Source organism: Bacteroidota bacterium (assembly GCA_008933805.1).
Classification (GTDB): domain Bacteria; phylum Bacteroidota; class Bacteroidia; order UBA8524; family UBA8524; genus SB11.
In genome coordinates, this window is the sequence record WBUH01000003.1 from 1 (window position 1) to 115,343 (window position 115,343).

At 42.3% G+C, this 115,343-nt stretch carries 102 protein-coding genes, 1 tRNA gene and 1 riboswitch (1 of these 104 running past the window's edge); of the genes, 67 read left to right on the forward strand and 36 right to left on the reverse strand.

Going from position 1 to position 115,343, the window contains the following annotated elements; translation table 11 throughout:
• Together F9K23_03910 and F9K23_03915 are read right to left on the reverse strand one after the other, a co-directional pair.
• The coding region (locus tag F9K23_03910; protein ID KAB2917535.1) for a hypothetical protein at positions 1-1,408 on the reverse strand (1,408 nt) is incomplete at its 3' end.
• Positions 1,409-1,572: 164 nt separating this feature from the next.
• Positions 1,573-4,743, reverse strand: coding sequence for an ATP-dependent helicase (locus F9K23_03915; GenBank protein ID KAB2917536.1), 3,171 nt, complete (start codon positions 4,741-4,743; stop codon positions 1,573-1,575).
• A gap of 384 nt (positions 4,744-5,127) precedes the next feature.
• Between F9K23_03915 and tnpA the strand changes: the two genes are divergently transcribed.
• A complete protein-coding gene (gene tnpA, locus F9K23_03920) occupies positions 5,128-5,565 on the forward strand; it encodes an IS200/IS605 family transposase (protein KAB2917537.1) in 438 nt (145 codons plus the stop codon).
• Between the two features lie 184 nt (positions 5,566-5,749).
• Here tnpA and F9K23_03925 read toward each other — a convergent pair whose 3' ends face one another.
• From F9K23_03925 to F9K23_03935, 3 genes are all read right to left on the reverse strand, one after another.
• On the reverse strand, positions 5,750-6,838 hold the full coding sequence (locus tag F9K23_03925; protein ID KAB2917538.1) for a DUF4421 domain-containing protein: 1,089 nt from the start codon (positions 6,836-6,838) through the stop codon (positions 5,750-5,752).
• A 201-nt stretch (positions 6,839-7,039) separates the two neighbouring features.
• Positions 7,040-9,013, reverse strand: coding sequence for a hypothetical protein (locus tag F9K23_03930; protein KAB2917539.1), 1,974 nt, complete (start codon positions 9,011-9,013; stop codon positions 7,040-7,042).
• Positions 9,014-9,018: 5 nt separating this feature from the next.
• On the reverse strand, positions 9,019-9,579 hold the full coding sequence (locus F9K23_03935) for a ribosome recycling factor (protein KAB2917540.1): 561 nt from the start codon (positions 9,577-9,579) through the stop codon (positions 9,019-9,021).
• 194 nt (positions 9,580-9,773) lie between these two features.
• On the opposite strand from F9K23_03935, the gene F9K23_03940 reads away from it, so the two are divergent.
• From F9K23_03940 to F9K23_04005, 14 genes are all read left to right on the forward strand, one after another.
• Positions 9,774-10,295: an HAD-IIIA family hydrolase gene (locus F9K23_03940; protein KAB2917541.1), complete on the forward strand. Its 522-nt coding sequence runs from the start codon at positions 9,774-9,776 to the stop codon at positions 10,293-10,295.
• 182 nt (positions 10,296-10,477) lie between these two features.
• The gene (locus F9K23_03945; protein KAB2917542.1) at positions 10,478-11,728 is read left to right on the forward strand and encodes a hypothetical protein; all 1,251 of its coding nucleotides are present in this window, start codon (positions 10,478-10,480) and stop codon (positions 11,726-11,728) included.
• Entirely contained in the window at positions 11,619-12,905 is a 1,287-nt protein-coding gene (locus F9K23_03950; GenBank protein ID KAB2917543.1) for an SUMF1/EgtB/PvdO family nonheme iron enzyme, read from the forward strand. The genes F9K23_03945 and F9K23_03950 overlap by 110 nt, the downstream gene beginning before the upstream one ends.
• A 48-nt stretch (positions 12,906-12,953) precedes the next feature.
• Positions 12,954-14,024 carry a hypothetical protein gene (locus F9K23_03955; protein ID KAB2917544.1) on the forward strand — a complete coding sequence of 357 codons (1,071 nt, stop codon included), beginning with the start codon at positions 12,954-12,956 and terminating at the stop codon, positions 14,022-14,024.
• 84 nt (positions 14,025-14,108) lie between these two features.
• Positions 14,109-17,162, forward strand: a complete 3,054-nt coding sequence (locus F9K23_03960; GenBank protein KAB2917545.1) for a DEAD/DEAH box helicase — start codon at positions 14,109-14,111, stop codon at positions 17,160-17,162.
• 71 nt (positions 17,163-17,233) lie between these two features.
• Positions 17,234-18,130, forward strand: a complete 897-nt coding sequence (locus F9K23_03965; protein KAB2917546.1) for a T9SS type A sorting domain-containing protein — start codon at positions 17,234-17,236, stop codon at positions 18,128-18,130.
• A gap of 144 nt (positions 18,131-18,274) precedes the next feature.
• On the forward strand, positions 18,275-18,694 hold the full coding sequence (locus tag F9K23_03970) for a hypothetical protein (protein KAB2917547.1): 420 nt from the start codon (positions 18,275-18,277) through the stop codon (positions 18,692-18,694).
• 276 nt (positions 18,695-18,970) lie between these two features.
• Positions 18,971-19,777, forward strand: a complete 807-nt coding sequence (locus tag F9K23_03975) for a hypothetical protein (GenBank protein ID KAB2917548.1) — start codon at positions 18,971-18,973, stop codon at positions 19,775-19,777.
• A gap of 115 nt (positions 19,778-19,892) precedes the next feature.
• The gene (locus tag F9K23_03980; GenBank protein ID KAB2917549.1) at positions 19,893-20,600 is read left to right on the forward strand and encodes a hypothetical protein; all 708 of its coding nucleotides are present in this window, start codon (positions 19,893-19,895) and stop codon (positions 20,598-20,600) included.
• Positions 20,601-20,693: 93 nt separating this feature from the next.
• Positions 20,694-21,440 (forward strand): YebC/PmpR family DNA-binding transcriptional regulator, encoded by a 747-nt coding sequence (locus F9K23_03985; GenBank protein KAB2917550.1) that lies wholly within the window; start codon positions 20,694-20,696, stop codon positions 21,438-21,440.
• Positions 21,441-21,445: 5 nt separating this feature from the next.
• Positions 21,446-22,984 carry an acyl-CoA carboxylase subunit beta gene (locus tag F9K23_03990; GenBank protein KAB2917764.1) on the forward strand — a complete coding sequence of 513 codons (1,539 nt, stop codon included), beginning with the start codon at positions 21,446-21,448 and terminating at the stop codon, positions 22,982-22,984.
• Positions 22,985-22,990: 6 nt separating this feature from the next.
• Positions 22,991-23,938: a glycosyltransferase family 2 protein gene (locus F9K23_03995; protein KAB2917551.1), complete on the forward strand. Its 948-nt coding sequence runs from the start codon at positions 22,991-22,993 to the stop codon at positions 23,936-23,938.
• 190 nt (positions 23,939-24,128) lie between these two features.
• On the forward strand, positions 24,129-24,539 hold the full coding sequence (locus F9K23_04000; GenBank protein ID KAB2917552.1) for a DoxX family protein: 411 nt from the start codon (positions 24,129-24,131) through the stop codon (positions 24,537-24,539).
• Positions 24,540-24,670: 131 nt separating this feature from the next.
• Positions 24,671-25,381 (forward strand): DsbA family oxidoreductase, encoded by a 711-nt coding sequence (locus F9K23_04005; GenBank protein ID KAB2917765.1) that lies wholly within the window; start codon positions 24,671-24,673, stop codon positions 25,379-25,381.
• Between the two features lie 1,055 nt (positions 25,382-26,436).
• Here F9K23_04005 and F9K23_04010 read toward each other — a convergent pair.
• The gene (locus F9K23_04010; GenBank protein ID KAB2917553.1) at positions 26,437-26,982 is read right to left on the reverse strand and encodes a YceI family protein; all 546 of its coding nucleotides are present in this window, start codon (positions 26,980-26,982) and stop codon (positions 26,437-26,439) included.
• Between the two features lie 50 nt (positions 26,983-27,032).
• Positions 27,033-27,902: a pirin family protein gene (locus F9K23_04015; protein ID KAB2917554.1), complete on the reverse strand. Its 870-nt coding sequence runs from the start codon at positions 27,900-27,902 to the stop codon at positions 27,033-27,035.
• 137 nt (positions 27,903-28,039) lie between these two features.
• On the opposite strand from F9K23_04015, the gene F9K23_04020 reads away from it, so the two are divergent.
• Entirely contained in the window at positions 28,040-28,606 is a 567-nt protein-coding gene (locus F9K23_04020) for a NifU family protein (GenBank protein KAB2917555.1), read from the forward strand.
• Positions 28,607-28,685: 79 nt separating this feature from the next.
• On the opposite strand, the gene F9K23_04025 is transcribed toward F9K23_04020, so the two are convergent.
• The 3 genes from F9K23_04025 to F9K23_04035 all read right to left on the reverse strand — a co-directional run bounded on the left by F9K23_04025 (position 28,686) and on the right by F9K23_04035 (position 34,540).
• Entirely contained in the window at positions 28,686-32,324 is a 3,639-nt protein-coding gene (locus F9K23_04025; GenBank protein ID KAB2917556.1) for a TraB/GumN family protein, read from the reverse strand.
• Positions 32,325-32,534: 210 nt separating this feature from the next.
• Positions 32,535-33,020 carry a low molecular weight phosphotyrosine protein phosphatase gene (locus F9K23_04030; GenBank protein ID KAB2917557.1) on the reverse strand — a complete coding sequence of 162 codons (486 nt, stop codon included), beginning with the start codon at positions 33,018-33,020 and terminating at the stop codon, positions 32,535-32,537.
• 143 nt (positions 33,021-33,163) lie between these two features.
• Positions 33,164-34,540 (reverse strand): CapA family protein, encoded by a 1,377-nt coding sequence (locus tag F9K23_04035; GenBank protein ID KAB2917558.1) that lies wholly within the window; start codon positions 34,538-34,540, stop codon positions 33,164-33,166.
• A gap of 62 nt (positions 34,541-34,602) precedes the next feature.
• Here F9K23_04035 and rmuC point away from each other — a divergent pair, with 62 nt between their 5' ends.
• Positions 34,603-35,943, forward strand: a complete 1,341-nt coding sequence (gene rmuC / locus F9K23_04040) for a DNA recombination protein RmuC (GenBank protein ID KAB2917559.1) — start codon at positions 34,603-34,605, stop codon at positions 35,941-35,943.
• A gap of 183 nt (positions 35,944-36,126) precedes the next feature.
• Here rmuC and metH read toward each other — a convergent pair whose 3' ends face one another.
• From metH to F9K23_04065, 5 genes are all read right to left on the reverse strand, one after another.
• The gene (gene metH, locus F9K23_04045; GenBank protein ID KAB2917560.1) at positions 36,127-38,832 is read right to left on the reverse strand and encodes a methionine synthase; all 2,706 of its coding nucleotides are present in this window, start codon (positions 38,830-38,832) and stop codon (positions 36,127-36,129) included.
• Between the two features lie 4 nt (positions 38,833-38,836).
• Positions 38,837-39,235 (reverse strand): four helix bundle protein, encoded by a 399-nt coding sequence (locus F9K23_04050; GenBank protein ID KAB2917561.1) that lies wholly within the window; start codon positions 39,233-39,235, stop codon positions 38,837-38,839.
• Between the two features lie 30 nt (positions 39,236-39,265).
• Positions 39,266-40,291 carry a 5-methyltetrahydrofolate--homocysteine methyltransferase gene (locus F9K23_04055; GenBank protein KAB2917562.1) on the reverse strand — a complete coding sequence of 342 codons (1,026 nt, stop codon included), beginning with the start codon at positions 40,289-40,291 and terminating at the stop codon, positions 39,266-39,268.
• 93 nt (positions 40,292-40,384) lie between these two features.
• Positions 40,385-40,496, reverse strand: a riboswitch (SAM riboswitch).
• Positions 40,497-40,570: 74 nt separating this feature from the next.
• Positions 40,571-41,056, reverse strand: coding sequence for a DUF1905 domain-containing protein (locus F9K23_04060; protein ID KAB2917563.1), 486 nt, complete (start codon positions 41,054-41,056; stop codon positions 40,571-40,573).
• A gap of 19 nt (positions 41,057-41,075) precedes the next feature.
• Positions 41,076-42,176, reverse strand: a complete 1,101-nt coding sequence (locus tag F9K23_04065; GenBank protein ID KAB2917564.1) for a DNA alkylation repair protein — start codon at positions 42,174-42,176, stop codon at positions 41,076-41,078.
• A 75-nt stretch (positions 42,177-42,251) separates the two neighbouring features.
• On the opposite strand from F9K23_04065, the gene F9K23_04070 reads away from it, so the two are divergent.
• From F9K23_04070 to F9K23_04090, 5 genes are all read left to right on the forward strand, one after another.
• Positions 42,252-44,645: a T9SS type A sorting domain-containing protein gene (locus tag F9K23_04070; GenBank protein KAB2917565.1), complete on the forward strand. Its 2,394-nt coding sequence runs from the start codon at positions 42,252-42,254 to the stop codon at positions 44,643-44,645.
• 2 nt (positions 44,646-44,647) lie between these two features.
• Positions 44,648-45,115 (forward strand): hypothetical protein, encoded by a 468-nt coding sequence (locus F9K23_04075; protein ID KAB2917566.1) that lies wholly within the window; start codon positions 44,648-44,650, stop codon positions 45,113-45,115.
• Positions 45,116-46,076: 961 nt separating this feature from the next.
• Positions 46,077-47,531: an RtcB family protein gene (locus F9K23_04080; GenBank protein ID KAB2917567.1), complete on the forward strand. Its 1,455-nt coding sequence runs from the start codon at positions 46,077-46,079 to the stop codon at positions 47,529-47,531.
• A gap of 157 nt (positions 47,532-47,688) precedes the next feature.
• Positions 47,689-48,201: a hypothetical protein gene (locus tag F9K23_04085; GenBank protein KAB2917568.1), complete on the forward strand. Its 513-nt coding sequence runs from the start codon at positions 47,689-47,691 to the stop codon at positions 48,199-48,201.
• Between the two features lie 304 nt (positions 48,202-48,505).
• On the forward strand, positions 48,506-49,804 hold the full coding sequence (locus tag F9K23_04090) for a glycoside hydrolase family 18 protein (protein KAB2917569.1): 1,299 nt from the start codon (positions 48,506-48,508) through the stop codon (positions 49,802-49,804).
• A gap of 180 nt (positions 49,805-49,984) precedes the next feature.
• On the opposite strand, the gene lpxB is transcribed toward F9K23_04090, so the two are convergent.
• On the reverse strand, positions 49,985-51,106 hold the full coding sequence (gene lpxB, locus F9K23_04095; GenBank protein ID KAB2917570.1) for a lipid-A-disaccharide synthase: 1,122 nt from the start codon (positions 51,104-51,106) through the stop codon (positions 49,985-49,987).
• Between the two features lie 122 nt (positions 51,107-51,228).
• Here lpxB and F9K23_04100 point away from each other — a divergent pair, with 122 nt between their 5' ends.
• From F9K23_04100 to F9K23_04140, 9 genes are all read left to right on the forward strand, one after another.
• Positions 51,229-51,687 (forward strand): hypothetical protein, encoded by a 459-nt coding sequence (locus tag F9K23_04100; protein KAB2917571.1) that lies wholly within the window; start codon positions 51,229-51,231, stop codon positions 51,685-51,687.
• A gap of 111 nt (positions 51,688-51,798) precedes the next feature.
• A complete protein-coding gene (locus F9K23_04105; GenBank protein ID KAB2917572.1) occupies positions 51,799-52,773 on the forward strand; it encodes a T9SS type A sorting domain-containing protein in 975 nt (324 codons plus the stop codon).
• A gap of 10 nt (positions 52,774-52,783) precedes the next feature.
• On the forward strand, positions 52,784-53,809 hold the full coding sequence (locus F9K23_04110; GenBank protein KAB2917573.1) for a c-type cytochrome: 1,026 nt from the start codon (positions 52,784-52,786) through the stop codon (positions 53,807-53,809).
• On the forward strand, positions 53,806-54,906 hold the full coding sequence (locus F9K23_04115; GenBank protein ID KAB2917574.1) for a c-type cytochrome: 1,101 nt from the start codon (positions 53,806-53,808) through the stop codon (positions 54,904-54,906). The genes F9K23_04110 and F9K23_04115 overlap by 4 nt, the downstream gene beginning before the upstream one ends.
• 17 nt (positions 54,907-54,923) lie before the next feature.
• Entirely contained in the window at positions 54,924-55,484 is a 561-nt protein-coding gene (locus tag F9K23_04120; GenBank protein ID KAB2917575.1) for a helix-turn-helix transcriptional regulator, read from the forward strand.
• A gap of 82 nt (positions 55,485-55,566) precedes the next feature.
• Positions 55,567-58,008: a heavy metal translocating P-type ATPase gene (locus F9K23_04125; GenBank protein KAB2917576.1), complete on the forward strand. Its 2,442-nt coding sequence runs from the start codon at positions 55,567-55,569 to the stop codon at positions 58,006-58,008.
• Positions 58,009-58,030: 22 nt separating this feature from the next.
• Complete coding sequence (locus F9K23_04130; protein KAB2917577.1) at positions 58,031-59,455, forward strand: MFS transporter; 1,425 nt, start codon at positions 58,031-58,033, stop codon at positions 59,453-59,455.
• A 28-nt stretch (positions 59,456-59,483) separates the two neighbouring features.
• Positions 59,484-59,693: a heavy-metal-associated domain-containing protein gene (locus F9K23_04135; protein ID KAB2917578.1), complete on the forward strand. Its 210-nt coding sequence runs from the start codon at positions 59,484-59,486 to the stop codon at positions 59,691-59,693.
• A gap of 109 nt (positions 59,694-59,802) precedes the next feature.
• Positions 59,803-60,366, forward strand: coding sequence for a DUF3347 domain-containing protein (locus F9K23_04140; GenBank protein KAB2917579.1), 564 nt, complete (start codon positions 59,803-59,805; stop codon positions 60,364-60,366).
• A gap of 179 nt (positions 60,367-60,545) precedes the next feature.
• On the opposite strand, the gene F9K23_04145 is transcribed toward F9K23_04140, so the two are convergent.
• From F9K23_04145 to F9K23_04155, 3 genes are all read right to left on the reverse strand, one after another.
• Positions 60,546-60,908 (reverse strand): hypothetical protein, encoded by a 363-nt coding sequence (locus F9K23_04145; protein KAB2917580.1) that lies wholly within the window; start codon positions 60,906-60,908, stop codon positions 60,546-60,548.
• A gap of 903 nt (positions 60,909-61,811) precedes the next feature.
• The gene (locus tag F9K23_04150) at positions 61,812-62,051 is read right to left on the reverse strand and encodes a hypothetical protein (GenBank protein ID KAB2917581.1); all 240 of its coding nucleotides are present in this window, start codon (positions 62,049-62,051) and stop codon (positions 61,812-61,814) included.
• Positions 62,052-62,146: 95 nt separating this feature from the next.
• A tRNA-Ala gene (locus F9K23_04155) sits at positions 62,147-62,220 on the reverse strand.
• Between the two features lie 296 nt (positions 62,221-62,516).
• Between F9K23_04155 and bamD the strand changes: the two genes are divergently transcribed.
• The 4 genes from bamD to F9K23_04175 are packed head-to-tail and all read left to right on the forward strand — an operon-like array spanning position 62,517 to position 65,963.
• Positions 62,517-63,524, forward strand: a complete 1,008-nt coding sequence (gene bamD / locus F9K23_04160; GenBank protein ID KAB2917582.1) for an outer membrane protein assembly factor BamD — start codon at positions 62,517-62,519, stop codon at positions 63,522-63,524.
• 20 nt (positions 63,525-63,544) lie between these two features.
• Entirely contained in the window at positions 63,545-63,865 is a 321-nt protein-coding gene (locus F9K23_04165) for a DNA-directed RNA polymerase subunit omega (GenBank protein ID KAB2917583.1), read from the forward strand.
• A complete protein-coding gene (coaBC, locus tag F9K23_04170) occupies positions 63,865-65,061 on the forward strand; it encodes a bifunctional phosphopantothenoylcysteine decarboxylase/phosphopantothenate--cysteine ligase CoaBC (GenBank protein ID KAB2917584.1) in 1,197 nt (398 codons plus the stop codon). Before F9K23_04165 ends, coaBC begins: the two co-directional genes overlap by 1 nt.
• Entirely contained in the window at positions 65,061-65,963 is a 903-nt protein-coding gene (locus F9K23_04175) for a DUF4835 family protein (protein KAB2917585.1), read from the forward strand. Before coaBC ends, F9K23_04175 begins: the two co-directional genes overlap by 1 nt.
• Positions 65,964-65,989: 26 nt before the next feature.
• Here F9K23_04175 and F9K23_04180 read toward each other — a convergent pair whose 3' ends face one another.
• Positions 65,990-66,286 (reverse strand): hypothetical protein, encoded by a 297-nt coding sequence (locus F9K23_04180; protein KAB2917586.1) that lies wholly within the window; start codon positions 66,284-66,286, stop codon positions 65,990-65,992.
• Between the two features lie 197 nt (positions 66,287-66,483).
• Between F9K23_04180 and F9K23_04185 the strand changes: the two genes are divergently transcribed.
• Positions 66,484-67,056 carry a hypothetical protein gene (locus F9K23_04185; protein KAB2917587.1) on the forward strand — a complete coding sequence of 191 codons (573 nt, stop codon included), beginning with the start codon at positions 66,484-66,486 and terminating at the stop codon, positions 67,054-67,056.
• A 7-nt stretch (positions 67,057-67,063) separates the two neighbouring features.
• On the opposite strand, the gene F9K23_04190 is transcribed toward F9K23_04185, so the two are convergent.
• Both F9K23_04190 and recN read right to left on the reverse strand, forming a co-directional pair.
• Positions 67,064-67,615, reverse strand: a complete 552-nt coding sequence (locus F9K23_04190) for a hypothetical protein (GenBank protein KAB2917588.1) — start codon at positions 67,613-67,615, stop codon at positions 67,064-67,066.
• Entirely contained in the window at positions 67,597-69,261 is a 1,665-nt protein-coding gene (gene recN / locus F9K23_04195; GenBank protein KAB2917589.1) for a DNA repair protein RecN, read from the reverse strand. Before recN ends, F9K23_04190 begins: the two co-directional genes overlap by 19 nt.
• 138 nt (positions 69,262-69,399) lie before the next feature.
• On the opposite strand from recN, the gene F9K23_04200 reads away from it, so the two are divergent.
• The 5 genes from F9K23_04200 to F9K23_04220 all read left to right on the forward strand — a co-directional run bounded on the left by F9K23_04200 (position 69,400) and on the right by F9K23_04220 (position 74,152).
• Entirely contained in the window at positions 69,400-70,401 is a 1,002-nt protein-coding gene (locus tag F9K23_04200; protein KAB2917590.1) for a hypothetical protein, read from the forward strand.
• Positions 70,401-71,174 carry a response regulator transcription factor gene (locus F9K23_04205; GenBank protein ID KAB2917591.1) on the forward strand — a complete coding sequence of 258 codons (774 nt, stop codon included), beginning with the start codon at positions 70,401-70,403 and terminating at the stop codon, positions 71,172-71,174. The genes F9K23_04200 and F9K23_04205 overlap by 1 nt, the downstream gene beginning before the upstream one ends.
• A gap of 81 nt (positions 71,175-71,255) precedes the next feature.
• Positions 71,256-72,614, forward strand: a complete 1,359-nt coding sequence (locus tag F9K23_04210) for a hypothetical protein (GenBank protein ID KAB2917592.1) — start codon at positions 71,256-71,258, stop codon at positions 72,612-72,614.
• Positions 72,611-73,642: a hypothetical protein gene (locus tag F9K23_04215; protein KAB2917593.1), complete on the forward strand. Its 1,032-nt coding sequence runs from the start codon at positions 72,611-72,613 to the stop codon at positions 73,640-73,642. Before F9K23_04210 ends, F9K23_04215 begins: the two co-directional genes overlap by 4 nt.
• Before the next feature lie 96 nt (positions 73,643-73,738).
• Entirely contained in the window at positions 73,739-74,152 is a 414-nt protein-coding gene (locus F9K23_04220; GenBank protein ID KAB2917594.1) for a DUF2147 domain-containing protein, read from the forward strand.
• Positions 74,153-74,159: 7 nt separating this feature from the next.
• Here F9K23_04220 and F9K23_04225 read toward each other — a convergent pair whose 3' ends face one another.
• Complete coding sequence (locus F9K23_04225) at positions 74,160-74,711, reverse strand: hypothetical protein (protein KAB2917595.1); 552 nt, start codon at positions 74,709-74,711, stop codon at positions 74,160-74,162.
• 40 nt (positions 74,712-74,751) lie between these two features.
• Between F9K23_04225 and folK the strand changes: the two genes are divergently transcribed.
• On the forward strand, positions 74,752-75,201 hold the full coding sequence (folK, locus tag F9K23_04230; GenBank protein KAB2917766.1) for a 2-amino-4-hydroxy-6-hydroxymethyldihydropteridine diphosphokinase: 450 nt from the start codon (positions 74,752-74,754) through the stop codon (positions 75,199-75,201).
• Between the two features lie 62 nt (positions 75,202-75,263).
• On the opposite strand, the gene F9K23_04235 is transcribed toward folK, so the two are convergent.
• Both F9K23_04235 and F9K23_04240 read right to left on the reverse strand, forming a co-directional pair.
• Entirely contained in the window at positions 75,264-75,506 is a 243-nt protein-coding gene (locus F9K23_04235) for a hypothetical protein (GenBank protein KAB2917596.1), read from the reverse strand.
• A gap of 7 nt (positions 75,507-75,513) precedes the next feature.
• Positions 75,514-75,828: a thioredoxin family protein gene (locus F9K23_04240; GenBank protein KAB2917597.1), complete on the reverse strand. Its 315-nt coding sequence runs from the start codon at positions 75,826-75,828 to the stop codon at positions 75,514-75,516.
• Between the two features lie 184 nt (positions 75,829-76,012).
• On the opposite strand from F9K23_04240, the gene F9K23_04245 reads away from it, so the two are divergent.
• Genes F9K23_04245 through F9K23_04255 form a run of 3 tightly spaced genes read left to right on the forward strand, consistent with a single transcriptional unit; the run spans position 76,013 to position 79,085 of the window.
• Positions 76,013-77,110 (forward strand): VWA domain-containing protein, encoded by a 1,098-nt coding sequence (locus F9K23_04245; GenBank protein ID KAB2917598.1) that lies wholly within the window; start codon positions 76,013-76,015, stop codon positions 77,108-77,110.
• A 56-nt stretch (positions 77,111-77,166) separates the two neighbouring features.
• The gene (locus tag F9K23_04250; protein KAB2917599.1) at positions 77,167-77,526 is read left to right on the forward strand and encodes a four helix bundle protein; all 360 of its coding nucleotides are present in this window, start codon (positions 77,167-77,169) and stop codon (positions 77,524-77,526) included.
• Between the two features lie 53 nt (positions 77,527-77,579).
• Positions 77,580-79,085 carry a magnesium chelatase gene (locus F9K23_04255; GenBank protein ID KAB2917600.1) on the forward strand — a complete coding sequence of 502 codons (1,506 nt, stop codon included), beginning with the start codon at positions 77,580-77,582 and terminating at the stop codon, positions 79,083-79,085.
• Between the two features lie 123 nt (positions 79,086-79,208).
• On the opposite strand, the gene F9K23_04260 is transcribed toward F9K23_04255, so the two are convergent.
• Genes F9K23_04260 through F9K23_04270 form a run of 3 tightly spaced genes read right to left on the reverse strand, consistent with a single transcriptional unit; the run spans position 79,209 to position 81,537 of the window.
• Positions 79,209-79,718 (reverse strand): hypothetical protein, encoded by a 510-nt coding sequence (locus tag F9K23_04260; protein KAB2917601.1) that lies wholly within the window; start codon positions 79,716-79,718, stop codon positions 79,209-79,211.
• A gap of 11 nt (positions 79,719-79,729) precedes the next feature.
• Entirely contained in the window at positions 79,730-80,242 is a 513-nt protein-coding gene (locus F9K23_04265; GenBank protein ID KAB2917602.1) for a hypothetical protein, read from the reverse strand.
• 29 nt (positions 80,243-80,271) lie between these two features.
• Positions 80,272-81,537 carry an aspartate kinase gene (locus F9K23_04270; GenBank protein KAB2917603.1) on the reverse strand — a complete coding sequence of 422 codons (1,266 nt, stop codon included), beginning with the start codon at positions 81,535-81,537 and terminating at the stop codon, positions 80,272-80,274.
• 136 nt (positions 81,538-81,673) lie between these two features.
• On the opposite strand from F9K23_04270, the gene F9K23_04275 reads away from it, so the two are divergent.
• The 3 genes from F9K23_04275 (at position 81,674) to F9K23_04285 (ending at position 84,322) form a co-directional block, all read left to right on the forward strand.
• A complete protein-coding gene (locus F9K23_04275) occupies positions 81,674-82,699 on the forward strand; it encodes a class 1 fructose-bisphosphatase (protein KAB2917604.1) in 1,026 nt (341 codons plus the stop codon).
• A gap of 70 nt (positions 82,700-82,769) precedes the next feature.
• Entirely contained in the window at positions 82,770-83,384 is a 615-nt protein-coding gene (locus F9K23_04280; GenBank protein KAB2917605.1) for a hypothetical protein, read from the forward strand.
• A gap of 206 nt (positions 83,385-83,590) precedes the next feature.
• Complete coding sequence (locus F9K23_04285) at positions 83,591-84,322, forward strand: DUF1275 domain-containing protein (GenBank protein ID KAB2917606.1); 732 nt, start codon at positions 83,591-83,593, stop codon at positions 84,320-84,322.
• 199 nt (positions 84,323-84,521) lie between these two features.
• Here F9K23_04285 and iscX read toward each other — a convergent pair whose 3' ends face one another.
• The 3 genes from iscX to F9K23_04300 form a co-directional block, all read right to left on the reverse strand.
• Positions 84,522-84,770, reverse strand: coding sequence for a Fe-S cluster assembly protein IscX (iscX, locus tag F9K23_04290; GenBank protein KAB2917607.1), 249 nt, complete (start codon positions 84,768-84,770; stop codon positions 84,522-84,524).
• Between the two features lie 84 nt (positions 84,771-84,854).
• Positions 84,855-85,184 carry a 2Fe-2S iron-sulfur cluster binding domain-containing protein gene (locus F9K23_04295; GenBank protein ID KAB2917608.1) on the reverse strand — a complete coding sequence of 110 codons (330 nt, stop codon included), beginning with the start codon at positions 85,182-85,184 and terminating at the stop codon, positions 84,855-84,857.
• A 191-nt stretch (positions 85,185-85,375) separates the two neighbouring features.
• On the reverse strand, positions 85,376-85,933 hold the full coding sequence (locus tag F9K23_04300; GenBank protein KAB2917609.1) for a leucyl/phenylalanyl-tRNA--protein transferase: 558 nt from the start codon (positions 85,931-85,933) through the stop codon (positions 85,376-85,378).
• 99 nt (positions 85,934-86,032) lie between these two features.
• On the opposite strand from F9K23_04300, the gene F9K23_04305 reads away from it, so the two are divergent.
• The 10 genes from F9K23_04305 to F9K23_04350 all read left to right on the forward strand — a co-directional run bounded on the left by F9K23_04305 (position 86,033) and on the right by F9K23_04350 (position 98,380).
• Entirely contained in the window at positions 86,033-86,662 is a 630-nt protein-coding gene (locus tag F9K23_04305; protein ID KAB2917610.1) for a hypothetical protein, read from the forward strand.
• Between the two features lie 118 nt (positions 86,663-86,780).
• Positions 86,781-87,638: a pirin family protein gene (locus F9K23_04310; GenBank protein ID KAB2917611.1), complete on the forward strand. Its 858-nt coding sequence runs from the start codon at positions 86,781-86,783 to the stop codon at positions 87,636-87,638.
• Positions 87,639-87,716: 78 nt separating this feature from the next.
• Entirely contained in the window at positions 87,717-89,066 is a 1,350-nt protein-coding gene (locus tag F9K23_04315; GenBank protein KAB2917612.1) for a deoxyguanosinetriphosphate triphosphohydrolase, read from the forward strand.
• A gap of 84 nt (positions 89,067-89,150) precedes the next feature.
• On the forward strand, positions 89,151-90,545 hold the full coding sequence (locus tag F9K23_04320) for a hypothetical protein (protein ID KAB2917613.1): 1,395 nt from the start codon (positions 89,151-89,153) through the stop codon (positions 90,543-90,545).
• Between the two features lie 98 nt (positions 90,546-90,643).
• Positions 90,644-91,528: a hypothetical protein gene (locus F9K23_04325; protein ID KAB2917614.1), complete on the forward strand. Its 885-nt coding sequence runs from the start codon at positions 90,644-90,646 to the stop codon at positions 91,526-91,528.
• 117 nt (positions 91,529-91,645) lie between these two features.
• Positions 91,646-92,497 (forward strand): hypothetical protein, encoded by an 852-nt coding sequence (locus F9K23_04330; GenBank protein KAB2917615.1) that lies wholly within the window; start codon positions 91,646-91,648, stop codon positions 92,495-92,497.
• 7 nt (positions 92,498-92,504) lie between these two features.
• Positions 92,505-93,659 carry a tetraacyldisaccharide 4'-kinase gene (gene lpxK / locus F9K23_04335; GenBank protein KAB2917616.1) on the forward strand — a complete coding sequence of 385 codons (1,155 nt, stop codon included), beginning with the start codon at positions 92,505-92,507 and terminating at the stop codon, positions 93,657-93,659.
• Between the two features lie 14 nt (positions 93,660-93,673).
• On the forward strand, positions 93,674-95,080 hold the full coding sequence (locus tag F9K23_04340; GenBank protein KAB2917617.1) for a choice-of-anchor B family protein: 1,407 nt from the start codon (positions 93,674-93,676) through the stop codon (positions 95,078-95,080).
• Between the two features lie 9 nt (positions 95,081-95,089).
• The gene (locus F9K23_04345; protein ID KAB2917618.1) at positions 95,090-97,039 is read left to right on the forward strand and encodes a hypothetical protein; all 1,950 of its coding nucleotides are present in this window, start codon (positions 95,090-95,092) and stop codon (positions 97,037-97,039) included.
• A gap of 204 nt (positions 97,040-97,243) precedes the next feature.
• Complete coding sequence (locus tag F9K23_04350; protein ID KAB2917619.1) at positions 97,244-98,380, forward strand: NAD(P)-binding protein; 1,137 nt, start codon at positions 97,244-97,246, stop codon at positions 98,378-98,380.
• Here F9K23_04350 and F9K23_04355 read toward each other — a convergent pair.
• On the reverse strand, positions 98,377-98,826 hold the full coding sequence (locus F9K23_04355) for a type I restriction enzyme HsdR N-terminal domain-containing protein (protein ID KAB2917620.1): 450 nt from the start codon (positions 98,824-98,826) through the stop codon (positions 98,377-98,379). The two genes, F9K23_04350 and F9K23_04355, sit on opposite strands and share 4 nt — an antisense overlap.
• 68 nt (positions 98,827-98,894) lie before the next feature.
• On the opposite strand from F9K23_04355, the gene holA reads away from it, so the two are divergent.
• Positions 98,895-99,881: a DNA polymerase III subunit delta gene (holA, locus tag F9K23_04360; GenBank protein KAB2917767.1), complete on the forward strand. Its 987-nt coding sequence runs from the start codon at positions 98,895-98,897 to the stop codon at positions 99,879-99,881.
• 60 nt (positions 99,882-99,941) lie between these two features.
• Complete coding sequence (locus F9K23_04365) at positions 99,942-101,909, forward strand: T9SS type A sorting domain-containing protein (GenBank protein KAB2917621.1); 1,968 nt, start codon at positions 99,942-99,944, stop codon at positions 101,907-101,909.
• Between the two features lie 194 nt (positions 101,910-102,103).
• Here the strand turns inward: F9K23_04365 and F9K23_04370 are convergent, their stop codons facing one another.
• Both F9K23_04370 and F9K23_04375 read right to left on the reverse strand, forming a co-directional pair.
• Positions 102,104-103,831 (reverse strand): hypothetical protein, encoded by a 1,728-nt coding sequence (locus F9K23_04370; protein KAB2917622.1) that lies wholly within the window; start codon positions 103,829-103,831, stop codon positions 102,104-102,106.
• 158 nt (positions 103,832-103,989) lie between these two features.
• Positions 103,990-104,850, reverse strand: coding sequence for an Omp28-related outer membrane protein (locus tag F9K23_04375; GenBank protein ID KAB2917623.1), 861 nt, complete (start codon positions 104,848-104,850; stop codon positions 103,990-103,992).
• 140 nt (positions 104,851-104,990) lie between these two features.
• Between F9K23_04375 and F9K23_04380 the strand changes: the two genes are divergently transcribed.
• The 3 genes from F9K23_04380 to F9K23_04390 all read left to right on the forward strand — a co-directional run bounded on the left by F9K23_04380 (position 104,991) and on the right by F9K23_04390 (position 108,643).
• Positions 104,991-106,358, forward strand: coding sequence for a histidine--tRNA ligase (locus F9K23_04380; GenBank protein ID KAB2917624.1), 1,368 nt, complete (start codon positions 104,991-104,993; stop codon positions 106,356-106,358).
• Positions 106,359-106,538: 180 nt separating this feature from the next.
• Positions 106,539-108,020, forward strand: a complete 1,482-nt coding sequence (hutH, locus tag F9K23_04385; GenBank protein ID KAB2917625.1) for a histidine ammonia-lyase — start codon at positions 106,539-106,541, stop codon at positions 108,018-108,020.
• The gene (locus tag F9K23_04390) at positions 108,017-108,643 is read left to right on the forward strand and encodes a PorT family protein (GenBank protein KAB2917626.1); all 627 of its coding nucleotides are present in this window, start codon (positions 108,017-108,019) and stop codon (positions 108,641-108,643) included. Before hutH ends, F9K23_04390 begins: the two co-directional genes overlap by 4 nt.
• A 149-nt stretch (positions 108,644-108,792) precedes the next feature.
• Here the strand turns inward: F9K23_04390 and F9K23_04395 are convergent, their stop codons facing one another.
• Positions 108,793-111,201 (reverse strand): T9SS type A sorting domain-containing protein, encoded by a 2,409-nt coding sequence (locus F9K23_04395; protein ID KAB2917627.1) that lies wholly within the window; start codon positions 111,199-111,201, stop codon positions 108,793-108,795.
• Positions 111,202-111,272: 71 nt separating this feature from the next.
• Here F9K23_04395 and F9K23_04400 point away from each other — a divergent pair, with 71 nt between their 5' ends.
• Together F9K23_04400 and F9K23_04405 are read left to right on the forward strand one after the other, a co-directional pair.
• The gene (locus F9K23_04400; GenBank protein KAB2917628.1) at positions 111,273-112,178 is read left to right on the forward strand and encodes a sterol desaturase family protein; all 906 of its coding nucleotides are present in this window, start codon (positions 111,273-111,275) and stop codon (positions 112,176-112,178) included.
• Between the two features lie 4 nt (positions 112,179-112,182).
• Positions 112,183-112,659 (forward strand): redoxin domain-containing protein, encoded by a 477-nt coding sequence (locus tag F9K23_04405; GenBank protein KAB2917629.1) that lies wholly within the window; start codon positions 112,183-112,185, stop codon positions 112,657-112,659.
• 73 nt (positions 112,660-112,732) lie between these two features.
• Here F9K23_04405 and F9K23_04410 read toward each other — a convergent pair whose 3' ends face one another.
• Positions 112,733-113,293, reverse strand: coding sequence for a Crp/Fnr family transcriptional regulator (locus F9K23_04410; GenBank protein KAB2917630.1), 561 nt, complete (start codon positions 113,291-113,293; stop codon positions 112,733-112,735).
• A 117-nt stretch (positions 113,294-113,410) separates the two neighbouring features.
• Here F9K23_04410 and F9K23_04415 point away from each other — a divergent pair, with 117 nt between their 5' ends.
• Both F9K23_04415 and F9K23_04420 read left to right on the forward strand, forming a co-directional pair.
• Complete coding sequence (locus F9K23_04415) at positions 113,411-114,799, forward strand: sodium:proton antiporter (GenBank protein ID KAB2917631.1); 1,389 nt, start codon at positions 113,411-113,413, stop codon at positions 114,797-114,799.
• A 73-nt stretch (positions 114,800-114,872) separates the two neighbouring features.
• Positions 114,873-115,343, forward strand: partial view of a glycosyltransferase family 2 protein gene (locus F9K23_04420; GenBank protein ID KAB2917632.1) — the 5' portion only. 276 nt of this gene lie beyond the right edge of the window; the window shows 471 of its 747 coding nt (coding positions 1-471); its start codon is at positions 114,873-114,875; its stop codon lies off the right edge, out of view.

Here is a 115,343-nt window from a genome sequence, read left to right on the forward strand (position 1 = left end):
CGTTTACACAAGGAGTACTGGTGCGAAGGGTCAAAAACAAACGGTTTCTGCCCGGTTGCATACGGATGGTGTCTTTCTTTTTAGTGCTCGAAGCAATGGTAGCATCGGTACTGTCTTTTACCGACCATGTATGAGTCAAACCGGGGTAGTTGTTTTTAGCAGGGGTGTAATCTATCGCAACTTTACCGCAGGTTAATTTTGTGGCTTGGATGGTTGCTTTAGGGCTTTCACGCACCGTGATACTGAACGAACGGATAGCCTGACCGGGACGGGGGCAAGCGTCGTCTTTAGCGGTGATGGTAAAGGTATAAGGAATATTACTTACGTCGCTCTCGGCAGGAGTCCAGCATACAGAACCGCCCGCACGTTTGGTAGCACCGTTGTTGTTGCTGAAGGTAGCACGGGGAATACCGCGGTTCCAAGAGATACGAACCGTATCATCAGTATCGGCATCATCGGTAGTTACCGTTACGCACACTTGCTGACCTGAACAGGCTGTTTGGCTTTGACCGCTGATTTTAGGAACTTTATTATCCGGACAGGGAGTTACGATAATCTGCATATCCCGTCGGGTTACCCCTACAACCGTAGGTGTTCCGTTGATGGTACGCCACTCGGTTACTTCAATTACCATTACGGTAACTTCGTTTTGTTTGGTAGGACGGAAGCTCAAGTCACCGGTAACGCTATCCAAACGGAAACCGGCTGGGAAACCCAAACCAGCATTAGGAAAACCTAAGAAAGAAATAGGTTTTTGAGCACTCCATGAACCGCTGTAGGCAATGGTTGTACCTTCAGCACTTAGAGGAGTTACTAACTTATATGACAATGAGTCACCCACATCAAGAGTATCAGAAGCACCGTTGTTAAAAATAAAATCCTGACCTACGCAGATAAGAGCTGCAGGAGGAGAGGTAAACTTGGGTGAACTGTTACAAGGAGTAACACATTTGTTGATTTTTGCGTTAGTGTAAAAGTTCTGGTCAGCAGCACCTGTACTAATATTACTGTTACGGCAGCATTGCTCCCAGCTAACAATAACCTCGCAGCAGTTTAGTGAGCTAAGGTCAACTGTACCTTCCCAGATATGCTCTTCAATACCGTATGCGTAGCTACCGCTGCAACGGCTTTGGGTAGGGCAGTTTGAACCGATACCTGTAACGTCCTTCACACTAATTTTAGTCATGTTAGGAGTTATGGAGCCTGAACCCGACGCACATTTAATAGTCATGGGCGTGTTACTCAACTGCACACCGTTACAATCGCGGTATACCGTCAAACGTAATTTATATTGGCCATTACCCAAGCACTCATAGGTAATATCGCTACCCATTACGTGAGTAGCACTTGCTTGTCGAAAAGCAAGCAGTCCAAATAACAAGAATAATATAGGTATAAACTTTTTCATACTAATTCGCTTTAGGTCTCTGAATAGTTAGATGCAACTGTATTATTAAAACGTTGCCCATAGACTAATTGTTCATTAACCATTATTGTTACCTGCAAGATATACTATTTACGGGGCTTTGACCGCATACCCCGATATAAGTAATATATAAACCCTCCGTTTTATTATACCAAACCTATTTGATTGAACTTGATAAAATTGCACCACTCGCAATCATCAAGGCCGCAACCCTTATCAAACCTATGATTTTTAATACCCTCATAGGAGTATTTTATTTGTTGTTTAATAGCAATAATATCGTCGTTTTGTATTTCGATACGTTCTTTTACGTATTCGCCTGTTTTTTTATCAGGCTCTACAAAATCAAACTCTGCAAACAGCATTTCCCAATCTTTATTACTGTCGTAATCCATCAACAGTTTATAAAAGATTGCTTGCCGCCAATAATCCCCGCCATATAAATCTTCGGGGCTTGCTGATGAATCGGCTTGGGGGATGGGGCGCTTTAATTTGGCTTTTGCATTAGCAGGGTTGCCTGTTTTGTAATCTACTACTGTGGCTCTTTTTCCATCAAATTCAATTTTATCCATTTTACCGTTAAGCGGCACCCCTTCAACCAAAATGTTACGGAATACCCTTTCTACAGTAACGATTTTATTCCACTCATTAATATACTTATCGTAGTATGCCGGCAAAATTTCTATCCCGTATTGCATCCTGCGTTTGTATTGCTCAGGGATAAAGTTGTTTTGCAATATGCCCATATACTTGCGGAAGTAGTTGAGCAGCTGCTCTTTTGACGGCCATCGCTTAGCACTATCCGTAAGCATGGTTCTGTAAAATTCTTCAAGGGCATTGTGCACTGCCGAGCCAAAAGCCATGTATTCATTTTGCGGAGCCGGCACGCGCAATATGTTGTTAAAGTAAAAGGCAACAGGACACCTTAAATAGTTGCTAAGGTGTGTAACACTTAATGAATAATTTTTGAGTAATTCATCAAGGTACTGCTTGTCTATCAGGCTTATCTCAGTAGTTTCAGCCGGTTGAAGTATGGTTTCTATAAACCCTGATAATTCTTCATCCTGTAGGGTAATACTTTGTTTTTCTATCTCAGTCAAATGCTCTACTTCGGCCACAAAACGAGACCGTTCCAGCTCTTTTCCTGCCGGATTTTTTAATGAATAACTGATGTGTAGCTGCTTTTTTGCCCGGGTTAGTGCTACAAAAAATAAACGGCGGGCTTCTTCGGTTTCAGTATCGCTGTCTTTACTTACCGTGTCTGAAATAATGGTATCGGGTAAGGTATAAGTGCCGCTGCGTCCGCCCTTATCCCAAATATTGCTGTTGCAACCCAATAAGAAAACTTGCTCGTACTCTAACCCTTTTGAAGAGTGCGCGGTGATGAGGTTTACTCCATCGGTGCGTCCCGAGGTACGCGTAAAGGCAAGCTCAATATTGTTGTCATACATTAAATCCAAGGTATGTATCAGCTCATCAACATGTAGTGTTGGTTTGCGGTTAAACTCTTCCTGCACAAAATCAAAGAAAGCTTTTAGCATCTCAAGCTGGGCAAACTTGTCGGTGCTTTTTACTACCGTTGCCAATACCCCTGAGTTATTAATAATTTTTTCTAATAATTGGGGAAGGGTTAAGTTATCGGCCTGTTTGAGCCAATAATCAATGTCTTCGCCCAATCGTTTCATCCCTGTATTGCCGAAATGCTGATCAAACAACGTTGGGGCTTTTTTACCTGCTGCGGGGTTTAATAGTTCTTCTCTGAATGAAGTATTGCGTTCTTTATAATTTTGTTTTGATACGGCAAGGCTAAGCTTTGCCGCTTCGATGGGGGGAATACCGAAAAAATCAAAGTGCATAATCTCAAACAACAAATACTCACCGCTGTGCGGGGTTTGTTGCTCGTGGGCTATGTATCGCAGTATGGTTATCAGCTTATAAATAAGCGGCTCATTCAGCAGGTTTATTTTCTTTTTAATGTAATACGGTACCTTTTTCACCTCAAGGTATTTCACCAGTTCATCACATTGACGGTGATTGCGGTATATAATGGCTGTTTCGCGCAAATCAGCACCTTCATCTTTCAGTTTTTCAAGCTGGTGCGCTATGTCCACAATCTCGTGGTAGGTATTTGCGTAGGCAGTTATTACGGGTTTATTTTCAAGGGTTTTAAGTGACGGGTGTGATGCTTCCAGTTCTTTTTTCAAGTAACTAAAACCTTCATGGTTTATCAACCGCTCGCGGTTGTTGCCAATTAGGTTGTGAGCAGCTTTTAACACATTGGGTACTGAACGGTAATTTTGAGTAAGGACAATTACCTGTAGCATTTCAGCGTGCTTTAGGGCAAAGTCTTCAATGTTTTTTACGTTCGCACCCTGAAAACGGTAAATAGCCTGGTCGTCATCACCTACGGCAAACACGTTGGGCGTATCCCAAAAATCTGTCAGTAACGATAATAATTCGTTTTGCGACCCGCTGGTATCCTGAAACTCATCTACCAAAAAGTATAAAAACCGTTCCTGATAGGTGTACAACATATCGGGGTGTTGCTTAAATGCCTGCAATACCCACAAAATCATATCGGCAAAATCGTACCGCTGGCGTTTGCGCAGCAACTGCTGGTAGTTGTCAAACTCACGGGCGGCGGCGGCCAGTTGCTCCATCCGTTTTTGTTCCTGCTCTATTTTATCGGTTTTCAGGTCGCCAACCTGTATGCCTTTTTTGCTATTGGGTCGTTTGTAAATAAACTCATCGCGGTAGGGCAAATCGTCTAAGTACTTTTTTATTTTCTGCTCGATAAATTCAGCCGTCCAGTCTTCTTGTTTCATCAACTGAAACAACCTGTCAAGGCGGGTAGTTTCATAATACACCTCGCCTGTCCATCGTTTCAGCGGATGCTTGGCATCAAAACTATCCACCAATTCTTGCAGCACTTCAATCTTTTCAAGGTCAGAAACGGGCTGTAGTCCTCTGTAGCCAAAGTAGTCTGGGTTTTCTTGTATTACCTCATTACAAAAGCTGTGAAAGGTTTCAATTTTCACCCTGTAAGCATCGGGGCCAATAAAGCTGGTAAGTCGGTTACGCATAGCCAATGCTCCGGCATCGGTATAGGTAAGGCAAAGTATATTCTCAGGTCGGGAATCTGTATTCAGTAATATGTATCCTATACGTGCGGCCAACACTTGTGTTTTGCCTGTACCCGGACCCGCTATTACCAGTACCGGACCTTCGGTGGTTTCCACAGCTTGACGTTGAGCAGGATTAAGCTTTTCAAGTTCAGTTAAAAACGTTTGGTTGTATGGAGCTTGTTGCGGTTGCATAAGGTTTACGAATGTAAGCAATCGATAAATTAGTTGGGATAGTGCCACAGGTATAAAACCTCTTATGATGGGGTGAAATCATTTTACAACAGGTATGAAACCTGTTGCTATTGATAGCAGGATGAAAACTCGGCACAGTATCAATAAAGTCGGGTTTTATACCCGACAAAAAAGGAAGAGAGGAAAAGTTATTTTGGGCAACAGGTATAAAACCTGTTGCTATTAATAGCGGGATGAAAACTCGGCACGTTATCAATAGAGTCGGGTTTTACACCCGACAAAAAAGACGAAAGGAAAAACTATTTTGAACAACAGGTATGAAACCTGTTTCATAAAATATCTTACACCCATTTACTTAATTATGGGTTGCAATATCAATTCTTAATGAGCCAAAACTTCTTTTCGATTTGGATACACCTTGTATGGACTACAAAAAGACGACAACCTTTGATACACAGGCAGCTTAAAAAGCCTTTGTATGATAAGATGCGCGAAATAGCTAATGAGAAAGATTTTAGAATTGATTTTATCAATGGCGTGGAAGACCATGTGCATTTATTAATATCCATACAACCTAAGCATTCGGTTAGTGATATTGTTAAACATTTAAAGGGAATAACAAATTCTTGGGTGAATAAAAACCAATTAACCCTTGATTATTTTGAGTGGCAAGATGGGTTCTCAGCATTCTCTGTCAGCCCTTTGCAACTTCAAAAAGTAAGAAATTACATCAGGTATCAAGAGAAGCATCATAAAAGTAAGGGCTTTGATGATGAAATGCAGCATTTTGGGCGCTTAACAAACAGCATCAAATCCTATTAGAGATAGCGTCACAGGTATAAAACCTGTTGTTGATGGGGTGAAATCATTTTACAACAGGTATAAAACCTGTTGCTATTAATAGCGGGATGAAAATTCAGCACAGTATCAATAAAGTCGGGTTTTATACCCGACAAAAAAGGAAGAGAGGAAAAGTTATTTTGGGCAACAGGTATGAACCCCTACATCATAAATTCCGAAGCGGCGATGCGTCGTATAGGTTATCAATGATTTTAGGGGGATTAAACCTAAATCCGATGCTAAATACCGATGAGTAAAAGGACGTGCTTGCATTGATGTTGGACAAAGAAACTAAGTTTCGGTCGCCACGAACTACAATGCCTGAATAGAAACGATTGCCGTTATAGCCTAATGAGAGCATTACATCACCCAGCAAAGCACCCCTCCAACCTTCGGTAATCATTTGGTTGGTATTGCTTTTAGCATGGTGGTATTGTACATCGCCTATTAAATATAACCCCATTGAGAAAAACCATTTTTTGTAAACGAACGAGGCTGCATAGCCCGGACCGATGCCTATGGAAATTACATCCAGGTATTTCATGGTACTGTATTTACCAAAATACTCACGCTGACCGGGATTGAAAAAAGCAGAATCGGCATCGGCTTTCATCCGGTATAAGTGAGCAACAACAAGCGCAGTGCCTTTGGTTTTAAGCTGACGTTCAGTGAAACTGTATGCTGCGCCATAAGAAAAACGCCGGCGCGAAAAAATGTAGATGGCTTTTGCTTTGGTGTACTGTAAATGTATATCAGCACGTTTTACATAAAAGTCGTTGGCGGGTCGGGTCGTATCGTAACCTGCTGTATTATAATCTGCAAACCCCTTAAAATCGCTATGATAAAACTCGTATATAAAAGGTGTGGTATTTAACCGCAACTTAAGAATACGGTATTGGGTTTTGCCATACGTTTCCTCTTCTGTAGTTAATGAGTTTTCTCTAAAACCAACAGAAACATTAAGCGCCTTATAATTAATATCAAGCCCGAAAACAGCCCTTAAATAGGGCTTATAATCGTTTCGCTTAAAAACTAAACTATCGTCTTTATTTTCTAAACGGAATGTAAAGTCGGGGGCTGAAATCCAAGGTTCAATCGCAATCACATTTCCAAATTTGGCAATGTAATTCGTGTCGTATTTTAATCTTTTGGGAGGTGGTACTGAATCAGTTTTAAGAATTGAAACGGTATCTGCCTGCTGTGCATGTAGAGCAAGTACAAAGCTCAAAGAAAGTAATAACAGCAGATGTTTCATAGTTTACTGAAAACTATGCAAAGGTCGGGGTTTTGCATTGTGATATGCAAGAAAGTAATCACAAAAAGAGGTAGTTGTAATCACAAACGGGTTAAAACCACCGCTTATAAATTACGATGCGCAAACGGACTTAAGTCCGTTTGCGCATCGTAATCTCAACAAAATAGGGTTTGAACCCGATTTCTATAAATGATAAAGCTCTTAGAATAAATCTACAGGCTCTATAATGGTATCCGTAGGATTTATTAATACTGTATCCGAAGGGATAATAAAGTTTTTGGCAGGGCCTTTTAACTGTACTTGCGGATTAAAGCCCAATGTATCGGTAGCCGGTATCCACTCGCGTTGCACCATGCGGCGCACCACAAGGTTGGTTTTCTCAATCAGCCAGTTTTTCAGTGTGCCGTCTTTTTCAAATCCGTATTTAAAGGCCTTAGGGCGGGGTACAATGTTTGAAAGATAGATAGCTTCTGCCATTGTCAAGTCGGCAGGGCGTTTACCAAAATAAAAGGCACTGCCCTCCCCTATTCCATAAACCCCGGGAGCTAACTCAATAATGTTGGTGTACACCTCAAACATCCGCTCTTTGCTGCTGATGTGATTGTTTTCTATCAGCCATACTATCAGTGCTTCTTCGGCTTTGCGGGCAATGGTTTTTTTACGTTCCAAATACACGTTTTTTACCAACTGCATACTAATAGTGCTGCCGCCACGTACAAATTTGAACCCTGCTTTGTAAACGGCCACAATCGCATCGCGGAAAGACTGCGGAATGAACCCGCGGTGGTGGAAAAACGAAGGGTCTTCGTTGGTTAATATGGCATTCTTAAAATGCGGGCCAAGTTGGTCAAGCGGAGTAAAGTTGGGATTTTCAGGGCCTACTATAAAGCTGCGCAACGGGCTGCCGCCTTCGTACACAGTGTGCATAAAAGAGCCGTTGATGCGGGCAAAGTTTTCTGCACCGTACTTCACAATTTCAAAGCCCTCTTTTTTCAGTTCCGATTCAAACTTCAAACTATCGGGCATACTGCCGTCCATACTGCAATCCAAACGGTACGAAAGATTGCCTTTGGTTTGTATGCCGGCAAAGCTATTGAACATCCCCGCGGGCAGTGAGTTAAAGAACTTTTGCGACGGGGTTGACTGCATTTTAAGCGATAAAGCGTATTGTTTTTCTTTCCCGATGGGGAATTGCACAAAGGTTGAAAGTTGAATGTCGTTGATACTAAATACCGATGTTGAATCTACAATCACATAAGAGCGATTGATGCGCATGGCAAGGTTACCCCCTGCTTTGCCAAATACTACCGTATCAGTAGCCAATCGGGCATTGTATAGCTGTAAACTGTCAATATTCCCTTTGCCTTCAAACACAAGAGCTTTGTTCTTATAATCCAGCTTATCTATTTGCAGGTGCAGTTTTTTAAATCCAAGGCCTGATTTTACCAAGCCGGCCAAATACACATCTATCCCTTCAGGGCCGTGCAGCGTAACTTCTCCTTTAATATCGTGTTTATCAAAAAAGCCTTCTGCTACCCACTCGGCACCAAAACCCTGTTGTGGGGTGATGATTGCTTTGAAATCATCGTTTACCCAACGCAGCGATGAAAGCGTAATGTGCTGTAAACTATCGTTGTACTTAATGTGCAACAATGCATTGGTTACCTGTACTTCATCGGGCAAATAGCGCAGTAAAGTTTTTACGTAGTTAAATGCCGTTTGCGAAAAGTCTTCATTGGCACTTTCTTTCTTTTCCTGCTTTTTAGCGGGCTTCATTAAGCCTCTAAAATTGGTTTGCAAACTATCCTTACGAAGGTACAGTTGTGTATTAGCCACCTGTAAGTAGCCCAAGCGGACCTTACCCAGCAAAGCAGGTAACAATTTTACTGAAACCCTAACGGTATCGGTGGTAAACAACGTGTCTTTACCTTGCGGCACAAGGCTTATACCACTCAGCTCAACTGTACTGATACCTGTAAAACGGGCATACGCCACATTAAAAACAAGATGGGTACGGGCTTCAACACTGCCCTTTACTTTTTGCAGGGCGGTTTGCAGTATATAATTACGTAACGAGAAGTAGCCGATGGTGGCTAAAAGCAAAAACGCCGAAATTGTAATAATTACATATTTCAGCGTTTTGCGCGTAAATATTTTAGTAATGAGCTTTTGCAATGTGCTTACACGGTCATTATTTCTTTTTCCTTAGCAGCCATCAACTCATCAATCTTCTTAATGTATTGGTCTGTTATTGTTTGCACCTTAGTTTCACCGTCTTTCACCACATCTTCGGGCATACCGTCTTTTTGTGATTTTTTAAGACGCTCGTTGCTGTCTTTACGGATGTTACGAATGGTTACTTTAGCTTGCTCGGCATCGTTTTTCACGTTTTTCACCAATGCTTTACGCCTTTCTTCTGTAAGCGGCGGAACAGCTATGCGCACCACAGAACCGTCATTTTGGGGGTTGAAGCCCAAATTGGCATCTGTAATTGCTTTTTCGATAGCACTTATCAGGCTTTTATCCCAAGGCTGCACAATAATAGTGCGGGCATCGGGGGTAGTAATGTTTGCAGCTTGCGCCAACTGTGTTGGGGCACCGTAGTAATCTACCACCACACCATCCAGCATATTGGGCATGGCTTTTCCTGCACGTATTTTGGCAAAGTCAGACTCGGTGTGGCTAATGCACTTGTCCATCGCGGCCTTTGTACCGTCTAATATTGTCTTTAAATCTTCCATAAATGCTTATATGTGTATAAAACCTTATTGGTAGCTGTATTTTTATGAGCCGCAAATTAAACTTTTTTTAGCTTAAATGTAAAACAGGCTTACTAAGTTTAGATGAAAACCCTTGCAGCAAAAGGATTTCGTATTTGGTGTTTATAAGCAACAAGTAATCGCTTTTGCTTTTACTGTGCTATTTTTGCCGGAGTATGAAAGCTGTATTTTTTGACCGCGACGGGGTACTGAACCGTGAACTGGGCCGCTATGTTGTAAACGCCGATGAGTTTGAAGTGAATGATTGGGTGGCTTCTTTTATGCAGGTTTTTAAAAATGCCGGGTACAATTTTTTTGTAATTACCAACCAAGGAGGCATTGCAAAGGAGTTATACACGCATACCGACCTTTTTGCTATACATAAAAAGCTGACGGATACCCTTTTGCCTTACAACGTTACGTTTACCGAGATATTTTACTGTTCACACCATCCGCTGAAAAGCCAATGTTTGTGCAGGAAACCCGATAGTTTGATGCTTGAAAAAGCCATAGCAAAATATGGGGTGGAGATGGAGAAATCCTTCCTTATCGGTGATACTGACCGTGATATTAATGCTGCTGCAAAGGTAGGGCTGGCAGCCTACCAAGTAATACCTAACCACCCGCTGACAACCGAACAATTACAGGATTTACAAGGGCTAACAGCCGTTGATTTACAAACGCTTATTGCAAAATAAACGATACTTTTAAACAGGGTGATTTTACCCACTGTTTTCCACAGGTGTTATTAATGTGCAACCCTTACGCTGCAAAGCACAAGGTAATTTTGCGTGTTTTTTAACCCATATTTATTGTGGTTTTACCGCGCAAAGCTAAATTTTTACATTCCTGCATTTATTGGTGCATAGCCTTACTGTGTTTGTCGTTTTCACAGCAAACTACAGCCAATACGCCCGATGCTTATAAAGGTCGCAGCTTTTGGTTGGGGTATTTGCAAAGCGAGATGGGTAAGGATAAATTTGAACTTTCGCTGCACGTTACCTCATCAGTAAATGCTACCATTACCGTAAAGCTGGCCGGAGTTTCGGCAGACTCTCGCGGTGAGAAGGATTGGGTGCAAACTTTCCAAGTAAATGCGGGCGGTGTTACTGATATTATTATTCCCGAAGAATATACCTTTAAATCGAAAGAAGGAAAAAGCACCAATAAAGGACTATACATTGAGGCTGATGCCGATGTGATGATTGTAGCTAAAAACAGTAGCGGTGCCTCTAGCGATGCTACGGTGGTTATCCCTATAAAATCATTGGGTAGCGAGTATTATATTATGCATTATGCTGCCGTAAAACGCGGTTACCCTTCGCAATACTTGGTGATGGCTACCGAAGACAGTACGGTGGTGGAGTTGCGCAATACCGACAAAAACTCTGATAAACAACCTACTAATCAAACCTATACGATTAAACTTAATAAAGGCGAGTACCACATTGTTCAGTCTGAAAAGGATTTAACCGGCAGTTACATAAAAGAGGTAAACGGCAAAAAGCTGGCAGTGTTCGGCGGGAATACCTGTGCCTATGTGCCTCGTTATTGCCAAAGTTGCGACCATTTGTTTGAGCAATTATTACCCGTGCAAAACTGGGGACACCAATTTGCAGCTGTGCCTTTTGATACCCGCGAAAAATACGTGGTGCGCATTATGGCCAAAGAGAATAATACATGGGTGGATGTGGACGGTGATCGTAAGGAAATAACGAAGGCAGGAAAGTTTATTGAACTGGAACTGAAAGAGCCTGTGTACATAACCAGCAGCCGCAATGTAATGGTGTGCCAATACACAATAGGTTCGCGGTGCGATAACCAACGCGGCGACCCATCGTACGTGGTGTTGAAACCTTTGTTGGGGTATAGCGGCGAGACGATACTGCCCACCATGAACACCGAACACATTAACCGTTATTATGTTACGGTATTGTTTAAAATGAGTGATATTGATAAACTTACGGTAAACGGCAAAAGCGTTGTGGGCAATTACAAATTACTTCCCTACACATCACAATATGGGTATGCCCACATTGAGCTTACCGAAAGTAATAACAATATTGAGTGCGATTGCAACTACAACTTCCTTTCCTACGGCTTCGGTTGGTACGAGTCGTATGCGTATTAGAACTCCTAACAAGTTCATAATAAATTGTTTTGAAACTGCGTTTCAAAAAAACAAATCATTTTGCCGTCCTATGCGAACCTTTTTATTGCTGATACTTACATCTCTCTGTCTTTCAGCTTGTAAAAGTTGGCAACAAAGCGATAAGCCTCGTTCTTTATCAGAAGTATATCGTAACCTCCCGAAATCAATAAAAAAGGAACTTGATGCAGGATTTGTTTTAGTTGATGAAGGCACATTTTTAGCAGGAAAAGTACAGGGTGCAGATACGTTTTCAGCAATGCTTTCCCAAAGAAGGATTACAGTTCCTGCATTGTTTATAGGTAAACACGAAGTTACTGTGGCCGAGTTTATGGAGTTTTATGACTACTTCAGAGATAGTATAAACAAACCTGATACTCTTTGTTTTCTAAAAGACTTTCCCTATTTGTATAACGAACCTGCCTTGACCTACTATTTCTGCCACCCCAAATATCGCATTCATAAATATCCTGTATGTGGGGTAAGTTTAGAACAGGCTAAAAAGTTCTGCGTGTGGAAAACCAATACTATGAACGCCCGATTGAAAACTATGAAAGGGTTTGAGAATATGGAAGTAGTATTTAGATTACCCACCGCTTATGAATTAGAATATGCAATAAGTTTGGAAATACCTCCTAACTTCAAGGATGCCCACCCAGTACTCTCACCCTATGATAATTTACAAAACTGCAATACCAAAGGAGTTGTGGATGAAAACAACATATTGCACACACTCAATAATGCTGACGGATTTTCATACACTGCTCCCGTTGGGTATTATCAACCCAATGATAAAGGGTTTTATGATATTAGAGGAAATGTGGCTGAATGGACCATTACCAATGCTTTTATGCTGACAAGCAAATTGAAATTTGAAAATACTTCATTTGACATTGTTACCGATAACTTGTCTTATTGGGGAATTGACTCTTCATTTTATAAACTAAAAAGCCATCCGCATTACAATAAAATGTTGGAGATAGTAACCGACAGTAATTATTATCTTACAAAAGGAGGTAGTTTTGCCCACGGGGCTTATTACACACAATCAGCCGCATTTATTCCCGTGCAAAAATCCGAAAATCACTCGTGGTTGGGGTTTAGGTTGGTGTTGGTAGTTTTTAACCGAACTTCGCCCAACGCCATTATTTCACACTAAAGCCACTTTTACGCCATTTCAGGCATCTTTGTTGTATAATTACAAGAAATGCAAGCCTGTTTACGTACCCTTTATACTGTATTATTCTTTATTGTGCTGCTACCTTTGGCCAATGCCCAGCCCAATAGTTTTTTCTGCATCGGTATTACCGATGTGGTTAACGATGCCAACCAGCAATTTGTGCAGCAAACGGGGCGCGACCGTATTTACTTACTAAATACTGCGAACGAAGACCGCTACGACGCCACATTCGGCCTTGCCTTTTTTGAGTACGAAAAGATAATCTCGCGCGGCATTGAAGGCTTGTATTACGAGTGTATGATACCCAATATTCCCGATTCGGCTTCGGTGTTGATGGCCTTGCAAGAAATGGATTATAATTTGTTGGGGTGTCTTTCGGGCTTAAAACGCAACCCTCGCGGCGACTCATTGCTATACACTTACCATTATGAAGAAGGCGATACGGTGGAGGAAATTTTTATCCGTATGTGGGGCACCTACCCTACCATTGATGCTGATTCGTTCCGCTCGGCAGGGCAGCTAAATATGGAAATATACGGAGACGTGCGCCGTCGCTTTGTTCCCTATAAAGTCGATGCAAAAAAAGCCGACCCCGTATTGAAGAATGAGTTTCAGCAAATAGAAAAAGGACTGCTTGACGATATAAAACCCATACGCGGCAAAGCCACTAAAGACCTTTACAACCAAACCATCTACAAAACTAATGTGATGATAACAGGGGCAGGTAACGCCTACATAAAGGCCATTCCTGAAAATTTGGCGATGCCCTTCGGTTACTTTGCTGAGTTTTATGTAGGTCCCAGTTTGGCAGAGGCTAAAAAAATATTTAAGACGTGGGATGGCAAGGTAAAAAACAATGCTTTTGCCGATAAACGCTTTAGCCAAAAAAACAGGCAACGGTTGCAGTGGAAATTTTTACCCTACAATGAATTTTTTGACCCGAATGATTATGCTAATATTGTAGAGCAAAGCGGATATTCATGCCCTATCTACTCAGAAGAGCCATTGAACCGTACCCCGCTTTTCACCTATCATTTGTTCATTATCAAATACCTTGACAGTTACATAGTTGGCCTCAATATTGCCAACCGTTACTAAAAACTGTTTTCCACATACTTGTAGCCAAAGGTCTGTTTGGCCTATCTTGCACGGTTAATCTGCATGTAAAAAAGCAGTACGGAGTTGAAAGTAGTAAATACACAACCTTTTGAATTGGTATATACCCTTGTTGATCATCCCCATCTCGGGCTGCTCATCGAGCCGCACGTGGTGCAGATTAACACATTGGGCAATTACACACTCACCCATCAAAAGGTGTTTAATACCACTATTGATTATTACGAGAAAGGGGTAGACGATACCGACCGTAAGCTGGTGAATTTATTGGGCGAGCTGGACCAAGAGGTAATTGTAAAAAAATTCCATACCCAAGCTACCATACGCCCTGCCGAGTTTTTTAAAAAACACTTTACCGAAGAGCTAAACAAAAGTTTCATACGCCCCTACATTGAAAAACGTATAGCCGAGGCCATTGAAATGCTGCGCGGAAAAAAGCTGTTTATATTGGGCAAAGAAGGTAATCCCACCTCAAAAGTGGTGAAAGTGGCTACCCAAAAAGCATCGGTGTTGTTTCATTTCAGGCGCGACGATGACAAAGTGCGCTACTTCCCTACTATAAAATATAATAACGAACGGGTTGAGTTTTCTCAGCGCGACGGCATAATGGTTACCACCCGCCCTGCGTGGATGCTTGTAAACGGTATGCTGTATAATTTTGAAAAGAACGTTGACGGTAATAAACTGCTGCCCTTCCTTAGCAAGCGGTTTATTATGATACCCAAAGCTACCGAGGCCAAGTACTTTGAAAAGTTTGTAGTCCCGTTGGTAGAGAAATTCGACGTGCACGCTGTTGGGTTTGACATAAAAACCGAATCGTTAGTAGGGATACCCGTTTTAAAGATTGACGACGGCTGGGGTGATGAAGTAAGGCTGAACCTTTATTTCCGCTACAACAAGCAAGAGTTCCCCTACCATGCTACCAAACGTATCTCAGTAATACTTGAAAAAGAAGGCGATAATTACATCTTTAAACGCCTGAAACGGCCTAAGGAGTGGGAAGAACACCAAAAGCTGCTGATTGCCTCAAAAGGCTTAAAGCTGATTGAGGGTTGTTCCTTTACCGTGCGTCGTCCTGATGGCAGTAAAAGTCCGTATGCAGCCATACAATGGCTGAACGAGTACAGCAAACTGCTTAAGGACAATAAGTTTATAATTGAGCAAGACACGCACAACAGCAAATACTTTATTGGCCAAAGCACCTTATCAATACAAGTAAACGAGTATAAAGATTGGTTTGATGTAATGGCTGTGGTGAAGTTTGGCACTTACGAAGTACAGTTTATACAACTGCGCAGCTACATTTTGCAAGGCAAACGCGAATACATACTGCCCAACGGGGAAATTGCGATTATCCCCGAGGAATGGTTTGAAAAGTACAGCAGCCTGCTTGAGTTTAGCGAAAGCGGCGACGGGATACGCATACGCAAGCACCACTGGAAACTGATAGATGAATTACAATCGCCGGCCGATAGTAAAGAGTTGAAAGACAAACTTTCGAAGCTTGATTTTAAACACCTGCACGAAGGCGAACCGCTTTCAGAAGGGTTTAAGGGTGAACTGAGGCCATACCAACGTGAGGGATATAACTGGTTTTACTTTTTACAGAAAAACCGTTTTGGGGGCTGCCTTGCCGATGATATGGGTTTGGGAAAGACTGTACAAACCCTTGCCATGCTTCAACGCGAGGCCGACCTTGCCGATCAAAACCCTGTGTTGGAAGAGGCCATACAAACCGAAGCTGCACAAGGGCAAGCATTGTTGTTTGACGATGGGGCTAAAAAGGCTGCTGCCCTTAACCAGCTTGACCTTTTTGGCAATGCAGGCACTATAGAAATGCCTTCGCTACCGCCCAAAGTTGTTTCGTACCAAAAAAACAGGCATACCAACCTTATTATATTACCAACTTCGCTGATATATAACTGGCAAAGCGAGGCTGAGAATTTTGCACCGGGACTAAAGGTGTTTATTTATACGGGCACCTATCGCAACCGTGAGATTGCCTACTTTAGGCATTACGATTTGATAATCACCACCTACGGTGTTGTAAGGTTGGATATTGACATATTAAAGGACTTTAACTTTCACTATGTGATATTGGATGAGAGTCAGTTCATAAAAAACCCGGCTTCGCAAACAGCAAGGGCGGTAAACAGTTTGCAAGCACGCAACAAGCTGGTGCTTACAGGTACTCCGGTTGAAAACTCCATTACCGACTTGTGGTCGCAAATGAACTTCCTAAACCCGGGTTTGCTGGGTAACTTCACCTTCTTTAGTGAAAAATTTGTTATCCCGATTGAGAAAAACGGGAACGAATTACAACGTAACCGCCTGCAAAAAATCATCGACCCGTTTATACTGCGCCGTACCAAAGAGCAGGTGGCAAAAGACCTGCCCGAAAAGTACGAACAGGTGTATTATTGCGAGATGACCGAGGAGCAGGAGCAAATTTATGAAGCTACCAAAGCCAAATACCGTAATCAGATATTGAAATCGGTAACTGAGTTCGGGCTTAATAAATCGAAACTGCAAATACTAAAAGGCTTAATGATGCTGCGCCAAATTGCCAACCATCCCTTATTGGTGAATGATGAATACTTGGGGCACAGCGGTAAGTTTGACGAGATTATCCGTAAGCTGGAGATTGCACTGGCCGAAAACCACAAGGTGCTTATCTTCTCTCAGTTTGTAAAGCAGCTACACATTTTTAAAAAATACCTCGATGATAAGAGTGTGCCGTATTGCTATATTGATGGTACTTACAGTGCCAAGCAACGACAAGCTGAGGTAAATAAGTTCCAAAAAGAGAAAAGTGCAGGTGTATTCCTAATTTCATTACGAGCCGGTGGGGTAGGTTTAAACCTTACCGAAGCTGACTATGTATTTATAGTTGACCCATGGTGGAACCCTGCTGTTGAAAGGCAAGCCACAGACCGCAGTTACCGCATCGGGCAAACCAAAAACGTGTTTAACTATAAATTTATCACCCGCGGCACGGTTGAGGAGAAAATACTTACCCTGCAAAAGCGTAAGCTAGAGTTGGCACAAACGCTTATAAACACGGACAATACGTTTCTTTCTACCCTTAGTGTAGAAGAATTAGAAAATATTTTTGTGTAGCAGGCAACGTGTATTATCCAACATTAGTCTTTACTTTGCAATTAACAATTAAATTACACATACCATAAGTCATGAAAAAAATTTTACTTTCAGCAGTGATGCTATTTGTTTGTAGCATTGCCGCTTTGGCTCAAATTCCTAACAACAGCTTTGAAACTTGGAACGTAGTAGGCAATGATACCGTTATGGGTAGCGGATGGAATGGAAACAACTTTAGGGTTTACCAATCAATAAACATCAATACCCAACAAGGTACTGTTACCCGCAATGCTAGTGCAGGCCAATACTTTGTAGGCGTTTTCCATGCTCCAGATCCTAACAACGCAGGTCAATACTTTTTAGGTAACTATGGAAATGCATTTGCATTTACACAGCGTCCAGTATCGTTTACTTTCTCAGCTATGTATTTCCCTCAAATCCAAGGCGAAGGTTTAGCAATTGTTATCACTACCAAAAAGAACAATGGCGATACCGTTAGCCAAACTGTAGGTACCTTGGGTCAAGGAACTGCTGCTAACTGGACTGACCTTTCTTTGAACGTTGCTTACAGGCAAAATGTAACAGGTAACCCTGATTCATGCTTCATCAACTTTATATTGTTGCCAACCCAAGCTAGCCAACTTAGCCCAAACACTGCTTTGTTTGTTGATAACCTAAGGTTTAACAGCTTTGGAGTATCTGTTGAAGAAACAATGGAAAACTACGGTAAAGTAGGTAAAGTAAATGTTTACCCTAACCCAACTGCAGGTAACACCAGCATTAGCTACAACCTTCCTGTTGCTCAAGAAGTAGCTGTTAAATTGTTCGACATTTCAGGCCGCGAGGTAATGAACATTTTTGAAGGTATGCAAGAAGCTGGCGAACAAACTGTTAAGTTTAACGCTGAAAACCTTGCTGAAGGAGTTTACTTCTACCAACTACAAGCAGGTTCAGTATTGAAAACAGACAAAATTGTTGTTAAGAAATAATTACTTAACAAATTAAGTTATATAAAATCCCCGATATCTATGGTATCGGGGATTTTTTGTTTATAGCCGTTTATCGAAAAGCACCGGCTCTTTATATTCAAATCATTCTGTTAACGTATATTACAACACCAACTACATTATAAAATGAAAAAACTTACATTAATGCTAATGGTGGCTGCTTTGGCATTTGCTACCTCTTGCAAAAAGGATGAAGACAGCAGTAACTCACCTGCAAAGTCAAAGACTGAATTAATCACCTCAGGTTCTTGGCGAGTATCATCGCTGGTTCTTGGCGGAACTGATATTTGGCCAAGCCAAGATGCTTGTGACAAAGATGATTTGTCGATTTTTAAAGCTGACGGTACTTACATTGATGATGAAGGGCCTACTAAGTGTGACTCTAGCGACCCACAACAATCTACCAGCACATGGAAGTTTATGAACAACGAAACCATGCTTGAAATAGATGGTGATGTTGGTACCATTAAAGAGCTTAGTGCTTCTAAAATGGTACTTGAGACTTCTGATGCAGGTTTAACCATCACTATTACTTACGTTAAATAGTCAACAAGCTTTTTATACCTTAAAAGCAGCTTCGAGTTTGAAGCTGCTTTTTTGTTCTCATTACATCCTGTAATCTGTAGAAAACAATTATTGAAAGTCGCAAACAAATGACTGTACCTTGCTATCCAACAATAGCATCAATAATTCAGCTTTTTCTACCAATCAAGTAACTACTTAACAAGACTTCAGAACTCAAAGCCATATTTGATACCCTAAGAACTGTAGAAACAATTGCAAATCAATATTATTTAGGGGTTCCGAACCTGAATTTTTAAGATGTATAAACTATTAGTAGTATTCTTATTATTAACTAATTACTCCCATGCTCAGAAATGGAGCCTGAGAGTAACTCTAAATCACTTACATACCGGCAGTAATGTAGTGGTCAAATCATGGACAGGCAATAAAAACCTGACAAAGGTGTTTCCATACAATGAAGGACTTACGGGTAAAGAAAAGTTTAAACGATTTTTTAAACACCCCTTTTGGGAGATTTCAGTTATTAAATCTATCAATTCAAAACACGCTGTTTCAGTTGGCTATCTTAATCTGTGGGGGTATGTAAACCACAGCATAGAAGCCATGCCTAAAAATAACGTTGGAAGTATTAAATGGTCGCTCGAAGAAGGGCAAGATATGCCTGCACTGCGTTTTAATTATCACTATACTTACTCTAAACCACAAAAAACTGATGTAAAAATGCCTTTTTCAGTTCAGTTTTTTGCAGGTATTTTGTTGAACTTTAGAGGAAAAGAAGGCTCTACATTCAGTACAGGAGGAAAACTAACCTCAATACATGTTGATGCAAATAACAATCCCACCGATACAGTTTTCATTTATAGAAAAAATATAGGTGCAAAAAGACCTATGCCACCCACCCCAACCCTTAATTTAGGTGCAAATGGCAACCTTAAACTTGGTAAACGTATTAGTGCTGGCATAAATATAACAGGCTATTTAGGGTATAAAAGTTTGTTTACCCATGTGTTTGAAGGAAAAACCAATGATGCTGAATTTACTTACGAGGTTAAACTAAAACCTTATTTCTTTAGCAGCGCAATATATTTACAGTATACATTTTAGTTAAATGAGAAGATCCTTACTATTACTGCTACTATCTTTATCAAATCAACTCTTGTTTTCTCAGGGAAAATGGGAAGTTCGGTTATCTGTTAACTACCTGCAATGTTTTAGTCAAGTGGATAAACTACAATGGGAAAGCACCAAAAACCGCACTGAGATAAAAGCCTACACATATAGCCCAGGAAGAAGTATGTATATTAATGATGTTTTCGGGAGTAATTTTCCTGAAATTTCTGTTTTTAGAACCATTACTCCCCGACGTAGTGTTTCAGTTGGATTTTTGGATCTTAATGGCTACGTAGGGCATAGCTTAAAAGCTGGAGGCGACCTTGCGGTTGTGGGATACGATGTAACTGAAAGTGCCGGTTTTATGCCCGCTGTTAAGTTTAATTATCATTACACATTAGTTAACCCACATCACTCTAAAAATAAACGCTTTTCATTATCATTATCTTCTGGTTTGCTATTATTTTTTAAGGGTAAGGAAAGTAAATACAAAACAAGTTTCGGCACCGGAAGAGCAGAGCAAGTGATGTATGATTTCTCAGGGAACTATGTTGAAACTGTATATTTAGAACGGTATTTAAAAGAATACAAACGACCCAAACCTTTTACACCCTGTTTTAATTTTGGTGCAAATGGGAATATTTTACTAAGTAAACGATTTAAAGTAGGTGTTGACATCTCAGCTTATATTTCAACTACTTCATTATACAGCAGGACTTATTATGGAGAAAGCACTGATACAAAATACACATACGAAGTAAAGTTAAAACCCTATTTCTTTTCAGGCGGCTTGTATCTTCAATACCTAATAAAGTAATTCACCATTTCTACTCTTTTCACAAGCTCTTCACTTTAAACCCACATATTCCCTATTTTTGCCCTTCACCAAAAAAAGAGAATAGCAAACAAAATGGCAGGGCACAGTAGGTGGGCCAATATAAAACACAAGAAGGGAGCGGCTGATAAACGTCGTTCGGCCTTGTTTACCAAGCTCGTTAAAGAAATTTACGTGGCTGCCAAAGTTGGCGGTCCTAATCCTGATAGCAATCCGCGTCTGCGCTTGGCCGTGCAAAACGCCCGCGGACAAAGCGTACCAAGCGACAACATAAACCGTGCTATAAACAAAGCCAGCGGTGCAGGCGGAGAAAGCTTTAGCGATGTGATGTATGAAGCATACGGCCCCGGAAACGTAGGGATTATTATTGAATGTACTACCGATAACCTAAACCGCACCATTGCCAACCTGCGCACCTACTTTAACAAAGTAGAAGGCAGCCTTGCTACCAATGGCTCACTAAACTTTGTATTCGACCAAAAAGGCGTATTTGAATTTACCATGCCCGAAGGCATGGACGAGGATACCCTGACCCTTGAACTGATTGACGGTGGTGCTGATGAGGTGGAAGTGGACGACACTTTTGTATCAACCTCGTGTGCCCGTGAAGACTTTGGCTCGTTGAGCAAAAAACTGGATGAGTTGGGCATCACCCCGCAAAAAAGCGGTTTACAATACGTACCTAAAATTTTTAAACAGATAAATAAAGAAGATGCTGCTAAGTTTGCCAAACTGATTGACAACCTTGATGCAGACGATGATGTGAAAACATTTTACCATAACGTTGAATTTTCAGAAGAAATAGCCGAAATACTAAACTAACCATGATGGATAAACGCGAGAAACTGATGCAATTACGCCAAGAAGCCCTTTTGGGCGGTGGCGAAAAACGCATAGCCGACCAGCATAAAAAAGGTAAACTTACTGCCCGCGAGCGCATACACCTATTGCTTGATGAAGGCAGTTTTAATGAGATAGGTGCCTTTGTTACCCACCGCAGTACCGATTTTGGTATGGATAAACAAATAGTACTGGGTGATGGTGTAGTAACCGGATACGGTACTGTAAACGGCAGGCTTACCTACGTGTTTTCACAGGATTTTACCGTGTTTGGCGGTTCGCTTTCAGAAACTTTTGCAGAGAAGATTTGCAAGGTGATGGACTTGGCCATGAAAAGCGGTGCTCCTGTTATCGGTCTTAACGACTCTGGCGGTGCGCGTATACAAGAGGGTGTGGTATCATTGGGCGGTTATGCCGATATATTTTACCGCAATACCCTTTCATCGGGGGTTATCCCTCAAATATCAGCCATTATGGGACCTTGTGCCGGCGGTGCAGTGTATTCGCCCGCTATTACGGATTTTATTTTCATGGTTGAGAAAACCTCTTACATGTTTGTAACAGGTCCTAACGTGGTGAAAACTGTAACTCACGAAGAAGTGAGCAGCGAAGACTTGGGCGGTGCATCGGTGCATTCGGCCAAATCAGGTGTGGCGCACTTTGCCAGTGCCAACGAGGTTGAGTGTATCAACGGATTGAAACGCCTGTTGAGCTATGTCCCTCAAAACTGCGAAGAAAACGCCCCTATGTTGCCCTACACTCCTCACGATGAGTCAAGGCCGCAACTAAAAAATATCGTTCCTGAAAACGCTAACCAACCCTACGATATCCGCGAGGTAATTGAAGGAGTGGTGGATGATACCAGTTTCTTTGAAGTACATAAAGACTTTGCTGAAAACATTGTGGTAGGTTTTGCCCGTTTGGCAGGTCGCAGCATAGGTATTGTCGCCAATCAACCTGCGTTTTTAGCGGGTGTGTTGGATATAAAATCATCGCAAAAAGCAGCCCGTTTTGTACGTTTCTGTGATTGCTTCAACATTCCTTTGTTGGTGTTTGAAGACGTACCCGGTTTCCTTCCCGGTACCGACCAAGAGTGGAACGCCATCATTACCAACGGTGCTAAGCTACTATACGCGTTTAGCGAGGCTACTGTTCCCCGCGTTACCGTTATCACCCGTAAGGCTTATGGTGGTGCTTATGATGTGATGAACAGCAAACACATTGGTGCCGATATGAACTTTGCATGGCCAACGGCAGAAATTGCTGTAATGGGTGCTAAAGGCGCGGCTGAAATTATCTTCAAAAAGGAGATTGCTGATGCCGAGGACCACGAGGCACAACTAAAAGCCAAAGAAGCCGAATATGCTGAGTTGTTTGCCAACCCTTACCGTGCAGCGGCCCGCGGTTTTATCGACGAGGTAATATTACCTGAAGAAACCCGCGAAAGACTGATTTCGGCCTTTAAAATGTTGGAAAACAAAGTAGCAAACCTTCCTCGCAAGAAACACGGTAATATTCCGTTGTAAGAATCTATGAAAGCAGCTCCCTTTGTTTCGGTCATTATCCCTTGCTTTAACGAGCAGGAAGGGATAACCCTTGCTTGCCAACGTGTGTTGGCTGCCATGCAAGGCGATTGGAACAATGGTTACGAAGTGCTTTTTATAAACGATGGCAGCAAAGATGCCACGTTGGATATTTTGAAGCAGCTTGCCACAGCAAACCCTGTGGTAAAGCTGCTTTCTTTTTCACGTAATTTCGGGCATCAGGCAGCCGTGGGGGCAGGTATTGCCCATTGCAAAGGTGATGTGGCAGTGATACTGGATGCCGATATGCAAGACCCTCCTGAACTGATTGCCGAAATGGTGGCTATTTACCGTCAAAATACCTGCAATGTGGTGTACGGCGTGCGCAAAGAACGCAAAGGCGAAACTTGGTTTAAAAAACTAACCGCCCGTTGGTTCTACCGCTTGCTAAACCGCCTTGCGGATATGGATTTAAATACTGATACCGGCGATTTTCGTTTGATTGACCGCAAAGTGATTGATACTTTTAACGGTTTTAGCGAGAAAAATAAATACATACGCGGCATTATCAGCTGGATGGGTTTTAAGCAAATGCCCTTGCACTATAACCGCGATGCGCGCCAACACGGCAGTACCAAGTACACACTTCGTAAAATGCTTCATTTGGCAAGTATTGCCATGTTTTACTTCAGCAAAAAGCCGCTTAAAACGTCTCTTACTCTTGGTTTTATCAGCATACTGATAGGCATTATACTTACCGTATATGTACTGTATGTGCAGCTGGGCGGCGGCTATACCGTACCCGGTTGGGCAAGCACCATCATTACTATTATCTTTTTTGGAGGCGTACAGTTACTTACCATCGGTGTGGTGGGCGAGTACATTGGTAACATTTTAGACGAGGTGAAAAACCGACCTGAGTATATTATCGATGAAAAGGTGAACATGGATAAGTAGCCCTGTTCTTGTCCCCTTTCTTTAAATCACCAATTATTCCTTAAGATCTAACCCTCAGCAGCATAGACAGACAACGACTGCTGTATACCACCATTACTGATACTATACCAAAGTATACCACTATACTTTAGTATAGCAATACAAGTTGTACAGATTATGGCGGTACTTTTGATGTTTAAACACAGAAAAAATGACAACTGTAACAACATCAAAAGCCTTTAATATAATCCTTTGGATAGCTCAAGTAGTGTTAGGCGGAATGTTTATTATGGCCGGTATAATGAAATCAACTACCCCTATTACTGAACTAACTCCTCAATTGCCTTGGGCAGCCGATATGCCTGAACTGTTGGTGAGTTTTATAGGAGTTTCAGAATTGTTGGGCGGTTTGGGATTATTATTGCCTTCGCTATTGAAAATAAAACCTGTACTTACCCCCGTTGCCGCTGTAGGACTTGCCGTGGTAATGGTATTTGCCATTATTTTCCATATCACCCGTAGTGAATTTCCTGCTATAGGATTTAATCTTATATTGGCTTTACTTGCAGCTTTTATAGCTTGGGGCAGGTTTAAAAAAGCCCCCATATCAGCCAAAAAATAACTATGCTTAAACAAGTATTAAGTAGGTTTGTTATACTAATTATACTCATACTTAGCATTGGTTTGCCGGTTAATGCGCAAACCGACAGAGCTATTTCAGATAAAACACAACAAAAGGATACCCTTACAAAAATGAAAGTAGAAATTTGGAGCGACGTAATGTGTCCGTTTTGCTACATAGGCAAACGGAAGTTTGAAGCGGCAATGACCCAATTTGCCGATAGCAACAATATTGAATTAGAGTGGAAGAGTTTTCAGCTTTCACCCGACATGGTAACCGATACTTCTAAGAATATCAACCAATATTTGGCCGAACACAAAGGCATCAGTATCGAGGAAGCCAAACGCATGAACGACTATGTAACTAATATGGCTAAACAAGTAGGCTTAGAATATAATTTTGACAAAGCCATTGTTGCCAACTCGTTCAATGCGCACCGTTTTAGCCATTTTGCAAAACAACACGGCAAACAGGACGAAGCCGAAGAAATGTTGTTCAGGGCTTACTTTACCGAAGGTAAAAACACAGGCGATTTAGATGTTCTAGCACAATTAGGTGCTGAGATAGGCTTAGATACTGCCGCCCTGAAAACCGCACTGGAAAGCGATACCTATGCACAGGATGTATTGGCTGATATCACCGAGGCTATGCAACTGGGTGTACGCGGTGTTCCATTTTTTGTATTTGATAGAAAATACGCCGTATCAGGTGCACAAGACCCTGCCGTATTTTTGCAAACCCTTGATAAATCATTCGAAGAGTGGCGAAAAGCCAATCCTCAACCTGCTTTTGAAATGGTAGGTGACGGCCCCAGCTGTGAACCGGGCAAAGACTGCGAATAATAGTTTGTTTTGCTTATAGCTGCAAAGCCACTAAGACACAAATGTTTTAGTGGCTTTGTTGTTTATTAACCACCTGTCCTTCTGACAAAGGAAGCATCTTATCGCAAGCGTGTTACCACTATAATTCAACACATTTGAACGAAGAAATTTCGCTGCGCTCAATTTGACAGTGCTGCGCAAGGATTCCCTGAGCCTGCCGAAGGGTGCGGCTGGCGGTCATCCCGAACTTGATTCGGGATCCCATTTCATATTTAGCATGAATTGATAATGCGATGTTGAAACAAGTTCAACATGACGGGGTGCTGGTAGTAACCACAAAACCTGTCATGCTGACGAAGGAAGTATCTTAAGGCAAGTGTGTAACCACTGTCATACAACACATTTGAACGAAGAAATTTCGCTGCGCTCAATTTGACAGTGGAGGTGCGCAGGGATTTCCTGAGCCTGCCGAAGGGTGCGGCTGGCGGTCATCCCGAACTTGGTTCGGGATCTCATTTCATATTTAGCATGAATTGATAATGCGATGTTGAAACAAGTTCAACATGACGGGGTGCAGGTAGTAACCACAAAACCTGTCATGCTGACGAAGGAAGCATCTTATCGCAAGCGTGTTACCTCTATAATTCAACACATTTGAACGAAGAAATTTCGCTGCGCTCAATTTGACAGTGGAGGTGCGCAGGGATTTCCTGAGCCTGCCGAAGGGTGCGGCTGGCGGCCATCCCGAACTTGGTTCGTGATCTCATTTCATATTTAGCCTGAATTGATAATGCGATGTTGAAACAAGTTCAACATGACTGGGTGCAGGTAGTAACCACAAAACCCGTCATGCTGACGAAGGAAGCATCTTATGACAAACGTGTTTCAGCTATGAACTACACATTTGAACGAAGAAATTTCGCTGTGCTCAATTTGACAATAGAGAGTAATGCATTTACAATTTAGAGGGGTAAAGAGTCCTAATGTTTGCAAACAACCCTTCACTCCCCTGCATTAAACAAAAAAGCCGGGCAATTGCTTGTCCGGCTTAAATATATACTGTGTGTTGCTGTAAATTATGCAGTTGCAGGTTGTGCTTTTACCATCTCAACGTTCAAAACCAACTTCACTTCATCGCTCACTACAAGGCCACCGGCTTCGGTTACTGCGCTCCACTTCAAATCATACTCTTTACGGTTAATTTTACCGCTAATTTCAAAACCTGCACGGGTTAAGCCCCAAGGGTCAACGGTAGTACCGCCAAAATCAACGTCCAATTCAATGGGTTTAGTAATATCACGGATGGTAAGGTTACCGCGCAATACATAATCGCTATCGCTTTTCTTCACTAATTCAGTGCTTTCAAAGGTTAACGCTGGGTATTTCTCAGCATTAAAAAAGTCATCGCTGCGTAAGTGTGCATCACGGTCAGCCACACCGGTATCAATCGAAGCAGTTTTAGCTTCAAACTTTATTTTAGCGGTAGTAAAGTCATCACCTTCGGTTTCAGCCGAAGCAGTAAACTCATTAAATTTTCCGGTAACAGTAGATATTACCATGTGTTTCACTTTAAAGTGAATTTCGCTGTGTGAGTTGTCGATGTTCCAATTTGTTGTTGCCATTGTGTTAAATATTAATGTTTTAAATGTTTTTTGTTAAAATGTAATCTGTATTAAATAGCCATTGGTACTTCCATCAAAAGCAATTCAGCATCGCTATCGGCAGTTATATCAATTGCATCAGTATCCCATACTCCAAAACCGTCGCGCCTGTTTAAAGCCTGACCGCTAATGGTTACGTTACCGTTTATTACAAACGCGTAGATACCGTTGCCTTTCAAATTCAGTTTGTGGTTGGTTGTAAAGCCTTTTTTCAAGCTACCCAAGTAAAACCAAGCATCTTGGTTAATCCAAACGCCTGCACTGTCTTTACCGGGTGATACAATTTGCTGTAGCTTATTATCACGGTCAGCAGCCACAAGGGTTATTTGGTCGTAGCGGGGTTCAATATTTTTTTGCTTAGGGAAAACCCATATCTGCAAAAAGTTCACCTTGTTATCAGTGTTTTTATTGTACTCGCTGTGGTAAATGCCGGTTCCGGCACTCATAATCTGTATATCGTTCTGCTTTATCACTGCCACATTTCCCATGCTGTCTTTGTGTTCCAAATCACCGCTAAGTGGTATAGAGATAATCTCCATATTATTGTGCGGGTGTGTTCCAAAGCCCATGCCCCCGTCAACAATATCGTCGTTCAGCACACGCAGGTTGCCAAAGTGCATCCTATCAGGATTCATGTAATTGGCAAAACTAAATGTGTGGTGGGTGTCAAGCCAGCCGTGGTTTGCATGTCCGCGGGTTTCGGCTTTGTGCAATACAGTGTTCATTGTTTTAATCTCCTTGTTAGGTAAGTGGTTGTATCCGATTGTTCCTTGTTCCGTTTCTGTTTCACCGGTTTTTCCTGCCAGTTGCATCACCTTGCTTCCCAGCCCGATAACTGCTGCCGATAAGAAGCCGGTTTTCAAAAAATTCTTGCGGTTCATCGTACTAAATCGTTTTAATGTTTAAACATTGTTTGTTTAAACAAATGTTGTGCCAAAGATAAAATTTGTTACTGAACTAAAAACAAAGAATTGTGTTATTTTTGTAGAATAATTCTAAATAAGAAAGACCGAACACAATGGAGACCAAAGAATTAATAAATATATACACTGAGGCCACCCCAAATCCCGAAACGATGAAATTTGTGGCCAACCGCATGATTTTGCCTGATGACAGCGCAGATTTTCAAACAAGGCAATCAGCGTTACGCTCACCGCTTGCTACCAAGTTGTTTGAATTTCCGTTTGTAAATGCGGTATTCATCATGAACAACTTTGTTACCGTTACCAAACTTAGCACTTTCGAGTGGTTTGATATAGCTCCTCAATTGAAAGAGTTTGTAAAAGAATACCTTGAAAGCGGTGAGACTATTATAAACCCTGTTGAGAAGAAAGAAGTAAGCAGCGATGACAGCGAAGCGGTAATTAAAATCAAAAACATGCTGGATACGTATGTGAAGCCTGCCGTTGAAATGGATGGCGGTGCTATTGCTTTTAAATCGTTTGAAGAGGGTATTGTGAAGGTAGAACTACGCGGCTCATGCAGTGGTTGTCCGTCGTCAACCATTACATTAAAAGCCGGTATCGAAAATATGCTTAAGCGTATGGTACCTGAAGTAGAAGCGGTTGAAGCAGAAGCAATGTAATTTGTATCAATCTGATTTACGTATAAAAAAGTAAGGCCCCGTCTGCGACGGGGCCTTACTTTTTTATAGTGGGTAACTATTAATAGTCACCTTCCTCTTCATAATATTCTGAACTCTCATCGTATGCATAGTCTTCTTCGCTCCCAAAATCGTACTCATAACCCAACGCTATGCTCAACAATTCTTCTTTCAGCATCACGGTAAATTGTTTTTCGATAGAGACTTTGTCATTCACTTTTTCGCCCGTATTGAAAATGCGGGTTGAAGCATTGATTTTTGTTGTATCAGTAGGTTGCGCGCCCACAATACCTAAACGCCATGTTTCGCTTCCTTCCAAACGGTACTTGTATAAATAAACGTAACCCTTCTCACCTTCAAACTCAACATAACGCTTGCTAACCTGTACAATAGTATCTATTTCTTTGTTATTATAACCACCTGTAACCGCACGGATAATAAGGCTGCGCGTCATGGTATCTTGGCTAGTATATTTTGCAGGGAATAAAGCTATGCGTTTTGCATCTTCTAACTCATTGTATAAGTTTATACGGTCGTCATGTTTCTTAGCAATGCTTTCCCATAGCGTATCGGGTACAGCACGTTTATTATCCAACAGTTTAAAGGCAACTCGTGTACGTAGCTCATTATCTTTCATTTGAAGCAACTTATCATAAAACTGCTTCACGTTTTTATCGTCGTACTGGCTAATTAGGATTTTAGCCAAATTACCCAAATAATAGCTGCCGTTATTGTATCCATATCCTGGGTATGAATAACCGTCTTCATCGTCTTTCTCAACATCAGCAGCAGTTTGACGTTTTAGTTCGTTCTTGGCTTCGTTTATCAACGTTGGCAAAAAGTCTTTATAAACAGGTAACGCAACCTTACTGCTGTCTATCAGTTTGGCCAATAAATTTACCACCCTCTCTTTGTACTCGTCTAACGTAAACAGTTTCAACATATCGGGGTACAACTTGGCAGCAAGCTCCAAACTATCATCAATGTTCCAGAACAACGAGTTGATTTCGTACTCCTTGCCCAATGGGGTTTCATTAATTAGCAGGTCTTTAAACGTTTTGTAAGATTCATCTGTTTCCATGTACAACAACGTTTTCAAAACAGATAACTGGAAAGTAACTGTATCACCGGCTTTCTCGTACAAACCTTTAAGGTAGTTGATATTCTCAGGAGTTTTTATTTCCCACATTTCCTCAATCAACTGCGATTTGTATTCAAAATACTTTTCCTGCTCAGGCTGTAAAGTATCAATCATTACAATCCATTTTTTAAAGTGCTCAGGCTTCACCTTCACGTTCGAAAGGTATTCGCGTGCTTCAGAACGGGTAGCACTATCGACACTATTCAGGTCGGCCATTATCAATTCAGCATTGTTGCCAAATATGTCAACCCCGATAACGGTGTCTTTTGGTGCAAATGTTTCAAAAAACTTCTTACTAAACTCAGGTAATCCTTCGCTTTGCTTGTACGAGGTTTGTATTTCATACAGTATACCATTACGTTGCATGGTTACCTCTTTAGATGCATAGGTACAACCGGTATCGGTGTAGTCAACCTCAAAAACAGTAAAACCGTTTTTAGCATAATGCTTTTTGCCTAAGATAATATTGCTGCTATCTCTGTTATAAGCATCTTCAATGTCTTTCCAATAGGTAGCACTGTCTTTAAAACGAACATATTTACCGTAGCGTATGTAAGTAACTGTTACAACGTTTTCAGATTTTGTACTTTCAATAAATGCACGGCTTTCGCGTAACGTGCGGTAAGGCTTTTCCTTTTCTTTAAAGTTGTTAAACTTCTTAATCAACTTCTCCATGTCGTCTTTTTGCACGGCTGTTGTAACCGTAAAGTGCATTACAGTATCATCGTGCAGTGCGTATGTAAACGACGGACGGTCGGCAAACCTTATAGAACGTACAAAACGCTCGGCATCGGCACTGTCCTTATTATATTTTACGGATAGGGTGTAAAAATATCCGTTACGTAAAAAGTAACGTACACGCATATTGTGGTCTTCGTCAACACGGTAGCGCACATCAGTAAACAACAAATCACCCTCAGCACTTTGGCTACGCTCCAATACGTCGTAATATTCTTTTTCACCGTTATCAAACACCATCTTTTCAACCAGCAATGAATCTGATTTAAGCAACGATACTCCGGCGTATGCATATCCTTTATGCACGGTGTATAGGTTACCGTTGTTAAAATCTACAGCAGTAAAGGGTTCTGAACTATAGAAAATACCCATTAACGAAGTATCACCATAAAACAACGGCGCATGAGGCATTTGCACGGTAAACATACCATCAGGTGTGGTAAAGTCTTTCCAATCGGTTTTTACAGGGATATTTAATTTTATTGAGTTGAAGAACTTATCAGCTTCTTTGCCTTTAGCAAACTCACCCATGCCACCCAGTTTAAACACAAAAATTTCATCAGGGGCAATCAATATTTCATAGCGGTGTATATCGCCCTTAGCTATACGCGTAGTGATGCTAAAGCCTTTGTAGCCGTTTTTCTCAATTTTCTTTTGCTTCAGTATTTTACCGGGTACGTTTTCATACAGTAAACTGTCAACCACTTTAAGCACATAAGCAGGGTCTTGCTCCAACTCACGGTTAAAGGTTTTGATACGGGTTACCGTATAATAGCTGCCATTGCCCATATCAGGGTGGAAATAGCTGCGTGTTGGGCCAAATCCGGTTAGCTCATACATCTTTCCGGGCAAATCCACTTCAAAGTAGTTATCAAACGACTTTTGGGTGGTGAATTTGCGCTGTATCACCATTTCGTCAATCTTTTCTTTCTGTTTAGGGTCGCGTTCGCCGCGGGTTACAGCACGTAAAGTGTACCCTTTTTGACGTAACATTTCAATCACCCCTTTCTCACCCGGTAAGTGGGCAGCACCCATACCGGCAAACAAACTGCGCTTAGCCACACGGATAATGCTATCCATACGGTCGGCCATGTTTTGGTTGCGCTTATACAGCATATACTCCAAATACCCGGGGGTACCGTCAACCGCATTTAATGAGTCAATAGCATCCAAGTCGCCTGCACGATAGGAGTTTTCAAGCATCTCTTCAAAGCTTACGTACTCTTCATCATAGCTGTAAGGATTACGTTTGCTCTTCTTGTATTTATACTCTTCGCGTTGCAAACGTTGGGCTTCATCGGTAAGCATCATGGTTTCAGCCATAATTTCAAGCCCGCCTACTTCTTTTTTCAGCTTTTTACCTGCCTGAAAAATGTATAAATCCAAGTAAGTATTCTCTTCAAAATTGCCTGTGTACCCTTGACTACGGTATAGGTAGTAGTTAATCAAACTTGGGTCGCGGCTCAAGGCATCCATAATTGCTTCACGGCGTTGCTTCTCTTTTCCGTCGTTAGCTCCCCTGCCTGAGTAAAACATACCATCGCCCCAAAAAGCATAAGGGTCGTAGGCAAGCATATCATCCACCCATGTATCGGGGTTAAGTTCAAGTGCCACCATATCGGCGTTATTAAGCGCAACAAAAAACGAATCGCCTAAGTGAAAGGCCAGTTTGCTGCTAACGTGCATAGTACCGTACAGGTAAGATGGTTTGGTAAGTCCGTTGCCAGAAATTTCCCACAGCAAGCCTTGGTATTTCTTTTGGGCATTGGCGGTGGTGAGAATTAAAAACAAGGAAAGGAATACAAAAAGATGTTTTTTCATGTTAGGTGAAATAGAGACTTAAACAAGTATAGTGTTGGGTATATCGATTGCAAAATAAACTATTATGATGAATTGCCAATGGCAAAAAAAGATACAACAGCCAGGGATATATTTTTTCGACGAACGATGCTATCAGCGGTGTTGCCCAACGCAAACCGACAGTAATCCCGTTTACTGTAAACTTGTAATTAGGTGCCAAGAAAAGGCAGGCTAAACCGTGCGCATGGCAATTTCGGCCTTCACGTGTTGCAAAAACACTTTGCAACTGCGGTGAAGTATCGAGTACACGTTTTCAAAACCCTCAGCTCCGCCATAATACGGGTCAGGCACGTCGTTAGAATCAGGAATAGGGTCAAACTCGCGCATCATCACAATTTTAGCGCGGTGGTCATCATTCACCGGTTTTTCAGAAATAATATCAGTGTAATTGCTTTCATCCATCGCAACGATGTAATGAAAATCATAAAAATCACCAAAAGTTAATTGCCTTGATTTGTGGGTGAGTTCAATCCCTTTTTGACGCGCAACTTGGCGCATACGAGAGTCGGGCAAACTACCGGCGTGGTATCGCGATGTACCGGCTGAGTCGGCAATAATTTTGCCTTCTAACCCTTCTTTTTTTACTAAATCAAGAAATACGCCCTCGGCCATTGGCGAGCGGCAAATATTACCCAAGCAAACAAAAAGCACCTTCATTTATCCGAACTGTGTGTGTAAAAACTACGGTACCACAAATATACAATGCCCGATTACAGATTTTTTTTAAAGATTGGGTAAGAAAATAGAAACCATGTGTAAAAACAGGTGATTATACCTGAAATTAAAAGCGAGCAAATAGCTTACACCACCCACCGCCTATGCTGTGCCGGTAAAATATGATTGTTTAAAAATTGGTGCAGCGTTCGGGCTTCACTATCAAGTTCTTTATCCATAAAAGGATGGTTAAACTTGTTTTGTCCAAGTTTGTGCAAGTTCAACAACCGTAGCTCAAGTCCGTTGTTGGTATGCTTGCCTGCAATGTAGGCAGGCAACACCTGCAATCCCGATACAAACGTATGCGCTGCCGATTTTGTAATCTCAAGCTTCAACAGCAACGGCATACGGCAAAAAATGTTCAAATCATACGCCACAAAATCACCTAACGAGTAAACAGCAAAACCCAATTTTTCCTCACCCGTAAAAGGGTCGGTAAATTGGTATTGCTCCATAGGCTGCGGGTTGTGCGGATGGTGTCCCAATATCACATCCACCCCTGCCTCGTCAAAAACGCGGTGGTACAAATCAACCGTATGAGTGGCGGGGTATGCCTGATAAGCGCACCCACAATGCAGCGAACATACTACCATATCAGCGCCGCGTTCCTTAGCCAGTTTTGCATGCCTAACTATTAAATCAATATTGCATCCCGGTTGGTTTAGCCGCAGGTAATTAGTCATGTACTCTTTGCCTGCAATAGGTACCAGTTTATTAAGACTGTACGTATAGGCCAAAAACGCCACCTTCACCCCCCCCCGCTCTACAATCGGGAAATTATCCTGATCTTCTTTACTGTATGCCGAGCCTACTGCCTCAACTTCTTTATTCTCTAAAACGCCAAGGGTATCCTCAAGTCCTGCAACGCCCTTATCCAACATGTGGTTATTGGCTGTGCTTAGTACATCATATCCTTTGAATAAGCCATTACCGCTGAAAATCTTATACAATTCGGGCGAGCCGTTGAAGTACATATCATTTAACATCACTTCGGGGCACAGCGATGCCGCTTCGTTGATATAAAAAGGGGTTTCAAGGTTAGCAAAAACAATATCCGCCCCAAAAAAATAATCCCCTACTTCATCCCATAAGTTTTTTGTGGCAGATGGGTTCACCCATTCATAAGGCATTAAGTCGCCACCAGCACTCAAGGTAATGGTAGTGCTGCCTTCCGGCTTTTCAGGGAATGAAAAATCCTGTGTCAAAAAGTATTCTTCGAGACCGGAGTTTTTTTCAGCCTTTTCCAACGTTCTGAAATAATATTTATAAGCAAAAAACAGAATATCCTTAAAAGTGAAATGCAAAGGGTCGTCGTGAAAGCCCTCAGGCGGGTATTGCCATTTTTTCCACCTGAACAGGTGCAGGCAAAACGTTAATAACCAAACAACACGAGCCAATACCCTGCCTTTAAACGTAATGGCACGAGTTGGTTTTGTGGGTGTTTTGAGCGTAAAAAGTCCCAAATTAGTACGAATATTGCCCTTTGGTGTTACAGGGTAGCAAAACTTAAAAATCGGGCAAAAATATGGAAATACTATTTCTAATTATAGGTTTAATAGCCGGGGCAGGAATCGGCTGGTTATTGGGCAAGAACAAAATGGCGCAAATGGTGGGGCGTGATGAGTTGGATATGCGCCAACAAGAGATTGCCCTACTGACTGCTGAAAAGGCAACGGTAGCTGCCCAAGCCGCTGCTGCGCAAAGCACGGTAACTGAAATTAAAACGCAGTTTGACACTGCCCAAAAAGAAGCCCTGCAACTGACTGCTGAAAACAGCCGTATGGCCAACCAATTGCAAAACCTTGAAGAGAAACTGAACAACCAGAAGCAGGAAATTGAAACCCTACAGCAACGTCTTGCCAAAGAGTTTGAAAACCTTGCCAATAAGATTTTTGAAGAAAAGAGCGAAAAATTTGTTCGTCAAAACCGCGATAGCCTTGATATTGTACTAAACCCCTTAAAAGAAAAGATGGAGGAGTTTAGGAAAAAGGTGGAAGACACCCACATGGAAAACAGCAAGGAGCAAAGCCGACTTGGGGAGCAAATACGCAACCTTACCGAACTGAACCAAGGAATGCGCGAAGATGCCAACCGACTAACACAGGCATTGAAGGGCGAAAGCAAAACACAGGGTAACTGGGGTGAATTGATTTTGGAGCGTATTCTTGAAAAAAGCGGGCTAACCAAAGGACAGGAATATACCGTACAGGAAAGTTTTGTGAACGAAGATGGCCGCCGCCAACAACCCGACGTTATTATTAAACTGCCCGATAATAAAAATTTGATTGTTGACTCAAAAGTATCGCTAACGGCGTATGAACGATTCTCATCTGCGGCAAATACCGAAGAGCAACAAGCGTGGCTGAAGGCACATACAAAATCCATCCGTGAGCACATTAAGCAACTGAGTGATAAACGCTACCAACAGTTGTACGAAATAAACTCCCCCGATTTTGTATTGATGTTTGTGCCCATAGAGTCGGCATTTGCAGCAGCGGTACAAGCCGACCCTGAAATTTTTAACGATGCCTTTGAACAAAACATTGTAATTGTTACCACCAGCACACTATTGGCTACGCTGCGCACCATATCAAGCATTTGGAAGCAAGAATACCAAAACCGAAACGTGTTGGAGATTGCCCGACAAGGCGGTGATTTGTATGATAAGTTTGTGAGTTTTACCGAAGACCTTATTGATTTAGGTAAGAAAATGAAAGCGGCACAGGGAGCCTATGAGGACAGTATGAAAAAACTGTACGAAGGTCGCGGTAACCTGATACGTCGTGCCGAAACTTTGCGCGAATTGGGTGCAAAAGTATCAAAACAACTTGACCCCAAATTGGTAGACAGGTCTGACGATTTGTAAATCAGTCCTTCCCCATCCCATCGTTGGGCATAAGTCCTCCCTATTAAGGGAGGATTTAGAAGGGCGTTAATCCAACATACTCACATAAAACTACGGATTGCTTCGGCAAACTATGTAAGCCTCGCAATTACGCAAAGCTTAGCGAGAACAACTTAAAACTGTAAACAGTAAACTAAAAACAAACTACAAGCCATACGACAAATTAGGTCCCAGCCAGCGTTCAACGGTTTTTATGTCCATGTTTTTGCGGCGGGCATAATCTTCTACTTGGTCTTTCTCTATTTTACCCAACCCAAAGTATTTACTATCGGGGTGCGAGAAATAAAAGCCCGAAACAGCCGCAGCGGGATACATGGCAAAACTTTCGGTAATCTTAATACCCGTTTCGTTTTCAATATCCATCAAATCCCACAAAATGCCTTTTTCGGTATGGTCGGGGCAGGCAGGGTAACCCGGTGCCGGGCGTATGCCTTGGTATTTCTCACGGATTAAGTCCTCGTTGCTCAAACTTTCGTCAGCAGCATAGCCCCACAATTCTTTACGTACGTATGCATGCATGTATTCGGCAAAGGCTTCCGCAAAACGGTCGGCCACTGCTTTTATTAAAATGCTGTTGTAATCGTCGTGGTCGCTCTCAAACTGTTGTACCAGTTTTTCTATGCTCTTTCCGGTAGTAACCGCAAAAGCACCCATGTAATCGGCAATTCCTGTTTCTTTGGGAGCTATGTAATCGGCCAAGGAGTTATTAGCTATGCCTGAGCCTTTTTGGTTTTGTTGACGCAAAAAGTGAAAGGTTGTAAGTACTTGTGTGCGGGTATCATCCGTATATAATTCAACATCGTCATCGTTCACAGTATTAGCAGGATAAAAACCTACAATGGCGGATGCTTGCAGTGATTTATCAGCAATTACCTTATCAATCATCTCGCGGGCATCATCGTACAACTTTTTAGCCTCTGTGCCCACGTATTCATCATTAAATATCTCAGGGAATTTTCCGCGCAGCTCCCATGTCTGGAAAAACGGAGTCCAATCAATATAATCCACCAGCTTCTCTAGCGGAAAATCGGTAAATGTGCGGGTACCCAAAAACGAAGGTTTGGTAATTTTACTATCCAGCCAGTTAATGCGTTGCTTGTTTTCACGCGCTTCGGCCAAGCTGATGTACGACTTGTTTTCCTTGCGGTTGCGATGGGCTTCACGCATTTGCTCGTACTCATTTTTGTGTCCGCGCTGGGCTGCTTCTTTTTGGTCTTCACTCAACAAAGCCGATGCCACAGGTACCGATTTTGAAGCATCTAACACGTGTACTACAGGCCCCATGTATTCAGGGTCGATTTTAACTGCTGTATGTATTTTTGAGGTAGTTGCACCGCCTATCAGCAAGGGTATTTTAAAGTTAAGACGTTGCATTTCGCGGGCCACGTGTACCATCTCATCCAACGAGGGGGTAATCAACCCGCTAAGGCCAATCACGTCTACTTTATGCTCAATCGCTTCGGCCAATATTTTTTCAGCCGGAACCATTACACCTAAATCAATAATTTCAAAGTTGTTGCAGGCCAATACTACACCCACAATGTTTTTACCAATATCGTGTACATCACCTTTTACGGTAGCCATCAATATTTTGCCGGCATTTTTGCTTTGGTCTCCGCTCAGGCGTTCTTCTTCTTCCATGTACGGAGTAAGCAATGCCACGGCTTTTTTCATTACACGGGCACTTTTTACTACCTGCGGCAAAAACATTTTACCCTCACCAAACAAATCACCCACTACACTCATACCGGCCATCAAAGGGCCTTCAATTACGTGCAACGGACGAGGATATTTTAGTCGAGCTTCTTCGGTATCTTCATCAATAAACTCAATAATACCTTTTACCAATGCGTGGCTCAAACGTTCTTCAACAGTCCCCTTACGCCACTCTTGGTCTTCTTTCACGGCTTCTTTGCCTTTACCTTTCACCGTTTCGGCAAAAGCCAGCAAGCGTTCGGTAGCATCGTCCCTGCGGTCAAGCAACACGTCTTCTACCAACTCAAGCAGGTCTTTAGGTATTTCATCGTAAATGGCTAACTGGGCAGGGTTCACAATACCCATGTCCATGCCGTGCTTTATACCGTGGTACAAAAAGGCACTGTGCATGGCTTCGCGCACTACATCGTTACCCCTGAACGAGAACGAAACGTTACTTACTCCACCGCTCACTTTTGCACCGGGCAGGTTTTCTTTTATCCATTTGGTAGCATTAAAGAAATCAAGGGCATTCAGCCTGTGTTCTTCTATACCCGTTGCCACGGGGAATATATTAGGGTCGAAAATGATATCACCGGGAGGGAATTTCACTACATCCACCAAAATGCGGTAAGCACGTTCGCATATTTCGATACGGCGTTGGTAATTATCCGCCTGACCTACTTCGTCAAAGGCCATTACAATTACAGCAGCACCATAGCGTTTTACTAATTTAGCCTGACGGATAAACTCTGCCTCCCCACCTTTCATACTGATGGAGTTTACTACGCATTTACCTTGCACACACTTCAATCCTGCCTCGATAATCTCCCATTTCGAGGAGTCAATCATCACAGGTACGCGGGCAATATCAGGTTCTGAGGCAATCAGATTCAAAAACTTAGTCATGGCCTCGACACCATCCAACATCCCCTCGTCCATATTCACGTCAATAATCTGTGCGCCACCTTCAACTTGGTCGCGCGCAACAGTGAGGGCTTCGTCGTATTTACCTTCTTTAATCAGTCGCAAAAACATCCGCGAGCCGGTAACATTCGTCCGTTCGCCCACGTTAATAAAATTGCTGCCTTCATATATTACAAGCGGCTCAAGGCCTGAAAGGCGGAGGGTGTAGTCTGTAATTGGGTTCGTCATAAAGCTATTTGCTGTTGGCTTTTGGCCTTTGGCTTTGTGAAATAAAATTATCGTCTTTAATTTTTGAAATAAGATTATTGACCATTTTTTGTTCAATGGTCAATAAGCTAAAAGTCTGTTCTAATTTATCAGCGCTTGCAAACTGTAATTTTTGAATAATAATTAACTGCGTTTCCAATTCGAACGCAGAACCTAACGCCACTTCCAAAAATCTTTTATACTCAATGTCACTGTTACGGCTGCATCCCTCGGCAATATTTGACGGGATAGATACAGAAGCTCTACAAATTTGACTAGCAAGTCCGTATTTTTCTTCGGTAGGTAATTGAGATGCTATCTCATATACTTTTAGTACCAAATCTATACCCTGCTGCCAAATAGTTAGCGTTCTAAAATTCCGCATTCGTTTTTAAGTTTTGCTAATTGCCAATTGCTAAACGCTAACAGCCTCTTTGCTCTTTGTCTTCCTCGGTTCATACCTCGCCGCCACTTCGGCTATTGCCTTAATGTGGTCAGGGGTAGTTCCGCAGCAACCGCCCACAATATTTACCAAGCCCTCTTTCAAAAACTCTTCAATTTGGTTGGCCATGTCTTCGGGGGTTTGGTCGTACTGTCCGAACTCGTTGGGCAATCCCGCATTAGGGTGCGCACTTACAAAGAAATCAGATTTTTGATCCATCACCTGTAAATACGGACGCAACGCTGACGCTCCCAACGCACAATTAAGCCCGATACTTAATAAGGGCAAGTGCGAGGTCGAAATCAAAAAGGCTTCTGTAGTTTGCCCGCTAAGGGTACGTCCGCTGGCATCCGTAATTGTTCCCGACACCATCACCGGAACTCGGTAGCCCAGTTCTTCAAACAGCTCCTCAAAAGCAAACAAAGTTGCTTTTGCATTTAGTGTATCGATAATAGTTTCTGCCAATAAAATATCGGCTCCGCCCTCAATAAGTGCTTTAGCTTGGTCTTTAAACGCTATTACTAATTCATCAAAAGTAACTGCGCGGTAACCGGGGTCGTTAACATCGGGTGATAGCGAAGCAGTACGGTTGGTAGGCCCCATTGAACCTGCAACAAAACGGGGTTTATCAGGTGTTTTGGCAGTAAACTCATCGGCTATTTGTCGGGCAAGTTTTGCCGACTCATAATTGATTTGATACACCCAATCTTCCAAGCGGTAATCCGCTTGTGCGATGGTAGTACCGCTAAACGTATTGGTTTCTAATATATCTGCGCCTGCTTCTAAATACTGACGGTGAATAGCCGCCAATACATCAGGACGGGTAAGCGCCAAAAGGTCGTTATTTCCTTTTAAGGGATGAGGATGGTCTTTAAGGTTTTCGTTACGGAAATCGTTTTCTTCAAGCTTGTATCGCTGAATCATAGTACCCATTGCACCATCCAATACTAAGATACGTTGCTTTAACAGTTCTTCCAGTTGTTGCTGTTTATTTTGCATACAAAAATCATTAGCACATTAGCCATTGATGATAAACCATCGCTGCTATTGTACGATTAACTAATAAAAAAGCTAGGATTTGTAGTCGGTATCTGCTCATCTTCACCCGCCACAGCAGAGGCTGTTTGGGATAGGAATTGGCACCCACCGGGATGGGTTGCCAAGACTTCACAGGGCCTAGTCCCTCCGTCTTTCTTAATAAGCAGTGCAAAGGTACATCAATTTTTTAATTATCAAGCAGGCAAAGGGCTAATATCCAACCGCAACAACATTTTTACATTACTCTTCATTTTTGCGTTGCACACTCAACAAACCCATTTTTGCTTTCTCTACCAACTGCATGGCTCGTTTAATGCGGCTATCCACATTTTTTACTGAAGTAATGTAGTGTATCAACCCGCGTTTACTGCCTGTAGTTAGTTTATCAAAAGCCGCTTTGCCTTCAGGGTCTTCATCAAGCACAGCAATCAGCTCTTCAGGAATATCCAACTCGTTTTCATCCACTAGTATAAACTCTGTTTGCACAGGTACGCTTAGCTGTATTTTGGCCGCTCTTCGCATTGGAGCACTTACAGAAAAGTAGCGCTCACCTGTTTTAAGGTTCTGAATGGCTAATGCAAACGGGCTTCCATTCATGGTGCCTTTAGTTCTAATGCGCCCTTGTTTGTTAATCCGTTCGATAATCTCATCAGGAACAATTAAGATGTAATGCATATACACCCCGTCAATACGAGTAAGCCTGGCCGCAAATTTGTACGTCTCCATGTTTGTAAACTTGTTAAAATTATACCAACTCAAGGGCTGTTTCAGCGTACTCCTGTCCGTTTATCACAATCGTAATTTTGTGAATGCCCGAATAATGCTTGCGGGTCGTCATATCATGAAACCGTAAAGTACGACTAAACGATACGGCCTTTGCTGGGTCGTAATTGTTTTCAGTAATCTTAAACAGCTTGCGATTAGCTGTTCCGTTGGCTTTCACATAATACACTCCGTACTCAACCCGTAGTTTCTCGGCTTGTTTTTCCTTTAGGGTGATTAAAAAATCCAACGTGGCCTTATCTCCAATCTTTAGTTTAGCCGGCGCAACCGTAAGCTTATCTACTTGTGCCTTAATACCTCTCTTCAAACCAAACGCATCCAGCGCATCATTATGCCCTTTTTTAAGCAACGTGCGGCTACCGTGTTTAATAATCCAATCAGTATTTGCATGGCTACCCTGCCAGCGTTTCACAATCTCCATCACCACATCGGGATTATCCTTGGCTATATCGTTTAAGTTATTGGCCACGCTACGTCGCACGGTCTCCGCAGGGTCGGTTTTTAAATTCTCAAGTATGGGTAATATTTGCGATGGGTCTTTTTTCAAAGCATGCAAAGCCATTGCCCAAGGCAAGCGCGGGCGGCAACCCTCGCTGCTCAATCTGCGTACATAGGGATTGGGGTGCTTGCTCCACGCCAACATTTGCTGCATAGTTTGCGGATACTTCACTATAAACGGACGAATGGCAAACTCAGCACTGGCATAACAGGTAATCTTTTCAAACGCCCGCATACTGTTTTCATAATCATCTATGCCGTATAACTCCACATAATCGGGCAAAAACATATGCAAAAAATCCATTGCCCCTTCCCTTCCGTCAAGCAACACATCCGTTATCTTTATCAAACTATCCGCAGCCTTTTTAAAATCGTGGGGTAAAAAATCATGCAACACCACTGCAGTATGCCGCATACGTTGTTTCAACTCAAGTGCATCCCACCCGGCAAAAAATATTTTAGAAATGAACAACGGCTTATCAAACCCTTTAATGGCCTTAGAAAGACGGTTTGTCAACGTATCAAAAAATGCAGGACTGTAGTAGTTTTTTAAAGGTTCGGGCATAATAGTGCAAAGGTAAAATACTAAAACAGGTTGCATGATAATCCATTAATTAAAATTACGAACTTTGCAGCGGGTATGGATCGTATTTTGGCAGTATTGCTTTTGTTTACCTGTTTTAAGGCACAGGCGGCTGATACTTTGCGTTATTACAAGCCGGCACGTTTATTTTCTACCACCTATAGCGCGGCTACCTATCCCAAACAATTTGCCCGTTTTGAACCCAAAGCTCCGGCCACAGTTAAAAGCATTATAATTACCCTTAGCGGTAATACAGGCGGAACAGCCACGGTACGAATGTTCGGGCACGAAGGCGGCTCGTCGTTTCCACAATTACAAGCCGATTTGTTTACCCCCATTACAATTACCAAGCAAACAAACGATGCTGCCGAGCGTATTGAAATTAAGCTGGACAGTTTAAAGTTGCGGGTAGAGAATAACCAGTTTTTTGTCGCCCTTACCAACATGGTGAACGTGCAATTACGCATAGGGCAGGACGCTGTACCCCCAAGTTGCAGTACCGACCCAAACAGCGGCGGGGATTATTTTTACACTACTGCCGAGAATACCCAAGGACAGTGGGCTGTGAATGGTAACCGTCCTTTTGTGATTGATGCCGTACTTGAATACGATGCGTTGCCTGCAAAACCATGGTTTGAAGAAGTGGGTGATGTGGCCGGCTTTAAAATACCAGGTCCGCCGTATGCCGGTAATATAGCTTGCGGTGATATTGACGGTGATAGTCACATTGATGTATTGCTTGGCGACCGTTTGTTAAAAAACAACGGCAACGGCACATTTAAGTTCATTAACCCTACAGCAGGTATCGATTATTTTCTGCAACCCGCCGCTAACTTATTCATTGATATGGATAATAACGGTGTGGACGATATACTATTCTTATCACACGACCCTGCACAAAACTATCTGTTTATAAACAACGGCAGTGGCTCATTTACAAAGAGACAAGTAAATTTTTCAGTTGATTTTAACGCTATTACCAGTTTTAGCGTTGCCGATGTAAACAACGACGGCTTTCCTGATTTGTTTATTGGCCAATTGTGGGAACCCTATGGAACACCCATGCCAAATTATATGTTTATTAATGACGGGCAACTGGGGTTTACTCTTAACAACGGCAATAAAATGCAGGGTGTTAACGGATTTAGTCGGGGCAGCCAATGGGTAGATTATGATAACGATGCGGATTTGGATTTATACGTGGCTAATTATGCAGCATCGTTAGACCGCGTTACCAGCTACGATAATTTTTTCCGTAACAACGGCGACGTTACTTGGGAGGATATTATTTCTTTTACCCCCATTGATAATAACAACGGTACCTTGTTTTATAACATGAGTACGGGCTGTGATTGGGCTGATTATGACAACGACGGGGACATGGATTTGCTGCACAGCAATTTTTCGCATCCGCGCAATATGCCGCCCGTGCAATACCTTGCTCCTTGGGGAGCAAACGGCAGCAACATTACGGTGAAAGAAGATACCCGCATGACGGTTTTGTTTGAAAACGAAGGTGCGCCCAATTATTCGTTTAAGGATTTGATGGGACAAGTATCGCAACTACCGGGTCAAGTTTCTAAAACCGGCATCCAGTTTGAAGAAACCCACGCCAACGCCGCCTTTGGTGATTTGAACAACGATGGTAGAATGGATATAATGACTACCACCTTTTACGGTTGTAATTTTAACGATGTATACATACAACAGCCTGATAAAACCTTTGCTATAAAAACCTTTCACTACGGGCTAAACAAGAAGAACGGCAGCGAAAACCCTACGTTTATTGATTACGATAACGATGGTAAGCTTGATGTTTTTATAGGTCATGGACCTGCTTCTAATTTCCGTTTTTATAAAAACACCGCTCCGCACGGGGGCAACTTTGTTAGTATTGAATTGCACGGAACTACCGCCAACAAAAAAGCCATTGGTGCCCGTGTGTGGGTATATGCCGATGGTAAAGCCTACATGCAAGACGTAGTTTCTGGGCGGGGTATCAACAGCCAAAAACCATTGCGGTTGTTTTTCGGTATGGGTGCCCATAAACAGGTAGATAGTGTTATTGTGCGTTGGCCGGGCAAATCCGTTCCTGAAAAATTTAGTACCATAACCATTAACACCCTCAACTGTTTAAACGAAGGCGGATTGGTTACTTTACGCACCACCCCTGTTGAGTCTGAATCAGCTTACAAAGTATTGGCAAGCCCCAACCCTTTCAACCATAAAGTAATGTTTAATTTCTTCCTGCAAAAAGAAGAAACTGTTGCATTACAAATTGTGGATGCTTTGGGCAGAACAGTTTACACCTCTTCTACTATTTTCGCAGCCGGACAACAACAATTAGAGTGGCTCACCCAACAAAACGGTATTATGCCAGCACAAGGCATCTATACCTATCGTTTACAAATAGGTGAAAGCATACAAAACGGAGTGCTGATAAAAGAATAACCATGCAGAAAGGCGACATTTCAAACAAGTTTAATACCCTTCGCAACAGGAACAACGATAACGACACCGGTATTTACTGGCTTACCAAACGGATGGGTAAAATCCGTAACCTTATTATTATCGGTGGTTTTTTAGCCTTTGGTGCGTACTTGTACTTTTGGTTTAAACAACACGGTGATAAACTGAAAACCCAGTGCGAAAAAGCTTACGAACAACAATTTAGCGGTCAGGTGATAAAAGTGTTTTTAGAAGAAAACAGCCGCGGTATTGTTACCGTACAATTGCTAAACGGTAATGACACTGTTGAATATTTTACGGGCTGGGGCGGTCACCAAAACACAGGAGAACACATTCGTAAAGGCTATCGTATCAGCAAACAAGCCAATTCTTTTGATTTAAAGATTGTAGGTGACTCTACTACCCAACAAGCTGTTATGGAGTTAAAAGCAACCGATACGGTTTGTAAATAATCACAAGAAGTCAAGCCATTACCTCCCTGCGCACCCTTCGGCAGGCTCAGGAAATCCCTGCGCAACCCACACTGTCAAATTGAGCGCAGCGAAATTTCTTATCTCAAATATGTCAACTCAAAGCTGAACACGCTTTTGTCATAAGATACTTCCTTCGTCAGCAGGACAGGTTTTGTGGTTACTACCAGCACCCAGTCATGTTGAACTTGTTTCACCATCGCACTACCAATTCATGCTAAATATGAAGTGAGATCCCGAATCAAGTTCGGGATGACCGCCAGCCGCACCTTTCGGCAGGCTCGGGAAATCCCTGCGTAACTCACACTGTCAAATTGAGCGCAGCGAAATTTCTTCGTTCAAATGTGTAGCTCAAAGCTTATCACACATTTCCAATAAGATGCTTCCTTCGTCAGCAGGACAGGTTTTGTGGTTACTATCAGCACCAAGTCATGTTGAACTTGTTTCAACATCGCAATACCAATTCACATTAAATACCGAGTGCGATCCCGAATCAAGTTCGGGATGACCAATATACGGCCTCTCTCCCTAGAAAAGAAAAGCCGGAGCTGGTGTCATAATCATTTAATCTTTACTTATATTAAACTCTTATTTTCCATCTTTACATAAATTTTACAAAAAACCATTTGCTAACACCAAAAATTATTATTTACCTTTGTAGCACAATAAGGTATTAAACCTATATAACGAAGTTTAACCCTTTAACAGAACTAATAAAATGCTAATGCACCGCGACATACAACTACTTAGCAACACCAAAGGATACGATGGTGGGTTGCACGTCCGTGTGCCTAAACATAAAAGCTAAACGCTTTTAGCCCCGATATTAAAAGGCCCCGGACGCAGTAACAAAGCATCCGGGGCTTTTTGTTTTCATGCTGAACTTGTTTCGGCATCTCATTACCACAACGGATAATGGGGCATAAAAAATAAAAATATCATAATGGCTAAGAACGTAAAAATTAATAATCACGAGCTGGCAGCCCTTGGTATCAGTGACAAAACCATACTGAAATCTATAGGACAACTGGCAAAAGTGATGATAAAAAAACAAGGCGTGGATAAACGCAAAGTGCTTGAAATGGCGAAGCAAGTATGGGATGAACCCGAAACGGTAGAGCAAGATAAAAGCCACCCTTTTGCAGCGGTAATTCCCGAAATAAAAAAACACAAAGCCAACGTGGTGCCTGCCATGCAGGAACACACATGGAAGCTGAGAAGCTCGCTGGGGTATGAGGTGTTTGGGGCTGACGGTATTGACAGCCATACCATTGCCCAAATGGATTTGGCAATGAAACTGCCCATAGCAAAAGCAGGGGCACTAATGCCCGATGCCCACGTGGGCTATGGCCTGCCGATAGGCGGTGTACTGGCAACCGATGCAAATACTGTAATACCCTTTGCCGTAGGCGTGGATATTGCCTGCCGTATGTGCTTAAGTGTGTTTGACCTGCCCGGAAACAGGGTGTTTGAAGATGCTGATACCCTGAAAAAACTGCTGGTTGATCATACGGTGTTTGGCAGCGGCGGAGAAACCAAAGTGAAGCACGATGAATCGCTTTTTGACCGCACCGACTGGAATGCTTTTTCAGGATTGAAACGGCTGAAAGATAAGGCATGGCGACAATTAGGAACATCAGGCACAGGGAACCATTTTGTTGAATGGGGAATTATTGATGTTACTGCACCCGTAACAGGCTTTAATGTACCGGCAGGCCAATACCTTGCTTTGCTTTCGCACTCAGGCTCACGCGGCTTTGGGGCGCATATTGCCAATACCTACAGCAATATTGCCATGCGAAAAACCCGCTTGGTAAAAGAGGTGAAACACTTGGCGTGGCTGGATTTGGGCAGTGAAGAAGGACAAGAATACTGGCTGGCGATGAACCTTGCTGGAGATTATTCGAGTGCCAACCACCACGAGATTCACAGCAAAATGGCTAAAGCATTACGCCAACGACCCATAGCACGGGTAGAAAACCATCACAATTTTGCATGGAAAGAAACCCTGCCCAATGGCGAAGAGGTAATAATGCACCGCAAAGGAGCTACTCCCGCCGGCGAAGGTGTGCTGGGCATTATACCCGGCAGTATGCTGGCACCCGGTTATGTGGTAATGGGCAAAGGCGGGCAAGGCTCGCTCAACTCGGCATCACACGGGGCGGGTAGAGCCATGTCGAGAAGTGCCGCTAAAAGTATGTTCACGCTTCACCAAATGAAAAAACGGTTAAGCGCACAAGGCATACAACTGATTGGTGGTGATGTGGATGAATCGCCGATGGCCTACAAAAACATCGAGCAGGTAATGGCCGCACAAACCAATTTGGTAGATGTGCTGGCAAAATTCAGCCCGCAAATTGTACGCATGGCCGAAGGCCGTGAGCCCAGCGAAGATTAAACGCCGCTGAGATTGTAAGAACGCTCCCCTATCCGACAAGAAAACCGCTTGTTGATACTGTAATTTTTAACACCATCCTTTATTAAACTTTTGCTATTTGGCAATTGCAGGGATGTATTTTGTTCAGATAAATGTAATAACTAAAAATATTAAATATATGGCTTTATTTACCCGTGGCAACCTTTGCAAATTATGCGGGGTGCCAATGGAAAACCGCAGGGATGTTATCATCTTCCCACACTTGGTGAGCAACCTGCACGATCCTTTGTTTGTTTTTAACGGTGCTGCGCTACACAAAATTTGTGTAAACCAACACCCTTGGGGCAAAATGGCAGTGCGCCAAAAACAATTTGTGCACGAAACCATTTTACCCAACGCAAACAGGGAGTGTGTATTGTGCCACCAAAAAATAACCGATGCAGCCCAATTAATTGCTACTGGGATATTAACCCCCGATACAACAAACCCATTGTTCCGTTTCAACTGGCTTGAGGCACACAAAAGGTGCATACCGCACTGGAAAGAATTGCCTGTACTGGTGAATGAGTTACAAAAGTTTGCTAAAAGCGGTAAATGGGTTGATTTTACTCCCGAACACCGCGCAATGGATAAGTTGCTGGATGTTTTGCGGCCCCTTGTACCCGGCCGTGCCGAAAGTGCACGCTTATAATATTACAACGGCAAAGCAGTAATTGATTTGTATAGGCCAAAGGCACTAGGTGAGATAACAATTCACTTTAGTGCCTTTTGTTTATTAATGAGCTACTGATGCTGATAAAAAATAATCAAAAAGTAATGTACGGTATCGTGTTTATTATATTAGCTTTGAGTAACAAATCATTGCATTGTTCCATACGGGCTAACACCCCATAATTTGTGCTACTGCGGGCACATTAAACCTTGCAGGGCAGCTTATCCAGCTGTTTAATCAATCGAAATTATTAATACTAACTACTATCAAAAACATTACTATCATGACAACAAATGCAAATCTTGTAAACGCTTGGATTTATCTGAACGAAGACGAACCCAGCGGAGCTACTTACAACAGCCCTAACAGCTGTTACCAAACCCTTATTCAAAACAACGTATATCAAGCCATTGATATATTGTACATGTGTTTTGTAGAAACCGTGCCAACCAGTAGCAGCACTATTCCTGCGGGCGACGGTTCATCATACACCATTGCGATGGGCAATGCTCCGCACAATCAGGTGTATATGGAGAATATTTTAAACGATGCGCCAAAAAACAACCCCAACCTTAAGTTTGGTGTAACGCTTGACTACGGCGGTGCAGGCGACCAGATTAAGAACATTTTTTCAAACTCAAACTATACCCCTGAACAAAATGCTGCAAACTTTGCCCAGAACTTGTTGAAGTATATGCAACACTACGGGCTGAACGGATTTGACGTGGATTGGGAATGGAACTTATCTACTGTTACTACTACCGACCAATTTAAAACGCTGTTCAAAGCAATCGGCGAAGTGTTTCAGCAACAAGGCGAGCAATACTATTTGTCGATTTCTCCTGCCACCAACGATCACACCGATGTTGATACCATTAATAACTACATCAATTTTGTGAATTTGCAGATGTATTACAGCACCGGTTTACCCTCAGAATTTACAGGTGTTAACCAAAACCTGTTTGGCTACGGAGTGAAGTTTGAAGCAAACGGACAAACAAGCAACCCATGGTACACTGGCAACCAAACTGCACTAAACGGCTATCAGCTAAATACTGCCAACAACCATTTTAACTCGTATATAAACTGGCGTTTAAACTCACAAAACTTTTTGTTTGAGCAAACTCAGCAACAAGTATTGTACGGTTTGGTACACAACAACTATGCTACCCAAAACCAATGGGGCGGTTCATCAGCTCCTTGGCACAACGGCGGTACTTGGGTAATTGGTGCCCGCAACAACCAACACGTGGTAGCGGTGAATGCAACCTCTACCGACGGCGGTAACACCTTAAACGGCACTATGACCTATGCTGGCGAAGGCCCAATAGGGTTTATAGCAACGTTGGTAGGTAACAACACCTATCAGGTACAAAACCAATGGGGCGGTTCATCAGCTCCTTGGCATCCGGGCGGTGCTTGGTTAATGGGCTGCCGACCTAACCAAAATGTAGTTGCCTTGAATATCAGCTCTACAGATGGCGGTCAAACCCTTAACGGTACTATGACCTATGCAGGCGAAGGCCCGATAGGATTTACCGGAGCTTTGCAAAACCCTGCCGGCCAAACCGCCAGTATGTAATTGCATCAACATTATATCAATCAAAAGCCCGCGGAGATTTTACTCCGCGGGCTTTGTTTTTTACATGGGATTAAAATCCCATACTATTAAAATTACAATATGCGGGAGGACTTAAGTCCTCCCGCATATTGTAATTGCAAGAAAATCATTTTTTAACCTGATGCAACATCTAAAATAAAATTACCGCAACGATTGGTAAATCAGTTGCGCCGTATTGGCCGAAGCACCCTCGTTACCCAATTTAGTTTTCAATTCTTTATAGCCTTGTAACATTGCATCGCGTTTAGCTCCGCCTTTAATAATGGCTGCCAACTCGCTTTTGATGTTATTTTCGGTCATCTCGCCTTGTATCAGTTCGCGCACCAGTTCCTTATCCATCACCAAGTTTACCAGCGAAATGTATTTGATATTCTTTACCAATTGCTTGGCAATAAGGTACGATACATTACTGCCTTTATAACAAACTACTTCGGGTACTTCAAACAAAGCGGTTTCAAGCGTGGCAGTGCCCGATGTAACAAGGGCAGCCTCAGCAATACTTAATAAATCGTAGGTTTTGTTTGAGATGATTTTAACCGAACTCTTCACCGCTTGCGGTATCAAACTTTCATAAAAAGCTACGGGCTGCGATGGCGCTCCCGCAATCACAAACTGATACTTGGGAAAATCACCAATCACCTTCAACATTTCACCCAGCATTTTGGTTATTTCCTGCTTGCGGCTGCCCGGTAACAGGGCAATCACAGGTCGGTCGTCAAGTCCGTTTTTTTCTTTAAAATTATCTTCAGTGGCAAAACTCTTTAGTGCATCTAATAACGGATGACCCACAAAATGCACATCGTACTGCCAGCGGTTTTTATAAAAATCCTTCTCAAAGGGCAGTATCACATACATTTCATCCACGTATTGCTTAAACTTCTTCACCCTGTTCTCTTTCCATGCCCACACCTGCGGCGATATATAATAATGTACCTTAATACCGTGTGCGTGGGCAAACTCAGCCACAGGCAGGTTAAACCCCGGATAGTCTATTAATATCAATGCATCGGGTTTCCAAGCCAGCACATCCGCCTTGCATTGCTTCATAAAACCCAATATGGTGCGCAGGTGCATCACTACCTCTAAAAACCCCATGTAGGCCCGCTCTTTATAATGGCTCACCAACTCACCACCTTGCCCCTGCATCAAATCCCCGCCCCAAAACCTAAACTCAGCCTCAGCATCCATCCGTTTCAGTTCCTTCATCAAGTTACTGCCGTGTAAATCGCCCGAAGCCTCGCCGGCTACTAAATAGTATTTCATTACAGCAAAATTAGGGCTTTGTGTTAACTAAACTCACATTTGTAACTTATTAGCCGTCTTACTACACATTAAAAGTCAACAGTAAAATTTATAAAATAACTTATATTTGAGTTTTATACGTTGTGAGACAAAAAATATCCATACAAGTGTTGGCACTGCTATTGGCTGTACTAACTTTTACTGCATCCGTAGGGCTTGCAGTGGATATTCACTTTTGCAAAAACACAATAAAGAACGTCAGCTTTTTCGGTACTGCTGAAAACTGCATGGCTACCCTCAACAACAATGGCTCGGGCGTATGTGTTAACCCTTCAAAAGCAACGCAAGCTTCCAACTTGCCTCAAGTATCAAAAACCCCTTGTTGCAGCAACCATACTTTTTTCAGTAAAGTTGATATCACTGCGCAACATCAAACAGCCGACCAACAACACAGCACTTTAAGCATTATTGCTGCCGTCATCCCCTCAACAATGGGTGTGGCTATATACAGCATCGGTGCACTAAACAATATCGGGCACTACTCCAAATCACCGCCCCTATCCCAAGATTTTGGGGTGCTTTATCAAACTTTCCGCATCTGATTTCTCCTTGCCTGTAGTCACGGGCAGTTCTTCTTATTGTTCGGCATCAACTGCTGAACTATTTTCATTTATTACATTAAAAAACAATTTAACAACACGTAATACTTCGTTATGAAAAAGATAATTACAACCGTTCTGGCACTATTTACAGTTGCTGTAGTTTCAGCACAAACCACTGTAAAACTGAACGTTAAACACCTACTAAAGGATAAAGATTTTGCATTAAACTTAGCCGCTGAAAACAACTTGGGCAATGCGTTTAATGTAAGCAGGTTACAATACTACATTTCAAAAATCAGCATTATACACGATGGCGGAAAAACAACCGAAGCTACGGGTGTTTACATTCTTGCCAATGCTGCATCAGACTTATCGGTTGATTTAGGTTCGTACAATGTTACTACTATTGAAGGCGTTAAGTTTTCTGTAGGTGTAAACTCACCACAAAACAACCAAGACCCTTCGCAATGGGCGGTAGGGCACCCTTTGGCACCCAAATCACCTTCAATGCACTGGGGTTGGACTGCGGGCTACCGCTTTGTAGCCATGGAAGGTAAAGCAGGCAGTAACCTAAATACCGGTTATGAATTGCACGCTTTGGGCAACGATTATTACTATGCCATCCAGATACCCTTAACGGCACAGGATGTTTTCGGTCAACTACACATTAACCTTAAGGCAGATTATACAAAAGCTCTCGAAAACATTAATGTTTCGGGTGGCGTGATTGTACACGGCGAGGGTGCAGAGACTATTAAATTGATGCAAAACTTTAGAGACCATGTGTTTACTTCTGATTCAGGAGCTAAAAATATATTGGCCGGAGTTAATGAGGCAGTATCAACCAATGCGCTTGCCATCTACCCCAACCCAAGCAATGGTAGCAATGTAAGTGTTGAAATTACTGACAACACCGTTTCGTATACTGCAATACAGGTAACCGATATTACAGGTAGAGTGGTAACTGAAATAGCGGCAAACGCCGGACAATCGGTTGAAATAGCCAACCTTGAAAAAGGTATTTATATGGTGAGCCTGATGAACGGCGATTATAGCTTGCTTACCAAAAAACTGATAGTACAGTAATCTGTAAACCATGCGCAATCTTCGGGTATACATACTCTTTGCAGCCATTGTGCTGCTGGTGTTTGCCTGCAAAAAAGAGACAAACAATACCCCCGTTACTACTGACGGAGGAATTGATGTACCCGAAGGTTTCCCTCCTATTCCCTTCCCTGTTGATAACCAATATAGTTTGAAGCGATGGGAATTGGGTAAGCGACTGTTTTATGACCCGATACTGTCTTCCGATAGTTCGTTAAGTTGTGCATCGTGCCACAAGGCCGATATCGCTTTTAGTGATGATGTGGCCTTCAGTATGGGTGTAAAAGGGCGTGCAGGTACTCGCAACTCACCAACGCTGACTAACGTAGCCTATTTGCCTTATTTTACAAGAGAGGGCGGCGTCCCTACGCTTGAAATGCAAGTGTTGGTACCCATACAGGAGCACAATGAGTTTGATTTTAACATTGTGCTGATTGCTGACAGGTTGCAGCAAAGCAAAGAGTATGTAGCAATGAGTTGGGAGGCCTATAACCGTCCGCCCGACCACTTTGTTATCACCCGTGCTTTAGCCATGTTTGAACGCAGTCTTATCAGCGGTAACAGTGCCTATGACCGTTATTACTTTCAAAAAAATACGAGCGCGTTAACACCTGATGAGATTAAGGGAATGGAGCTGTTTTTCAGTGCAAAAACCAATTGCTCATCGTGTCACGGAGGGTTTAACTTTAGCAATTACGCCTTTAGTAACAACGGTTTGTACGAAACCTATGCCGATATAGGCCGCAAACGACTAACGAATAATGACACAGACTTAGCGTTGTTTAAAGTGCCTACCCTGCGCAACATTGCACTAACCGCACCTTATATGCACGACGGCTCACTGAAAACATTGGAGGAGGTTGTGGAACACTATAATACAGGAGGGAAAAACCACCCGCATAAAAGCAAACTCATAATGCCTTTGCAGCTTACACCAACGGAAAAAGCACAACTGGTGGCTTTCTTAAAAAGCCTCACCGATTATGATTTTGTAAACAACAAAAAATTTAAACCATGAGAACTACAGCGTATATCACGGTTTTTGCAGCTTTTTCGGTAATGCTTATTACCGCCTACAGTTGTAAAAAAGAGAATAACAATACCTCTAAAGGTGTTGAGTATGACAATACCCCCTATGTGCTTGAATATGGCACATTCCCCGCTCCTACTATTGCCCAAGACAACCCTTTAACCGCACAAGGTGTGAAACTGGGCAGGATGCTTTTTTATGAGAAAATGCTGTCGAAGGACGGCTCGCTAGCTTGTGCTGGTTGCCACCGCCAAGAACATGCCTTTACTGATACTGCAAAGTTCTCTGTAGGTGTGCGCGGGTTGAATGGCAAACGTCAGGCAATGACTATTTTTAACATGGCTTGGCACTCTAACGAGTTTTTTTGGGACGGAAGGTCGCACTTGCTTCGCGACCAATCATTAAAGCCTATTCAGGACGAGTTGGAAATGGACGAAACCCTTGCTAATATCGTTTCAAAACTAAACCAAAGCCAAACCTACAAAGACCAATTTGTGCGTGCCTTTGGCAGCGAAGAAATCACCCCGCTTAAAATTTCATTGGCTATGGAGCAGTTTATGAACTCTATTGTTTCAAACAAATCTAAATACGATTTGTATTTGGAGGGTAAAGCCCAGCTTACGCCTGCCGAACAAAGGGGACGTATCTTGTTCTTTAAAGAATTTAACCCGTTTTTCCCCGACTCTTCGGGAGCTGATTGCGCTCATTGCCACGGAGGCGATAATTTTGAAAACGACCAATACATGAACAACGGCCTTGATGATAATGCAGGCATTACCGACATAGGTAGGGAAAAAGTAACCAACAAAGCCGGTGATAAGGCTAAGTTTAAGGTACCCAGTCTGCGTAATATTGCGCTTACCGCACCTTATATGCACGATGGCAGGTTTACCACTCTTGAACAGGTGGTTGAGCATTACAACAGCGGGCTTAAACAATCGGCAACGCTTGACCCTGCCCTGCAACAAACCATAAGTCAAGGTTTATTGTTAGATGCACAGGAAAAAGCCGATTTGGTAGCATTCCTAAAAACCCTTACCGATGAGACATTAACCAAAGATTCTCGGTACTCAAGTCCGTTTTAACAGCATTTGCCAAAGCAATGCAAAAAATAAACATAAAAAATATGGTATGCCCCCGCTGCATAAGAGTAGTAAGCGAAGAGCTTACGAAGGCGGGGGCTGTTATAGGCGAGGTAACACTTGGCAGTGCCGAAATTCTGAACGACGATTTCGACACTGCTGCCCTTGCCGATGTATTGAAAGAAAACGGCTTTGAGCTGATTGAAGAAAAATCAGCCAAGCTGATAAATACCATAAAGTCGTTTGTTATCAGCCTTATCCGCTCAGGCTATCTGGAAGACCAAAAGCTGAAAGTATCCGTATTGCTTGAACAAGAGCTTGGTAAAGACTACAACTACCTTAGCCAGCTTTTCTCTCAAACCGAAAACACCACGTTAGAGAAATACATTATTGCCCAAAAAACCGAGCAGGTAAAAGAATGGCTGGTGTATGATGAACTGACCTTATCCGAAATGGCTTTTAAATTGGGGTATAGCAGTGTGGCACACCTTAGCTCGCAGTTTAAGCAAGTAACCGGCTTTACGCCCAGCACCTTTAAGCAACTCAAAAATCATCAGCGTAAAAGTTTAGACGAGGTGTAAATTTTGAAACATTCAGCCGGAATCCTGTAACACCCACCCCATTTTCCCACACCATCTTTGTATCGTAAAATTTAATACAAAAATGGCTGCAACAAACGGATTCACAAAAGTAACCCTACCCATACAAGGTATGGATAGTGAACATTGCGCCCTGATAATTGACAATACCCTTGCCAAAGAAAACGGGGTTATCTCACACAAAGTTGAGTTGAACAACGCACAAGCGATTGTTGAAATTGACGAGAAGAAAACAGGCATTGCCCACCTTGTAGCGGCAATACGTGACGTAGGCTACGATGTGCCTGCTATCAAAAAAACGTATCCGGTAACAGGTATGACTTGTGCCTCTTGCGCAGTTAGTGCCGAGAGCATCACCAAAGCCCTACCGGGTGTTATTAATGCATCGGCAAACTTTGCCAATACCTCACTGCAAGTTGAGTTTTTGCCTGATATTATCACTCCTGATAAAATAAAAGCTGCGCTGCAATCCATCGGCTATGATTTGCTGATTGACGAAACCAACAGCCGACAACTAAAAGAAGAGGCACATCAAAACTATTACCGCCAACTAAAGACCAAAACCATTTGGGCTTCTTTGCTTAGTCTCCCCGTAGTGGTAATAGGTATGCTGTTTATGGATATGCCTTTTGCCAACTATATAATGATGGTGCTTACCACCCCCGTTGTATTTTGGTTTGGCAGGCAGTTTTTTGCAAACGCCTATAAACAAGCCAAACACCGCTCGGCCAATATGGATACATTAGTGGCACTAAGCACGGGTATGGCCTATGCTTTTAGTGCTGCCGTTACGTTTTTCCCTACTTGGTTTCATCAGCAAGGCATACACAACCACGTGTATTTTGAAGCTGCCGCAGTAGTAGTGGCCTTTATTTTGGTGGGTAAGATGCTAGAAGAGAAAGCAAAATCTAACACCTCTACGGCACTAAAAAAACTGATAGGCTTGCAACCGCAAACCGTTACAGTAGTTCACGGCAACGGACATGAACAAGAAATAAAAATTGCGGAAGTAAAAGTAGGCGACGTATTAGTAGTGAAGCCGGGTGGAAAAATTCCTGTGGATGGTATTGTTACCGACGGACACTCTTTTATAGATGAAAGCACCATTAGCGGCGAACCTTTGCCTGTTGAAAAACACGAAGGTGCTAAAGTATTTGCAGGTACCATTAACCAAAAAGGCAGTTTGCGTTTCAAAGCTCAAAAAGTAGGCGGCGATACCATTCTTGCCCAAATAATTAAAATGGTGCAAGAAGCGCAAGGCAGCAAAGCCCCAGTGCAGCACTTGGTAGATAAAATAGCCAAAATATTTGTGCCCGTTGTAATAGTACTGGCCATTCTGAGCGGATTGGTGTGGTTGATTTTCGGGGGAGATAATGCCGTATCGCAAGCACTGTTGGCAGTTGTTACTGTTTTGGTAATAGCCTGTCCTTGTGCATTGGGATTAGCCACACCCACAGCCATTATGGTTGGCGTGGGTAAAGGTGCTGATGCGGGAATATTGATAAAAGATGCTGAAAGCCTTGAAACTGCCCACAAAGTAACCGCCATAGTGCTTGACAAAACCGGCACAATAACCGAGGGAAATACTACTGTTACCAATATTGAATGGACCGCTGATACTGATATAGCAACTCTTTCACCTGTATTGTATGCCATTGAAGCCAAAAGCGAGCATCCGCTGGCCGAAGCCGTTGTAAAATATCTTGACGGCAATGTTGCCAAGGCTGAACATCATCACATTCATGTTGAAAGTATTACAGGTATGGGGATACAAGCCCACGTAGCCAACCGTACTTATTATGTGGGTAGCAAAAAACTGCTTTCGGCCAAAAATATTGCGGTAAAAGAATCATTGCTCAATACGGCTAATGAGTGGCAACAAAAGGCAAAAACTGTATTTTATTTTGCCGATGAAACCGCTGTGTTGGCTGCCATTGCAGTTGCCGATGTGATAAAGCCTACTTCGGTAACAGCCGTGCAACAACTGCAAAGCATGGGTGTTGAAGTGTATATGCTTACAGGGGATAATGAAAATACAGCGAAAGCAGTAGCCGCCCACGCAGGCATACAACATTACAAAGCCGAAGTGATGCCGCAGGATAAACACGATTTTATTAAACAACTGCAACAACAAGGCAAAATAGTGGCAATGGTGGGAGACGGTATCAACGATACGCAGGCACTTGCACAGGCAGATGTAAGTATAGCGATGGGCAAAGGCTCGGACATTGCGATTGATGTTGCAAAAATGACCATTATATCTTCCGACCTTACCAAAATACCCCAAGCCCTCAAGCTGTCAAAACTTACGGTTACAGCCATTAAGCAAAACTTGTTTTGGGCATTCATCTATAACATTATCGGAATACCTGTGGCCGCCGGGGTTTTGTACCCCGCCTTCGGTTTCTTGCTAAACCCTATGATTGCCGGAGCTGCAATGGCCTTAAGCTCGGTATCCGTAGTAAGCAACAGCCTTCGCCTTAAGTTCAAAAACACCGAGAAATAATCTCAAAAAAACATATAAAACTATGAAAACAACTAATGTTAAAGCCACTCCTATGCCTTATGCAAAAAGGTGGGCTGCACTGGCAGTGCTTTGCACAGCGCAGTTTATGGTAATTATGGACACCTCAATTATCGGGGTTGCTCTTCCGGCTATTCAAAAAGACTTGGGGTACACCGCCTCATCGCTCCAATGGATTTTTAATGCCTACGTTATTTTGTTCGGGGGCCTTCTCCTCCTTGGTGGTAAACTATCTGACATTTACGGCCCCCGCAAAATTTTTATGACGGGTTTCACCATCCTAACCGCATCATCATTGCTGGCCGGTTTGGCTTGGAATCCATCAGTACTAAATGCAGCAAGAGCTTTGCAAGGCTTTGGTTCGGCACTTATCGCTCCTGCCGCTCTTACTTTGGTAATGAGTATGTTTACCGACCCTAAAGAAATGGCCAAAGCCTTTGGTTTTTGGGGAGCATCGGCCGCTGCCGGCGGTTCGGCCGGTGTGTTTTTAGGTGGTCTGCTTACCGAATGGGTTTCATGGCAATGGGTGTTCTACATAAACATCCCCATGGGTATTCTTGTAATGTTAGCTGCGCCTTCACTACTATTAACAGGTACTAAGCAAAAGGGCTCGGTTGATTTACCCGGTGCACTTTTAGCCACCACTGCACTTATTGCCTTGGTGTATGCTATTGTAACCGGCGAACAAGCCGGCTGGACATCGGCACAAACCATTGGTTTACTTGTTACTGCCCTTGTTTTGATTATTGCTTTTATCCAGCTGCAAAAACAAAAGAAACAACCATTAATTCCGCTTTCCATCTTCAAGGCCTTCAATCTTTCAGCAGGTAATATCGTTATGGCTTTGATGGCTGCTGCATGGATTCCGTTATGGTTCTACTTGAATCTGTACTTACAACAAACCTTAAAATTATCTGCCTTTAATTCGGGCTTGGCGTTACTACCCATGACTCTTGTAATTATGGTGCTGATGGTAGGTGTAACCGGAAAACTAATTCAAAAATTAGGGTTCAAATCCAACCTTGTCATGGGTTTGCTTGCCCTCACCGTATCATTGTTTTGGTTTTCAGCCGCACCTGAAAACGGCAGCTTTGTAGCACACATACTTGGCCCTTCAATACTGGCTGCAATTGGGATGGCGCTGGCTTATATACCCGGCACCATAGCTGCTATGTCGGGAGCTAAACCTGAAGAAACAGGGCTTGCATCGGGTTTGGTAAATACCAGCTATCAAATAGGTTCAGCCATCGGGTTGGCTATTGCCGTAGCTATTGCCACTTCTACCGCAAATACCCTTGCATCTAACGGCACGGCTATGTCAACCGCGCTAAACAATAGCTTCCAAATTGCATTTATTGTGGCGGGCATTATTTCACTACTCGCTGCACTATGTGCGATATTATTCGTAAAAACACCAAAAACCACTTGATTAATTAATAATAAATAACCAATACAAAATGGAAACACTACAATTTAAAACCAACATTAATTGCATGGGCTGTGTGCGCACAGTTACCAATGCACTAAACAATACCGTAGGCGAAAACAATTGGTCGGTTGATATTAACAACCCCGAAAAAACCCTAACGGTTACAGGTGAAAACATCACCCCTGAACTTATTGAAGACGCAGTAAAGTCAGTAGGTTTTACTGTTGAAGAAAAATAAGGTTTTAGAAGGCACAAGGCGTTATTAGTGCCTTGTGCCTATTTTATACCGTATGTTTGTATTAACTTTAATTCGTAGACCCATTTACATCTAACAATTAATAAACGTTATGAAAAAAATACTGATAGTTTCGATATTACTGGGCCTTTTAGTACTGGCCGCCTGCCAGAAAAAAGCACCTAAAGCAGAAACAAAAACTACTGAAACCCAACACTCTTTTGGTGACATAGCCCCACAAACTGCTGAACTGATGAAAACTGCTTTCGGGCATTATATGCAGATGAAAAATGCAATGGTTGATGAACAAGCCGTTGAATCAAGAAAAAGTGCAGCCGCTTTGCGTGATGCATTCAAAGCTTTTGACTCTACCACACTTACCCCAGAACAAAACAAGGTGTACAACCAGTATTACGCTAAACTGATTAATAATACTGAGCATATTGCAGGCTCGGCCGATTTATCGCACCAGCGATTGCACCTTGCCCCTTTAACTGCCAATATGTATGCGTTGGTAAAGGCTTTTGGAGCCGGCCAGACGGTGTATTACTCATATTGCCCAATGGCGAATGAAGACAAAGGCGGCTATTGGTTAAGCGAGTCTGACAAGATACGCAACCCCTATTTTGGCGTTAAAATGCTTGAATGCGGTGAAGTTAGTGAAGTGATTAAATAATCTTATAGAGGTATTGGCAGGTTGAAATTTAATAGTAATGGCCTGCCAATATTTTAAATATACCGGTAACGAATTACGACCCTATTCACTGAGCAATAGATGGTTTAGATTTAGGAAGATGCAGAAATCAATAAGATATATTCTTACCCCAGATTCGTTGAAAGTGGTAATACTATTCGTTACAATACGAAAAATAAAGGTCGGTTTAGTTGGCTCGCTTGTAAACAAAGTTCCTTTAGGTTATCCAAAAACTCTTTCTCACCAACACTTAAATATCTTTTTGCAGAATACTTTTCGATTAACTTTATAATGACTTTGGCTTTCGAATGGTCAATAATTTCGTCATTATACTCATCAATCAAAGTATCCAACTCATCATTGATTGTTCTGAAAAATCCACTTTGATATAAAGTAAAAAAATCCTCTGCCTTTATTTCAATGTATCTGTATTCATCCTCCCCTTTTATATCATTAATCACTATGTCTTCCTCTGCCTCATCCGTCAGCGGTATCACAACTCCCATTCTAAATAATTCTGACATTTGCATACTACCTTATTCTCTTTATGAAAAAATGGAGTCTATTGTAATCAAGGAATTTGAAAGAATCAACTATCTAAGTTAAAACAAAAATTTTCTTTAAAGGTGGGATTTTCTGTCTGTGAAGCTGACTAACAAGTTGTCCACTGTTTACTTTAGAGTTAGTGGATTAGCTAAACCCACTGTAAGTCGGTAAATAGTATTACTTTTGTAGCGAGTCCGGTTACTATTTGAAAAAATTAACACTATTTTCATTATGGCTCAACCGCCCTTCAAAATCAGGCTTTTTTACCCTTGAGGGATTTTTAAAAGAAATTTTAAAGACGTTAGAAGATTGCGAAATAAGCGGAGGCTAAATCCTTAATTTATTATGGATTTTATCAAATACCGGACTCTTTTTTACTTTTCCGCAGTGCCTCTGAATAAACTACCTTATAATACCAACCAATCCAAACCCAGCTTAAAAGTTGCTAATTCTTATTACTGATAAAGTCCATATAAAATTAGTTCAACCAAAAAAGACACTAAACTAAAAACTGTATAACCCATAAATAACCTACCTTTAGAGTCAGTATATTTATTTATTAATTTCTTATATCTTTCCTTATTAAAAAAAAGAAAATAGTTAAAAATCAATAGGGGTATGAAAAGATAGATAGCCGAAAACAAAAAGTCTCCTAGCTTCCCGGAAGGTAACGCCGAAATCTTGGGAAAAATTACACTATAGCCTAAAAACCGTAATGACATTACAATAGTAGTAATATTAAACGTCATTAACAACATCATCACAATTTGAAAATACAGTTCCCAGCCACTTGAAAATGAATTGTTTTTAGCCTTCAAGTAGAGTAAATCAACCCATATTTTATAATAGATTTTCATTATAGACATCACTCTTATTTTTTATTATTTTGAAAAAAACAGACCATTTCCTTGAAGTTTCAAACTCGCACCTAATAAATCTAGGTCAACACCTGCTTGAACTCCAATTGATAAGTTAGCCTCAAACCTAAGTGCTCCCTCTATAGTAATGTCAGAAAACCTACCTAGTAATGATGTTATATGGTCAAAGCAGACCGCATCTCGCTTAAAATTATAAAACACCGCAACAAATACATCAAAAAACTTTTCAGAATTAACAAACAAGGACTACATTCATAGTAAATAACTGTCAACCTATTTTAGGACGACTCCCTCACAAAAAAAAGCCAATGGCTAACGGCCAATGGCTTTTAAGGAAGTGGAGGATAACGGAGTCGAACCGATGACCTCTTGCATGCCATGCAAGCGCTCTAGCCAGCTGAGCTAATCCCCCTTTGAAAATTTAAAGGACGGCAAAGATATAAACTGCTGCGTGTGAAATGCAACTATTTATTAAAAAAGTTTACCCACTCCTAATACATTTAGTTTTTGTGTACGTAACTCTCTCTTAACGTTTTATTTATACCCGTACGCCATCTTTGCTGCGTTGCAGTACCCATATAGCAATAGCAATTCATAGCTCTTTGGTGGCCTTTGTGGTTGGGAAACCACAAAGGCATTTTTATTGCAATAACAAGGGGCAACATTACGTTGGAAATTAACGATACTAAATATTACCTTTGCAGGTCAATGCTTTTAAGCAAATACATAACAAAACCGTTGATAATTGTGCTATTGGGGCTTCTGGTAAGCTCTTGCAGCAAATTTTCAAAACTGATGAAGTCGGGCGATAGCGAGGCAAAGTTTGAAGCCGCTATGAAGTACTACGAAAAAAAGGACTACTACAAGGCAGGCCAACTGTTCGACGACTTATTACAAACCTACCGCGGTACTTTGCGTGCTGAGCAGGTGTATTACTACTATACGTACTGTAAATACCACCTGGCCGAAATACCGACGGCAGCCTTTCACTTCCGAAACTTTTTCGAAACCTATACCAACAGCCAGTGGGCAGAGGAGTGTTATTACATGTATGCCTACTGTACCTATATTGAGGCATACCCGTATAACCTTGACCCTTCATACACCTACAAAGCCATTGATGAGTTTCAATTGTTTGTAAACGTGTATCCGCAAAGCAAATACGTAGATAAGTGTAACCAATTGATTGATGAGTGCAGGGGACGTTTGCAGCTAAAAGCCTACAAAGCTGCTAAACTTTATTACAATATCGAGGATTATAAGGCAGCAATGGTTTCGTTTAAAAACCTGCTTAAAGATTTCCCTGATTTGGGCGAGAAGGAGAAAGAAGAATCGGAGTACCTTATTATTAAGGCCGCTTACAAATACGCTGAACAAAGTATTGATAAGAAAAAGAAGGAGCGTTACGGTGATGTAATTACTTCTTACAACTCATACAAAGAAACTTACCCCGCCGGTGAATACCTTAGCGATGCAAAAAGTTATGCCGAAAGAGCGCAACGTAGAATTGAAGAGCTTGACTTTTTAAACATTGTTACTGAGTATGAACTTGCCGACCAAGGCGACCAAGAGAAAAAATCGGAAGCCTTTACCAAGGTAAAAAAAGAACTTGATGACTATATTGCAAAATTCCCCGAAGGCTTTTACACAAAACAAGCCAAGAAGTATGCAGTAAAAGTGCAGCAAAAGCTTACCAAATTAACACCCACTAATTAGAATAACCACTTTAATACATTATGATAGTTAAATCAAACGTGCCCGGTTCAACCATTCCCCGCGATGTTAGGGATCTTGAAAACCCAACCGGTAACCTGTACGAAAGCCTTGTAATTATTGCCAAAAGGGCTAACCAGATTTCGTCGCAGATAAAAGAAGAGTTGCACAACAAACTTTCTGAGTTTGCTACTGATAACGATACTCTTGAAGAAGTTTTTGAAAACCGTGAGCAAATAGAAATTTCTACTTACTACGAAAAACTTCCAAAACCAACCGTTATTGCTACTGAAGAGTTTCTTGGCGGTAAGGTTTACCACAGAAACCCCAACAAAGAACAATAATGCTTTCGGGCAAAAAAATTATTTTAGGTATAACGGGTAGTATTGCAGCCTACAAAGCTGCAATACTTACCCGTTTACTTGTTAAAGAAGGGGCTGAAGTAAAGGTGGTGATGACCGCCGCCTCGCAAGAGTTTATTACCCCGCTTACCCTGTCCACCCTGTCAAAAAACCCTGTGTTGAGCCAATTTAAAAACGGCGATACGGGAGAATGGAACAACCATGTTGATTTGGGATTGTGGGGTGATGCAATGGTAATTGCTCCGGCATCGGCAAATACAATGGCTAAAATGGCTCAAGGCCTTTGCGATAGCCTGTTGTTGGCCACCTACTTATCAGCACGCTGCCCTGTTTTTTTTGCTCCTGCTATGGATTTAGATATGTACCGACACCCTGCAACGGCTGCTAATATTGCCGCCTTGCAATCGTACGGTAACGAACTAATCCCACCCGGAAACGGTGAACTTGCCAGCGGACTCAGCGGGGTTGGCCGCATGGCTGAACCCGAAGAGATTGTCGCTTTTCTGCGTAATTACTTTGGTACCAACCAACCGCTTAAGGATAAAAAAGCGATGGTGAGTGCAGGTCCTACGTATGAAAATATCGACCCTGTGAGGTTTATAGGCAACCACTCGAGCGGTAAAATGGGTTTTGCCATTGCCTTACAACTTGCTGAAAGGGGTGCACAGGTAACACTGGTTACAGGTCCTTCGCAGCAACACATCACACATCCTAATATCACGAGGATTAATGTTACTTCGGCAAAGCAAATGTACGACGCCTGTGTATCGCACGCTGCCTCGCAGGATATTGTGGTGATGGCCGCAGCTGTGGCTGACTATTCACCCGAAAGTGTGGCCGAAGAAAAAATTAAAAAAGCAGGGGAAGAAATGACCCTGAAATTGATAAAAACGCCTGATATACTAAAACAATTGGGGGCAACTAAACCAGCCGGCCAATTGCTTATTGGGTTTGCGCTTGAAACCAATAACGAATTGGAGCACGCACAAGAGAAACTGAAAAATAAAAACCTCGACTTTATCGTTCTTAACTCCATGCGGGATGAGGGGGCAGGTTTTGGCGTTGATACCAATAAAATTGTTATTATTGATAAAAATAATACCCGAACCGATTTTGGCTTAAAAAGCAAAACAGCGGTAGCGGTGGATATAGTAGATAAAATTATTTCGTTGCTGTGATGAAAAAGATTCTTTGGCTAGTATTGTTTATTTTACCCTGTATAACCTTTGCGCAGGATTTTAACTGCCGCGTGCAGGTTATATACCCACAAATACAAGTGGCCAATACCCAACGGTTCAAAAACCTTGAAACATCTATCAGCGAGTTTATTAATAACCGTAAGTGGAGTGCCGAGAAAACGCAAACCAACGAACGGATTGAGTGGAGCCTTATTATTAATGTAACGGAGTTTGATAATGCATCAAGCTCATTTAAAGCAACCGCCCAGATACAAGCCAGCCGCCCTGTTTATAATACTTCGTACAACTCAGTACTGATAAATCAGGAAGACCCTTCGTGGCAGTTTGAGTACATTGATTTTCAGCCGATGGATTTTGCCGAAGGTCAATACAGTAACAACCTTACCTCGCTGGTAGCTTATTATATTTATATCGTATTAGGTCTTGACGGGGACTCGTTCAAGCTGGAAGGCGGTAGCGATTACTTTAATAAAGCTAACGCTATTATGCTTGCCGCTCAACAACGCGGTATTCCCGGTTGGCAAACTACCGACGGAGGTAATAAAAACCGTTACTGGTTGATTGAAAACATATTGAGCGACCGTTTTAAACCCATGCGCGAAGCGTATTACAAATACCATATTAAAGGCATGGATGTGATGAGTACCTCGGTAGAAGAGGCTCGTTTGCAAATCACTGCCTCGTTGCAGTTATTGCAAAAGGTGGCCAAAATAATGCCTAACTCAATGCTGTTAAAAGTTTGGTTTAATGCCAAGCGCGACGAGATTATCAATATCTATTGCAAAGCACTTACTGCGGATAAAAACAAAGTAGTAGAAATTTTGAAAGAGGCCGACCCTGCTAACGGAGCCAAGTACGACGGTATTAAAACCTGTAATTAAACTTCCCCTTTCTCGCCCCTGCTTTCTTACACAAGAAACTTAAAGTACACTATAACTGCACCCCACAACATGGTGGATAGGATAATTCCTCTGGGTGCCATTTCGTATTTAAACAGATACAACAAGAAAAACGAGGCTAGGTTTATTATCAGCGATATGCTGAGCAAACGGGGCATTAAACCCAAGTATATAGCCTCTTTCATAAACTCAAGCGGAGGCAAATCAGCGTAATGCCTCAAATATATTCCTGTATATACGAACACGGGCAAAAACAACCCCATTACCCCTCCTGCCCACATCTTATCCAACTTTTGCTTCCACATACTGCAAATATATACAATAGAGGTGCTTAGTGCCTAAAAGGTATAGCCACCGTTTATCCATTATTTACAACGTGAGTATTGTTGGTTAAATAATAATACCGCCATTTATATAAATACTATGGTATAAAACACATAACTGGCTGAAATTTCAGTTTATTTTCAAACCAACAAGTAGTTTTTTAATTTAAGGAAGAGTAATGGGCGGCACAGAGAATTACCCCGGAGAAATTTGGAAGGAGATTGAGTTTTCAGGGTATCCTTCGCACCCGGTTTACGAAGTATCTAACTTTGGCCGTGTGAAAAGTTACGCATACAGCACAACAGGCCGCATGATAAAAGGCACATCTTCTGCCGGTTATAAGGTTTTTAAAACAAAACTGCTGGATGCCGATGGTAATTTAAAAGACCAGAGTTTTCTTATACACCGCTTGGTAGCACAATATTTTCTGCCGAATGAAGATACCGGACGTGCTTTTGTAATCCACAAAGACCACGACAAAGAAAACAACCACATTAATAACTTGCTGTGGGCTACCCAAGACGAAGTAAATAAGCACAATGCCACTAACCCTAACGTGATACGGAATAATATTGAAAACCGTAATAAGGGTAATTATAAGCTGAACGAAGCCAAAGTAAAGGTGATTAAAAAACAGGTGCAAAAAAACAAAACCCGTCCCCGCCTTATTGCTAAACAGTTTGGTATATCAGTAACTCAGCTCAACCGCATTATTAAGGGTGAAAACTGGGGGCAGGTAAGAGTTGACTAATTAATAGTTATTTTGCCGCCGCAAACGATTTGCACACTTTTATAAAAAATCCTGCATATTTATCAAAATCACTTGCCTTTGCTGAGCAAGTAATTACATACCCTTTATTATCAATAATAAATAAGTAACTCAATACTTTAAGGTTAAATCCTGCCGCCTTGTGGCTGTAGATAATGGTGCCCGCCTGCATACCGCTTTTCACCTTATCAACCCCTACAGAATCTACCTTCACATTGGTTAATACGGATTTTATTCCCGCAGCGCTTAAATCCCTGTAATATTCCACCGTAATTCCGGTTAAATCTGTGGGGTCAACCACTACGTTTATATTCTCTGAAAAATCATCGTTATCACTCTCCCTTGGGGCAATCGCCATCATTACAATTTGCGGGGTAAAGTTCTCGCTTAATTGCCATGCCTCAGGGTAATCTACTGTAAAGTTTTCAGTGGTAGACTTATAGTGCTTATATTTTTGCGCACTCGCAGCCAAAGCCACAATTAGAAAAAACAGTATAAACGTTATTTTTTTCACTACAACAATTAATTCATGGTTAATAATTCACGCGCACTTGCCCTTGCTGAATCGCTTGGGGTATCGCCGCTTATCATTTTTGCTATTTCCTCCACCCTTTCGGTTTCACTAAGCTGTTTCAACTGAGTTTCGGTAGTATTGTTTTTTACTTCTTTATAAACAAAAAAGTGTCGGTGCCCTGTACCTGCAATTTGGGGTAAGTGGGTAACGCTGATTACCTGATGGTTTTGCGCCAACGTTTTCATCACACGGCCTGTTTTTCCGGCTACTTCGCCTGATATACCCGTATCAATCTCATCAAAAATAAGGGTGGGTAGTTTCACATTATCAGCCACTAATGATTTTATAGCCAGCATAAGGCGCGAAAGCTCGCCGCCTGATGCCACTTTATTAAGCGGTTGCAACGCACTGCCCGGGTTTGATGAAAACAGGAAGTTCACAACATCAGCCCCTGTTTCATTTAAATCGCCTTCGGGCAACAGAGTAATACCTACTTCAATTTTTGCATTGGGCATACCCACCTGTGCCAATACCTGCGCCACATTTTGCTGTATGGGTTGAGCTTGTGCAAGGCGGTTACGGCTAAGTGTAGCGGCCATTTCAGTAAGCTGATTTTTCAACTGTTCGCACGTTTGGGTAAGGTGCTGAATTTCTTCATCCCTGCCCCCCGCAGCATCCAGCTTATCAGCCAACTGATACTGTATTTCTATCAGTTGTGCCGTGGTTTCGCATTGGTGCTTTTTCAGCAGATTATACAACAGTTGTAAACGTTGGTTAATGTTATACAACCGCTCATCATCGGCCTGAACCGTATCGCTAATGGTGTTCAGTTCATTGGCCACATCTTTCAGCTCAATCAAAGTACTGTCAATGCGTTGTGCCAGTAAGGCCAGTCGTTCATCGTTTTTACCCGCACTTGCCACCAATGTTTTGGTTTGGTTTAGCAAATCCACCACAGGCATTTCGCTTTCGGCCAGCAAGTGATAGGCGTTTAGTGAGTTCTGGCGTATTTCTTCGGCGTGGCTCAGCAACTCTTGCTCCTTCTCTAATTGTTCCAGTTCGTCGGGTAGCAGCGTAGCATCGGCCAGCTCATTGTACAAAAAGGTGGAGTAATCAATATCACGTTTTGCAGCCTCTTCTTCGGCCTGCAACGCCTTTAGTTTCGACTCTGCCTGTTTATACGTACGGAATATTTCTTTGTATTCTTTTAATAACGAAAAATGCCCTGCGAATGAATCAACTACCGAAAGCTGAAAGGTTTTATCATTCAACCCCAATGTTTCATGTTGGCTATGAACCGATACAAGCTGGTTGCCCAACTCTTTCAACACAGTAAGTTGTACAGGAGTATCGTTGATAAATGCCCTCGATTTGCCCGATTCGGTTATTTCGCGGCGGATAATGGTAGTATTGTCGTAATCCAGTTCGTTTTCGGCAAAAAACTCCTCAAGCCCGTAGCCTTTAATATCAAATATTCCTTCAACCACACATTTCTCATCCAAGCTACCCAATGACTTCACATCGGCCCTGTCGCCCAAAATAAGCCCCAGTGCTCCCAGTAATATTGATTTTCCGGCACCCGTTTCACCCGTTATAATATTCATTTGCGGATGAAACTGTGTGTTAAGGTTTTTTATCAGTGCAAAATTTTGAACCTTTAGTTGCGAAAGCATACAGCCCCAAAGGTAATAATTTGCGTTGGGTTGGTTTTAAAAGTTTTACCTCAAAACATTGCCCGTTTGGTACACAAAAAAGGCAGCTTTATAACTATATTGGTATCTGTTTTCAGCTAAAAGTACCAGTTTTGCGCCATGCTAAAAGGCTATAACATCAGAACAGGGATTATCTTCTCGGCCTCAATAGCTGCGCTTGCTACCGTTCCGCGCCTTATCCGCTTCGATTTTGATAATATTAATATCGGCATCGAAAGCTTCTTGTTCCTGTTTGTAAACCTTTTTGGCAATTGGCTCACCCATCATCTTGTACTGCACAAACTTGGCACAAAAAGGTCGATACTAACGGGCAGTGCTGCCATTATAGCCGGCGTGGTATTTACCCTTACGTTTACCTACCTATACAAGTTGGTTGCAACATTACCGCTGGGCATTTTGCTTTCAAGAGAAATGAATACCCAGCAGCTTACGGGTATCTACTTCTTCCGCTCATTACTCATCAGTGCTTTTACCTTTTTTGTGGTGTATTACTTCAAAATGCTGTTTGCCCTGCAACAATCAAAACTTGAAAACGAATACCTGAAACAAGAAAGTTTAAAAGCAGAGTTGGCCTCATTAAGGCAACAAATAAGTCCGCATTTTTTGTTCAATTCGCTCAGCAACCTATCATCGCTTTCTACTGATACCAATGTAAAAGAGTACATCATCAAATTATCTGATGTGTACCGCTATGTATTGCAGTTTCAGGAACAAAACGAGGTGTTGCTTGAGCAGGAGTTGAGTTTTATCAACTCATACATTTATATCCTTCAATCGAGGTTTGAGGAAGGGGTATCGTTTACCATTACTATTAGCGAAGAAGCCCGAAACGGTAAAATATTGCCCTTGGCTATACAATTACTGGTTGAAAATGCTGTGAAGCACAACGTGCTTTCGTACACCAAACCTTTACAGATAAACATCTATGATGCCGACGGCTACATAGTTGTTGAAAATAACTACCGACCCAAAGAAACCCTTGAAAGAGGGTCGGGTATCGGGCTAAACAATCTTTGCCAACGCTACCGCCTGTTTGCCGGTAAAGAGGTGATAATTGAACATACCCCCCATTTATTTAAAGTATTAGTACCCCTTTTATAATGAAAGTATTGATAATTGAGGATGAACGCAAACCCGCGCAGGAACTGAAGCAACTGCTGATAAAACTGCGCCCCGAATGGCAGGTGCTGGATATAATACCGGGCGCTGAAGATGCCATTGAGTGGTTTGCGGTCAACCCAATGCCCGATTTGATTTTTAGTGATATACAACTGGCCGATGCTACCAGTTTCAGGATTTTTGAACAGGTGAAACCCACTTGCCCTATTATTTTTTGTACGGCGTATGATGAGTACGCTATTAAGGCTTTTGAAACCAACGGCATTGATTACCTGCTAAAGCCTATCGACGGTGCAAAACTTGAAAAATCGCTGGATAAACTAACCCGCTTTGAAAATATGTTTGGAGCTGCTGATACCAACGGATATGATTTGGTATCGCAACTAATTGGCAAAATGAAGGCAAGCTCTAACAAAACCTTGTTGGTGCATTATAAAGAGAAGATTATTCCCCTTAAATACAGTGAGGTAGCCTATTTTTATTACCAACAGGGCATTGTTATTACCAAACTGCACAGCGGGCAACAATACTTTTTGGCAAAAACCATTGACGAGCTTGAAACGCTTGCCAACCCTGATGATTTTTTCAGAGCCAACAGGCAATGTCTGCTTAGCCGCAATGCCATAAAATCGGTGGAACGTTTTTTTGGTCGCAAGCTGGTGGCCCACCTCCACACGGATGTGCCCGAACCTATTGTGGTGAGCAAAGCCAAATCGGGGGCATTTTTGTTATGGCTTGAGGGAGTGGATAGCTAATTGGTATTACGATGGGCACATTGCCCGCTTCAACTCAAAAATCCTTACCTACTAAATACCGTACTTATAGTTTTGCAGTGTATGAAAACAATACGATTACTGGCGTTACTAATTGCAGGATTGCTGGCGGGGCGGATAGTTGTTTTTGCCCAACCTGCCGATACTGCCCAAAAGCCGCCCAAATTCAGGTTTGATGTTAGCGGCGGATTTTACCACCAAATGAGCGGAGGTGAAAAACCCAAAGTTATATTACCCGATTATTTGAATAACCGCAGGCCGCAAGAACCCCACCTTACCGATGTTTGGGGCTTGCACGAAGGTGAATTGCCCGATAACCCGTTAGGTCATGGAGCGTCTTATTTTACCTTCCACACGTGGGCAGATATCACTCCATCGCTACAACTATATGGTTCGTTAACAGCCGACCATCGAGGGTTTTCATTTGCGCCTTATAATACATTGGCTCTTGCCTTTTTGGCGCGTTATCATGCGGCCTACAACAAAACAGTGCCCTTGTTTAAGGGTACCGATAGTTTGAAAATTCATGCCCGTATTGGTACCCACGAAAACTACCGCAACAACGAAGGGCTTACATTGTATAACATGGATATACAAGCCCTTGAGGGCAGCCTGCAATGGCGTAAACTGTTTGTGAGTACTGAACGGATTACCGATTTGCAGTTTGGCATCGGGCTTAATATTGACGGGGTGATTGATTACAAGGCCGGTTTTAAAGAGTTGAGACTGAGCAAACGCTGGCAAGCAGAAGTGGGGATAGGTCGCCAAAAATATGAAAGCAGACCCGATGATGACGGGGTAAAGTACTTTACTGCTGCCATACACTCTGCCAATACCCGTTGGTATGTTGAAACCGGCTACCGCAACAGCGGCTTAGATGTAGATGCCGCGCTGAATGTTGCCTTTTTAGCCGGGGTACGCGGCAAACTAAGCAGCAAAAACACCACCCTTAGTTACGGTGTTGAATACCGTTACTACGGCGGCGGGTTTAACCACAGCCTGCGCAAAGAAACCAATACCCATTACCGCGATACAGCCAGAGGGCCGGGGCTGAATTATATTGGCGATAATGTATATCCGCTAAGTTTCCTCAACCGCCCGTTTAGTCAATGGGCCGTTTTTACCGAGTATGATAAGCAGTGGGTAGGTGGTTTCACAATTAATGCCCAGCTAAAACAAGTGCTTTATAAAAATTTTTATTTGCTTGCTGAAATCGACTGTAACCTAATAAGGGCGCAGGGTGAAGCACCCTTTATTTACCCTTTTTATAAAATTGGTGGAATGTTAGAAGCCGCGAAAGGTACCTGTTTGGCTGTCAGTATAACAAATAAAACAATGAATTTGGATAAACATTATACTACCTACTATTTGATAGATAAACCTGTGTTACAGTTTGAATTACGCAGAGACATAAACCTATGAAAACAAAAAAACTCCTTTTAGTAGTATTTGCAGTAACGTGTTTACTGCAAACGGCCTGCAAAACCGACGATAATATGCCGATGCCTAACCGTTGCGGCGACCCTGCGGTGCAGGTGTATACCAGTAATACCTATGATTTTCTGTTCGACAATAATTCTACCCAATTAATTGCTGGCGAGATAACGGGTCGTATTTCTAACAGTGCCGGAAACGCGCTTTGGTTTGTAAACAATGCCGTTGTTAGTTCACCCTCCGGCCCAAAAACTATTGCTAACTGTTTGGTAGAAGAAAACAACATGAAGTCGCAAATGGTATTCAGGGGTGCTTCAAGCTCACCTGTTGATTTGCTAAGCCCGCCAAATAGTAATAGCTGGTACAGTATTAATGCCGGCCAATATTATAACGGTACAATAGAACTGGTTGTATCGTTATGGGAGCGTACAGGTAGCGGCACGTTTGACTTTGCCCACCGCGGCGTTGATGTAGTGGTATTAGATTCTGTTACTTACTCCGTATTAAACCAAGTTAGCGTTTGTTACTCCGATATTTTATTCGGGTCGTCGCTATTGCAAACCGATAACCACGTTTATATCTACGGTGCCCGCAATAACGGCCTTGATAAAGAATCGTTTGTGGCCCGTGTTGATGGTGGCAGCCTATTACAAACATGGAAGTTTTGTGAAGAAGGAAATTGGCTGGAAGACATTGCCCAAGCAAAACCCATACACCACAATGTAAACGATTATTATACCGTGTTTAATTACGACGGCATCTACTACATGGTGAGCCAAACAGCCGCATTTGGGCAGGAAATTGCCTTGTATAGCAGTACATCACCATTTGGAGGCTGGAAGTTTGAAAAGTATTTGTATTGCCGCAATACTGCTGACGGTTTAAACTCTATCAATACAAAAGTGCTGGGTTTAACGGGAGAATCGTTGCTGTGCGCACAACAACTGATTGATAAAAACTTGCAAAGTCTTTCGCCCAGAAAACCTGAGTTTATTGAATTGAAAAACTGGAAATAGAGATAGGTACATTTGAGGGGCAAAACAGGACGTTTTGCCCCTTTTTTTATGCGCTTTTTTATGCCTTTAGCCACCTTTGATTAAACATTAGAACGTATGAAAACACAATTGATTAAAATTAATTTGGTGATGCTGGTGCTATTTTTAGAAGTGCTTTCGGTTAATTTAATAGGAGCGGTAAAATCAGGCGGCCCCTTTATAAGAACCGATACTGCGGATGATATTGTGGGCGAATGGATGGACGATGAAAAAAGCAAACGGATTAAAATAACCAAAAGCGGCACGGTGTACGAGGGAACCATTACCAACGCCGCCAAAACTGAGCTAATCGGTAAAAAGATTATTACCAATCTGGTGTATGCTGACGGTGCTTACACCGGTAAAATTTACCTGCCTAAGCGCGATACGTATCTTGATTGTACCGCTACTATGAAAGATAAAAACACGTTGGTGTTAAAAGGTTCAGCAGGGTTTGTATCGAAAGAAACTACTTGGACAAGGCTTAAATAAACCCCTATTAATATTCGGGGCGTTTCAATATCTCGGCATATATAATTGCCTTGCGGGGGTCAAAATCTTCAAACAGCGTATGCTTTTCAAGTTTGTCCCCTGCTTTTGTTTTTGCATCATCATCGTGCATCAGGCTATGCAGTTCTTTGCCTTTCTGCATAGATTCTATTGATTTTTGGTCGTAGTTATCAAAAGGCAACGCATATTCAGGTCGTTTATAGCTTTCGTGTCTTTCTTCCACCTGCTTAATATCCTCTTCGCTATAGTCTATCCTGCGTTGGGTGTATTTTTCTTCGTAGCGGCTGTATCGCTCATCCCCGGCATACTCGTCAAAGCTTTCATAGCTTGGAGTGGTTGGTTTGGCGGGCTGATAGGTCTCAACAGGCGGAGTATTGCGGGGTTCTTCCCGCTTACCCATAAACCGTTCGGCCATGCGGCGTATTTCTTCCTCAAGGTCGGCATCATTGGGCGCATTCTCTTTCTCTTGGTTTTTCTTTTTCCAAGCGCTCGATATAATCGATAAAATAACTAAGATTGCGAGGTAGATGAGGTTATCCATACGGTAGCCCAAAAATACGAGATATAACTTGGATTCGCTAATAAAATATACCCTGCTGCTGGGCAGCAACCAAGGCGACAGCATTGCTTATTTGATGAATGCCCTTGGATTGATTGAGGATACGATAGGAAGTATTACAGCCAAAACAACCGTACACCAAACCGCAGCTTGGGGCAAAACCGATCAACCCGATTTTTATAACATGGCCCTTGAGGTTGAAACCGCACTGGCACCGTTGGATTTGCTGGATAAAACACAGGCTATTGAAAACAAACTGGGACGGGTGCGCACTGAAAAATGGGGACCGCGCACCTTAGACATTGATATTTTGTATTGCGGGGATATGATTTTTGAAGACGAACGCCTTACCCTACCCCACCCCTACTTGCACCAACGCAAGTTTACACTGGATTTACTGGTTGAGTTAAACCCTGATTTTGTGCATCCCGTGTTGGGAAAGACAAATGCTGAGCTGCAAAAAGCTCTGTAATATAAACAAAACGAGCTGCCCCCTGTGTAGGAACAGCCCGTTGTATAATAAATTATCTAATATTAGTTTAAACACTCACGTACGCGATTGGTATAATCGCGTAGTGCAGTTTTAAGGTCTTTGCCGTTTTGCTCCATATCTTGTTTAATGGTCATCGCAGCAAAAGCATGGGTAAGCTGTTCGCCCTCATCTTCCCCTTCAATTTCAATGGCCGGGGTGTTCCCTTCTGCAATAGAGGCCTCGGCGGCCATTAATTGTTCAACGGTGTATGTTTCAACCAGTTTTTTTATGATGGGTAGTTTCATAAAATAATTACGCTATTTGTTGCACCATCTTCTCTACTGCCTCTTCTTTCGAAGTGAAATCAGCCACAACCAATTCGCCGTCTTTAAACACAGCAAACGTCGGCAGGTTTTTAACGCCTACCAACTTGCGGGCTTCGGGGTTAGTTTCGGCGTTCACATCCAAAAACTTTATCCCTTTGTATTCATCTTTCTCGCTCATACGGTTAAATTTAGGAGCAAACAGGCGGCAGTTACCGCACCAATCTGCATAAAACTTCACCGCCACTTTATCATTATTTTTTAGTTCGTCAAAAAACTCAGCGTCTGTTACTTTAGTTACCATATATGTTACAAAAATATATTCACTTAAGCATAAACCAAATTTATGCCATATTGTTTAAACATTAATTTAACTGCCAAAGCCAAAAGCTGCATTATTTTTGGTGTAGCAGTTTACCGTTATCGGTTAGCTGTTATCTGTAAATACTGCTAATTGACTACCTGATAACTAATAACAGATAACTGAAATGTTAGGATACAGATTTACCAAACACACTCCCAAAAACGACCAAAGTACTTTTGATAAGCTGTTTAGCATATTTAAAGAACTGTTGGTATATACCAGCGGCGACGTAGCCGAATCGTTGGACTGGATGAACCAGTTGGACCGCGAATACCAACTCACGACCAATGAGTACGGTATGGGTGATTTTATTGAAGAACTGAAACGTTTGGGCTACATACAGGACGATAACGATGGTAATGGCGGCTTTGCCATCACCTCGAAGACGGAACAAACAATTCGCAAAGATTCTCTCGACCAGATTTTTGGGAAGCTGAAAAAATCGAAACAGGGCAACCACAAAACCCAGTTTACGGGCAAGGGGGATGAGCCAAGCTCTGACACCCGTGAGTTTAGGTTTGGCGACGGGCTTGACCAGATATCGATAACGCAATCTATTAAGAATGCACAGGTTAATCACGGTACGGATGATTTTAAACTTACCGAAGGTGATTTGGAAGTGGTGGAACAGGAGTTTAAAGCCCAAACCAGTACGGTGCTGATGATAGATATAAGCCACAGCATGATTTTGTACGGTGAAGACCGCATTACCCCTGCAAAAAAGGTTGCAATGGCACTGGCAGAATTGATAACCACCCGCTATCCCAAAGACACGCTGGATATTATTGTATTTGGCAACGATGCTTGGAAGGTGGAGATTAAAGACCTGCCATACTTGCAGGTAGGGCCTTACCATACGAACACTGTGGCAGGTTTGGAACTGGCAATGGATATTTTACGCCGACGTAAAAACCCCAATAAACAGATTTTTATGATTACCGACGGTAAGCCTACCTGCCTGAAGGAGCCGAAAGGCTATTACCAGAACAGTTTTGGCCTCGATCGGAAAATCATAAACAAAACACTGAACATGGCTGCACAGTGCCGCAGAGTAAAGATACCCATTACCACTTTTATGATAGCCAAAGACCAGTACTTGCAACAGTTTGTAGAAGAGTTTACCCGAGTAAACAACGGCCGTGCATTTTATACCAGCCTAAAAGGCCTTGGCAACTACATTTTTGAAGATTTTGAAAGAAATAGGAGGAAGACTGTACGCTAAATCCCGGATGTCGGATTTTAGATGTCAGATGTCAGTTACAGAATTGAACCTAATTAATGAAATCGTATAAAGACTTGGATGTTTGGAAAGAGAGTAGAAAAATGGTGAAAACCATTTACCTGCTTACCCAAAACTTCCCCAAAGAAGAAACATACGGATTAACCCAGCAAATACGCCGCAGTGCTATTTCTATCCCTTCAAACATCGCAGAAGGGCACGGAAGAAATACGGCAAAAGACTCGATACAGTTTTTTCATATTTCAAGAGGCTCGTTATACGAACTTGAAACACAAGTTTATTTAGCCTTTGATTTAGGATACACTGACGAAAAACAATGTAGCGATGTGATTGAGCAAATATCAACCAACGGTAAAATGCTCAACGGCTTAATTAACTACTTCGAAAAACTTAAATAACCCCAATCCGACATCTGACATCTAATATCAGGCATCGGTAAACAACATATAAAATGACTAAACCAACAACCTTAGGAGAATTAAAAAAACAAGGCTATACCTATAAATCTGTTAAAGATGAACTTCGTTCAAATCTAATCGTAAAGATTAAGAAGAAAGAAAACGTTTTTGAAGGGATTATAGGCTACGAGCATACCGTAATACCCGAAATTGAGCGGGCTATTCTTTCAAAACACAACATTAACCTGCTGGGGTTGCGCGGACAGGCAAAAACCCGTATCGCCCGCCAAATGGTGAATTTGCTGGACGAATACATCCCGGTTGTGGCCGGCAGTGAGATTAACGACGACCCTTTCCACCCAATTTCGCGTTATGCCATTGATTTGATTGCCGAAAAAGGGGACGATACTCCCATAGAATGGCTGCACCGCAGCGAACGCTACGGAGAAAAACTGGCGACTCCCGATGTGAGCGTTGCCGACCTTATCGGGGATGTTGACCCAATAAAGGCGGCGACCTTAAAACTGAGTTACAGTGATGAAAGAGTAATACATTTCGGGATAATTCCCCGTAGCAACCGCAGCATCTTTGTGATTAATGAGTTGCCCGATTTACAGCCCCGTATACAGGTAGCCCTGTTTAATATTTTGCAGGAAGGCGATATACAAATACGCGGTTTTAAATTGCGTATGCCGTTGGATATTCAGTTTGTATTTACAGCCAACCCTGAGGATTATACCAACCGCGGTAGTATTGTTACCCCGCTTAAAGACCGTATCGGCAGTCAAATTATTACCCACTACCCCAAAGATGTGCAAACGGCTATTGCCATTACCCAGCAAGAGGCTAAACGCAACAGCGGACAGGAAAACATAAAAGTGCCCCAACTGGCGCAAGAACTTTTGGAGCAGATTGGCTTTGAAGCCCGCAACAGCGAATACATTGACCCTAAAAGCGGTGTATCGGCACGTTTGAGTATCAGTGCGTACGAAAACCTTATAAGCACGGCTGAAAGGCGCATTTTGCTTTCGGGCGATAAAGAAACTACTGTTCGCATCAGCGATTTTGCCGGGGTAGTACCTGCAATTACCGGTAAGGTAGAATTGGTGTATGAAGGTGAGCAGGAAGGCGCGCATATTGTGGCGCAAAACCTTATTGGTAAGGCCATCCGTACATTGCTTACGCAATACTTCCCCAGTCCTGAAAAGCTGAAAAAGAAAAACACCCCCACACAGGCCGACCCCTACGCTACCATTGCTCATTGGTTTGCCGATGAAAACGTGCTGGACATAATGAACAACGCCACCCAAAAAGAATATTGGGCTGCATTACAAGCCGTTGAGGGTTTGGAAGACTTTGTGAAAAAGCAGTTCCCTAAACTATCGCAGGATGAACGGCTGCTGTACATGGAGTTTGTATTGCACGGACTGGCGGAATACAGCCGACTTAGCAAAAACGAGTTGGTGCAAGGCAACCGATTTAAAGACCTGTTTAGCAGTTTTATAGACCCCAACCGCTTTACCGCCGACGATGAAGAAGGCATGGAAGGGTTGAATTAAGGGTTATGGAATTGTGTGGCTGCGGTCATTCCCTTGCAAAAGGGAATCTGTGCGTAGGAAAAGAATATACTTCGCGCAGATTCCCGCCTTCGCGGGAATGACCGCAGCCACACTTGATAAGGGCTACTCATCCAGCCAAACAAACTCGCGGCGGGTGGCATCTAAAATTTTAAGGTTCATGTGTTTTGATAAATAACGCGCTGCCATCATTGCTTTGTTCGGGTTATCCCCTATCCAAACCAACATTTTCTCGCGTTTATTTACAATAAGATTAACCTCTATCTTGTGGTAAGTATCGTCCCAGTTTAATCCCCCTCCATCTTCAAAAGGTTTATTCTTAAACTGCTTCCTAAATACCGATATATATTCAATTTCAGGCAGTGGCTCCCATTTGCCAAATGTACTCCCCGCAACATCTACCCCAAGCCTGTATTGCTTTTTCTCCGTATCAATTTGCAAATGCTGTTTAACAAGAAAAAACAGTATTGGGTAGGATATAAATAATAACAGCGTTGTGCTATTCTTTGTGATAACCCATAACACTGTTGTTATTACACCTATTGCCAAAAAGCTGTATACTACTACTGAGGGAACATTTTTATTACCCCTGAAACTAAAATAAAACGAATACATTTTTTGTTGGTTTATACGTCAATCCATTCAAACTCACGGCGGGTGGCATCTAAAATTTTAAGGTTAAGGTTCTTGCCGAGAAATATTCCGGCCTCTTTTGCCTCCTCTTTATCATTTCCTTCCCACACCACCAGTGTTTTGGCTCGAAAAATCAGGCGCACTTGTATTTTTTTGGTTTGCTGATAGTCATCCGTTGTGGGATTTTCTTTCTTTTTGTATTCGATAATTCCACCAATCTGTACATGTGATAGTTCTTCAAGCGAAATCCATTTCCCAACTGCAATTCCAGAAAGATTTAACACTGAACGGTATTGCTTTGAGGTTGTATCAATTTCAAGTCTTACACGAATAAAATAGCGAAGAAAAAACCCGACAACCACAGTAACAATGAGCCAGTTTTCTCCAAAACTGTAGTACACCCAAAAACATAAAACAGCCCAAATAATGAATAATAATATAAAAACTAAAATATAAGGGTTGCTAACATAGTTCTGATGAAATACGTACAACCCTTCTTTTTTCATATTCAATAATTGTCAGAATTTCGATTAACTCACAACTGCAACACCATCTGCAACACCTTTTCGGTCTTTTGTTCCAGCAAAAGGGTTTTACCGTTCAGTACAATGTCAATGGCTTGTGCATTGTAGTTGCGTATGGTGGCCAGTTCAGCGTTCGTGGCTATTTCTACGTTGTAATGCCCATCTAAGGCTGCTTTTAATGCTGCCAATTTATCCTCGTCGTTATTGATGCACAACGAGAAGCTGATAGCACTGTTTTGCATCAGATTAACGGTGATACCGCAATCAGATAATACCGAAAAAATGTTTTTAAGGTTATCCTCAACGATAAAAGAAAAATCGCGAGTAGATATTTTAACCAACGCTTGGTTGGATTTAAAAATGTAAAACGGCAAGTGGGTTTCGTCATGGGCATCGTTACTCACCACCGTTCCTTTATCATCAGGGTTCACAAACGACTTCACAAACAAGGGTATTCCTTTGCTTTTCAGCGGTTGTATGGTTTTAGGATGGATAACCGTAGCCCCGTAATAAGCCAACTCAATGGCCACATTGTAGCTTAGTTCGTCAATTTTAACGGCATCGGGCATACGTTTAGGGTCGGCATTCATTACACCCGCCACGTCTTTCCATATCGTAACCCCTTCCGCACCCAAACAATATGCCATAATCGCTGCGGTGTAATCACTGCCCTCACGTCCCAAAGTGGCCGTAAATGCTGACGGAGCCTTACCTATGAACCCTTGCGTAATTACAATCTGCTTCTCAACAATGGGTTTCAAGCGTTTGGTAATAATCTCCTCGGTATCTTCCCACAACACATTGGCACTGCGGTGCGGTCCTGTGGTAAATATAAAGTTACGGGCATCAATCCAGCGATTGCTAAACCCGTTTTCTTTCAAATAGCTGCTCACAATGCGGGTACTGATAATCTCACCAAAACTCACAATCTGGTCGTAAATAAAATCAAAGCTGCCTTCGGGTTTTTGCTCCAACAGGCTCTCCAACTCTACAAACTGATTATCAATCTCATCGTACACATTGTACTTCCTGTCTTCCAGCAAATCGGCAATAATCGTATCATGAAAATCCTTCACCTTTCGGTAGTGGCCCCACATAGCCTCGGTTTGCTGTTTATAGTATGCATCGGCCAGCAACTCCAAACTATTGGTGGTTTTGCCCATTGCCGATACTACAATTAACAACCTTTCATCCCTGAAACGTTCTAAAACGCTTGCTACGTTGCGCACTGCGGCGGCATCTTTTACCGATGCCCCTCCGAATTTGAAAACTCTCATTTCTTATTGTTCTGCTCTTTGCGTAAATTTAAGTCTGCAAAAATCGGTGTAAGAGGCTGAATTTCAAAAAGCAGATTTAAAAAACACGGCTAATCCTTACCTTTGCAAACTTTTATTTTATAAACACTTATAAACTATGTCGATAGAGTCAGTTACCACATTAGGCCAGTTTATTATTAACCGCCAAAAAGATTTTCCGTTTGCCAAAGGTGAGTTTACCCGTTTGATGGCAGATATTGGTATTGCAGCCAAAACCATCAGCCGCGAGGTTCGCCGTGCGGGTATTGCGGGCATTATTGGTGTGGCAGGCAACCAAAACGTGCAAGGCGAAGAGCAACAAAAACTGGATGTGATGGCCAACCGCTTGTTTATTGAGTGCATGAAAAAAGGTGGCGAAGTTTGTGTGATTGCCAGCGAAGAGGACGAGGATTTGGTGTACCTGCATTCAGAAAATGCCGACCGTGAGCCTACTTATGTGGTGGCTATGGATCCGCTTGACGGATCATCAAACATTGATGTGAACGTTTCTATCGGTACAATATTTTCAGTTTATAAACGTATCAGTACAGGCCCCAACTGCGGTATGGAAGATGCATTGCAGCCCGGTGTGCAACAGGTGGCAGCGGGCTATGTGCTGTATGGCAGCAGTACCATGTTGGTATATACCGCAGGCCGCGAGGTAAACGGGTTTACGCTTGACCCTTCTATCGGTGAGTTTTGTTTATCGCACCCAAACATCCAAATACCTAAAGACGGTAAAATATATTCGCTGAACGAAGGCAGTTACGAGAACTTCCCTCAAGGGGTGAAGGATTATATTGACTATTGCAAAGAGATAGATAAAGATACGAAACGCCCATACAGTGCCCGTTATATTGGCAGTATGGTGGCCGATTTTCACCGTAATATGCTAAAAGGCGGTATATTTATTTACCCTGCAACGGCGGATGCACCTAACGGTAAACTGCGCTTGTTGTATGAGTGTAACCCCTTGGCGTTTATTGCTGAGTGTGCCGGCGGACGTGCCACTACAGGCTACCAACGTATTATGGAAATACAACCTGAAAAACTGCACCAACGCACGCCTATTTTTATTGGCAGCGAAAACATGGTGAAAAAAGCGGAAGAGTTTATGGCCCAGTATGCCAATGCTTCGGTGTAAATAATGACTTTATGATATTGAAAAGCCTCGCTGATTGCGGGGCTTTTTTGTTTTATTGTGTGTATATTAGATGATGTTTGAAGCGGATGCTTTTTTAATTCGGTCACAAGCGGGACGCTTGCGCCAGCGGGGGGAATTAAGGAGCGCGTTTTTAAACCCCATTGAAAAAATAGTAATGAAAATTAATGCTTTAGATAGCTTTATTAATAAACTTAATAATAATGTTACAGACATATTTAATAGAATATATCTGGAAACTCAAAAAGAGGAGCTATTACGCGATAAGATAATTTATAGTAAGTCTTTCGATATAAATTTTAATCATATAACTAGAATATATTCAATTGTTCACTCTTTCTATATCGTTTCACCGTTAGATGATTCCGACTATGGGGTAGAGTTAAATATTAGCGTTAAAAGGACCCCTTTTGATTCACTAGATGATATAACTTTTAAACAGAAGCTATCAGAAAATAAAATTTATATTTGGTGTGATATATGTACACTTGGTGAAGATATTGGAGGACAGATAGAAGATAAAATCTTTGAGATAAATGTGAGTGATTTGCCTGTCGTTGGGGATGAGGTTTTAAATAGCATTGAAATATTCTTTTTAAAAAATACTTCCAACATAATATCTGAAGAATTAATAGTATTAAATCATGTATATTCTTTGGGTAGTTGATGAAGGTAAGCTAGATAATGTATCAGATTGTTGCTCCTCGTTTGCACAAGATTCAAGCTTGTGTTTTGTACAAGGGAGCATCCGCTGTCAAATTGAGCGCAGCGAAATTTCTAATTTCAAGTGTGTATGGGTAACGCTTCAAGCAACTTTTAAATATTTAACCTTTTTGAACGGATTGCGGGTATGGGATTTGTAAATTTGTTCAAATGTTTAGACATACCGGAAAAGGGCGTACCTATTCACACAATCTTAAACTGGCCTCTATTTTATCGGGTGTAGCCGGAGTGGTAAATATTACAGGTGTTTTAGGATTGAATACCTTAACCACAAATGTTACCGGCCACTTTGCATTTTTTGCCGAAGACATCTTCTTAAAGAATTATAGGATGGCCTTTGTTTACCTGCTTTATATCTTGTTCTTTTTATTGGGAGCATTTGTATCAAGCCTGATAATGGAGTCGGTATCAAAACAAAAAGCCCACACGTCTTATGTTATCCCCATATCCATCGAAATAGCCCTTTTACTTGCGGTGAGTTTTTCAGCACTTTTCATACCTGCCGGACTCCCCTCTTTTCAAACACTTTTATCGGCAGCATTACTTTTTTCTATGGGGTTGCAAAACGCATTAGTAACAAGGATATCCCAATCGGTAGTACGCACCACTCACCTTACAGGATTATTTACTGATTTAGGAATTGAACTTTCTCAGCTTTTCTTTTATACAACTACAAAAGACAGAAGGCTGCTAAACAATAGTATCCTGCTAAAACTCATCATCATCATCTGCTTTTTTACAGGTTGTATCATCGGAGGATTTCTATACCACCATTTTGCCTTAAAAACCTTACTGCTTCCCTCAGGTTTGCTGCTATTTGTTTTGTGGTATGATAGTATTGTATTTAAGTACTACAATCTGAAAAGAAAGTACTGGAATTAGGAAGAGTGCCTGTTACTGATACCATCTGCCAAATTGAGCGTAGCGAAATTTATTCGCCCAAATCTGTTAACAGAATGCTATAAGATTCTTCCCCGCTGTCAGAAGGACATTTGAAATACCACAACCGCACATACTTCGACTCTGCTCAGTATGACAACTGCACGTTGTTAATGATAAATGTAAACTGCTAAATGAAAGACTATTGATTATCGCGCCACTCGTACACCCACTGGCTTTGTATCATTTCAAGGTAGCCTTCGTTGCACTCTTCGCGTTTGCCTTTAAAATTGGGGATTTCAAGCACCCATTCAAGCAACTCAGTAAAACGTATGCGGTATATTTTGCTTTCGCCAAACTCATCGCCAAAGCGTTCGTACAAGGCCATCGCTATATCTTCAAAATCCGTCCAGTATATGGGTAGTTCAAACTTGGTCACTTTGTTATTTATTATTAGTTATCGTCAACCGCACCCTTCGACAAGCTCAGGACTATCCTTCGGCAAGTTCAGGGTATCAAAATCAATCAAAAATCATTAATGGCCCATAAACTGGGTTTGGTCGGGTATTATCACCTCAATATCCCCGTCTTCTTCCAACTCGCATTGGCAAGCTAAACGAGAGTTCAATTTAGGGCTCACCGCACGGTCAATAAAATCTTCCTCCTTATCGGTAATCTCCCTCAAATTATCCATTCCCTTTTGCACGTACACATGGCAGGTACTGCAAGCGCAAACTCCGCCGCAATTGTGGTGCAGTTCTATATCATTATCCAGTGCTATGTCTTGCACTGTATCGCCTTCCTCAATCTCAAACGTTTGTGGTTCAAGGCCTTTTTGCTCAAAATAAAACGTAATTTTTCCCATCTCTATTCAGGTAACAAAGATAGTATCAAAAAGGTTGGGTAAAAAATTGAAGCCAAAATAGAAGACCTTCAAAACTTTTAGCTACGGATTAAAATCCGTAGCTCGTTCAATTACCTTGTGCAAACGGACTTAAGTCCGTTTGCACAAAGTAATCTTAACAAAACAGGGTTTCAACCCTGTTAACTTATTAGTTATGCCAAAGCCTTTGCCAACAGTTTCATGTACTCGCTTTGGGGTATTTCAATCGCTCCAAACTGTTTCAGGTGGTCGGTAATAAACTGTGTATCCAATAAGATGTAACCGTTTTCTTTCATCCATGCCACTAAATACACCAGTGCCACTTTAGAGGCATCGGTAACTTTGTGAAACATACTCTCCCCAAAAAATGCCTTACCCATTGCCACACCGTATAAGCCGCCTACCAATTCACCATCTAAGCGGGTTTCAAAACTGTATGCCCAACCTGCTTCGTGCAACTTAGAGTAAACGTATATAATCTCTTCCGAAATCCAGGTGTCTTCACGTTCGGCACAAGCCTCCATCACGGCTTCAAAGTCTTGGTTAACCGTCACCTCAAATTTTCCCTGACGTAAAAGCTTGGCAAGATTTTTTGACACCTTAAAACCGCCCAACGGAATTATCCCCCGCATTTTCGGCTCGTACCACCCAATGGTATTATCATCATCCGGGTCGGCCATTGGGAAAATACCCATACTGTAACCGTGTAAAACCTGATTGGGAGTAAGCATGCAGCAAATATAAATTGACGTTGAACTGATTTTAGAATTATTTTAATGACTCCTGTCATAGGGTTGACAGTAAGCCCGTTTTACTTTGCTTATATAATTATGGAAAAGATAGATTTAACCAAACTGCACAAAGGGTATTACACCGCAAAAACCCACCCTGAACTGGTAACCATTGAGGCAGCTGATTTTCTTTCAATCAGAGGAAAAGGCGACCCTTCATCAGCTGAATATGCTGAAACAATACAAGCACTGTACGCAACTGCCTATGCTGTAAAGTTTATGTACAAAGCAGATAAAAAAGATTTTACGGTAGCTAAACTGGAAGGACTTTGGTGGTTTGACGATGCTAAATACGGACACATAAGCATGGAGGATGCACCGCTAAAAATACCCCGCAGCGAATGGGAATACCGTATGCTGATACGAATGCCTGACTTTGTAACTGAGGAAGCAATTTCAGACGCCAAGCAACAGGTTGCCAATAAAAAAGGAATAGCATTGGCCAACACCGTTGAGCTATACCCGATGAATGAAGGGCTTTGCATACAAATGCTGCACGTGGGGCCTTTTAATACCGAGCCTGAAAGCTTGCAACTGATAAAAGAGTTTTCAGAGGCAAACGGATTACTTAAAAACGGACTTCATCACGAGATCTATTTATCTGATTTTAGAAAAACAGCTCCCGAAAAGTTGAAAACCATTTTGCGCGAGCCTGTAAAGAATAAATAGCAAATGCTTGCGCTACAAATAACTATACATTTGGATAGTGGTTTACCAAAGTATAGTGATAAGCTAAGCGTATACGACCGGTCGTAACTTTGTAGAGTAATTTAATTGCTACATGATTATGATACACCGTAAGATATCAAAAATAGACACCCCATATTCAGGACAAGGATTTTTAGGTACGGGTCACACCGCTGCTGCTGTATTAGGCGATAACAGTTTTGAACAAACCGACCCGTTTTTATTACTGATGGACGACCAACTGGATTTACCCGGTGGCCCTCCTGTGGGAGGAGCACACCCACACGCAGGATTTGAAACTGTTACGTTGGTGTTAGAAGGTACTGACCATGGCTGGAAAACAGGAAGTTTTGAAATAATGACGGCCGGCAAAGGCATTGTGCATACCGAAGAAATAACTGCAAAAACCAAAATGCGAATACTGCAACTGTGGCTTGTACTACCCCCTGATAAAAGGTGGGCTGAGCCTTTTTTCCAAGAGCTACAACTCCAAAACGTTCCTACCCAAAAAACCACATCAGGAGAAATACGGGTGTATAGCGGGAGCAGTAACGGGCTAACCTCACCCATAAGCAACCAAACTCCAGTAACAATTGTTGATTTTACATTAGCTAACGATGCTTTAGCTACCCAAGAACTTCCCGCATCGTACAATGGTTTTATCTATGTGGTAGAAGGTGCAGTACAGGTAGGTGAAAAAGAAGTAAGAAAAGGCCAGATTGCCTGGTTTGATAAAACCTCAATTAATGAGGCTAGTGTTATTGAGTTTAAAGCCGGGGAACATGGAGTCCGTTTTGTACTATATGCAGGCGAGCCGCAAAATGCTGCTGTTGTTAGTCACGGGCCGTTTATTGGTGATACTAAAGAGGATATAATAAGGCTTTACCAAGAGTACAGGCAGGGTAAAATGGTACACCTGAACGATTTACCCCCAAACAGAAAAGTACATTATAACTAATCATTGGGGTAGGTTTCAACGCGTTGGGTAACGTATAATAAATCAATCCTTCTTTTCGGCTATTTTTGCCCTATGCCAATGAATTGGGATACCTTACTTTCAGCGCGTAGAATGCACGTGCCCGAAAGTGCAAAAACCGACGACCAGAGTTTTGCCCGCGATGAGTTTCAGCGCGATTTCGACCGTATTATATTCTCCTCGCCCTTCCGCCGTCTGCAAAACAAAACACAGGTATTCCCGCTTCCCGGCAGTGTGTTTGTTCATAACCGACTCACACACAGTCTTGAAGTAGCCAGCGTAGGCCGTTCGTTGGGCAATATCCTATCCAACCAGCTGAGGGAAAACAACGAAGCATCGGGCGAAAAGGTATTGGGCATGGGCAGCATTGTTTCTGCTGCCTGTTTGGCGCATGACATGGGAAACCCTTCATTTGGACACTCAGGCGAAAAGGCCATTTCACGCTATTTTAAAGATGGGGACGGCAAGGAATGGGAAAAGGAAATGACCCGCGAACAATGGGCCGACCTTACCAATTTTGAAGGAAACGCCAATGCTTTTCGTATACTTACCCATCGCTTTAAAGGCAAAGGTGCCAGCGGTTTTGCCCTCACCTACTCAACCCTTGCAAGCATTGTAAAGTATCCGTGCGAAAGTCTTGTGGCCGGCAACAAAAGCAAGGTTCACATGAAAAAGTATGGGTATTTTGATAGTGAAAAAAATACCTACCTGAGCATTGCCCACCAGCTTGGCATTATACAAGAGCAGCAAAACCCTATGGTGTTTGTGCGCCACCCTCTGGTGTATTTGGTGGAGGCCGCCGATGATATTTGCTATAACATTATTGACCTTGAAGACGCACACCGACTGAATATACTTTCGCACGAAACCGTACGCGACCTTATGCTGGCACTATTTGAAGGCAACGACCGGAAAGAGATTGAGCATAATTTGGATGGTATTGATGATGAGAACGACCGCATTGCCTATTTGCGTGGAAAATCAATACATACGCTGATTATGGCCTGCTCAAAAGTATTTTGGGACAACAGGGAAAGTATCTTAAACGGTACCTATAATAAAAGCCTATCGGATGGTGTAGGCGAACCGCACTTAACGGCTTTAAAAAAGATAGAAGACATTTCGTACAAGAAGATTTATAACTACCAAACAGTGGTAGAAATTGAAGTAGCAGGGTATCAAATAATCAGCGGATTGCTTGAAGAATTTGTGCCGGCTATTGTTTCAAACGACAAATCACATTACCACAAGAAATTACTGGCACTAATGCCTGCTCAGTTTCATACCGATGAAGATAATTTATATGCAAAAGTGCAAAGTGTGGTGGATTACATCTCAGGGATGACTGATTTGTATGCCATCGAAATGTACCGTAAAATCAAAGGTATTTCAATACCTACTATTAAATAAACCTGCTAAATCATACCTTTGCAATAAGAAAAACCCCTTACTTTCCGTTACTTAAAGGTATTATTCTTAAAACTTAACAACAGGGTGAACCGTACAACACTGCTAAAACTTGCTACCCTTTGCATGGCCTTGCTGGGCTTTGTATTTGCGCGTGCGCAGGAGTTAAAATTTGATTATAACCTGTTGGATAATCCCACCAAAAACAAAAAGCAGTTTGAAACCCTTTTTAAAACCCTTGAAACTAAAAAGGTAAACCCCAAAGCCCAGAAAGATGCCGTTGCTCTTGAAAACGGTTATGCTGCCTACAAGATAAAAGATGCCGAGGCTTGGAAAAAACTTAAGGCCAAAAACAAGGCGGTGCAAATTGAAGTGGTATATACTAAATACCCCAAAGACCTTCAGTTTTGGTTAACTCCTTACCACGATTTGCTTGCCGACCGTTTAAAAGCCCTTTTTGAGATTGACCCCGACCTGAACGATAAAGACATTAAGTTTTTTGTGGTGCTGCAAACCGAGTGCGAAACCGATGAGCAAGCCCGCAAAATGTGGCACGGCATATTAATACGCTACCGCCCCTTAACTGCAAAAGAAATTAAAGAAAAAGAAACGATTGAGAGCGAAGACGGGGATGCCGAAGCTACACCGGGTGCGCCCAGCGGCTTTAGCACAGTACAACGTTTTATAAAAAGTGTTGGCGGTATGTACGATTCGGTAATTTATAAAGTACTGGACCGTAATCCGCAATGGCAAAACAGTTTGATAGTAAGCGATTGGACAGGCAGTAACTACCAGTATGCAGCACAAAGCATCTACTGGCACATGCTAAACCCCACCAAAAGCGGCATCAAATACTTTTCGTTTTTTAACGACGGGGATGCTACTCCTGAGTTTGAAAAGAAAGTAGGTCAAACAGGCGGTTTGTACTTTGCCCCTGCAACAAAATCGAGGAAAGTGGTGAGTGCCTTTCAAACCAGCATGCGCAAAGGTTTGGGTGGTGAAATACCTGAAAACGATGCCGAAGCCGTTGTTAAATCCATTGAAGCATTTCCCGATGCTGAACACGTGATACTGGTTGCTGATAACAGTCCATTCCGAGATTTTGAATTGATTGATAAAATAAAAACCCCAGTGCATGTGATTTTGCAAGGGGCTGAGTGGGGCATTAACCCACAATACATTAATATGGCCTACCTTACAGGAGGCTCACTGCACACCTTAAAAGCAGATTATCCTGCTGAGTTTTTTGCAAAAGGCGACACACTTATAAAGATTGACGGTTTCACTTTCTCGCTGAACACAACGTACAATCTATACCAGTGCCAAAACAAACAAATCTGCCAAGATTTGGAGGCTATCATCCTAAAGAAAGAAGCCGAAACATTAGAAGAACTTAAAACTAAACCCGGCTATCGCGGCATGCACAAAGACAAGAAAGTTAGTGGGTTTGATAAGTTTTTCCACTGGCTTTTCGGCGGCTAACTAACTCAAAAGCGCTATTTACTATTCGGTTAAAGTTTTTTGCCTGATTTCTAAAATTTTCAGGTAATTTTACCCTTTTTCCGTCAACAACAACTACTATGAAGCGCCTTACCGTACTATTCTCTCTAGCTATAACAGCCGGTATTTTGCTGTTTTCAGCCCAGTCGTGTATAAAGAAAAACGACCCTGTACCCGAGGATTATGAAACAGGCGAAGACGTAGGGTACACCATGAGCTTACTAACAAACATTTACGATGCAGCTTTGGATGTGGCGCAAACGATTGTTGCTCCAACGCCTGCGGCAGCCACCATTCTTCCGTCAACTGTTACTGTAGCTTATACCGATTCTTTATACTCTGATGGCGACGGTATAGAATACGAAGTTGTGTTTAGAAATATTGACAGTGTTACGTTTGATGGAGGCTCACAATGCACGGATGAGCGCACAAGGGCAGGTTCGTTTTTTATCACCCAAACCAAACCCATTAACGAAGTAGGTGCTGTACTTACTCTAACCTTGAGCAATGCAGATAAAATACACTACGTGGGCAATGGTACAGATATGATTAGATTTAACGGTACTATTGTTATTACCCGCTCAGGAGCTAAAACTTTTAACATTGGTTCCAATGTAGATGCCAAATACAAAACCGGTAAAGTACATATTGAAACCGCCGAAGAACGCAAAGAAGTAACAAACGTTGGCCAAGGTATTTGGAATGCCGTGTACGATGTTACAGGAACAGGCAAAGGAATCACCCGTGAAGGAAGCAGTTTTACCTTTTTCACGGCAACCGTTTTGCAAAAAAGCATTCAACCTATATGCTCACGTTCCTATGTGCAAGGGTTGGTTGAAGTGAAAAACACAACAGAGAATGCTAACGTTACGATAAACTTCGACCATAAGTTTAACAAAGAATGTGACCGTAATTTTGCCGTATCGTTAACTAATGGTCAAGCTAAAATCTATAAAATTAATTAATTATCAGCTTTTTACATTGATTTGTTAATTAAAATGACTTTTATCTTTAGCCAAATTTTATAAACTTTGTAATCGGTATTATTAGCACCAAACTATCCCAAACATATAGAAAACAATATGAAAAAAGTAATCCTTTCCGCAGCAGTTATTGCCTCTCTATCAGCAATACTAGCTACATCTTCATGCTCAAAAGTTGAAGAGGAAATTAAGAACACTACAACTACTGCCGAAGACATTACCCGCACAGAAACTTACCTTTCTTCTGTATTTAATATCACTACTGATGTTGCCGCTACTGACGGCCGTTTAAGCAAAACGGGCAGTAACTTGTTGCCAACCGGTGTTGAAGTAGAGTTTACAGACTCATCATTTACCGATGGTGATGACGTTGAATACTTTGTTGACTTTGGCGCATTACCCGGAAAACTTTGCCAAGACGGTGTTACCCGTGCCGGACGCGTTGATGTGAAACAATCAAAACGTTTTAGCGAAGTGGGTTGTGTAGTTGAAATTAACCTGCCTGTTGCTAACAACTTCCATGTAAGCACTACCGGTGGTATGACTAAATTATCAGGAAAGGCAATTATTACCCGCCTAACTGCTAACAAAACAAACTTCAAAATTCAAGGTGGTAAAGCCGAAAACGCTACCGACGGTACTGTAACTTTTGATTCTGATAAGGATATGGTAACCGAAGAGTTGGGAGCACCCGGTATTGTTGATGATGTTTTCAAAGGTTTTGGAAGCGGTAGCGGTACTAACACAAAAGGCAAACCTTATACTTGGAAAACTAAAGATACCATGGTTAAAGTTGAGCAACCAAATTGCTCTTTCCCAATCAAAGGTATTATTGAGTTAACCTCAGAAAAAAGCACTTACGTGATTGATTTTGAACCCGATGGTGGTGCTTGTGATAAAAAGGTAGTAATTACCTTACCTAACGGCACAAAAGTTCCGAAAACATTCTAACCAACCTATAAACCAATTTTACAAAGTAAAGCCCCTTTCATCGAAGGGGCTTTTTTATTTCCCCGCAATTGGTGGTAATTTGCAATGCTTGCAAACACTAAATACACTTAGATTATTACTGCTTCCGCTTTCGTGGATATATGGAGGCATACTCTCACTTCGCAATTGGTTTTTTAACAACGGACTTAATAAGAGTTTTCGCTTTGATTTCCCTGTTATCAGTGTAGGTAACCTATCAACAGGAGGCACCGGAAAAACCCCGCACATAGAGTTTTTGGCAAAACTGCTGAAAGATAAATATGCTGTAGGCGTAGTAAGTCGCGGCTATGGGCGAAAAACCAAAGGCTTTTTTGTGGTAAATGAAACCAGTACCGCAGCCGAAGTAGGCGACGAACCCTTACAAATAAAACTCAACCATCCTCAAATACAAGTAGCGGTGGGCGAGCAACGTATATTGGCCATCCCCTCGTTGCTGAACGAAGCCCCTGAAACACAAGTGGTATTATTAGACGATGCTTACCAACACCGCTATGTTGCACCCGGCCTTAACATATTGCTTAGTGACTACAGCCGTATGTTTTACGATGATTTTGTATTGCCCGCCGGAAATTTGCGTGAGTTTAGACGCGGCTACCGCAGAGCTGATGTGATACTGGTAACCAAATGCCCTGCAAACATTAGTAACGAACAAAAGCAGCAAATTATCTCCCGTATAAAGCCCCGCAAGCACCAGCAGGTATTTTTTACGTGGCTAAATTACGGAACACCTTACAAGTTAGGCACTCCACAAGAAATGCTTGAGAGCATGGCACAACATAATGTGCAGTTTTTTGGTGGCATAGCCAATACAAAACCTGTGGAACAATACCTTGCTAAAAGCACTGCGGGCTATGAAGTAAAACAACTTACCGACCATTTTAATTATACAGCCGAGGCATTAACAGAGATTGAAACCACGTTTACTGCTTGGGGGAAATCGAACAAAGTATTACTCACCACCCAAAAAGACGCTGTGAAGCTGATGCAAGGCGGGCTAAAAGAAATTGCAACCAAGCTGCCTTTGTATGTGCTGCCGATAGAGATTGGTATGAATGACAGCGAAAAACAGCAATTTGCATCCGTAGTTGAAACTTATATCCAAAAAGAGTTGTCTATTAATTAAACAAATCCAAACGTATGAAGCGTACCTTAAAATTTATATGCCTTTTAGTATTGCAAAGCTTGGCCTTGATAGCTTTTTCACAACACAAAAAGTTTAATATGGTACAGCTATCGCGTTGGGACAATGACAGCCTTAGCACAATGGGCTTGCAAAGCTATAACGACGTTTGGGGCTGGTACGATACGATAAAAAAACGCGAATACGCAATTGTGGGAACCGTAGACAGTACTTACTTTTTTGATGTTACCAACCCGTTTGCAACTCCGATAAAATGTGATGCCGAAGCAGGCCGTTCAGGATTTTCAATTTGGCGCGATTATGATACTTACAGCCATTACTGCTATGCTGTGCAAGATGCTAACGTTGGTGCGCTGCAAATATTTGACATGAGCTACCTGCCCGATTCGGTACATAAAGTATATCAAAGCGACTCTTTGTTATACCGCAGTCATACCATATTCAGGTCGGGGGATAAGTTGTATTGCAACAGTGCTACTACCCGCAACGGTACCCGCAGGGCTTCGCAAATATTATCACTGGCCGACCCTGAAAACCCTACGCTGGCAGGTATCATTACCCCGCCCATTTTTGGGGGTACTGCTGCTTTTAACTTTTGCCACGATACCTACGTGCGCCACGATACCGCCTATTGTTCAGGCGAAACCAGCGGCCTGTATATTTTTGATGTGCGCAACCCCGCTAACCCAAAATACTTGGCGGCCATCACTGATTACCCCGAAAAAGGTTATAACCACAGTTCTTGGACTACTGACGACGGAAAGTATATATTTTTTACGGACGAAAACCACGGCTTAGGTATCAAGGCTTTTGAGATTGACAACTTTGCCAACATGGATTTCCAATCCGTATTCCGCTCTAATCCCGGAGCTATCGCCCACAACCCCTATATCAAAGGAAACTTCTTATACGTATCGTACTACGAAGACGGTGTATATGTATTTGATATCCGTAACCCTAAAAACCCTCAAGTAGTGGCTTATTACGATACCCACCCACAAAACAACGAAGGACAATATCGCGGTTTTTACGGCTGTTGGTCGGTTTACCCGTTCCTACCTTCGGGTATTGTGCTGGCTTTAGACCAAACCAACGGTTTGTTTGTATTAAAGGCCGACGCCACCATATCTGTAGAAGAATTGGGCGTAGAAACATTTAATGTGTACCCCAACCCTTTGAACAGTGATAACCTTAGCGTGAGTTTATTAAACCACGACGAACGCGAGGTAACGGTTACTATTACTGATGCTTTGGGCGTTGAAGTGTACCGCAGCCAACAAACAGTTGAAGAGGGTTTGAATAATTTATCGGTGCAGATGCCCGAAGGGGCTAAGGCAGGCATATATTTTGTAACAATTACGGGCAGAATTAGCAATATTTGCAAAAAAATACTGAAACCGTAAAAGTTATTAATGCCGCAACCTACCGCCCGTATTTTGTATAAATTCCTTTTAGTAGTATTAGCAACGGGCTTTAGCCTTGTAGCCAACGCACAGCTTACAGAGCGGTATTCAACCATTAATATACTGCCCATGCAAAACCTGTTTTATGCAGTGGATAGCATGCAGCACCCCGATACCGTACCTCAACGTTTTCAGCAATACCACCCCCTTTTCAGAAACGAAGTTGCTTTTCTAAGTCAGGGCAACATTGTGTCAGCGGCACAATCGCTCATATTTAATGCCGAACGGGAAAGCGGTTTAGATATGGGCTTACAACAGCCATACAGCTATTACCTATTCTCACCCCAAAACATAAATATGTATAAGGTGCGCCGTGCTTATACTGATTTGGTGTACACGCAAGGAGCAGGTGAATTGATAGGGATTAAAACATTACACAGCCAAAACATACTTCCCAACTGGAACATAGGCGTTGATTACAACCGTATTAAAAGTGACGGTTTTCAGCTACGTCAGCGGACCAGCGTTTACAATACCCGTTTTTTCAACTGGTACCACAGCCGTGATGAACGCTACCACCTGATTATTACAGCGACTTGGAACCGTTTACGTAATGAGGAAAACGGCGGACTGAAAAGCGATTCGGCGTTTGAAAATTCAACCGCCCTCAGCAAGTTTCCCGTACGCTTGGGGGACGATATTGATAAGGTTCGTAACTATATTAAAACCAACGATTACCGCATCACAAATATGCTGCGTTTGGGGCCTAAAAAACAGGTAAAGTATTACCAACCCGAGGCCATGACGTATGAACTGGACACACAGCAAACACTGATACCTACTTATGTAATAGCGCATCAGTTTGCTTATACAGGAAACCGTTATTTGTATAGAGACGACAGCTACGACACCAATACTTATTACCCGTACACGTTTCTGAATGATGACCGTACTTTCGACTCGATACAGCACAACGTAATCAGTAATTCTATCACTATTAGTAACGGCCCGTTTATGGGCTACCTGCGTGATACCTTGCCTGTGAAACGCTGGTTAATGCTAAGTGCTACGGGCGGATACGATTATCACTTTATAGCATGGCAAACTACTACCAACGCACGCTATAACAATACCTACGTTGGGGGTAGCATTTTCTCAAATCCATACATACCTGCGGCTGTTAAATTTAATGCCGAAGGGCGTTTTTGGTTGACAGGCTACAACCAAGCTGATTATAAGTTAAAAGGTCGCTTGGACATAAATTTTGGTGCATTTGTGCTTGAAGCCGGAGCATTGTTTCAGGCCTACCGCCCGCAAATCACACAATACTTTTTTGTAGGTAATCACGCCTATTGGATAAACGATTTTGATAAAACCTTTGTAAACACGCTTTCGGCTACCTTGCGCACTAAACGTTTGAAAAACAACTACCACCTTACTTTCAAACAGCAATTGGTAAACAACTATATCTACTTTGACAGTACACTTACTGCAAAGCAAGAGGCAAAGGCTATCAGCATCACATCCGTAAACTTAAAAAAACGCTTTCAGGCCGGTAAGTTCTTTTTAGACAACAACATTACCGCCCAGTTTACCAATAACGAAGACATATTGAGGCTACCTGCCCTTTCAACTTGGAACTCGCTTTATTTCCAAGGCTATATGTTTAAAAAGGCTATGTACGCTCAAATAGGGGTTGATTTCTTCTATTACTCACAGGTAACGGCCAATACTTTCGACCCTGAAACCAAGCAATTCTACATTCAAAATAAGGTGGATATCGGTAACTATCCGTGGTTTGATGTGTTCATCAACGGGCACGTGCGCAATTTTACCATATCGGCAAAAATGGAACACGTAACCGCAGGCTTCTTTGGCCGCAGGTATTACGCCATGCCCCACCAACCCATGCACGGCAGGGTATTCAGGCTGGGCATTTCGTGGAAGTTTTTTGATTAATAGGGTAACTCTTGCGAGGGATTGAAATCCCTCGTTGTTACAATTACCGTCTGCAAATGGACTTAAGTCCATTTGCAGACGGTAATTTTGAAAGAATGGGGTTTTAACCCCGTTACAATCAGTTTCCCATTTTTTTAACATATGTAAAACCTTGCCGCGTGGCTAAACTTCAACTTTGCACCTACAAAACCATCCGATAAAATTATGAAAGCAACCATACTAGGTGCAGGAATTGCAGGACTTACCACAGCCATCGCATTACAGCAAAAAGGGATAGAAATTGAGATTTTTGAGGCTGCACCCAAAATTCAACCCGTAGGCGCAGGGTTGGCCCTTGCGGCAAACGCTATGCAAGCCTTTTATAAATTGGGCATTGCTGATGCTATTATTGCCAAAGGTCGCAAATTGCCCGCCTTTTCGTTTTACAACCATCGCGGTATAATGCTAAACAGTACCAACAGCATAGAGTTGGGTAAAAAATACGGCATAGACAATTTTACCATCCACAGAGCAGCATTGCACAGTGCCTTGCTAGAACAATTGGGCGAAACCCCCATAAATCTTTCAAAAAGAGCGGTAGGCTTTACCCAAAACGGTAATGTTATTACCCTGCAATTTGCCGATGGCAGTAGCCACATTACTCAATGCCTTATTGTTGCTGACGGGATAAACTCCCCCATCCGCAGGCAGTTGATACCACACAGCCTACCCCGCTATGCGGGCTATGTGTGCTGGCGTGCAGTAATTGACAGTAAAGGTTTTGATTGGAGCGAAACCTCTGAAACCTTTGGCCCAATGGGTCGTTTTGGAATTACTCCACTTGCTAATAACTTGTTGTATTGGTATGCCTGCACCAACGCTCCAAAAGACAGTAAACATTATGCCGACTATACCGTTGATGATTTGCGCAAACACTTTGCGGGCTATCATCACCCCATAAAAGAAATACTTGACCGCACCGAAGATAACGCGCTTATCTATGGGCCTATACTTGATTTGGCACCCCTTGATAAATTTGCCTTTGGTAACATTTTACTGATTGGTGATGCCGCCCATGCAACAACACCCAACTTAGGGCAAGGTGCCTGCCAAGCTATTGAAGATGCTGTAGTACTGGCCGATGAAATGGCGAAAACCACCGTGTACCAAAATGCCTTTGTAAATTTTGAGCAACGCAGATTGGAGCGCACCCGTTATATTACATTACAATCAAGAAAGGTGGGTGAAGTAGCCCAATGGCAAAACCCTGTGCTGGGATGGATACGCGACAGAATAATGAAGAATATGCCCCAAAGCACCAAGGATAAACAGTTTGCAAAACTGTTTACGGTTGATTTTTAACCAAAAGGAAATAGCGGCAACTCGGCCACCTCTTTTACTGCGCTGTTTTGCTTATCAATTTTAATGTAGTGATGGCTCACACCGTTGCTCACCATTATATAATCAATCCCAAAACCGTAAGTGTACACAGCAGCCTGTGTAAAAACCGCTGCATTAATAGATACCGTAGGGGCTTTGCACTCTACCAATAAAGCGGGCTGGCCGTTGCGCCCAAACACCACAATATCGGCGCGGCGGCTACGCCCCAATACGTTTATACCCTTCTCAACCCCAATAAGGTGCGGGGGTACGTTTTTATCTGTTACCAAAAAGTGGATAATATGCTGGCGCACCCATTCCTCGGGCGTTAGCACCACATATTTCCTTCTCACCTCATCAAAAATTAGTTTTCTTTGTGCCTCGGCTTTCACCTTGTACTCAAAAGGGGGAAGGTTTAACTGATACATAGCGCTTTTTCAAAAATACTTCAAATAATACAATGGCAACAGCAGCATCTGCATCGTTTGATAAAATAATGGCTTCGTTAATAGCACGCAAATTCTCACCCGTGTATTTTTTGCAGGGTGAAGAAAGCTATTTTATTGATGCGGTAGCGGATTACATAGAGGATAATGTGCTGAACGAAGGCGAACGCGGTTTTAACCAAACCGTGTTTTACGGCAAAGAAACCGATATGATGACGGTGGTAATGGCCGCGCGCAGGTTTCCGATGATGAGCGATTATCAGGTGATTATTGTGAAGGAAGCCCAAAACCTGAAAGACTTTGATAAGCTGGAAAGTTACCTTGCTAATCCCGTAAGCAGTACTATTTTGGTGTTTGCCTACAAGGGTAAAAAACTGGATAAGCGCACCAAAACGGCTAAACTGCTTGCCAACTTTGAATTTTTAGACTCAGCCAAGTTATACGAGAACCAAGTGCCTGCTTGGGTAACTGATTATTTGCGCGGCAAAGGCTACACTATGAACGAGCGTGCCCAAGCGTTGGTGGCACAATCATTAGGAAATGATTTGGGCAAAATTGCCAACGAGTTGGATAAGATGTTGCTAAACCTTGCAGGTGGTACGGTAAAAAACATCACTGAGAAAGAAGTTGAGGAAAACATTGGCATAAGCAAAGATTATAACGTGTTTGAATTGCAGGATGCCATTGGCAAACGCAACTTTACCAAAGCCATTGAAATTGTAGATTACTTTTCGGCCTCTAAAAACCAAAATGCCAACTTGGTAGTGGTGTTGCCCCAATTGTATTCATTCTTTAGTAAGCTGTATAAAATTCATTTTCTGGCTGATAAGAGTAAGGAAAAGGTGAGCAGTGCTTTGGGTATTAACCCGTTCTTTTTCAACGACTATATCAACTATTTCAAAAATTACTCGTCTATCAAGATTGAAAAGATTTTTGCTACGCTATCCGAATTCGACCTAAAATCAAAAGGGGTAAACAATTCGGGCACCCCTGACGGTGAGTTGATGAAGGAGATGCTTGTAAAGATTTTTCATTAATAAATAATTAACATTTGTCGTTTTTTCTTATTTATTTGCCTAAAAAACACCCTCTAACCAATGAAAAGAATTTTACTAGCCTTATTAACAACACTGCCCGCTCTTGCTTTTGCGCAGCAAAGCAGCGACATCGAAGCGGGGGTGATTCCTCAAAATCCCAATGGGATTGTTCCGACTCAAGTTGAGCCGTTTAAACCTGCACACCCTGTTACTTCTAAAGGTTTTATGCGTAAATCGGGCAATTTGCCCTATAAGTTTGATACATTAGGTTTTACCTATTACGATTTGCAAACCAATGCTTCTGTTGGTAACCGTGTATTGGTGCATGCTGATGGTAAAGTATCAGTAGCTTGGACGTATTCTCCTGACGGAACAGCTGAATTCCCTTTGCGTGGTAGTGCATACAACCACCACAACAACACTGCTTGGGGTGCCCCTCCAACCAGCCGTATCGAAACCAACCTGCGTTTGGGTTGGCCAAGTATTGGTGTATTGCCCGGAAACAAAGAGTATGTTATTTCTCACTTTGCTACCAGCGGCGGTTTGCACGTAATGACCAACGATGCGATTGGCGGCAGCAACTGGACTACCGGTCCTCGTGTGCTAACTATTGCAGGAGGTAAGCCAATTTGGAACCGTGCAGATAACAACGGTAACACCATCCACGTACTTACTAATTACTCTGACTCAGCAGCTTCTACTGATCCTCCAAACATTCGTGTTGACGGTATGTTGTTGCCAACTACTTATTCACGCAGTACAGATGGCGGTCAAACTTGGAGCACTGCACTAAGTATGCTACCCGGTTATGATACCAGCCGTTATTTGCGTGGCGGTGGCGACCAATATGCTATTGATGCCAACGGTAACAATGTAGCTATTGTAATTGCCGACAATCTTGGCGGTGATGTTGCCCTTTGGAAAAGTACCGACAACGGACAAACTTTTACTAAAATTATCGTTGATACGTTTGCTTTCGCACCATACAAAACCGATAAAGTAATTGGTTCTAACGTGCCTACTAACGACGGTTCTGTTGATGTTGTAATGGATAACAACGGATATGCACACGTATTTTGGGGATACTCTGAAGTTAGTAAAAACCACCCAAGTGCCGACTCTTCATTCTTTACCCCTGCTTCTAACCGTATTATGTACTGGGGCGAGCAAAACAATGTAAAACGCATTATTGGCGGTATGATGGATATGGACGGTGATACACAACTAACCGTAGCTTACGGTACTCCACGTTCATTGGGTGCTAATAACACTTTGCCACGTTTGCAAGACAGCTTGGGTACTGTTGACCTTATCTCAGTTGCCCGCTATGGTAATACTTCATTGGCTACTATGCCCAGCGCAATGGTAGATGCCCAAGGCCGTATTTTCTGCGTGTATTCAGCTCCTCTTGAAGGTGATTTGTATGCTTCTAACGAAGCCCGCGAAACTTCTAACTACCGTGATTTGTTTATCACTTTCTCTACTGATGGTGGTATCACATGGGCCGATCCTCAAAACATTACCCAAGGACACGGTTACGAAGATGTTTTCGGATGTGTTGGTAAAACTATTGTAAACAACGTATTGCACGTAATTTGGCAACGCGACGAAATACCCGGTACCAACCTTCAGAACAACTCAAGCGATGGTTCTCACCCAACTGTAAACAACGTTATCCTTCATGCTTCTATCCCTGTGCAAGCCATTATCAACAACCAAATTGGTCTTGGCCCCGGTGTAAGCGTTGAAGAGATTGACCAACCCAACGTTTACATCACCAACGGTTTCTATCCAAACCCTACCAGCAATGGCGGTGAAGTAGAAATTTTCTTGACTGAAACCAGCCCTGTTACTTTAACTGTTACCAACTTGTTAGGTCAAACCGTTGCTACCCAAGATTTGGGCAAGCAAGCTCCCGGTAACACCACTGTTAAAGTGGCTACTGATAGCCTTGCTGCCGGTGTGTACATGTATAACATCTCAACCGGAAAATACGCTGTTAGCGGTAAAATGGTTGTGACTAAATAATACCTCGATACATACAGGTATAAAATACTTAATCCAAACTAAGCAAAACCCCGTCTGAAATCAGACGGGGTTTTTTAATGCTTTTAGAAACAGGATTAAAATCCTGTTCTGTTAAAATTACAAAGCGAAGCAGGACTTAAGTCCTGCTTCGCTTTGTAATTAAAGAGCGGCAGGTTTCAACCTGCCTTAATATATTAATCTACTTGAGGTACGTAAATAGAGAAATCTATCGTTTCCTGCTTTTGGATGTTCAGTTTCACGATATGGTGAGATTTTACTACACTATCGCGGGTTGCAGGATTAAGGAACACAGGCCGTAGTTCTGTGGTTTTATAATACGGCAAATGCAACTCCTCTGTGATTTCGTAGGGCAATACTTTCAGGCGTTCAAGCCCTTCGTCGGTAGTGTATAACCACACTGTTTCACCGTTCTTGTAACGGCTAAAATATTGTTCAGACCAAACGCTGGTTACATTCCAGCCTGTATAAAAATCAAGCGAATGCGCTGAGCCAATGGGAAAAATCAGAAAATTCTTTTGGGTAATGTTTTCAGCGGGTGCTTTTTCGGCAATGTATTTTCCGCCCATACTAAACGCTTGGTAGCGCATTAGCTGCGGGTAAAAATGCAGGTTCATGGTAATATTTAGCAAACAGATGCTGATAAACGCCACCTGCAATACCGATGTAGTTTTTTGGTAGTTCTTACCTATGTAGTACAACACCATAATAAGCCCAACCGCCATAAGCACAGGTATCAAAATGTTTTCAGGCTTAAACACATAAAACAATACGCCAATCAACGCCCACACAAGGGCAGCAATAAGTAGCTGGGTACCTTTTACCAAATGTTTTGCCCAAGGAAAACCCTCTTGCAGCACACATACTACCCAACGGGCAGCAAAAATGGCCGCAAACGGGTAGGCAACAAAAATATAGTGCGGCAGTTGGTAACTTGATTTACTAAGAGCTAACAACGCAAAGGTAAAACCACCCAAGGTGATGGCCTCCTGCCCTTTTTCAATCTTAAATTTTGAGCGGATTACCTTATACCAACCGTTTATCCACGCGGCAAACAGCCAGATAGTCCAAGGCATAAATGCCCATAAGGTTGACTCAGTAAGAAAAAACGGCCCTGCATTATTATCCCATACGTTTTCGCCAGTAATACGGCCAAAACTCTGGGTCCAGAAGTAAAACTTCAAGCCTGATTCACCTATGTGCCCGTTCACATCCACCGCAGGGTTGGCATCGTATTGATTATACAAACCGATACACATGGGCAACAGCACCAATGCAACAATGGGTACACCCAGCAACCAACGCCAGTTAAAAATGGTTTTCCAATCGCGCTGCAACACTAAGTGAATACCGAAGGCTGCTATTGGCAGCACTATGCCTATAGGGCCTTTAGCAAGCATGGCAAGGCCAATACCCACAAAGCCCAATACAAAATTCAAAACTTTTCTATGCTCAATATAGGCAGCAAGTTGCCACACCGCAAAAATCACCGAGCCGGTAAGCATCAAATCCGTACGCACATCGTTTACCATTAAGAAAAACGCCTGCGTGCTACCCAATAGCAATGCCGCCCAATAGGCTTCACGTTCGCTGTAATACAGTTTTGCCAAACCATACACCGATACCATTGCCAGCAAGGCAAATAGCATTGAGGGCAGCTTAAACGCCGCAGTTGACACTCCGAAAATGTGGTACGAAGCTGCTGAAAGCCAAAATAAAAGCGGGGGTTTATCAAGATAGTTACGCCCTTGGTCGGTAATGTGTAGATAGCTGTCCCTGTCTATCATCTCTTTAGCCATTGCGGCGTATTGAGACGAATCAACGTCCATTACATCAATAAACAGGGCAAATACGTAAACAATCAGTATTAGTACGAAGGGGAAAAACTTTGCAGCTTTATTCAAAACTTAAAAATTTGGTCAAAAATACACCTAACATTCAAAATCGTTGCCAAAAATAGCCCCTTAGTTAAAAGTTAATTCTTACTACAGGTAATAAAAGTAAAAAAGGCGCAAAAGCTTGTAGCCTTTGCGCCTTTGCATATTTTTTAGCGATAGCCGTATTATTTAATTTTGTTGCTGTAAGCGTTGATGAACTTATAACGTACACCCACTTTACGCCAAACTACCACAGTAGCTTCAAGGTTTTCTTTGTTGTAACCGCTGATATCAAAAGTAAATTTGTTATCCAACACGGTGTTTGCAGCAGTAGTGCTTGAAGTATTGATTTTATAACCGAAAGACTCAGCTTTGCTTGAACCGTCCAATTTACCGGCAGCCCTTAACACGTGGTGGTGCTGAGTGTTTGCACCGTCAGCGTGAGATGCTTGGTAACCTTTCACTTTATCTTCAGTTAAGTAAACAGCAAGGTATAAATCGCCGCCTACCTCTTGGAAAAACTTGGTGCGGGTTTCAACAGTCATAATGTTTGCACTGTCAGATACCCTCAAACCGCTGTTTACATACACAGGTGATGCACTGTGAGCAGCAATAGCAGCATCCACTTTATCAAGTTCGCTTTCAATATTCACGTTATTTGTACGGTCAAGCATAGCTGTTCCGTTAGCCACAAACGTAGGGTAACCTTCGCTCCTAAACATAGCATCCATATCCGTAGCTACTTGGGTAATAAACAATTGTGCCACAAAATTTTGGCTGTATGTACCCATATACACAGCGTTTTTGCCATTCAGGGTCATTATTTGCTCAAAACCTTGCCAGCCCCATGAGCCGCAAGGGCCACATAGCGAACCTGTAAGTTTGTTTACCAGTGAAACGTTAGTTTCAGGTACTACAATTTCTTGTGGGGGATTGCTGTTACCATTACCGCCGGGATTTGGCTCAGGGTTGGTTTTGTTATCCTCTTTTTTACAAGCTGAAAACAGCATGATAGCCGAAGCTACGGTTAGTAATATTTTTTTCATAATGAAAACGGATTCTGTTGTGTTTTAAAATTTATGTAAAAGTACAAAAACAGGAATGATTTAACGATGACATAGACGTAGTGCTTTTAAAAAACGTTCTAAAGCGTTTTTACATTATTGATTACTTTTGCAGCCACATCATGCAAAAACCGTCTATACCCTCAGGAACCCGTGATTTTAGCCCCGCAGAGGTGGTTAAACGCCGTTATATTTTCAGCACCATCGAAAGTGTGTTTGTAAAATATGGCTTTAAACCCATTGAAACTCCAAGTATGGAAAACCTAAGCACCCTTACAGGTAAATACGGTGACGAGGGGGATAAACTGCTGTTTAAAATCCTTAATTCAGGAGATTATGCCGGCAAGGTAGATGATGCACAATGGGCTGAAAAGAACAGCAACAAGTTGGTATCAAAGATTGCCGAAAAAGGCTTGAGATACGACCTTACCGTTCCTTTTGCCCGCTTTGTGGTGATGAACCAAAGCAAGCTTTCGTTCCCGTTTCGCCGCTACCAAATGCAGCCTGTATGGCGCGGTGATAGACCCAGCAAAGGCCGCTACCGTGAGTTTTACCAATGCGATGCTGATATTATCGGGTCTGATTCGCTGATAAACGAAGCTGATTTGGTATTGATATACGCCGAGGCATTTGAAAAGCTTGGGGTTAACGTTACCATTAAAATAAACAACCGTAAGGTGCTGATGGGTATTGCCCAATTATTAGGTGTTGAAAATAAACTTACCGATTTAACAGTAGCCATCGATAAGCTGGATAAAATTGGTATGGACGGTGTGAAAACAGAATTAACCGACCGTGGTTTCTCGTCACAACAAATAGAAAAAGCGGCTGAAATTGTGGGGTTTGAAGGTGATAATCACCAAACGGTTGCCTACCTAAATACCTTATTTGCCGAAGGCAGCGAGGGAAAAAAAGGCGTACAGGAACTTGAAACGGTTTTCACCTACCTGCAAGCCACCGGTTTTGATTTCGGTAAACTGAAAATAGACCTTACACTTGCCCGCGGTCTTAACTATTACACAGGGGCAATTTTTGAAGTTAGTGCAAACGATGCGAAAATGGGCAGCATTGGGGGTGGTGGCCGCTACGACGACCTTACAGGTATTTTTGGTTTGAAAGGTATGTCGGGCGTAGGAATATCGTTTGGTGCAGATAGGATTTACGATGTGATGGAAGAACTTAATTTGTTCCCCAACACAACCAACTCCTTTACCCAGTTACTGTTTTGTTGCATGACGGATGAAGCCCTTACGTATGCCTTGCCGCTGGCGGCCAAAGCCCGCAAAGCAGGCATAAACACAGAAGTATACCCAAGTGCTGCAAAACTTAAAAAGCAGTTAGATTTTGCCAACGCCAATCAAATAGCGTACGCGGTGATTATTGGCGAAAGCGAAATGCAAAACGGACAATTGGCATTTAAAAACCTGCACACAGGCAACCAACAAAGTATAGACATTGACGGTGTTATCGATATGATAATCGGGGATTAACTCCTTCGACAGACTCAGGATTAACTGAGCTTGCTGAAGAAAATCCTGAGCTTGCCGAAGGACATCCTGAGCTTGTCGAAGGACATCCTGAGCTTGTCGAAGGACATCCTGAGCTTGTCGAAGGACATCCTGAGCTTGTCGAAGGACACTTATAAATAAAAACATAAAACACACAAACACGTGGGCCATATAATCAAAGACATTATCACTTTAGAAGAGATATACAAAGCGGTACTAAGCGGCGAAACCGTTGAATTATCTGAAAAAAGTAAGCAACGCATTGCCAACTGCCGTGCCTTTATTGATAATAAAGTAAAAGGTGATAGTGGCCCTATATATGGTATAAATACCGGTTTCGGCTCGTTGTACAACGTACATATTGATACCGATTCGTTAGGCCGTTTGCAACGTAACCTGTTACTGTCACACGCCTGCGGAACGGGCGATGAGGTACCTCAAGACGTTGTGAAGCTGATGTTGTTGCTAAAAGCTCAATCCCTTAGTTACGGACACTCTGGTGTGCAGCTTGAAACCGTTCAGCGTTTGTTGGATTATTACAATGCAGGTATTTACCCTGTAGTATACCAACAAGGCTCGTTGGGTGCTTCGGGCGATTTAGCTCCGTTGGCTCATTTGTGCCTGCCGCTGTTGGGCGAAGGACAGATTTATTACAAAGGTGAAAAGTTAGCCGGTGCCGAGGCCAATAAAATTGTAGGCAAGCCCAATATTGAGCTACAAGCCAAAGAAGGGCTTGCATTGATAAACGGTACTCAGTTTATGAGTTCATACGCGGTATGGTGCTTGCTAAAAACCGAAATGCTTACCCTGTGGGCCGATACAATTGCTGCCACCTCGTTTGAAGCATTCAACGGTAATTTGAAAGCATTTGATAGCCGCATTGCACGTGTACGCCCGCATGCCGGCCACCTGCATACGTCTACTTATTTTAATGAGTTGTTGAAAGACAGTGCTATCACCAATTCACCCGATAAAGCAGTACAAGACCCTTACTCTTTCCGTTGTATCCCGCAAGTACACGGCGCCAGCAAGGATGCTATTTCGCACGTGAAGCACGTGGTACATACTGAAATAAATTCTGTTACCGATAACCCTCTTGCTTTCCCTGAAGATGATACCATCATTTCTGGCGGTAATTTTCACGGGCAGCCATTGGCGTTGGTGCTGGATTACCTTGCCATTGCCCTTGCCGAATTAGGCAGCATCAGCGAACGCCGTACGTATTTGTTAATCAGCGGCCAGCGTGATTTGCCACCGTTTTTGGTAACCCGTCCCGGTATCAACTCAGGATTTATGATTCCGCAATACACTGCTGCAAGCATTGTAAGCCAAAACAAACAACTTTGCTCGCCTGCATCGGTTGATAGTATTGTATCATCAAACGGACAAGAAGACCACGTGAGCATGGGTGCTAATGCGGCTACCAAAGCCTACCGTGTGGTGCAAAACTTAGAGCGTGTTTTAGGTATTGAACTGTTTACTGCTATGCAGGCACTGGATTTGCGTAAGAAAATAAGCGGGCTAAAATCAGCAGATACTATTGAAAAAATTTATGAAAACTATCGCAAGGTGGTTCCGTTTATTGAAGAAGATAGCTATATGCACCCACACATTGATGCCAGTGTGAAATTTTTACAAAAATGAAAAAACTAAGTGCCCTTATATGGTTTGTATGTGTTGCGCTTGCCGCCAATGCTCAAAAATTTGAGGGTGGTTTTACGGGCGGACTAAACCTGAGCCAGTTAGACGGCGATATGCTTTCTGGCTATCACAAAGCGGGTATTAACGGCGGTATTTGGGTGAGTTACCCGTTTAATGATAAATGGTCGGCCGGGATTGAGTTTTTATATACCCAAAAGGGCGCTTTGCGCCAAATTGACGAAAACAATATTGCAGCTACGTTTGCCTTTGATAAATTTAAGCTGAATTATATTGAAGTGCCTGTGTACGGCGGGTTTACTTATAAAAAATTTACCGGCCAGTTTGGATTGACGGGCGGTTATTTATTAGGCGCAAAAGTGGAAGACTTTGCCGGAATACGCGATTATAAAACCAAACTAAAACCTTTTGAAACAGGTATTTTGTTGGGACTATCCTACCCTATCAATAAAAAACTGGCTGCCCAATTACGGTGGCAGTACACTATATCATCACTGGCAAAAGGTGATAACCGAAACATCTTTACTGATAACGGGTTTTCGCGGGTTATCCTCGGTTTGTACAATAACCTATTGAGTGTGAACCTAAAGTATTCGTTAAACAAATAAGACGTAAGACTTTTGTAAAAGGCATCTTTTTATTTCGCTACAAAGACACTAAGATGGCTCATTACAAGTGTTTTGCGTCTTCGTGCCTTTGCAGCATAAAGAGTGTATTACATCCCAATTGAGCTAATATGAATATTCTTAGTTGGCCATTACTTCACCACCAATTTCTTGCTTAGGTGTTTGCCTAAGTTTACGTAGTAAATGCCTGCTGCCCACTCGTCAGTATCAACTTCAACAAAGTTTTGGCCGGGGTATAAGTGTACTTCTTCAACTTTACGCCCTGCATTATCAGTAATCAGTAATTGTTGTTTGTTGTACACATCGTCAAACTCAATTTTCACTTGCCCGTCGGTAGGGTTTGGGTAAATGTTTAGTTTACCATCCTTTATTTCTTCAGGGTTAGTTATTCCACCCAATGTTTTATCAAACATGGCAAACACGTACTCCCCTTTTTTAATTCCGTTTAAGGTAATATTTCCGCGTTTATCCAATTTGTTACCCGTTGTGATTGTGTAGTGAGGGTATATAAACCATGCGCTTCTTGGGTCGGGACGGTACAACAATACCAAACTGTCCTCAGTGGTTTTTATCAAGTCATTATCCAGCCAGCCGCTCGTAAATCCGCCGGGCGTGCTGCCATCATACTGCAATATTGTTGTTGCGTTTAGCAAGGTATCACTCCATGTGCCTGATATGCGCCAATACCTGCTACCCGAAGCATATAAGTTAGGATAAGGTATTGCTCCGCTTACCGGAGCCGTCCAGTGGTGTTCAACACGCATCAACGCGCTATCAGCCAAAGCATTTGCGTTTACAACCACATTCAAAAACGTGCCGTTAAAATAATACCCTGAGTTACTTTTCACCCAATACTCGTTTTCAGTAACCGCATCGCTAAGTCTTGCATCACGGTCGGTAACCACCATTTTAGGGGCAAAGAGCATGGTGGCTATCACTTGGGTATCGGCAAGGTTTAGTTTTATAGGTAGATTATATACATCGCCCTTATCACTGATAAAGGATACCACCAAAGGCACATCTTTGTACAACTTATTGGTAAAGCGTAGTTGCTGATTCACTTTTGCAGTGCAGGTATAGTTGCTGCCGTTTTGCACGGTATTGGTTATATACGCTGAAAATGCTGTGAACCCGGCTGTATATACCCAATTATCAAAAAACGCAGTAAGGTTGGCCGATGTATGTGCTTGCAATGTGGTTTTTAAATCCTCGCTGCTCACATCTGATAGTTTTTTAACATTCTGAAATGCCTTGATACCTGCCATAAAATCAGCATCGCCCATGTAGCCGCGTAAGCTATGCACTACACTTGCTCCTTTCTTGTACACGTGGTCACCGTAGGTGTAGGCATGGGGAACACCACTTACGGGCCAGGGTTGTCCGTCGGTTAAATGGGCACGGCGCAATACCTCAAAGTGATTGTCCATTATAGCCTCGTTGTATCGTTTTTTGCCGTATATGTGTTCTAAAAACAACTTCTCAGAGTACGATGCCCATCCCTCATTCAACCACATATCTTCTTGGGTACGGCAGGTGGTGTTATCGCCCCACCAATGGTGGGCAAACTCATGAGCCATCAAAGTTTCCTGACTCAGCGTGCCGTCAATGGCAAACAGCGGGTATGCAATATTGGTTGCGTGTTCCATCGCGCCGCCACTAAAAGGTACTGCATTAAACCCTACCCTTTCGAAACGGTGTGGACCGTACCATTTTTCAAATCCTTCAAATGCTCCTTTTAAATTGGTGAACGATGCTCTCATTTTAGCAGTATCGTTAGGATGTGCAGCAAGTGTAATTGGCGTTGGGCCTGATAAAGCCGCATACGAATCTTCTATCACCCCGTAAGGGGCAACAGCTACCGAAGCTAGGTAAGTAGGTATGGGTGTGTTTAATTGCCAGTACCAAGTTGTGCTACCGTCAAAATTATCGGTTCTGTTTATCAATGTGCCGTTGCACATGGCGCGGTTGGTACCGTCGGTGGTAATTACAAAGTCATACAACGAACGACTGGTAAACTCATCTACACAAGGAAACCACACCCGCCCGAAATTATGGGGATTGGCATCAAAGCCTACCCCAAGGTTAAACGCATATACCCCTGAAAAATAAAACCCTCCCCATTTTTTATCGGTTTGGGGCTTGCCCTCGTATTCAACACGCACTACTTGACTGTCGTTGGTGTTTAAAGGGGTTTTAAGTGAAATCAATAGTGCGGTATCGTTGTATAAATAGGTAAGAGAATCGGGACCTGCCCAAATTTTGTTTACCGTTAGTTTCAACAAATCAAGTTTAATGGTCGAAAGTCCGTTTTCTTTTGATACGATGGTTACATCGGTATATCCCTTAATGGTTTTGGTTGATGTATTACGTATATCAAGGTTAATGCTGTATTTACGCACCTCAAATTTGTTAGCTGCGCCCGATTTTTTTTGTGAGACAAGTAAATCCCAATTGCCGTGAAAACGGCAGCCCCCTTGCGCTTTTAGGCCAAATGCAATGCATGCAAAAAACAGTGTAATGTATATTCTCCTCAAGTTCATAGTTTAGAAGTTGATATTGCAGTGTATATCTTCTTGATTAATCCGCAATATAGTTATTTTTGCGCCTGTTTATGAGTGAGTACCTCGTCTATATCACCACCCCTCTGTATGCTGTCTTTATATTAGGCGAATTGCTTTACAGTCATTTTCATCACCTCAGACTTTATAGCGGAAAGGATTTTTTCACCAATCTTGGCTTGGGCATACTGGGTGCTTGTTTTGATTTTTTGATGATAGGCGTATGTTTTGGGGTGCTTAACTACATAGCCGCAAACTATGCACTCATACACATACAAAACCCCGTACTACGGTGGGTAGGTGTGTTTTTGATACAAGACTTTTGCTTTTACTGGCTACACCGTGTTGAGCATTATTGCCGTTTCTTTTGGGCAGTTCACGCCAACCACCACTCAAGCAACTTATTTAATCTTTCAGTAGCCTTGCGTTCATCGGTGTTGCAACCGCTGTACCGATATATGTTCTTTTTGCCTTGCGGCCTTTTGGGTTTTACGGGTCAAGAAGTAATGTTTATCTACGCCGTAAACCAAGCGTATGCCTTTTTTGTGCACACCAAACTGGTGGGTAAACTGGGCTGGTACGAACAGATATTTGTTACCCCTTCTCACCATCGTGTACACCACGGCAGCAACCCGCAATACCTTGATAAAAACATGGGACAAGTGCTGATTATATGGGATAAGATTTTTGGTACTTATGCTGAGGAAAATGAAGAAGTTGAGTTTGGCCTTACTACTAAGCTGGATACCTTCTTTTTGCCCCGTGTGGTAATGGGAGAATGGAGCAAAATATGGGCTGACGTGAAGAAACCCGTATCACTAAAAGATAAGCTTATGTACGTGTTTGGCCCGCCGGGATGGAGTCACGACGGTAGTACGCTTACCTCCGCACAAATGAGGCAACAAATGGATGCAAAATCTTTGCAGCCTGTAAACATCAAAGAAGAACAATTGTTATAACATCATGAATACATTAAAAATTGGCGACATTGCCCCTGCATTTACTTTGTATAACTCTGAAAAGAAAGAAATTTCTTTGGCGGATTTTAAAGGAAAAAACGTGGTAATTCTGTTTTTCCCGCTGGCATTTACCAGTACATGTACGGCTGAGCTTTGCGGCGTACGCGATGATATTGCCAACTACCAACGCTTAGATGCTGAGGTTTTGGCTATATCGGTAGATACCCCACACACGCTTGCCAAGTTTAAAGAAGAACAGCATTTTAACTTTAATGTGCTTTCTGACTTCAATAAAGAAGCGTCAACTGCTTACGGCAGTATATACGAAACTTTTGTATTGGGTATGCGCGGTGTATCTAAACGTTCAGCGTTTGTAGTTGATAAAGCCGGCGTTATACAATATGCTGAAGTGCTTGAAAGTGCAGGCGATGTGCCCAACCTTGAAGCGGTAAAAGCTACCCTTGCAGGTTTAAGCAAGTAATTGAATTAAAGAAATAGAACAAGGCATCAGGAGAACTCCTGATGCTTTTTTTGTTTGTATTATGGGGTAAAAACTATTGAGCGGCCGAGGCCCTTATACGGCTAAGGCTCACTTGGGTGATACCCAGATACGAAGCAATGTATTTTAGCGGACAGCGGTTTATCAAACCGGGATATTTTTGGTTTAGTACCTCATACCTTTCTTTTGCTTCATGAAATCTTATACTTTCTATCCGTTGCTGCCCCTCTAAAAAAGCAAAAATAGCCATCTTCCTTCCTACCCTTTCAATATCGTGATGACGGGTACACAACTCCTCAAATTGCCGGTAATTAACCCGCAACACTGTTGAATCTTCCAACAGTTGTATCCCCTTTTTAGATGGTCGCCCGCTAAAAAGGCTATCCACCCCACCTATAAATTGCCCGTCGATGGCAAAATAGTCCGTTACATCCAACCCGTTCACCTCATAATACACCCTCGCTACTCCTTCATTCACAAAATACATGTAGTGCGAAACCCCGCCGATTTTTAGCAAATGGGTGTTGCGTTTGTAGGGTTTCTCTTCAATTATCTCTGAAAGTGCCGCTTGCGCTTCAGCCGAAAGCGGGCTTATTAGCATAAGAGAATGTAGCATTTTTCAATTTTTTGTAAAAATAAATAATAAGTAATGAGGTACTTAGCGCGAAATATATAATTAGCGGCGGTAGGAAAAGAGTAAATTTTATATTTGCGACGCGAAAATTTGCTCTTTATGGAATTAACCCTCGTGATTATTTTTGTGCTCGGCTACTTAGCCATAGCTTTTGAGCACCCGTTAAAAATTAATAAAACAGCCCCTGCACTTCTAATCGGGGTTTTAACATGGACCGCTTGGGTTCTTTTCACCGGAACATCAGAAGAAAATGCTCACGGCATCGGACACGAACTAAGCCACCATTTAGGCTCTATCAGCGAGATTCTATTCTTTTTGCTAGGTGCCATGACCATTGTTGAGATTGTGGATGCCCACCAAGGTTTTAAGGTCATTACCAATCGTATTAAAACCAAAGATTCGCGCAAGCTGCTTTGGATTATATCCATCATCACCTTCTTTTTATCTGCCGTACTTGATAACCTAACTACCTCAATTGTAATGGTATCGTTATTGCGCAGGCTGATACACGATAAAGACCAACGTAAGTTTTTTGCCTGTATGGTAATTATTGCTGCCAACGCGGGTGGTGCGTGGTCGCCCATTGGTGACGTAACCACTACCATGTTGTGGATTGACGGACAAATTACTTCGGGTAATATTATTAAAACCCTTTTTATACCCAGCTTAGTTTGCCTTATTGCACCGCTTATCTTCCTTTCGTTTAAGATGAAAGGAGATATTAAACGTGCCGAGTACGATTACGAAGAGGCTGAACACCAAGAAGAAGTGAAAGGCAGCGTATTGATGTTCTTTTTAGGGGTTGGTTTGCTGTTGTTTGTTCCCGTATTTAAAACTGTTACGCATTTACCTCCCTACGTAGGTATGTTATTCGGCTTAGGGGTTATTTGGGTAGTATCAGAGTTATTACACGTTAATAAGACCGAGGAAGAAAAGAAACCTTACACTGCTTTGCACGCACTAACCCGTATTGATACTTCAAGCATCTTGTTTTTCTTGGGTATTTTGCTGGCTATTGCCTCATTAGAAGCCACCCACGTGTTAGAACACCTTGCCAAATGGATGGATAACAGCATTGGCGACCCCAATATTATCGTTACCTCTATTGGTTTGCTTTCATCGGTGGTAGATAACGTACCATTGGTAGCCGCATCAATGGGTATGTATCCGCTTGCCTCCGGTGCTGTTAACCCCGAAGCCTTCCAATGGGCGTTGGCAAACCCAAGTGCTGTAACTGAAGGCTACTTTATGTTTGAAGGTGTTAAATACTACCTTACCGATGCCAAGATGTGGGAATTTATGGCCTATGCAGCCGGTACAGGCGGTAGCTGCCTTATTATAGGTTCAGCCGCAGGTGTGGCCGTTATGGGTATGGAAAAAATCGACTTTATTTGGTATCTTAAAAAGATAACCATGCTGGCGCTTATAGGCTACTTTGCAGGCATTTTCTGCTACCTTGCCATCTACCCGATTTTTGCCGTACACTAAGATTTTTTGTGATACTTAAAATTATGCCCCGGCTATATGGCCGGGGTTTTTTATTTTTGCACCCGATTTAGCCATGATAAACGGAAAAAAACTGGTAATTGTGCTGCCTGCATACAATGCGGCCCTAACCCTTGAGAAAACCTACCGCGAAATACCTTTTGATATTGTGGATGAGGTGGTATTGGTAGATGATGCCAGTAAAGATGAAACCTCTGAAAAGGGCAGAGAATTAGGTATTAAGCACGTAATTAAACACCCAAAAAACCGTGGATATGGCGGCAACCAAAAAACCTGCTATACCAAGGCATTAGAGCTGGGTGCTGATATTATTATTATGCTGCACCCCGACTACCAATATACCCCCAAACTGATTACTGCTATGGCCAGCATTATTGCCAACGAGGTATATCCCGTAGTATATGGCAGCCGTATTTTGGGTAAAGGCGCATTAAAAGGCGGTATGCCGATATATAAGTACATCTTTAACCGTTGCCTTACGTTGTTCCAAAACGTACTGATAAACCAAAAACTGAGCGAATACCAC

Coding starts and splice junctions, on each gene's coding strand:
- F9K23_04245 (KAB2917598.1), top strand. CDS start 76,013: ATGTTAGGATACAGATTTACCAAACACACTCCCAAAAACGACCAAAGT.
- F9K23_04165 (KAB2917583.1), top strand. CDS start 63,545: ATGATAGTTAAATCAAACGTGCCCGGTTCAACCATTCCCCGCGATGTT.
- F9K23_04340 (KAB2917617.1), top strand. CDS start 93,674: ATGAAGCGTACCTTAAAATTTATATGCCTTTTAGTATTGCAAAGCTTG.
- F9K23_04310 (KAB2917611.1), top strand. CDS start 86,781: ATGATACACCGTAAGATATCAAAAATAGACACCCCATATTCAGGACAA.
- F9K23_03950 (KAB2917543.1), top strand. CDS start 11,619: ATGGGTATGCCCACATTGAGCTTACCGAAAGTAATAACAATATTGAGT.
- metH (KAB2917560.1), bottom strand. CDS start 38,832: ATGACGAACCCAATTACAGACTACACCCTCCGCCTTTCAGGCCTTGAG.
- F9K23_04275 (KAB2917604.1), top strand. CDS start 81,674: ATGTCGATAGAGTCAGTTACCACATTAGGCCAGTTTATTATTAACCGC.
- F9K23_04130 (KAB2917577.1), top strand. CDS start 58,031: ATGAAAACAACTAATGTTAAAGCCACTCCTATGCCTTATGCAAAAAGG.
- F9K23_04355 (KAB2917620.1), bottom strand. CDS start 98,826: ATGTATCAGTTAAACCTTCCCCCTTTTGAGTACAAGGTGAAAGCCGAG.
- F9K23_04265 (KAB2917602.1), bottom strand. CDS start 80,242: ATGAAAAAAGAAGGGTTGTACGTATTTCATCAGAACTATGTTAGCAAC.
- F9K23_04015 (KAB2917554.1), bottom strand. CDS start 27,902: ATGAACCGCAAGAATTTTTTGAAAACCGGCTTCTTATCGGCAGCAGTT.
- F9K23_04325 (KAB2917614.1), top strand. CDS start 90,644: ATGAAGCGCCTTACCGTACTATTCTCTCTAGCTATAACAGCCGGTATT.
- F9K23_04070 (KAB2917565.1), top strand. CDS start 42,252: ATGGATCGTATTTTGGCAGTATTGCTTTTGTTTACCTGTTTTAAGGCA.
- F9K23_03975 (KAB2917548.1), top strand. CDS start 18,971: ATGTATAAACTATTAGTAGTATTCTTATTATTAACTAATTACTCCCAT.
- F9K23_04270 (KAB2917603.1), bottom strand. CDS start 81,537: ATGAGAGTTTTCAAATTCGGAGGGGCATCGGTAAAAGATGCCGCCGCA.
- F9K23_04215 (KAB2917593.1), top strand. CDS start 72,611: ATGAAAACAAAAAAACTCCTTTTAGTAGTATTTGCAGTAACGTGTTTA.
- F9K23_04380 (KAB2917624.1), top strand. CDS start 104,991: ATGCAAAAACCGTCTATACCCTCAGGAACCCGTGATTTTAGCCCCGCA.
- F9K23_04240 (KAB2917597.1), bottom strand. CDS start 75,828: ATGGTAACTAAAGTAACAGACGCTGAGTTTTTTGACGAACTAAAAAAT.
- F9K23_04115 (KAB2917574.1), top strand. CDS start 53,806: ATGAGAACTACAGCGTATATCACGGTTTTTGCAGCTTTTTCGGTAATG.
- F9K23_03965 (KAB2917546.1), top strand. CDS start 17,234: ATGAAAAAAATTTTACTTTCAGCAGTGATGCTATTTGTTTGTAGCATT.
- F9K23_04085 (KAB2917568.1), top strand. CDS start 47,689: ATGGCTTTATTTACCCGTGGCAACCTTTGCAAATTATGCGGGGTGCCA.
- F9K23_04185 (KAB2917587.1), top strand. CDS start 66,484: ATGGGCGGCACAGAGAATTACCCCGGAGAAATTTGGAAGGAGATTGAG.
- F9K23_04120 (KAB2917575.1), top strand. CDS start 54,924: ATGCAAAAAATAAACATAAAAAATATGGTATGCCCCCGCTGCATAAGA.
- F9K23_03990 (KAB2917764.1), top strand. CDS start 21,446: ATGGATAAACGCGAGAAACTGATGCAATTACGCCAAGAAGCCCTTTTG.
- F9K23_04020 (KAB2917555.1), top strand. CDS start 28,040: ATGGAGACCAAAGAATTAATAAATATATACACTGAGGCCACCCCAAAT.
- F9K23_04055 (KAB2917562.1), bottom strand. CDS start 40,291: ATGCAAAATAAACAGCAACAACTGGAAGAACTGTTAAAGCAACGTATC.
- F9K23_04050 (KAB2917561.1), bottom strand. CDS start 39,235: ATGCGGAATTTTAGAACGCTAACTATTTGGCAGCAGGGTATAGATTTG.
- F9K23_04080 (KAB2917567.1), top strand. CDS start 46,077: ATGGCTAAGAACGTAAAAATTAATAATCACGAGCTGGCAGCCCTTGGT.
- lpxB (KAB2917570.1), bottom strand. CDS start 51,106: ATGAAATACTATTTAGTAGCCGGCGAGGCTTCGGGCGATTTACACGGC.
- F9K23_04010 (KAB2917553.1), bottom strand. CDS start 26,982: ATGGCAACAACAAATTGGAACATCGACAACTCACACAGCGAAATTCAC.
- holA (KAB2917767.1), top strand. CDS start 98,895: ATGGCTTCGTTAATAGCACGCAAATTCTCACCCGTGTATTTTTTGCAG.
- F9K23_04250 (KAB2917599.1), top strand. CDS start 77,167: ATGAAATCGTATAAAGACTTGGATGTTTGGAAAGAGAGTAGAAAAATG.
- F9K23_04400 (KAB2917628.1), top strand. CDS start 111,273: ATGAGTGAGTACCTCGTCTATATCACCACCCCTCTGTATGCTGTCTTT.
- F9K23_03925 (KAB2917538.1), bottom strand. CDS start 6,838: ATGAAACATCTGCTGTTATTACTTTCTTTGAGCTTTGTACTTGCTCTA.
- F9K23_04205 (KAB2917591.1), top strand. CDS start 70,401: ATGAAAGTATTGATAATTGAGGATGAACGCAAACCCGCGCAGGAACTG.
- F9K23_04255 (KAB2917600.1), top strand. CDS start 77,580: ATGACTAAACCAACAACCTTAGGAGAATTAAAAAAACAAGGCTATACC.
- F9K23_04210 (KAB2917592.1), top strand. CDS start 71,256: ATGAAAACAATACGATTACTGGCGTTACTAATTGCAGGATTGCTGGCG.
- F9K23_04180 (KAB2917586.1), bottom strand. CDS start 66,286: ATGTGGAAGCAAAAGTTGGATAAGATGTGGGCAGGAGGGGTAATGGGG.
- F9K23_04200 (KAB2917590.1), top strand. CDS start 69,400: ATGCTAAAAGGCTATAACATCAGAACAGGGATTATCTTCTCGGCCTCA.
- F9K23_04395 (KAB2917627.1), bottom strand. CDS start 111,201: ATGAACTTGAGGAGAATATACATTACACTGTTTTTTGCATGCATTGCA.
- tnpA (KAB2917537.1), top strand. CDS start 5,128: ATGAGCCAAAACTTCTTTTCGATTTGGATACACCTTGTATGGACTACA.
- F9K23_04235 (KAB2917596.1), bottom strand. CDS start 75,506: ATGAAACTACCCATCATAAAAAAACTGGTTGAAACATACACCGTTGAA.
- F9K23_04030 (KAB2917557.1), bottom strand. CDS start 33,020: ATGAAGGTGCTTTTTGTTTGCTTGGGTAATATTTGCCGCTCGCCAATG.
- F9K23_04110 (KAB2917573.1), top strand. CDS start 52,784: ATGCGCAATCTTCGGGTATACATACTCTTTGCAGCCATTGTGCTGCTG.
- F9K23_04060 (KAB2917563.1), bottom strand. CDS start 41,056: ATGGAGACGTACAAATTTGCGGCCAGGCTTACTCGTATTGACGGGGTG.
- F9K23_03940 (KAB2917541.1), top strand. CDS start 9,774: ATGAAAGCTGTATTTTTTGACCGCGACGGGGTACTGAACCGTGAACTG.
- F9K23_04225 (KAB2917595.1), bottom strand. CDS start 74,711: ATGGATAACCTCATCTACCTCGCAATCTTAGTTATTTTATCGATTATA.
- F9K23_04005 (KAB2917765.1), top strand. CDS start 24,671: ATGAAAGTAGAAATTTGGAGCGACGTAATGTGTCCGTTTTGCTACATA.
- F9K23_04125 (KAB2917576.1), top strand. CDS start 55,567: ATGGCTGCAACAAACGGATTCACAAAAGTAACCCTACCCATACAAGGT.
- F9K23_04345 (KAB2917618.1), top strand. CDS start 95,090: ATGCCGCAACCTACCGCCCGTATTTTGTATAAATTCCTTTTAGTAGTA.
- F9K23_03985 (KAB2917550.1), top strand. CDS start 20,694: ATGGCAGGGCACAGTAGGTGGGCCAATATAAAACACAAGAAGGGAGCG.
- F9K23_04305 (KAB2917610.1), top strand. CDS start 86,033: ATGGAAAAGATAGATTTAACCAAACTGCACAAAGGGTATTACACCGCA.
- F9K23_04065 (KAB2917564.1), bottom strand. CDS start 42,176: ATGCCCGAACCTTTAAAAAACTACTACAGTCCTGCATTTTTTGATACG.
- F9K23_04375 (KAB2917623.1), bottom strand. CDS start 104,850: ATGAAAAAAATATTACTAACCGTAGCTTCGGCTATCATGCTGTTTTCA.
- F9K23_04300 (KAB2917609.1), bottom strand. CDS start 85,933: ATGCTTACTCCCAATCAGGTTTTACACGGTTACAGTATGGGTATTTTC.
- F9K23_04415 (KAB2917631.1), top strand. CDS start 113,411: ATGGAATTAACCCTCGTGATTATTTTTGTGCTCGGCTACTTAGCCATA.
- F9K23_04000 (KAB2917552.1), top strand. CDS start 24,129: ATGACAACTGTAACAACATCAAAAGCCTTTAATATAATCCTTTGGATA.
- F9K23_04405 (KAB2917629.1), top strand. CDS start 112,183: ATGAATACATTAAAAATTGGCGACATTGCCCCTGCATTTACTTTGTAT.
- F9K23_04175 (KAB2917585.1), top strand. CDS start 65,061: ATGAAAAAGATTCTTTGGCTAGTATTGTTTATTTTACCCTGTATAACC.
- rmuC (KAB2917559.1), top strand. CDS start 34,603: ATGGAAATACTATTTCTAATTATAGGTTTAATAGCCGGGGCAGGAATC.
- recN (KAB2917589.1), bottom strand. CDS start 69,261: ATGCTTTCGCAACTAAAGGTTCAAAATTTTGCACTGATAAAAAACCTT.
- F9K23_04135 (KAB2917578.1), top strand. CDS start 59,484: ATGGAAACACTACAATTTAAAACCAACATTAATTGCATGGGCTGTGTG.
- F9K23_04105 (KAB2917572.1), top strand. CDS start 51,799: ATGAAAAAGATAATTACAACCGTTCTGGCACTATTTACAGTTGCTGTA.
- F9K23_04090 (KAB2917569.1), top strand. CDS start 48,506: ATGACAACAAATGCAAATCTTGTAAACGCTTGGATTTATCTGAACGAA.
- F9K23_04285 (KAB2917606.1), top strand. CDS start 83,591: ATGTTTAGACATACCGGAAAAGGGCGTACCTATTCACACAATCTTAAA.
- F9K23_03970 (KAB2917547.1), top strand. CDS start 18,275: ATGAAAAAACTTACATTAATGCTAATGGTGGCTGCTTTGGCATTTGCT.
- F9K23_04350 (KAB2917619.1), top strand. CDS start 97,244: ATGAAAGCAACCATACTAGGTGCAGGAATTGCAGGACTTACCACAGCC.
- F9K23_04295 (KAB2917608.1), bottom strand. CDS start 85,184: ATGGGAAAAATTACGTTTTATTTTGAGCAAAAAGGCCTTGAACCACAA.
- F9K23_04145 (KAB2917580.1), bottom strand. CDS start 60,908: ATGTCAGAATTATTTAGAATGGGAGTTGTGATACCGCTGACGGATGAG.
- F9K23_04365 (KAB2917621.1), top strand. CDS start 99,942: ATGAAAAGAATTTTACTAGCCTTATTAACAACACTGCCCGCTCTTGCT.
- F9K23_03915 (KAB2917536.1), bottom strand. CDS start 4,743: ATGCAACCGCAACAAGCTCCATACAACCAAACGTTTTTAACTGAACTT.
- F9K23_03935 (KAB2917540.1), bottom strand. CDS start 9,579: ATGGAAGATTTAAAGACAATATTAGACGGTACAAAGGCCGCGATGGAC.
- F9K23_04330 (KAB2917615.1), top strand. CDS start 91,646: ATGAAAAAAGTAATCCTTTCCGCAGCAGTTATTGCCTCTCTATCAGCA.
- F9K23_03995 (KAB2917551.1), top strand. CDS start 22,991: ATGAAAGCAGCTCCCTTTGTTTCGGTCATTATCCCTTGCTTTAACGAG.
- F9K23_04140 (KAB2917579.1), top strand. CDS start 59,803: ATGAAAAAAATACTGATAGTTTCGATATTACTGGGCCTTTTAGTACTG.
- coaBC (KAB2917584.1), top strand. CDS start 63,865: ATGCTTTCGGGCAAAAAAATTATTTTAGGTATAACGGGTAGTATTGCA.
- F9K23_04220 (KAB2917594.1), top strand. CDS start 73,739: ATGAAAACACAATTGATTAAAATTAATTTGGTGATGCTGGTGCTATTT.
- F9K23_04075 (KAB2917566.1), top strand. CDS start 44,648: ATGCAGAAAGGCGACATTTCAAACAAGTTTAATACCCTTCGCAACAGG.
- F9K23_04410 (KAB2917630.1), bottom strand. CDS start 113,293: ATGCTACATTCTCTTATGCTAATAAGCCCGCTTTCGGCTGAAGCGCAA.
- F9K23_04025 (KAB2917556.1), bottom strand. CDS start 32,324: ATGAAAAAACATCTTTTTGTATTCCTTTCCTTGTTTTTAATTCTCACC.
- F9K23_04390 (KAB2917626.1), top strand. CDS start 108,017: ATGAAAAAACTAAGTGCCCTTATATGGTTTGTATGTGTTGCGCTTGCC.
- F9K23_04280 (KAB2917605.1), top strand. CDS start 82,770: ATGATGTTTGAAGCGGATGCTTTTTTAATTCGGTCACAAGCGGGACGC.
- F9K23_04260 (KAB2917601.1), bottom strand. CDS start 79,718: ATGTATTCGTTTTATTTTAGTTTCAGGGGTAATAAAAATGTTCCCTCA.
- F9K23_04315 (KAB2917612.1), top strand. CDS start 87,717: ATGAATTGGGATACCTTACTTTCAGCGCGTAGAATGCACGTGCCCGAA.
- F9K23_03955 (KAB2917544.1), top strand. CDS start 12,954: ATGCAAGCCTGTTTACGTACCCTTTATACTGTATTATTCTTTATTGTG.
- bamD (KAB2917582.1), top strand. CDS start 62,517: ATGCTTTTAAGCAAATACATAACAAAACCGTTGATAATTGTGCTATTG.